The sequence below is a fragment of the Colwellia sp. BRX8-7 genome (assembly GCF_014077275.1).
In the GTDB taxonomy this organism is placed as follows: domain Bacteria; phylum Pseudomonadota; class Gammaproteobacteria; order Enterobacterales; family Alteromonadaceae; genus Colwellia_A.
The window spans coordinates 1-93107 of sequence record NZ_JACGVP010000017.1 but is presented as its reverse complement, the minus strand read 5'-3'; the positions used below and the strand labels follow the sequence as shown (position 1 = coordinate 93107).

The window sequence follows — 93107 nt, the reverse complement described above, 5'->3', positions numbered from 1 at the left end:
AAAGATAAGAAAGATAAGAAAGCAGCGAAAGAAAAAGCTAAAGCTGATAAGAAAGCAGCAAAATTATCAGCCGATAATGAAGGTACTATAGTTAAAGCTGAAGCTAGGATTTTTGTTGTTGATTTTAATGGTAGCATTGACGCAAGAGAAGTGAGTGCACTACGTGAAGAAATATCAGCAATACTAACGGTTGCAACCCCTGAAGATGAAGTGTTTTTACGTTTAGAAAGCGGTGGTGGCATGGTTCACGGTTATGGCTTAGCAGCTTCACAACTTGACAGACTTCGTCAGCATAATATCCCGTTAACTGCATCAGTTGATAAGGTTGCGGCAAGTGGTGGCTATATGATGGCATGTGTTGCCAATCATATTATCTCTGCACCGTTTGCAATTGTTGGCTCAATCGGTGTTATTGCGCAAGTTCCTAACTTTCATAAACTGCTCAAGAAAAACGATATTGACTACGAACAATTTACTGCCGGCGAGTTCAAACGTACAGTGACTATGTTTGGTGAAAATACCGATAAAGGTCGTGAAAAGTTTTCTGAAGAATTAGAAGAAACTCACTTACTCTTTAAAGACTTTGTTCGCGAACGTCGTCCAAGTTTAGATATTGATAAAGTAGCAACCGGCGAACATTGGTTTGGCAGTACCGCGAAAGAGCTTGGTTTAGTTGATGAAATTCAAACCAGTGATGATTTCCTTCAGTCTCGTAGTAAGTCACACAAAATTATTGCTTTAAGATACGTAATGAAAAAAACCTTAGCGGAAAAGTTTTCAAAAGCGGCATCAATGTCTGTTGATTCTATCTTTAGTAAACTTTGGCAAAATAATCGTATATTTCCAAGTTAACGCATGCGTTTTGAGTGAATAAGATCTAAAAAAGGATGCTAATGGCATCCTTTTTTGTTTCTTTACGCTGGGCTATTATAGGTTAATATTTAATTATCCACTTTAGAAAAGTTCTAGAGAAACTCCCGTAAAGCTTTTAAAGTATACCTATAATTAAGATAAGCGCTTACTCAGCAATCAATAGTGACTTTTCAAAGTCACGCGTAGACTTTACTTCTTTATCGCTTATTTGTGTCACTGGCACGTTAATATCAGCTGTTGCTAACATGGTACTAAAGGTACTTAATTTCATTGAATCAGCGAGACTCTTTTCAGCCGCTAATGTTATTGAAAATTCAGCGACTGTTTCTACTTCTACCAATTCTATGGCTTGAACTTGTGCTACCATCATGGTTGCTGCTACTGTTAATATTGCTACTTTATTAAAAAATTTCATAGGGTCACCCTTAAATTAAACGTTATATCCATATAGATGTTCTGGGACCTTTTCTTACTTAATTCTTGAATATGGGTTGGGAATCACATTCAATAGTTAGCCCAATATGTTTGGGATAAAGATGAAGTCCTTCATCTATGAAACGAATTCTACGTTAACTCTGGTAACTTTTGAAATGACAATTTATAATGTTTATCATTAGAAAAACTAATGAATAATAGTTATTTATCATTGTTGCTTATTTATGCATTTATTTTGAATGCTATTCCATGTAAAAGTTATAATTAAAGGTGAATTTTGTCTAACAGGCTTCCGCCACTAAACGCTTTGAGAGCATTTGAGGCATCAGCAAGACAGTTGAGTTTTACTCGCGCTGCTGAAGAATTATTCGTCACTCAAGCGGCTATCAGTCATCAAATAAAATCGCTTGAAGATTTTTTAGGCATAAAGTTATTTATGCGTAAAAATCGTGCTTTGTTGCTTTCTGAAGAAGGTCAAGCCTACTATCTTGATATTAAAGATGTCTTTAATGCCATTAACGAAGCAACTGAGCGATTGTTTGCCCGTGGTGAAAAAGGCGCGATAACCGTTAGCACACAACCAAGTTTTGCTATTCAGTGGCTGGTGCCGAGATTAAATGCTTTTTATGCTTTACATCCTGACATCGATGTTCGAATTAAAGCGGTAGATCAACCTGAGAATTCATTGACGGGTGATGTTGATGTAGCGATATATTTTGGTCGCGGCCATTGGGCCGATATTGATGCAGAACAATTACAAAAAGAATATCTTATTCCTGTTTGTTCACCTTTATTGTTGCAAGGTAAAAAGCCACTCGATAAAGTCGAAGATCTGATCAACCATACTTTATTGCATGATACTTCTCGCCGTGACTGGAAACGATGGTTCAAACAAGTAAACGTTAAAGCAACCAATGTCAATCATGGACCCATATTCAGTCATTCCGCTATGGTTGTTCAGGCGGCAATGCATGGGCAAGGTGTCGCATTAGCTCATAGTTTCCTGGCGAAACCTGATATTGATGCAGGTAGGCTTATATGTCCCTTTGAAGATGTTTTAGAAAGTAAAAATGCCTACTACGTCGTGTGTCGAGACCGACAAGTTGATTTAGGTAAAATTGCAGCATTTCGTGAATGGGTGCTTGATACTGTTGCCCAAGACCAAGAAGAATTAAATGACCAATAAGATGATTAATCTTACTCCTGATATTTCAACTATTATTAGTACCGTAGCAAAGCCTAAAGCTTCGGTTGTTTTTGCTCATGGTGCGGGTGCCGATAAAAGTCATGAATTTATGGAACAAGTCAGTCTTGCTTTAAACCAAAAAAATATCAATGTATTGAGATTTAACTTTTCGTATATGGATGTTCGCTTGGCGCAAGGTAATCGTAGACCACCCGATAGAATGCCAAAATTACTGGAATGTTTTTCCACCGTTATTGACGGGTTAGATAGTGATTTACCCCTTTTTATCGCGGGGAAATCAATGGGTGGACGTGTCGCTGCGACATTGGCTGGAGATAAAACAGCTAAGTTTTTAGGGGTAATGTGTTTAGGTTACCCGTTTCATCCACAGAAAAAACCTGAAAAATTAAGGTTGGCACCTTTGCAAGAAACACAAATGCCTATATTAATTTTACAGGGCACTCGAGATGCGTTAGGTAGCCAAGAAGAAATTGCACAATATGAATTTTCAGAGCGTTGTCACTGTATATTTTTTACCGATGGTGATCATAATTTGAAACCACGAGTAAAGTCAGGTTTTACCCATGCTCAACACATACAATCGGCGGTTAATGAAATGGTTAAATTTATTGATGAGCATAACCCAGATGAAATATAGTTGTGTTTATAGAAATTACTTGACCGCCATTATGATATTTATTGGTATCAGTGGCTGTTTTTCTGTATTATTCGGCGCTTGGTTTGCTCATGCTGGGGCAAATTTACCAAATGAAGTACAATCACGCCTTGCCAATGCATTGCAATATCAATTTTTTCATACTATAGCACTACTTACTGTGGCCATTTGGTTGCAAGTTCTAATGAGTAAGCGTCATGCGGCTAAAGTTATTAATCTTTTATATTTATCAGCAAGCTTTTTTATAGCCGGGATTTTATTTTTTAGTGGTGTTTTGTATATAAAAACATTTTTTGATTTTACTGTTATTGGAAAAATAGTTCCCTTTGGTGGTATATCATTTGCGCTGGGTTGGTTGTGTATCAGCTGGGCGGGAATTAATAGTACTCTGTGTACTTTAAACACAGACCAAGATCGTTTGTAGGTAAATTAGTTATGACCTCTATTATATTATATTGTCGCCCAGGCTTTGAAAAAGAGTGTGGTGCAGAAATTCAAGAAAAAGCCGCGTGGAATGAAGTGTTTGGCTATTTACAGCTAACTAAAAACGAAGGTTTAGTCTATTTTCATTTAAACAATCCTCAAGACGGTGAAGTTTTAATGGAAAAAATCCCATTGCGCCGCCTGATATTCGCTCGCGATTGGTTTGTTACCGTAACAGATAAAATTGACTTACCTGATTACAATCGTGTTGAAGCTATTACCGAAGTTTTAGGTACCGAATGGCAATATGCTGATTTACGGATGGAAATGCTTGACACAAACGAAGGTAAAGAACTTTCGAAATTCTGTCGTAAGCTGTCTGTACCGCTACGCCAGGCATTACGTAAGAATAAAATTCTTATGGAAAAAGGTGATAACGATGGCGCTATCTTACATGGTCTTTTTCTAAGTGGTAAAGAAGCTATTTTTGGTTTTTCGTTAGCCGATAATAGCTCTGTTTATACTATGGGTATTCCAAGGTTGAAGTTTCCAAGCGCTTCACCGAGCCGTTCAACATTAAAATTAGATGAAGCTTTTCTTCACTTTGTACCTCGCGATGAATGGGACGAACGTTTAACATCAGGTCTTAAAGCTGTTGATTTAGGCGCTGCTCCTGGTGGTTGGACATATCAATTAGTACGTCGTGGTATGATGGTGACAGCTATTGATAATGGCGCTATGGCTGAGTCATTAATGGATACAGGGCAAGTTAAACATCGCATGATGGACGGTTTCAAATATGTACCAATGAAACAAAATGTTCATTGGTTAGTATGTGACATGATCGAAAAACCTCAACGCGTTGCTAAGCTAATGGCTGAGTGGTTATTAAAAGGTTACTGTAAAGAAGCTATATTTAATTTAAAGTTGCCAATGAAAGGCCGTTATCAGGAAGTCACTAATGACTTACAAATACTTAAAGATGCTTTTAGTGAGCATAAAGTAAAGTATGAACTCTACGCTAAGCACCTTTATTATGATCGTGAAGAAATAACTGTTCATGCAAGATTATTATCTCCACCGCCAATGAAAGAAGAATAGCACGGCTCTTCTTGCATTAAAAAACCGACGTAATGTCGGTTTTTTAATGTCTGTTACAAGCGGGTATTACTAACAACTTCTAACCCGTTAGGTTTATAAACGCTCTAATACCGCTTGGGTAAAATCAGTGGTGCCGTGAGTGCCGCCTAAATCACGAGTCGTTCTATCACCCGTAGCAATAACATCTGTAATTGCATTACGGATCTTACTGGCTTTATCACCCATGTTTAAATATTCAAGCATTTGAATAGCGGCTAATATCACTGAAGTAGGGTTAGCTAAATTTTTGCCTGCAATATCTGGTGCACTACCATGCACAGCTTCAAAAATAGCGCAGTCGCCACCAATGTTAGCGCCAGGAGCCATACCTAAACCACCAACTAAACCTGCACACAAGTCAGATAAAATATCACCAAATAAGTTGGTTGTTACAATGACATCGAATTGTTCTGGGTTCATTACTAATTGCATACAACAATTATCAACGATCATTTCTGTCGATTCTATTTGTGGATAACGGGCAGCAACTTCACGCGCAACTTTTAAAAACAAGCCAGAAGTTGATTTCAAAATATTCGCTTTATGAACAGCTGTTACTTTTTTTCTACCTTCTTTGATAGCAGTTTCATAGGCAAAAGTAAGAATGCGTTCAGCACCTTCACGGGTAATTAAACTTTTTGCTTCAGCAACTTCGCCATCATCAGACAATATTTGTCCTAAGCCTGAATACATACCTTCGGTATTTTCACGTACCGTTATGATGTTTATGTCTTCGTAGCGGGCTTTAGTGCCTTTAAACGATATTACAGGGCGAACATTTGCGTAGAGTTGGAAATGCTTACGCAAAGTAACATTGATAGAAGTAAAGCCTTCGCCAACCGGTGTGGTAAGTGGACCTTTAAGGGCTATTTTATTCTTTTGAATAAGCGCTAAGGTACTTTCAGGGATCAAGTCGCCATGATTTTCAAGAGCAGTAAGACCGGCGTCTGCATATTCATATGCAAAATCACATCCGGCTTTGTCTAGTATTTTAATTGTAGCATCGATAATATCGGGACCAATGCCATCGCCGGGGATCACTGTTATGGTTTGTGTAGCCATTTTTCTGCCTTTCAAAAGAGTTTGTCAAATTAGGAAACGGGTGCTGTTATAGCACGCGATACTTGTGTAATCTAGGATAAAACCTTTCAGGCACCCTACATCGTTTGGTTTTACCTGATTGTGTTTTATAGTTGTTAGTATAAAGGATCGTTTAATGAAACGTTATTAGACTTTTGTTTATTAAAGCTGCTTTCAGCGTTAGTTATAGTTGCTGAAACTGTTCGTAAGCTGTGTTGCCAATAGCGATAAGTGAGCCATTTTTAAATAAAAGTGCGGTACATTCGTCTTGGGTAGTAAATCCATCAGATTTAACGTGTTGAGTACGATAAAAGGTCACTTGAAAACTGTCTTCATTAACTTTTTTCGCCTCTGTTATATCGGGACTGCCTAATTCTTTTATCGCTTGGTCGAAATTAAACTTTTCTAAAGTTAATTTACCTATGTACTGTTTGTTATATGATTCGCGATCACCCCATTCCATATCAGATGGACTGTCATCATAAAAGTTTACCACTAGGGCAACAAAAACACCGTAAATGGCTAATGCGATTAAGATACGAGAGATGACTTTCTTATTCATTTATTAAAATTTCCGTTAAATTGTTGATCAATATTGAAAGGTGAAGCTTAACAACCGCTAATTATTTTAGTTAATTTATACAAGGTTTAATACAAATATTTTGTTCACCCCCCTAAGAAGAAAGGCGAATATCTTTTAAATTAAAGCCCAGTGCTATGTCTTTTTTGAGCGTAATAAGTTCTTGGCTGAGTGCAATTTGTTCCTTATGTTCAGCAAGCTTATTGGCTAATGTTGCTTTAATGTCAGTTGCTTCAAGTATACTTTTTAATGAACCGTACTGATTTAATAACTGTGCAGCAGTGACTTGTCCAATCCCCGCAACACCTGGGATTTTATTGGTATTGTCACCGGTTAATGTCCATAAATCCATAAGCTGTTGTGGCTTAACATTGAATTTACTTAGTACAAAGTTAGTATCAAGATGGCGACGATTAAAGTGATCATAAACGCCGATATGTGGACCCAGTAATGAGAGGAAGCCTTTATCTGTCGAAACGATCGTAACATTTTGATCTTTTAATGCCATTTTTACCGCCAATGTCGCAATGATATCGTCAGCTTCATCTTCTTCCGGTACTAATGAATCGACTTGTTGCTTCATTAACTCATCTTGAATATCAGGAAGGCTGGCAGCCAAATGTGCTGCCATTTTTTTTCTACCTTTCTTATAATCAGGGAATAGCTCGTAACGCCAACAAGGCTTATCACTATCAAATACCGCTAAAACATGGCTAGGTTGTAGATGATCAAGTATTTTTGTTAACGCTTGTCCACAAGCGATCTGGGTATTAAACAGGACTTGTTGTTTGGTGTTTTCTGCAAGCTCGTTATTAAAAAGAAAAGGACGCTCTTGTACTGCGTATATTCTCCTAATTAAATTCAACGCATCAATTAATACAAGATGTGCGGACATTCATTTACCCTTAAATTACTTTATAGCATGGTATATATTTACTGCCAGGTAGTTTCATTCGTTGTTGCTCAACAAATGACGCCAGTAAATTATCTATTAGTTTCATTATTTTTTTATCGCCAGATATTTCAAAGGGACCATTCTCTCTGATTGCTCTAATACCTTGCGATTTTACGTTACCCGCTACTATAGCAGAAAAAATACGGCGTAAGTTTGCTGCTAATGTCGCTTTGTCTAAATCATAGTTAATTGGCAGGTTAGCAATGTTCTCGTGCGTAGGTTCAAAAGGCTGTTGAAAGTCGGGCTCAATCACTAAAGACCAGTTAAAATGGAAGGCATCACCCGTTTTTTTGCGATAAGTTATGACTTCATTTAATTTATGACGCATGGCTTTAGCTACCGCAATTGGGTCATCAACAATAATTTCATAAAGGTTTTGTGCTTTTTCACCTAAAGTTGCGCCAATAAAGCGATCAATTTGAATAAAGTATTCTGCGCTCTCTTTAGGTCCTGTCAAAATAATAGGTAATTTTTGAGCTTCATTTTTGCTATTGAGCATAATACCTAAAATATAAAGTAATTCTTCGGCGGTTCCTGCGCCCCCAGGGAAAATAACAATACCATGTGACATTCGAACAAAAGCCTCTAAGCGTTTTTCGATATCAGGCATGATAACTAATTCATTAACGATAGGATTAGGTGGCTCAGCCGCAATAATACTTGGCTCTGTTAAACCAATATAACGACCGTCTTTATTACGCTGTTTTGCATGAGCTATAGTTGCTCCTTTCATGGGACCTTTCATTGCACCTGGGCCACAGCCTGTACAGATATTAAAGCCTCGCAGGCCCAATTGATAACCCACTTCCTTAGTGTACTTGTACTCATTGTCGTTTATAGAATGACCACCCCAGCAAGTAACCAGATTAGGATCGCTTTCAGGGATAATAACATTCGCATTTCGTAAAATATCAAATGTAAGATCTGTTATTTGCTGAGTATGTTTAGCATCGGCTTGGTATCGATTATGGGTAAAAAGAATATCGCGTAACACCGCTGATAAAAGCTCTTGTATACCTCTTATTATTTTACCATCAACAAAGGCATCACCAGGTGGGTTTGTTAAAGCTAATTTTACACCACGTTCGCGGCGCAAAACTTGTATCTCAAAATCTTGAAATTTTTGATATATTTGTTCGGCATCATCGGTATGGCTGCCGGCATTTAATACCGCGAGTGAACAATTTCGATAGACTTGATAAGTTTTACTGTTCGCTGATTTTTGAAGTTGCTCTATTTCTGATTGTGAGAGCAGGTTCATATTGCCAACAGGATTTATTTGCGTATTCATCATTGAGCTCCTTCAGAAAAATGTAAAGCTAATAACTTGAAACGTACCAAGGTTATTAGCTTTTTATGGATAATTGCAGGAAAAAACGAAATTTTCAGACGATATTTATAGGTAAACAACGTTGTTTTTGCCTTTCTCTTTGGCTTGATAAAGTGCACCATCTGCTCGTTCAAAAGCCATATGGACATTATCATCTTGTTGGATATGTGTAACGCCAATAGAAATGGTGATGGTCACTTTATTACTTTTAAATTTAAAGGGTAATTTTGCGACTTGTAAGCGCAGTCGGTTAAGTTTATCGATTAAGTTTTCTTGATTGGTACCAGAGAATACGAGTACAAACTCTTCTCCGCCATAACGTGCAATAAATGCGTCACTACCTATGTGTTTTTTTAAGGTACTTGAAATAACTTGCAAGGTTTTATCGCCGGCAGTGTGGCCGTAGGTATCATTAATACGCTTAAAGTTATCAAGGTCCATTACCACAATAGCCAAGTCGAAATTTTTATTATGAAAACGCACCATTTCTCGAGCGAAGTATTCATCAAATGCGGCGCGATTGTTGAGCTTAGTTAAGGCGTCTTGTAAGCTTCTGGCTTGTTGTTCTTGAATGCGTTTTTCAAAGTTTCGGCTTTGTTTTTCTAATAATTCGACCTTTTCAGTCATTGACGATAATTGACCGTGTAAAGCATCTTGTTGTTCACGTTCAAAGGTTGTTTTCTTTAAAAGTGTACCAGCAATAAGTTTTAACTTAGCATTAATATCAACTTTAATATCGGCTAGAGACGTGGCTTTATCTAAACCATTAGCCATATCTACAATCTGTTTTTGCAACTGTTCATTTAATAAACCATGTTGTGATTGAGATTCTTTGCAACTGTTTAGTGTTGTTTTTACTGCGAACTGCACCGTTGTTAAGGTTTCGCTTAATGTTGAAAGAAATACTTTTGCAGTATTTCTTTCATCGTTTAAATCTTCAATGATCACATCAAATACGGCCAAAAAACTGTCTAGTAAGCTGTTGTTTGATATACCTTCATTGAGCTGAGACTTAATCACAGCGATATCTTTTGCATGTTTATCTGAGACAACTAAGTCGGCAATAATTGTTTCAAAACGAGCGATGTATTTCAGCTCGGCATCGTTATTAACTTCAACCGTTTTTGTTGTTGAGTTCTGTTGTCCTAATAATCCCCCCACAGGAGCAGCGTCAATAAACTTTGCTGCTAAGGCGTCATCGTAAAAGGTTAATAACTGACTTAACAAGGGAACATATTGTATAACAGCATCTTTGGGATCTTTTGACTCCGTGATTAAACTACGTAATTTACGTCGTAAGTCTGCAGGTAAGCCATTGATTTTTTGCAAAGCTAAACCAGCGATATGGAATCTTTCGTGTAATTGGTTAAGATTTGAAATGTTTATTTGAGATTGCTGTTGTAGTAAAAGTGAAGTTGCGGCTATGTGTGCTTGAATGTCAGCAAGTGGCGCCGACTGTTTGAGTAAAAGTCGTAACTTAGCCAACTTATTATCTAACGTAATATCCATGCCCTTGCATACAAGAGAAAGCTTTTCAATAAAGGTTATTAACAATGAAGACTGTGATTTTAGATCTTTTTCTACGTCGGCACGTGAAGTAATGGCGAGTTCGAGTTTTTTCTTCAGTAATGTTATTTCTTTGTTGGCGGCTGGGTTGTTGCTCATAAAAAACTGTCTTCCGTAAAGTACTTTATCGGCTAATGGACTTGATAAATTTGCATTGAGTATAGCTAAATATAATTAATATAAAAATGAACACACTTTTAAATTATATGACTTAATAGTAAACCTAAGATGCTAAAAAGTCAGCATTGATAATGATTTATAATTGATTTAACTCAAATAGTGTTTATTGTCTTAGCGTTCTTCCGGTTGGTGCGTGTAAGGTAGACGTCGATCGAAATGGATTTATGTCTAAACCGCCTCGTCTGGTGTAGCGCGCAAAAACAGTCAACTCAGTCACTTGACAATATTTCATTAAATCACAATATATTCTTTCAACACATTGTTCGTGAAACTCATTATGTTGTCTAAATGATATTAAGTAAGCTAGCAAAGCGCTCGGTGAAATCTTTTGACCACTGTATTGAATATAAATACTTGCCCAATCGGGTTGATTAGTAATTAAACAGTTAGATTTTAATAAATGGCTGACTAAAGATTCATCCTTGACAATTTCCCCTGCAATATTTGCATTGTTGAGCAGCGTTGGATCAAGTTGATAGTTATCAATATCAAGTTCAACATCATCTATACATAGGGTGTTTTCAGAAAAAATCTGATGATTTATTTCCAGTGCAGGGCAATTATCAACAGGAAATAGCTTTACGCCCGCTTTGCCTTCAGCGGTATTGGATAGATCTTTAATTAAGCAATCTTCAACCTCTTGCCAAGATGAAAACCGACTCTGATTAAAGCTATTTAAATACAATTTAAATGACTTTGACTCAACTATGTTAGTGCTGATGCAAGGAAAACGAAATTCTGCAACAGCAACAATGGGTTTACCTGTGCTATTGAGCCACGAAAGTTCATAGGCATACCAGACATCTTCGCCAATAAAGGGTAAGCTTTCGGCGTGAATAGCTAAACTGTCTCTATTTAAAGTTCGAGGTACCGCTTGCAAGAGTTCTGGGTTATATTCACTGCAATAATTAGTGGCTTTTCCAAGTGTTAATTGGCTTAATACTTTTGCGTTTTTATAATTTGTCATACAATGGCTAGTTTAGTCTATTGGCTATTTGTCGTTACATTTTAAAGGATCTTTTTAACAGATGAAATCATCACCATGCGAGTTAATGCAATCTTTATCATTATTTTCACAAAAATATTTATCACAATACCAAGAACGTTACCAGCATTTACCGCTTATAGAAAAAGACGAACAATGGCCTTCTCCATGTTTATCAGATGATTATGATGAAAATCATCAATATTGGCAGCCTTGTGAAATAAGCGACCCGATTAACTTTGATAATGTTGAAAAAGCGTTAGAAATAACAATACACGCGGATTTTAAAACCTATTTCACCAGTTTGTACAGCGACACCTTAGATGCAAGCTGTGAGGAAGGCGCTTTATCACTACTTTTTGCTTGGAGCAAAGATGACTTCCAACGTTTACAAGAAAATGTGATAGGGCATATATTAATGAAGCAGAAATTAAAGCAACCATTAACTTTATTTTTTGCCTTGACCGACGACGATAATATGATTTTAAGTGTCAACAATGACAACGGGGAGATCTGGGTCGAAAAAGTAGGTGCTAAAGCGCATAAGAAAGTGGCCGACTCACTGGTTAGCTTTATTAATATGCTCAGCCCTAGAATTCCTTAACTTATATTTTTTTTAGGCTAATGATCAGGGCTTTTAGCTCTGCTAATTCAGTTTCTATTGGCTCTAATGCCGTTGCTATTGCTTTAGTTATCATCATCTCTATTTCTGGAGAGTTCAAGGCTAGCGTTTGATTTTTTTCAACAAGCTTCTTAGTTTCACCGGTTAATGTGATCAGTTTAGGGTCATGGGTCCAATTTCTTAATATTGATATAAGGGTTGGCAGTGGCACTGGTGTTTTTAGTTTGGTTTTAAGCAAGGCTACCGTTGGCTTTTTACCTTGATTAGCTAATTGATTAGCGATGATTGTTATTTCGTCAGTTATGGTCATAAATTTATAATTACTTGTCAAAGAGGCTATGTTTTAGCGAATATCACAAAACATGTTCGCCGTGTTTACCTGGTTTTTATTTTATTTATATATATATCAATGTGTTGCCGAGTTGGTTTATCCCTTGCTATTAAGTAAGTTGTAGACCAATAACGTTGTTTAAATTATATAAAATATTTACACATAAAATATTAATCAGGGAAACTTATGAAAAAATCAATTATAGCATTACTTATTGCGGCACCTTTAACTTTATCATTAACGGGATGTGTTATTGCTGTTGGTGGCGGTGATGAAGGGCATTCAATGTCAACTTCGTTTGGCGATCGTGAATATGAAAACCGTAAGAAAATTGACAAAATTCAATTAAATGCCAGCTATAGTGATGTTAAGCAAAAGCTAGGGCTTGGCGACTTCAATGAAAAATACCAAATAGACGGTAAAGAAATACAGGTGCTCTTTTATCGTACTCATCGTGTCCATAAAGATGATTTAACCACTAAGGACGAGTGCACATATTTACATTTTGTAGATGGTGTTTTATTAGAAACGGGTAATGGTGCAGATTATAGACGCAACATTTCAGGTTAATCGTTATTGTTTATAGTGTAAAGGTAACCGCTAGTGCTACCTTTACAACTAAACCCTAATGTTTTTACTATAACGGCACCTGCTATCGACGGTTTATTATTACATATTTGTCTTAAGAAAATAGCTTGAAAGCGTTGGAGTTTTGTTTGACCTTATTCGTTTTTTACTGCTATGGTGATGAAATAAAAATAATAAACGCAAGGATGACAAGGTATGTCAGAAGTAATACGTGATAAAAAAAATCTTGATATAAAAGCTGCTTATTTGTCAGGTGAAGATTTAAAACTCGCTGCCTCTTTATTGTATCAAGCTTATCATGATGATCCTGTTTTTCTAGAAATATTTTCCAATGAAAACAACGAGTACGAACAAAAGTTGCGTGCAGCCATTCGAGAAGAGTTAAGTGCTTTTTGGCATGCTAAACAACCTATGGTTGGCTTATACTTGGGGGAGGCAATGGTAGGTGTTGCTTGTTTAAATAGCCCAGATGAAAGTGTTAGTTCAGAGCGATTTTGGCACTGGCGTTTAAAGATGATGCTAGGTGCTGGCTACTTTAGTACCAAACAGATGATTGAAAAAGAAAAAACAGTACTTGCTGCTGTACCAATGAAGAAATTTCATATGCTTGCCTTTATTGCGATTCATCCTTTACATCAACATCATGGCTTTGGTCATTACCTTATGGCAGCCGTCAATACAATATTAGAAGAGCACTCTGCAAGTGAAGGGGTTGCTGTTTATGCGACAACAAAGAAATATCAACAATTTTTTAAAGAAGTTGATTATGAACTGGTTAAAGAGCTCTCTATTGGTAATGTTTCGGGTTCACTGATGATTCATTACCGAAGTAAAAGTTAAACTGATTCTCTTGGTCAACTTTAGATAAATACCAAATTAATATTTGGTATTTTTTTACTTAATTTAAGGTGTTTTTTTACCTAAGTTAAAAATGTAGCGGTTGTATTTTCAAAGTGGCCAATGTTATATTTTGTTGATTAATCAAATTTTTGTGCTTTAACTATCCATTTTAGCTTACAAAAAATGTTCAAACACTAAGTATTAGCTATAGGGTTTTACTCAATATTTTTGTTAAGGATATTATTGTTAGTGAATTGCCGTTAATAGGACATGCATTGCAAAGTTAAGGAGTTTAGATGAAGTTTGAAGCAGCACAGGAAAATATGCGCTTTTCATATTTTGATGGTGGAATTGGTGTATTAGTTTCTGGTTTAATTTGGTGTGCTGCTGGTTCAGTTGCCTTAGTGCATTCGAATCAATTGAGTATGCTAGCATTATTCTTTGGCGGTATGTTTATCCATCCGTTGTCGATGCTATTGTCAAAATACTTTAAACGTCCTGGCAATCACTATCCTAAAAATCCACTTGGCAAACTGGCATTAGAAAGTACAATTATCTTATTTGTTGGTTTATTTTTGGCTTTCTATGTAGCAAAGCTGCAAGTTGAATGGTTTTATCCGATAATGCTGATGATCATTGGTGTACGTTATCTAGTGTTTAATACGCTGTATGGCTTAAAAATATATTGGCTTTTAGGAAGCGTGCTGATATTTTCTGGTATGTTATGTATATTGTTAGGTGCTAATTTTATCATTGGCGCATTTATTGGTGGAGCAACAGAAATTGTCTTCTCACTTGTGATCATTAATCAATCGAAAGGTTTGGTTTTAAACGCCACTTAGTTGCTCATTCCCGCCTCGCCATTATTTGATGATTTGTTGACCACCACTAAGCACGATCTTTTATGCTATAGGCGGCGAACTGTCGTCAAATTATGCTTCATTTACCTTATCATTTTGGAAAAACAATGGAAGAACTCAATAAACAATTAGATTTTATTATTGAATTAGATAGGCTCAAAGGAATTTATCGACAAGCGCTGGTCAAGTCTGATAAAAATAGATTTGAGAACAGTGCAGAGCACAGTTGGCATATTTCATTAACGGCTGAAATACTTCAAGAGTATGCAGTAGAGAAGGTCAATATAGCACGAGTGATGAGTATGTTACTTATTCACGATATTGTCGAGATAGATGCAGGGGATATGTTTGCTTTTTCCGATAAACAAGCACTAGCAGAGCAACAAGAAAAAGAAATTGCTGCAGCAACCCGTATCTTTGGTTTATTGCCGGATAAACAATTTCAAGCTTTTAATGCCTTATGGTTAGAGTTCGAAGAAGCTGAAACTGTTGATGCTCGATTTGCTAAAGCCATAGACAGCGTTTTACCCTTTTTACAAAATATAAAGAATGAGGGGGGCAGTTGGGTTAAGCATAAGGTTAACAAATCACAGGTACTAAAACGTAATAGTTTTCTTGAAGGACTCGCTCCTCAGTTATGGTTATATGTTTGTCAGCAAATTGATAATGCGGTAGAGCAAGGTTGGTTGTTGGACGAGTAATCGGCATAGCTAGTCAGTAAAGTATTACGCTGTTTGATTACACAAGCTATTATTTATATTGTCGATAATAATTGTTCGAGCAATTATTGCACCGTGGCATGCTTAAGGATAATTTAGTGAAAATATATGCGGATATTCAGTCAGGTAATTGTTATAAAATTAAGCTTGTCACCTCAATTTTAAAGATAGAGCATGAGTGGATTAATATTAATATACTTGCAGGTGAGAGTGGCACAGCGTCGTTTTTGAAAAAGAACCCAACAGGAAAAATTCCGTTACTTGAGCTCGATGACGGACGTTTTTTATCAGAATCTAACGCTATTTTGAATTACCTTGCCTCAGGTTCATCACTGTTACCTAAAGATAGATATGAAAATGCAAAGGTACAGCAGTGGCAATTTTTTGAACAATATAGCCATGAGCCATTTATTGCTGTTGCTAGGTTTATTGCTAAATATCTTGGTTTACCTGATAACCGTAAAGCGGAATATCTATCCAAACAAGAAGGGGGTCACAAAGCTCTAAGAATTATGGAGAAGCAATTGGAAATAACACCTTATCTTGTCGGGAGCACATTGACTACCGCTGATATTTCACTTTATGGATATACACACGTAGCAGAAGAGGGTGGTTTTAATCTGCTTGAATATCCTGCGATTCAAATGTGGATCAATAGGGTACAAACACACCCCAACTATACTGCTATGGCGTAACATTATCGTGGGAAACCATGAAGTTGGAGATAAATGTCACGTTTGTCAATACTGCAAAGCTATGCTTTTTATTACGGTATTCGAAAATTATTTACATAAGGATTAACTATGATAGATTTTAAAAACTCTTCGGTGTTCAAATTAAAACCAATAGAAATCGAAGATGCGAGAGAAGACTTTCACAAGTTTATGATTGAGGGGGAGTCAATTTTTGCGGCCTTTAAGAGTATTAGAGACCAAGTGGTATTCACGAATAAGCGCATTATTGCCGCCAACGTTCAGGGAATTACCGGTTCAAAGGTCGACTATACTTCTTTACCTTATAGCAAAATACAGGCTTTTTCAGTTGAGTCATCGGGCACATTAGATTTGGATTGTGAAATAGAAGTCTATGTTAGTGAACTCGGTATGGCTAAATTTGAGATTAAAGGTTCTTTCGATCTTATCCAATTTAATCAGCATATTAGCCAACACGTACTTGCGTAAATTCAGTGTTATTAACAAAATAATAATGAATTTATTGATTAATCTTTTAGCTAACTACACCCTACCTATTAATAGCTATCACTAGGGCGAAATGATGAAACTGCTTTATGCTCACGAAAACCATTTTATGGTTAACAATGTTAAAAACCTTATTGAAGCACAACAAATAAGTTGCTTTATTAAAAATGAATTTGCTCAAGGAGCCGTAGGTGAAATATCAGCTTTTGATGCTTGGCCAGAAGTCTGGCTTGTTAATGAGGCTGATTTTGAACGTGCGACGACGATATTAACGTCATATCAGCAGGGAAACAAAGGCGAAGACTGGCTATGTAAAAGCTGCGCTGAAACAAATGATGCTTCCTTTGAGATATGCTGGAACTGTCAGCATGAACATAAAGAGTCGCTTTAAAGAAGTCTTTAAGTTTGAACATTGTTTTTATAATAATATATTAGCCAACAATTATCAGCGATTTCTTTAGGCTACTCACTTAGGATATTGAAATGACACCAGGAATCAATGTAGCTAAAAAAAATAAAGTTTCACATAAAATACATGAGTATTCTCATGATGAAACCACGGAGTCCTATGGACTCGAAGCAGCCGAAAAATTAGGTGTCATCGAACAACGAATATTCAAAACTTTAGTGGTAATGCTAGATGATAAAAGCTTAGCCGTAGGTATTATTCCGGTTTCCGCTATGCTTAGTATGAAGCTTATTGCAAAAGCTGTTGGAGCTAAAAAAGCTAATATGGCTGATAAGTCTGATGTTGAACGTTCAACGGGGTATGTTCTTGGAGGAGTAAGCCCACTTGGGCAAAAAAAAGCACTGAGAACAATTGTTGACGCCTCAGCTAACCATTACGCCTCTATCTATGTGAGTGCCGGCCGGCGAGGATTAGAAATAGAATTGAGCCCCGCCGACTTAATAAAGCTCACGAATGGAATGCTGACGAAAATATGTCAGTGATATCATTAATAAGTTATTAAAAATAATAACTTAAGTTTCGATTACTCAGTCTTTTACTCAGTTTTACTGGAATACCACTGATTTTCATAGGCTAAACTTCCCCATAAAGCATGGGCTAAAGCGATCTCAGCAAGTTTCGCGTTAATTGCTTTAGGTTCTAGTTTCTTTTTCTTTAAAGAATAGTCAAAATTTACTGGTGGCTTTTGTGGTTGCAGTATTGTGACATTCTCATCGGTCATATAGGCAAAGTTATCGGCATATTGCATCATTGCCCTTCCTTTGACCTGGGTATTATTTAAATCACGGCCAATCATAGGGGAATCGTTAGTTACGCCCATTAAGGACAGCAAGGTCGGAGCAAGGTCGATTTGACTTACAATTCTTTCATCAGATAAATGTTTATTGCCTGAATTAAGAATAACGCCTGGAATATGGAAATTTTTAATAGGAACAAGGTCGTTTCCTAACGCTCTAGCATCATGGTCAGCAACAATAATAAATATAGTGTCTTGCCAATAGGGTTGTTTTTTTGCTTGGTCGATAAACTTACCCAGAGCATAGTCTGCATATTGGATCGCCTGATGGCGCAATAGTTCTTTTGAATCGTACAGAGCTAATTGCGCTGTTGAATATGCTAGTGGCGTTATTTTACCTGAGGGTATTTCAAAAGGATCATGATTGCTGGATGAAAAAATAAAACTTAGAAAAGGTTTATCACCTTTGTGTAATTTGCTTAATTCGATATCAGCTTGATTAAACAAGTCTTCATCACTGGCTCCCCACGAACCGACAAACTGAGGGGTTTGTATTTTGTTAAAATCAACAATATCGCTAAAGCCATTGCCTAAAAAGAAACCTTTCATATTATCAAAATGGCTTTCACCACCATAAATAAATTGCGTGGTGTAATTATTTCTCTCAAGTAAACTTGCGATGGTGAAGAAGCCATGCTGAGATTTATCAAGCTTTACTACTGCTCGAGCTGGCGTTGGTGTGAACCCAGTAATAACCGCTTCAATGCCCCTTACAGAGCGTGTACCGGTAGCATATAAATTTTTGAACGCCCAGCCTTCAGTATTTAATTTATCAATTTCAGGCGTAAGTGGTAGCCCTCCTAATGATGAAACAAATTGCGCACCTAAACTCTCTTCTAAAATTATCACTAAATTTTTAGGTTTTCCTTGGTAAACGGGTGCCCTAGCGCTAAAAGAAGGTTGCGCATTATTATTAAAAACTTGTGTATTTAAGCCAGTTTCCTGGCGAACAAGTTTAATAACTTGTTCTGTAGCCATAGTGCCATAAAGTTTTGATGCATACTTTTCATTACCGAACTGTTTATAAGCATGAGCAACACTATAGATTGAATTTAAGGTTAATGAATTAATCAGTGGGTCGGTAGAAAAATAAACGAATGACGGGTTAATAGGGCGATGACCTACAGTACCTCTGGCGCAGAGAAAAAGCACAATAAAGAGTATGATAAATGATAGGGATGATGATGAGGGCGTTACAGCAATTATTGGCTTTTTGGTACGAGTGAGTTTACCTACCGTACGCCAAATAAACGGACTAGACACCATCATTAAGGAACATAATACAACTATGGTCAATAAGTGTCCGTTGAATAACATTTTCATGACTTCATCAGGATAAGCTAAATATTCGATGAATAACCTGTTAGGTCTAAATCCATATTCATTAATAAATGCAGGTGTGGCAAGCTCAAAAAAGAGCACTGCCATAAAAATAAAGAAAAACATTGCTCTTAACGCGCTAAGCCATGTGCTTTGAAATTTAGACAGCATTAGCAATGGATGAACTATTCCAGGTAAAATTAATAGATAACCTAGCGTGCTTAAGTCGATTTTTAGCCCATTAAGTATCAGGGTAACCATACTGCTAAAATCGGTAAAACGTTCAATTTGCCAAATCGAAAAGCCAAGCCTAGCGACAAGAAGTGTAAAAATTAATAATAATGCAAACAGTAAAAATGGACGAACTAAAGCGGTTGTAGAGGTAAACATCGTTATTAATATCTCTAATAAAACACGATACTTACCTTAAAGTATAAAACTTAAGGAAAGCTTAACTTAAACTGAAGTTAAGCTTTTATGAGCATTACAGAAGTATTATTAGCCAAATGCTACTGGCGACAATAAGGCTGATCATCACTGCTGCAGATCCTAAGTCTTTTGCAAGCCCAGACAATGGATGAATCTCTAAACCAACCCTATCAACAACAGCTTCGATGGCGGTATTTATTATTTCTGTAAATATAACAAAGAGGATCGCCAGGACTAATATCACTTGTTCTTTGAAGCTTATATCAAATACAAAAGACAGTGGTATGGCAATAATAAGCAGTAAAAGCTCTTGTCTAAACGCTGACTCATTGGCGTAAAGCCATTTAAATGCGCGTAGTGAATTTAAAGCCGCTAAATAGACTCTATGCAACCCTTTGGGTTTGTTTATATTGTCAAACACTAGTCTTGAATCTCCATTGGTTTGTCTTGGGTTATAGTGGTGCGTGCTATAGCACCTTGTGATTTACACGCCAGAAAAGGGTCATTATCAATATAATATGCTTTTGTTCGAACTGACATAATACTAAGTAAAGTGTCAAAAACATTGTCATGAGTTATAGGTGATTTTACTGATGTTTTCAAGCAATTAAGGTCAAAGTCATTTTGCATTGGGTCGTTCCAATAGATCATGGGAACATGGGTTTGCTCCTCTGGAGCGAAGGCGTAGGGCAAACCATGTAAATAAAGTCCATTCTCACCAAGTGATTCGCCATGATCTGAAATATAAAGCAAAGAAGTTTCAATATCATTTTTCTCAGCCACTTGATTTAACTCATTAATAATTTTTGAGAGTACCAAGTCGGTATAAGCGATAGTGTTGTCATAGCTGTTAATAAGTTGCTCTTGTGTACAATTTTGAATATCGCTGCGTTGACAATCAGGAGTGAAAATACGTTTGTCTTTAGGGTAGCGTTTAAAATAAGTGGGTCCGTGAGAGCCAATCATATGCAGTATGATCATGGTGTTTTTATGGGTTAGTTCATTAAGCTTACTTTTCAAGGGCGCTAAAAGTGCTTCGTCATAGCAGTACTCACCATCACACAAAGGGTTTGATTTGTTAGTGTCTATTTGTTTCGTTTTTACCCGCGTACAAACGCCTTTACAACTGCCGTTATTATTACTTATCCATAAAACGTCAGCCCCCGCTAAGTGAATAAGATCTACAACATTTTGTTGTGCCATCGCAACACGTTTGTCATAACCCGTTTTATTTAATCTTGAAAACATGCAGGGGACAGAAACAGCCGTTGCCGTTCCACATGAACTCATATTTGAGAAAGAGACAACACCTTGTTTTTCGGTATATGGGTTAGTCCGTTTACTATAGCCATTTAGTGAAAAACTTTGAGCGCGAGCTGTTTCCCCTAATACCATTACGGTGACGTGCTTTTTCTGACTGTCACGCACTATTGATGGCGTTGTATCTAAGACCTTAAATTCTAATGGTGGGTAAAAATAATGATTTCGGACAAATTTGAATGACGAAACCACCATTTTATAAGGGATGATGTAGGTAATAAGGTCTTTATTATTTCTGCCAACAGCCGCGTAATTTGAATAGAAAAAGACGCCTATTAAAAAGACCGAGATAAGACTTAGGCCAATGATTTTTAGTCGACTTAACAGTTCTTTGAAAAAGGGCTTATAAATTAATTGTACCGAATAAATAATGAACGAGGGGAGCAATCCAAAAAATATAAAGAATATAATAGCGTGAAAATTTATGTAGGACCACGCTTCAGCCGTGTCAGTTTCTATAGTATTTTGCACCATACCGTAATCAAAAACGATCCCGTATGAAATGGTGCCATAAAATATTAAAGCAGAACAAATCACCGTAGCGATCAACAAAGGTTTAGTTAACCATCTAAATGAAAAAAGCCCTTGAATGATCATGGTTAACGCTAATAAAAATATTGGCAATGACACCAGAAAGAATAAATTATAGTTATCGAGCGCCGTAATAATCGTTGTGGATTTGATCAAAAAAGGTAAATTCAAGATCAGTGCTATGTAGCAACTGGTAAAGAACAATAATTGATTCGTTGTTAATTTTATATTGTTGAAATAAGAGATATATTTAATTATTAAATTCATAAAAACACCTATGGGTTAGTGTCTTCATAGTAATAATACAAACTTAAGGTTCGCTTAGGCTAAACTGAAAATAGCCTTTAAGATAAAAATCAATTTACCTTGGACGTGATTTACGCTAAAAAGAGAACGTTTTCCACGTGATTTTTCTGCATCACCACCACAAGGTACTATTTGGATGTTTCTCTACTCTCATTTTTTACGCTCAACTTATATTCGAACTTATATATTGTCCTGTTTAGTTATGGTCAGTTGTTATGCACAAAGTACAGAGAAATCCACTGTAGCGAATAATGCCACTTTGGCAGAATATACAGCGCATTATACCGTTTATCGAAAAGGTGATAAATATGGAACAGCAGAGCGGATGTTATCAAAAACTGCTGATAATCAGTATAAATTGACATTTAAAACGGAGGCTTCAAAATATTTTTATGTCATTAATACCGAAGAATCTAGTGAGTTTTCATATGATGCTCAACAGATAAAACCAATAAAATATACCAGCAAAGATGAGCGAACATTTAAGAAGACAAAGAATCAAACGATTGAATTTGATTATGCTAACCATCTTGTTTTGGGGAGCGATACCGCTGAACAATGGTCGCTTGCTTTAAAAGCTAATATACTAGACCCGTTATTAGTTATCGAGAAATTGAGCCATGATTTACAAAAAAAAGAACAGCATTTAGAATATTTTGTTTATGATGATAATTCAGTTAAAAGTTATATATTTGAATATTCAGGGATAGAAAAAATTAAGACACCAATGGGAGTGGTTGATACGATAAAGGTTTCTCGAATAAAAACCAATAGCTCAAGAAAAACTCATTTTTGGTTAAGTGTTGAACATAACTTTATTCCTTTTAGAGTAGAGCAAGAAAAAGAAGGTAAAGAAGTTGCAACACTTGAATTAAAAAAATTGATAATACCTGCCGGCAGCTAGAAGAATCTTTAATAGGTGATTTTAGCGATTACCTATTTGGTTAAAGCGTGACTAGATTAAAATTCAAGCCTCAGTTTAGTCAAAAGGCGAAGAGCGTTTTGTTTTAAGCTGTCTTTTATAAAGATTAATATTAATCTTTATAAATTGAGTCATATCATCTTGGCATTCGCCACTAAATCGATAGCTTAGATAAAAGGTGGTCAGTGTTAAAAGACATATTTGTAACTAAACTGAACGATATTGGCATTTATTTCAATAATAGGTACTTCTTTGGGCATTACTTTTTTTTTGAATAATAACATCAGTTATGCCACCCAATTACATTAGAACTTCGGTTTTTACCATTGACTACTGCGACTACATAACATTGACCAGCTAATGTTATTTAGGTTAACCACCAACTTTCACAAATAAATCATAATCATTTTTGAAAAAGAGTCGTTAATACTCATTTTTATAATAGCAACTGTTCCGATTAAGCGACGTTAGCATCAATATATTACTAGGCCACTGAGCATAATCATAAGTCATAGATGCGGATTTATCCTAACTGGCAACTAAGCCAACATTGAAGTCATTAGGGTTTTAAATTTGAAAGGCAACCTCTGACAAAGTAGATACTTCAGCAGTATACAAACCATGTAATGCCTTTCAATAACCAGTACGGTCTTAACCTGCAATGTCTTGTTGAGTAAGTGCGTTAAGATCAATTAATGCTTGTTCGGCATCCTTAACGGCAATAAAAACATGATCATGATAGTAAGCAGCAACCACATTTGCACTAATATTGGATTGCGTCAATTTAGTAGAAACCGCAGCGGTTAACCCAACTGCATCAAGGCTTGAATGTACATTCAATGTAATACATTTAAAAACACCAGAGTAAGAAATGTTAAATTCATCGGCTTTTTCTTTCGTCAATATAACGGTTAATCCTTCCTTTTCTTGAAAAGTGCTTATAGGGTTTAGCAATAATACTTGTTGATAATCATATGTCTCAATAGTACCAAACACATATTCATCTTCGATTAAAACAGGCGTCATTGACGCGATTAATTTTGCTAAGTTTTTTTCACCAGACATATATATTTCCTAAGTTTAATTTTTGTATTAATTAGATATTTTTAGACCAACCACACCAACAAAGATCAAACAAAAGAAAAACAATTGTTGAATTGAAAGTGGTTGTTCAAAAAAGTAATGGTTTATGATTGAAATTGATGACGCACCTATAGCTAACCAAACGAGGTATGCTTGGCTAACAGGAATGTCTTTTAATGCTATTGAGAACAACACTAAGCTAAGCGCCATTGAAAGAACAGCGAATATTACATATGGGATATTTGTAAAAGATTCTGATTTTTGAATACCAACTAACCAGCCAGCTTCTAAAATTCCTGCGAGAAATAAGATGAACCAATACATATAGACACTCTATTAAATTTAGGGGTCGTCCCCTGAAAAAATAGAGCGGTGAGGTCGTCCCCACATCGATACTGATTTAACGCACTGGCACATTAACAAATAAAATTGATAAAGGGAAATAGCTATTATATCTACTTATGATCGTTATGGGGGCATCGTTAAAGTTAAAAGTTTTATATCATCAATGTTTGACAAAATATTAATGGCAGCTTAGTTGCCTTGTAACTACCTTGACGTTTACGAATTATCGTAGCTTTATCGCAAATATTTAATTTTAAAGCGGTAAACATAAATGCAATTGAGTGGTACTGATGGTCGTTATTTTTCATAACGCCACAAGCTTAGTCATAGGCTAGATAAAATAATACCGTAGATCATATTATAATAGTAAAAGTAATACGTTGGTCAGGTGCTATTGCTACGTCTAAAATAGCCCCTATTCTCTCACAGTAAGATTTAACAATTGCTAAACCTAGCCCGTACCTTTCTTCGGATGTTCTTGATGAATCTTTTTGCCACAAAGGTTCAAAAAACATCGTTAAGTCTTGTTCTGAATATTCAAAACTGCTGACGTTTGAAATATCCAGCCGTATTTTATTGGTATTTTTTTCTGGTCTTACGGCAATAATCACCGGAGTTGTTTCTGGGCTATAGTAGAGCGCATTATTAATCAGATTAGTTAGCACAGTAGTGAAAGCAAATTCATTGGTCTGAATATAACCACATTGCTTACTAAAGCTAAGGGTAATATTTCTGCACTGCTTATTTTCAGAGACCATGATTGTCTTAAGTAACAGCTCAACATTTACTTGTTGTTTCTCTAATTCAGCTTGATAAGTACTTTTTTGCAATAAAAGTATCCCATTGACGATATTTCTTAATCGCTGTGTGATCGCAAGTACATCCGTCTTAAAGCTTGCGGCTAACTGCTCTTCATGAGGGAATTTTATTGCAACTTCACTTAAATTAAGTAACTCGGCGATTGGCGTTTTTAACTCATGTGCAATATCAGAGGTAATTCTTTTTTCTCTGGAATAAAGAATTTTATTCTCGCTGATAAAATGGTTAATTCCGTCTGCTATTGCGATAAGTTCTTCGGGGAGTTGGCTAGTTGATATGGTGCTAATTTCAGAATTTAAATTAATCTGTTTCAGTTTGATATTTAACTCATCGAGCGGTTTTAACCCTCGCTCAACAACATTAAAAACGATAATCCTTACCGCGATAACCGCGAAAATCGAGGTCAATATAAAAATAATATCAACAAACCAAAGAATTTGATTTAAGCCCTCGTTACTCGTTGCATAGGCCAACTCCATTGGCTTTTGAGTTTTTGCAAAGAACGCTTTTGTTATTCCGTATTCTTCTCTAACATCACTGTCGATTTGAGGGATGAATTTTGTGAAATACATCCGGCCAGAACGCCCATCGGGTAGGGTTATATTTGTTATTGATGATTTGTGTAGTGTAACGTCTAACTTGGGTAAGTCGTTATTTTCAAAAAGCTTAAGTGTTTCAGAGCGCTCAAATACCTTGTCATCTCGCCATAATTGAAAATATTCAGGATCGTTAGCCCCTGAAAACTCAGGCATAAACTCATCAGCAAAATCAAAATCTACTTTGTCAGGATGCTCGCTTACTAAGGTTTCTAATAAACCGGCTTTATTAATCATCGCGCGGTCAAACTGACTGCTGATCCAACTATCAACACTAATATCAGTAATTAAAAAGAGCGAGACTAACAATATCGATATTGATATTGATATATATCGACTTAACTTTTTCTTAATAGAAGTCATTAATTTTTCTCAACAAAATAGCCGAAACCACGCTTGGTTTTTATGGGTAAATCATGCCCTATATCTCTCACTTTTTTTCGGGTAGTTGATAAATGGGCTTCAATGGAATTTTTTGCTACTGCATTGTACTGGCCGGCTAGATAGTCACTTAGTTTTTCAGGAGAGACGACTTTACCTTGATTGGTAAATAAACATTCAACAAGCTTATATTCATTAGGTGTTAAATGGGCATTGATGCCATTGCATAGCAATTGTTTTAAATGAATGTCTAATGAAAAAACGCCAATATTAATTTTGCTGTCATTTATATTTAAGCTGCCTCTGCGCATTAAGCAAAGCAGACGAACATGAAGTTCATCGAATGAAAAGGGTTTTGTTAAATAGTCATCAGCGCCATTTAATAAGCCTGAAATTTTATCCTCAGTCAGATCTCTTGCTGATAGTATCAGTACTCTAAGGTCTTTATTGGCTTTTCTTATAGCTTTTAATATTGCAGTGCCATCAACTGATGGCAGCATCAAATCAAGTATTAGTAGCGAGTAATCACCAGCTAAAGCCATACTTAGGCCTTCAGAGCCATCGCCAGTATCATCTACCGTGAAACCTAAGTTTGACAGCCCTATTTTTAGACTTCTTCTTAACGAAGTTGAATCTTCAATAATTAATATTTTCAAGGTAAGCCTACAATAAACAGTTTCTCTTTGTAGAAGATAGCAGAGTTAACTTAAGATTTGCTGAGTTTTTGCTTAGATTATGCTGTTAGATATAACCGGCAGATAGCCTAAATAAGCGCTATTTAAAGCGTTACTTGAAGAGAAATTACTTGTGAAAAAGTAACTTGAAAATCATAGAAATAAAAAATTACATTTACTGACTTGAAAAAATAAACTTGTCACTCAATATCTATTAAATAATAATTTATTTTGAGAACCGCTTGAGTAAATTTATCTTCGCCATTTTTTTATTTTTTATAACCAGCTCCCATGGAGAGCTAGGATATAGTATTGGCGATGAAATAAACTCGAACATTGCTCAACAATTTACTCTTGAAATCTTCACTGATATCGCGTGTGATACAGAACCTGATGTATTGCTTATCAGCAATAAAACAAATAATCGCATCAACCAAGTTACCTATCTATTTAAAATCTCAACAAACAAAAATATCATATTATTGAATGACAAATTTCAATACCTGCACCCAAGAGCTCCTCCCTTAAAAATCGTATAAATTTCATTGCTTTTAATCAGGCCATTTAAATATTGATTTTTGACCTAATCTCGACAATTTTTTGTGGAGATTTATTTAAGATGCTATCAACGATATTTTGTTATTAAACGTAGGACGCAAAATTAAAATCCTACGTTAATAAAATCGTATAAACCTTAGTATACACACACATTTAATTCATTGTGTTCACGTTACTTTTGAGCTTGATAGTTGTCGAAAAGGTCATGCTAAGTTCGGCTGTCATATTTCATTTACTAGGCAGAAAAAACATCAATATAAAAGTGATTTTTAATTATACAAAAGATGCTTTTAATCAAGCGTTTAATTAACTGAGTAACACGATTAAAACCTTGATTAAGCAGCAGGAAAATATCATTTATTTAGTATGTGTTTTTCTGTTACAGACAAGATGATTCTTAATAAAGTGAGTAGTAATTATGACCAGTTTACAGTTATTTGATTTAGATTTAATAGACAAGATTATATCACCAGAAGATTTTAACAATATATCTTTAACATCGCCAGCTACAGATATCTTTACTGATTTTAAAGAACATAAGGCGTTAGTGATTGAAGGGGATACTGATGCTGCCGATACTTTAAAGTTGATGCTCAAAGCACATGTAAAAATGAAAATAGTTGTGTCAACAAACAATGATTTTTTAGGTATAGTGAGTACCAATGAGTTGTCAGAGCAAAGTATCGTAGCAGAAGTTGCGAAGGGCATTGCTAGAGATGAAATACTAGTAAAAGATATGATGATACCAAGGTCTATGCTACACGCACTTGATTACAAAGATATTGAAAATGCTAAGGTTAATGATGTTGTTTCAACATTAAAAAATTATGGATTACGCCATTGTTTAGTTGTTGATAGGAGTAATCACCATATAAGAGGTGTTATATCTTCGAGTGATATTGCGCGGAAATTACATTTACATATTGATATTATTACTAAAACCTCATTTAAAGATATTTTTGAGGTAATTCATGGGTAGATAGTAATGACCATAAAGATAAATAATATCTTTATGGTCTCGTTATTTAACAGGTTTATTAACAGTCGTAAGCTATAGGTTGTTTGAATAAGTAAAAAAATGGATACAAGTGAGTATCCATTTTTATTTGGTGGTAAGGTAAGTTTTGTTTTTGAAGGGTGTTTTTATTGTTTTAGTGTTTTTTATACCTTATAAAAAAGGGCATAAGCTTAGATCTTTGACTAGTTATTTTTACTTTTCTAGTAGATACATACGATTTTTTATATATTATAATTATGATGTTTTGTAGAGGAAATAGCTTTTTAGGGGATAGTCTCAAATGTATGTTTATCATAAAAATTCTCGCTGTTTAATCGCGTGCCTTCTCTGGGCTTTATCAATATTCTCATTACCCGCTCAGGCTGTCACTGAACAAATTAGAATAAGTTCGACTAATGATGACGTAGAAGAACGTATCACGGATGGCGACATGTACCGGGATAGTACAGATCTTGAATTTGGTTTTGATGATTTTGTTGACGGTTTACAAATTGTTGGTCTGCGCTTTCAAAATGTCAATATTCCTCAAGGTGCAACCATAAATTCAGCTTATATTGTTTTCGAAACTGATGAGAGTGATAGTGGTGCTACTACTCTAGTTATATTTGGCGAAGATACTGACAGCGCTAATCAATTCTCCAGTGTTGCTTATAATATTAGCAACAACCGAGCAAAAACTTCAGCAGCGGTAAATTGGACACCATCAGCTTGGAATACTATTAGTGCTCTTCATCAAACGCCTGACCTTAGTCGTATCATTCAAGAAATTGTTGATAGAGCCGGTTGGTTGGCTAACAATAATCTAGTATTGATTGTTGAGCCTGGCTCAGGGTGCTTAACAACGACTTGTCAACGTACAGCAGAATCATATGACGGGGAACGTAATAACGGCCCGTTATTAGTTGTTGATTACACCCCAAAACCGATTGAATTATCTGTATATACCGAGGACGTGATCGGTGAGTACGGTGTTTCTAGTTATGGCGGTTCAAGTCAAGACAGAACCGGAGCGGTAGAGATAAGAGATGCTGGTTTAGGGCTTTACATGGATGGTAATCGTTGGCAAAAGATTGATTTTCCCTATACGGTTACCGTAGATACGGTTATAGAATTTGATTTTCAAAGTACCGTTGAGGGTGAGATCCACGGTTTAGGTTTTGATAACGATTTAGACCTTAGCTCAGATAAAAGTTTTAGGGTACATGGTACTCAAAACTTTGGGATTTCTAATTTTGCTACTTATACCGGTAACGGTACAACTCATTTTACTATTCCTGTAGGCGAATTTTATACCGGTAATTTTCAATATTTATTTTTTATAAATGACGATGATAGAAGACAAAGAGCTGATAGCTTTTTTAGTAATATCGTTGTTTATGAAAAAACAAACCTGTTAGTTGAGTATCACTTTGATGAATTAAGCTGGGGCGGAAACAGTGGTGAAGTGCTTGATAATTTAAGTAACGGCCTTAATGGTACTGCCATTGGTAATAGCACGACCATTAATGATGGACAGGTATGTAGAGCAGGTACTTTTGACGGTAGTGGCGATTACGTCGAGGCACCGGGTATCGATGAATACCTTAGTACGACAGCAAGTCTTTCCTTTTGGATAAATACTCTTCAAATTGGTAATAATACCGCTTGGAATGCCCCAGGTATTGCCGGCGTTGAGGAAGTCGGTGGTGGCAATGATATTTTTTGGGGCTATATAGATGCCTCTGGGCATATACGAATACAAAAAGGTAATGGACGTTCCGCCGTTTCAAACCAACCTATTAATAACGGCAGTTGGCACCATGTCGTATTAACTTGGGACAGCTCAACGGGAGTAGTGCAAGTATTTGTAGATGGAAATTTAGACAATTCTGCAACCTCTGAAACTGGAGATGTGAGTACAGCCTTCTCTAGTATTGGTCTCATTAAAAACAATGGAGTAAATTTTAACGGTCAACTCGACGAATTGCTGGTTTTTGGTTCAGTGCTATCTTTAAATGATGTGCGTACTATTTATGACAACCAATTTACCGGCGAAAAAAATTATAACGGTAGTCCGCGTACTTGTCCTGAACCCGTTGTTCATCACTACGAAATTGTACATGATGGCCAAGGATTAACTTGTGCAGAAGAGTTTGTGACCGTTAAAGCCTGTATTGATGAAAGCTGCTCAAGTTTAAGTGCCGTATCAGTGTCATTAGATTTCCTTGCTGATGGCGATATCATCAGTTCACCTACTTTTAGCGGTAGCGCTCGCATTGATTTTAGTTATACCAGCGTTGAAACCTTAACCTTCTCAATAGCAAACGCTTCAGTTACCTCTTCTAATCCCTTTGTGTGTGATGATGGCGTTGGCTCTTCTTGTGATATGGCATTTAGTAATGTTGGTTTTAGGTTCCTCTACGGTGACGATAATCGATTGACATTAACGAATCAAATATCAGGTTCGGTATTTGACGACACATTAAAGTTGCAGGCTGTAAAAGATACTCTTGGAGTGTGTACGGGGTTATTTAATGATGATGTTAGCGTAGCTTTATCGCAAGAAAATATCGATCCTGTTGGGACGAGCGGTCTTAGCTTTACCACTAACAATAGGATTATTGCCAAACATCCAAACACTACACCTACCACGTTACAGTTTACGGGTGATAGTATTGCCGTCATACCCATGCCAATTTATCATGATGCAGGTCAAATTCGTTTGCATGCTAGTTATATCTTAGGTGAATCAACAGTATTGGGAACGAGTAATACCTTTTGGGTAAGTCCAGCTAAATTAATTGTTAGTGCTAAAGCGGGCACAACTGATATAAATGGCGCAACGTCAACGGCAACTAAAGTACACCCAGCAGGTGCAAATTTTGAGTTAAGTGTAAAACCATTCAATAGTCTTGATGTTATTACGCCAAACTACTCGCCAGGGCAAATACAAATTAAGTTAAGTAGGACAGGTCCAACAGTAGGTGTAAGTGCAGATGGTAATTTTAATTATGCAACAACAGGTCTATTAAAAGCTTATCTAAACCCTGAATTTGAAAATGTAACGCTTAGTGATTTTTCTTCAGGTGTATCTACTTATAGTGAAGCACAATACTCAGAAGTAGGCTTGCTTAACTTAGCGGTAAAAGACAGTAATTATGGCAATGCTAATATTACTGTTTTAGCTGATGCAATTGATATCGGTCGCTTTATCCCCGATCACTTTATTCAAACAATAGCAGAAGATGGTTATTTTTTGGCGACATGTAACTCAGGAACAACATTTGCCTACAGCGGCCAAAAAGACGAAGCGACTAACACTATTGGTGCAATAACATACTTAACTAATCCAACACTGGCTATTACGGCTTACAATCAACAGGGCCAAATTACCCAGAACTATACCGACAGTTATATGAAGCTCAGCAATACGGGGGTTAGTATCACTGAGCCGACTTTAGACCAAGTGGCGATAGGCGCTGATAGCACTAAACTATTGTTAACGGCTAATATGAATACGGGTATTTTGAGTCAAAATGATTTAACAACATTAATACCCGAAGATAATCCGCTCCCTAAAGGGGTATTGCACTATCAACTATCAAATAGTGATAACTTTTTTTATGACCGCTCTGCCAACGCTCTGGTGGCACCCTTTACCGCTGATATTGATTTTTCAATAGCTTCAATTACCGATTCTGACAATGTTAACGTAATAACGACGGCTGATGCGTCACCGGTGGGAGTCGAAATTCGCTTTGGAAGATTATCATTAGTCAATAGCTTTGGGCCTGAAACTGCCAATCTTAACCAACTGATCAATAGTGAACATTTTGATGGTACAACTTTTATTACTACCACTGATAATAATTGTGTTACTTATAACGCAGATAAAATTTCCCTGAGCAATATTAGTTTAGACCCCGCACTTACTCGTGCAGAAGGACAGGGTGTGTTTATGACGGGTAAAGCTCGGGATATTAAATTGACAGCGCCGGGATCAGGTAAACAAGGGGAAATAGGCGTCTTGTACGATAGCTATGACTGGTTGAAATATGATTGGGACAATGATGGTGAGTATGATGATAATCCTACTGCTGTTGCCACCTTTGGAGTCTTTAGAGGCAATGATCGAGTCATCTCGTGGCGAGAAGTTATTAACTAATCATAGGTGGGCATAGTTAACAAAATAGCTTTGTGCCTTTATTATTTAAAGGATGAAATATAAACCCCATGTTCTAACAACCGCTCTCTAAATCATTAAAGTTTGGGTAGCAAATGTTTATTGCTAGACATCACGATTAAAAATAACCTTTTTAATCGTCTCATTAATATTTTTGGCATACGCTAATTAGTCATATTAAAAATGCTTTTTAAACCACTTTAATACCGCATATACTCCGCGCTGATCCTGTTCGATGGTCGGCGAGTGACTCGTATCCTCAAACTCTATATATTGAGATTAAACTCCAGGGGATTGACCTTCTCTAAACGTAATTCCCCCTTAAACAATCGCTACATCCTTGTCTGCGTTACCCGGTATGATTAAGGAGGGAGGATCTGCACAATTGTGGATCTTCATGAATAATTAGAGCTCTCGTTCAGGATTTTCTTGGCTGTAGCTAGATTGAGTTAAATCGATTGAAAAATTTTCGTCAAAAGTCGTGAGAAAACTATAAAAAACGTCACAAAAAATAAGAAAATTTAAAAACCTCCTAAGCTATGTACTGAATGGTCACTTATTAGCCATAAGCGGTCATTAACTTTTAGGTCATTACTAACTCAATTTTAACCATAACACTCTAACCTCTAATCTGCACAGTAGATGGAGTTTTTAGGCGCTGCTTTACCTGTTTTTATATTGTTTCTAAATGACTTTATTAACTTCTAATTAATTCTATTGCTATCTCAATTGTTTCTGAGTATTATCTATTGTATTCTACATCGAATCTAAGTGTGTTCTATGTGGATTTAACAATATTAACCAAAATAAACGGAGTCAACATGTCAAATTTAAACTTAAATATTTCACTACCTCAAAACTTAGTTTTTGAATTATTAAAAGAAGTGAAAGATACAGAGGCTGATTTATCAGAACATATAGCTTCTAAATTGTGGCAATGTTTAGAAAAAGATCAGGATGAACTTTTGAAAGAGGCTATTTTCAGAGCTGCACACGAAAAAAAAGGTGATACTTTTATCCTTAAAGCAATACTCTCAAGTTCATGGGGCGATATTCAATCTCCTAGAGCATTTGGACGTAAATTTAAGAAAGCAATGATTGAATGGAACATAGCTGAGGTTACAGGGAAGCAAGCCGACAATAAGCTTATTTATACAAGAACAGCACAAAAAATTGAGGACAGAGAACTCTTAGACCGATTAGAAATCAGAACATAATGAAAAGGCTGAGAGGCGACTCTACCTTACATTAAAGGTAGAGTCGGTCTAAACCACACGATAAAAATATTATTTGTACAGGAGTTGTAAATGAAAATAGTTAAAGGTTTTAGTTCGCTGTTTAATACATTTCGAAATCTTATTTCCGCTTGTTCTACTCTTAGTGACATAGCTAAGGTTAACGCCGAAACAGAGATGTTAGAAGCTCTACATAAAAAAATGGAAATGGACAGGAAACTTTCTCAGCTTGACGATGTTGAAATCGAAAAAATAAAAGAGATTTTAGATTCATCAAAACAAAGGCAACACGATAGAAAAGTACAACTGCTACTAATTTCTTTCCCTATTTTATTTTTTCTAATTCTCTTTTTTGTTTTAGGTGAGATTTTGGTAAAAACGTTAACATAATAATAGACGTGCGAAAGCCAACATATATTTATTTAACACAAACAGTTCAACGAAACGTTTACTTCCTGCGTGGTTTCGTTGCACTACACTAAAATTTTACTCATGCAGCAAAAGCCCATTAATATGACCCTTAGGCTGTGAGGAATTATAAATTATGGTAAGTGTTCCATCAATACATAATCATGCAGTTGAACGCCTGAAAGAGAGGTTTGGCGTAGACGAATCTTGGCTGAGAGATAAACTCGAACAGGGGGGATTTGTTTGGCTAAAAGGGAGTGGGAATAGCTGTAACGCAAAATATGTTCGGTCTGGCCATCTCATATACCTTCCAAGTAAAAACGAATATTGCATTGTTGTAATGGATGATCGCTCAAGAATTGCTATTACTGTGTTAACCGAAGATATGGCTCTTAATTCTTCCTGGGGTAAAGGATTAGATAAAGCAGCAAAACTCAAGGCAAAAAGATTAGCATTAGGCGAGGAAGCAGTGCGCGATATCAACTTTCTTTTTTTATATGCAGAAGATAGAAGTGAGCTTTCAGTTACAATACAGGCAAAAACCATATCGTATGACTGGAACCCGCTAATACAGTCCATTTCCAAAATAAAAATTAAACCGGAGCAGATTGATATTGACAGAAACTGTTGCACATTATCAAACGAACAGATGGACGCAGTATCTAAATCAATTAGTGAAAAAATAGCGAACAAAGAAATTCGTCCATACTGTGAATTGTCGCTCAGAACTGGCCGTGGAAAAACTGCATTAATTTCAAATAAATTGAATGTGGCTTCTGACCTAGAAAACGCTGAACTTGCCATGCGCTGGGAAACATGAAAAAGGCCACACCTAAGAATTTTAAGCGGGACTGATCTTCCTCTAACAATCTAAACATCTTTCTTTTATGATTCATAACTACTCTGGTGGCATTGCAAGTAAAGATCATGAAATTAAAGTCGTTAAAGAGTTACGGATGAACATCTGAATGGTTCGTTTAAATATTTTTACTCTGGCTTCTTAATAGGCGAAAAGATGAATAGTGTTATTGAGGGGACGGACCTATGAATGAACACTGAAGAAGTGTCAAAACGCTTGAGGGGCCTTTGAACTACCTAAAAGGTAAAGTAGAAAGTTAGTACCAATAAATCAACACTCTTCTAGGGTATGGTCATTATAAATAGTATGTTACTTTTATACTGATTGATGATGAAAAAGAAAGTTAAACTTTTTATACAAACAATCGTTCAACTTACATATGCACTAACACCGAACAGTTGTATTCGGTTTTAGTTTGACTAAAATGAGTGCGACGGATTCACAGAGTTATAAAAATTAAGGAGTTATTATGGGGTGGGCAGATGATATGTACGATGCAGGCTACACGTCTATGCATGGTGGGTTAATGAACGACCATGAAGACTATTATAGTGATGGAAATTTGCGGCCACCTGAACGAAAAACAGAACTAGTTGCACAAAAAGCGTTTTGTGAAAACCCCAAAACATCAGAAGCTGAAGATGAACCTTGGATGGGAAGGCTTTGGCAATGGGCTGAATTGAACGGTATTGGTGCTCATATTATACCGAGGTCCGCTATTGAACTAACCCAGCTTCGTTATTTGTCTATAGGGGAGCTGAATCTACACGAATTACCAAAAGAAATAGGACTGCTAACCCAGGTTCGCTTTTTGTACCTACGCGGAAGCTATCTAAACGAGTTACCAAAAGTAATAGAACAATTTACCGAACTTGAAACATTGACTTTAGACAAAAATACTCTCCGTGGACTTTCAAAAAAACAAGAGAGATGGCTAAGTAGACTTAAGAGGAATGGTTGTAGGCTTTGGACTAATAATAACCAACGAGTATTTTAGGTTTGTAGACTAACAGAGATATAAATAATACGAAATAGCCGTCTCTTTATTACAGCTTGAAAGTGTAGTGGTTAAACAAAACTGGCCAACGATATATCCGTTTAAAACAGATATTGAAACGTCCGGTTTCGTATCATTGTTAACCTTGGCTATTGAGAATTAGATACTTCTCTAGCTACCAAGTATCGGGCATAGTGACAACATAAAAAACAATGAATTAGAGTGTAACGTGAACGTCTGGAAAAAATCAAAAGGGAATATAATTGTATAGCGAGACTAAAGTTCGGCCATGAATTTTACTTGGACGTACTGACTTTGGGGGGGATGAATGCAATGAATTTAATCATCGAAACAGTAACGGAAATCACAGCTTAATAAATTTCAAAAACCATTAAGAGAAAACTTTTCATAAGATGCCTCGTAACAAGGCACCTGTATAAAATCTACCATTTAAATGAACGTGGTAATAAATGTAGTTATCACTTTATATAGCGCGTTGCACATCTATGTAAAGTGATGAACAATTAATTCAAGCTGGAGATAAGGTTATCCATCCTTGTTGATTTTATTGTAGAGATCTCGTGAAAGGTTCTGGGCTTCATTTAACTCTGTTCGCGTTAGTCGCTTGGCTATCGTATCTCTATTTGCTGTATTATTTTGGTTTCCATCCATTGCAGATATTGCCAGCCAAGCATAAGCCATTTTGTTATCAGCTTTAACACCTTCACCGTTTACATACATCACTCCAAGGTTACCTTGCGCACCTGAGTTGCCTTGCTCTGATGCTAAGGTGTACCACTTAAATGCTTTTTTATAGTTTTGAGGCGTACCTTTCCCATCGGCATACAGAATCCCAAGGTTAAATTGAGCAGGTGAATGCCCTTGTTTTGCAGACAAGGTGTACCACTTAAATGATTTTTTATAGTTTTGAGGCGTACCATATCCGTTTTCATGTAAAACACCAAGGTTATACTTGGCCTTTGGTTCATTCTGATCTGCTGATAAGGTATACCACTTCATGGCTTGTTTGTAATCTTTCGGGACACCTTCTCCACGAAAATACATACCTCCAAGGTTATATTGAGCAGATGAATCCCCTTGTTTTGCAGCTAAGGTGTACCACTTGACCGCTTGCTTGGAATTTTGCAGGACACCTCTTCCATTACTGTACATACTCCCAAGGTTAATCTGCGCTGATGAGTAGCCTTGCTCTGCAGCCAAGGTGTACCAATTGACCGCTTGCTTGAAATTTTGCGGGACACCATTTCCATCTGCATACAGTCCCCCTAGATTGTATTGGGCTGTTGAGTATCCTTGTTCTGCGGCCAAGGTGTACCACTTGACTGCTTGCTTGTAATTTTGCGGGACACCCAAACCTTTTTCATGCAGAACCCCTAGGCTAAATTGCCCTTGTGAGCTCCCCTGCTCTGCAGCCATGGTGTACCACTTAACAGATTGTTTGTTATTGTTATTTTGAGCTGAGGAATATCCTTTATCTAACCACTTGACAACATCATTTGCATAGGCGCTAAAGGTAAAAATAAGGTAGAAAAATAGTATTATTCCTTTCAAGATAAGATCCTTTGGTTTCGCAGTTTGTATATTCATATTTTTACGTAGTTATTATTCATAAAGCACTCAATATAAAATATTCAATGTTTTATGAGTGTAGATAAGGAACAAAACTGCTTTTCATTAGTGTAAAGCTATTATATGTATCCCCTAGCATGTGGACTACCGACAATAGCAGGGGTAACACCATGTATTTTAATACGATAGTTGTTTTTCTTACTAAACGATCTTACAAGTACCTATTGAAATTTTCATAACATAACTTCTTAAGCTATTACTACTATCAGTACGCCAACTCGTGTATAGGTTAAAAGTAAGTCCCGCAGATGTTTTTTCTAAACTGAAATTATTATCTAGATCACCTGCGAAGATAGAGTATTTATGGAGATTCGTATTAGTTTTTAACCACGTAGTTTTGTCATTGTTAGAGTAAGTTGTGACAATAGTCTGGTCATGAACTTTCAGGGTTAGACTATCGGGCCTCAACCTCTGACTGTCATTCTTGTTTATTTGAGATTTTGCTGTGACTTTGCAGTAATATACTGCATCTTTTCTTAAATCTATTTGTTCAGCTGCAATTAGATTAAATGAAAGTATCATCATTATCGTTGCTATTATTTTAGTAATCATTCAATTATTTCCATTTGATTAAAATAAGCTAATGAAATAATTTAGGCTTATTAGTCGTTTACGGCGAACTATACATATAATTTAAATTATAAACAATATCCAATTGAATAACTCTATTTAAAAGTGTGACAGAGCCATGTTTGATTGGTTAGCTTGGTGACGCTCTTCTTTAAGTGATAAATTTTGCTGTTTTAGAGTATTTATTTCTATTTCTAATTTTTCTATCTCATTTTTATTCTTAAAATTAAATATCATATTATTACTCTGATTAAATTCACTTACGCATAGTAAGAAATGATAATACCTGTATAGGAGAATTTTAATCAATTAAATGTACCAGTAAACATGTGATGCATTAAAAAAGAAGGTATTGGCACTTTGATTCATGCCAATACAAATACGTGGGCATCCGCAATGGTGACTTTGTTGACCAATCAAGGTAAAGATAGCTCAACATCTCCTGAATACTAAAAATAGCTCGAAAATCCATTGATGCTAACGTCCGGTTTCGTATCAGAGAAGACCTTTTTGGTGCTGATTTAGGGTGTTAGGAAAGGTCTCTTTTGTGGCAGCTACTGACCTTAGAGTAGTCCGTTGTATAAATTTTTATTTTTGCTTTAAAAAATTGCTATTTCAAAAGATATCCTAACGACAAGTAAGTGCGCTTTGCTGACGTTAGCTAGTGGTTGTTCTTTAGGTCGATAATTAGCCAATAGCCGACATTATCTTTTGATTTAAAAACGGTAGTTCATAGATCCTAAAGCTTCCTTTTTCACTTAAATTCACATCCATTCACAACTAAAATTATGACTAAAACTTTTGCATGGCGTTAGTTCTCAAATCCCCAGAGCGGACATTGAATCATGTAAGCTTTAAATAAATTTAGAATATTAACTCTAGCTCACTTTCGGCCCCAAAGTGAGCTAAAGACTATAAAGTGATGGGTAATATTACTAACCACAACAACTGTAATGGTTTAATGAAACTGGAAGGATTTATAGCTTAAAGTAAGTAAAATCTTAAAGGTATTCAAATGACCAGAAAAAAAAAATTAGTTACAGTCCTAATCAAAAGCTAGAATATGCCAAATTAATGGTAGAAGAAATATTCTTTTAACCTTAAAACAGCTGAATTAAAGTCATTATCTAAAGAGCAGACGAAACAGCTAAAAAACACTTATCAACTTGGCGAGCTGGTTTGAAAAATATTATTGAGCTCTTATTCGTTTTGGTCACAGACCTCTATGAATGTTGACTTCAGGCGTTTAACATCCATCGGCTCTTGCCCCATTGCATCCAGTGTTACGTTGTGCAGCGCATTGGAAATCAAACGATTAACGATATTCCAATTTCCTTGTAATCCACACGTATCTGCCAATTCACAATCACCGCCATCCGACTTAACACACTCTGTTAATGCAATAGGCCCATCGATGGCTTCAATCACTTCTGCAATCGATATTTGATCAGATTGACTACTGAGTTTATAACCCCCATGAGATCCCCTAACTGATTCCACTAAATTGTTATGGATGAGTGACCGCATCAATTTACGCACGGTAGGTAGAGATAATGTCGTTAACTGACACAATCTTTCTAGCGTAATTAGCTCATCGCGACCACACATTTTTAATACCACCAACAGCGCATAATCGGCCATGCGGCTAATTCTTATCATAAGTATTCTCTCGAAAATTTACTCACCTCATCTGGTCAGTAATTATATTTTATAGTATACCCCAATAGTATTCCTTTTTATTCCTTATACCACTCAGTAAATTGAATAAACGCTAAGATACTTCTGAAATAAAAACTAAAAACTAAAAACTAAAAAATGAAAATTGCAACATTTTCCATAATATATAAAACAACGGTTAAGGGTTATCTCATCAAGTAAACATTCCACTCTCCCAAACAACAACAAATACTAATTTAGTATTGTATTAAATTTGCGTGTAATATAAACTTAATACATTACTAAATCAGTATTCTTTATGGTGTTAGCGTTTCACAAAATACAATCGAGATCATCTACGCGTCTAAATAACCGTTAAAGATAGATCCATGCCAAATTAATGTTTTTAGGATTTGGTCTGTGACACCGTACTTTGTACTTTGCAAACCTATAGAAAGAGAGTTAATCATTATGAGCGAAAGCAATGTTATTGATGAGCGTATTAATTCCAGCTATGACGCGGGTTTTATCACAGATGTTGAAATGCAAACATTTGATCCTGGGTTAAATGAAAATGTCATACGAAAAATATCAGCCAAAAAAAATGAACCAGAATATATGTTGGAATGGCGTTTAAAGGCCTACCAACAGTGGCTAGAGATGGAACGTCCAGAATGGGCGCAAGTCAATTACCCTGAAATTGACTTTGAAGCTATTGCCTACTATTCAAGTCCCAAAAGTCAGGACGATGCACCTAAAAGTTTGGCAGAAGTTGACCCTGAACTGCTTCGTACCTACGAAAAATTAGGCATTCCATTGCATGAACAAGAAATGCTGGCTGGTGTCGCCGTTGATATAGTATTTGATAGTGTTTCTATTATTACCACCTTTAAAGAAAAGCTTGCCGAGTCTGGCGTGATTTTCTGTTCACTGTCAGAAGCAATCATCGAACATCCTGAATTAATTAAAAAATACCTGGGCTCTGTGGTGCCCGTTAAAGATAATTATTATGCCGCTTTAAACTGTTCGGTATTTAGTGACGGTTCGTTTGTTTATATACCTAAAGGGGTTAGGTGTCCGATGGAGTTGTCGACCTACTTCCGGATCAATGAGATGAACACGGGTCAGTTTGAACGCACCTTGATTATTGCTGATGAAGGTAGCTATGTGAGCTATCTTGAGGGCTGTACCGCACCATCGCGAGACGAAAATCAGCTGCATGGAGCAGTGGTTGAGTTAGTCGCACTAAAAGGCGCGCAAATTAAATATTCCACCGTTCAAAATTGGTATCCCGGGGATGAAAACGGTAAAGGAGGTATCTATAATTTCGTCACCAAACGCGGTATCTGCCATACCGACGCAAAAATATCATGGACTCAAGTTGAAACAGGCTCCGCCATCACATGGAAGTACCCAAGCGTAATATTACTTGGCGATAACAGTGTTGGTGAGTTTTATTCAGTGGCCTTAACCCGAAACGCACAACAAGCGGATACTGGGACCAAGATGATCCATCTAGGTCGTAATACTCGCAGTACTATTATTTCAAAAGGCATTTCAGCTGGCAAAGGATCTAATACCTATCGAGGATTAGTCAATATATCACCAAAAGCAGAAGGTGCACGTAATTTCACCCAATGTGATTCACTCTTAATTGGTGATAAATGTGCTGCACATACCTTCCCATATATTGTTAGCAAAAATCCAAGTGCGATTGTCGAACATGAAGCGACAACATCAAAAGTCAGTGAAGATCAGTTATTCCTATGCCAACAACGCGGTATCGATCCTGAAAAAGCGGTATCCATGATTGTTAATGGCTTTTGTAAATCTGTTTTCAAAGAGTTGCCAATGGAGTTTGCTGTTGAAGCCGGAAAACTATTAGAGATCAGCTTAGAGGGGGCGGTTGGATAACGCGCTGCGAAGGGATCAAAAAAATTTCATGAAACAGACATCAGTCGTATTACCGCACTGATAAAACTTGATTAAAAGATAATAAGGTCAATAGATGCTAAACGTTACAAATTTAAAAGCCAAGATTGATGGAAAAGAGATCCTCAAAGGATTAAATATTGAGGTTAAACCTGGTGAAGTCCACGCCATTATGGGACCGAATGGGAGCGGAAAAAGCACGCTATCCAATGTACTAGCAGGTCGTGATAACTATGATGCGACCGATGGAACCGTCATGTTTGAAGGCAAAGACTTATTAACACTTGCGCCTGAACATCGTGCACGAGAAGGCATTTTTCTTGCCTTTCAGTACCCGGTTGAAATCCCGGGAGTCAGTAACCTTGAGTTTTTAAAAACATCCCTTGAGTGTCTCCATACATATCAAAACAAGCCTCTTTTGAGTGCGGTAGAGTTTATGAAGCTGGCGCGTGAGAAGTGTCGACTGGTTGATTTAGATACTGGCTTTTTAAAGCGTGGTGTGAATGAAGGTTTTTCAGGTGGTGAGAAAAAACGCAATGAAATTATGCAGATGCTGATGTTAGAGCCAAAGTTATGCCTACTTGATGAAACCGATTCAGGTTTAGATATCGATGCACTTAAAGTAGTGGCTGATGGGATCAATCAGTTACGCAGTCCCGATCGTTCCTTTATCTTGATCACTCATTACCAACGATTATTGGATTACGTGCAACCTGATTTTGTACATGTATTAGCCGATGGGAAAATCATTAAATCTGGTGGAAGTGAGCTGGCGTTAGAGTTAGAAGAAAAAGGCTACGGTTGGTTAGAAAGTGGAACTGAGCAATCAGCAAATCCACTTAAGGTTTAACCATGAATAATCTACAGCAAATAACGACTGACTTTAGCAACGAGCATACCTCTCAAAAAAATCTGTGGTTACAAGGTATTCGTGATGCGGCAAGTGAACGCTTAAAAGCGCTGCAATTACCAACCCAAAAAACCGAAGATTGGAAATATCTTAAACTTGAAGAATTGTTAGCTGATGATCAACTCGACGCACAAAGCATGCGAGTACTCGATTCAAAAAGTGACGACGACATTGATGAATTACTTGCGCAGTCTATAATCAAGGACCTTAATGCGTATCGTTTAGTTTTTGTCAACGGTGTGTTTACGAATGGATTATCACACCTTGATAGTAACCCTTACAGCACTTTATTCTCTGAGGCTAACACAGCTCAGCAGCAACTCATTGTTGATCATTTAGATACCAGTCATAACTACTACCACGACTATTTTTCTAGCCTTAACAGTGCGCAACTTGAAGATGGTTTACTTATCCATATCCCAGAGCATTGTGAGGTCGACAAGCCCTTTTACATCGTAAATCTGACACAAGGTGATCAGCCAAAAACAAACATGATGCGATTATTAATTATTGCTGAAACCGGCAGTAAAGCGACAATAATCGAGCATGAAGACGCACCACTCAAACACACGTCAATGGTTAATACTGTGATTGAATGTTTTGTAAATGACAAGGCGCATATCACCCATAGCCGACTGCAACTTGATGAGAATATCACGAGCATATGCAATCATCGTGTAAAACAAGGGCATCATAGCACTTATCAACAACATCAAATTAGCCTTGCTTCTAAATTGAAACGTAATGATCTTACGGTGTCTTTGCAGGGTGAGTATGCAAGTAATGATATTCGAGGCAGTTTTTACGGTCGCCATCAACAAACAATTGATAACCATATTTGTATGCAACATATCGCGCCAAATTGTAGCAGCAATGAAGTATTTCGAGGTTTAGTGGATGACCAAGCTAATGCTGTCTTCAATGGCCGCATTCATATTCATCCAAACGCTCAAAAAACATTGGCCGAGCTCAGTAACAAAAACTTATTACTTTCAAGCACTGCCACCATCAATACTAAACCTGAACTAGAGATTTATGCTGATGATGTGAGATGTTCACACGGTGCCACAGTGGGTCAAATCAATAGTGAAGCATTATTTTATTTACAATCTAGGGGTATTCCGAGGGTCGAAGCTAAACGTCTATTGAGCCTGGCTTTTATTGCCGAAATAGTTGAACAACTACCACACAATAGTGTGCGAGAGTTTGTTACACAGCGTTCATCTAGCTTACTTTCCTCATTACACCACGAAGGAGAAAGATAACGATGTCTTCTATAGATGCAGTTGAGCAAGACAACACGTTTAATATTGCAAAAATTCGGCAAGATTTCCCCATATTAGATCAAAAGGTTAAAGGTAAACCTTTAATCTATTTGGATAACGCGGCAACCACTCAAAAACCACAGATTGTCATCGATGCTATCAGCCAATTTTATAGTATGAATAACGCTAATGTGCATAGAGGTGCTCACACGCTGAGTGATAATGCTACTGAGCTGTTTGAAAATGCACGTAGTAAAGTGCAAGATTTTATTCATGCAAAACATGCTCATGAAATAGTGTGGACAAGAGGCACAACAGAAGCGATCAATACAATTGCCAGTGGATTAGCGCAAAGCTTTTTAAAACCAGGTGATGAAATTATTATTTCAGCAATGGAGCACCATGCCAACATTGTGCCTTGGCAAGTGGCAGCAAAGCGAAGCGGTGCCAAACTTGTGGTAGTGCCGATAAATGAAAAAGGAGAGCTGAATTTTTCAATTTATAAGACGTTACTCAATAAAAATACCGCGGTTGTTGCTATGACACATGTCTCCAACACGCTTGGTACGATAAATCAGGTTAAAGAAATCGTGCAATCTGCACAGCAAGTTAATGCTATAACGGTGATAGATGGCGCACAAGCCATTGGACATGGTTTTGTTGATGTCCAAGACCTGAATTGTGATTTTTACGTCTTCTCAGGGCATAAGTTATTTGGCCCTACGGGGATCGGTGTGTTGTATGGCAAAGAAGCTCATTTAGAGCAATTACCCCCGTTTCAAACCGGCGGAGAGATGATAAAAACGGTCACATTTCAACAGGCAACTTGGAATGAATTACCCTATAAATTTGAAGCTGGCACACCGAATATTGCGGGTGCAATAGGACTCGCAGCAGCCATCGATTATGTAAACAGCATTGACCGAGTTGGCGCTATAGCACACGAACAGCGATTAACTAATTATTGCTCAGAGTTAGCCAATAGTATGGATGATATTCGTATTTACGGCACGGCAGAAAATAAGACGGCTATTTTTTCTTTTCTCATGGGTGATGCGCATCCAAGTGATGTAGGTACTTTGCTCAATCAACAAGGTATTGCTGTTCGAACGGGTCATCATTGTACTATGCCGTTAATGAATGAACTGGGCATTTCGGGCACAGTACGCGCATCATTTTCTATGTATAACACCGAAGAAGAAGTGGCAAAGTTATTTGCAGCATTGACTAAAGTGAGAACATTCCTTTAACGAAAAATTGACATTAACAAGGGTAATATTATGACTGTAATGACGTTTGAACCAAATAAGCCACGTGTGTCTTTAAGTGATAGTGCTCGTATTTTTTTGTCTCAAAAAATAAAAAACAAGCAGGCAGTTGGATTGTGTTTTTCAGTAACGAAAAGTGGCTGCAATGGTTTTAAATATGTGTTGGATTTTATTGACAAACCCAGCACGGAAGAACATTTAGTCACCATTAATGACGATGAATTAAAACTCTACATCACTCAAGAAGCCTTACCCTTTGTTAATGGTACTGAAATTGATTGTGTCACTGAGGGATTGAACAAAGTGATTAAGTTTATTAATCCGAATAGCTCAGCAGAATGTGGTTGTGGTGAAAGCTTTTCAGTCTAATTATGCACTCAAAAAAATTAAAGAATACTGATGAGTCGTTAATAAATACTTAAGCATACAGAAGCATATTATGGAAAGAAAAATAATTTTAGTGAACAGAGAATGTCCCGCACGATTAGTGCCCGACGGAACTCCTATCACCATTAAAAAAGATACCTTCGTCACTCTAACCCAATCATTAGGCGGAGCATATACCGTACTGATTAACGGTAATATGGCACGCGTTGACGGTACTGATGGTGATGCGCTCGGCTTTGAACCTATTGTCTTGGTCTTTGAGTTGTCAGAAGAGAAATCAGGCGATGACTCGGATGATCAGTCAGGGACTAAGTCTGGTAATAAAACCGTGCTGGAAAGTAATGTCTGGAAGGCGATATCTGCTGTTTACGATCCAGAAATGCCGGTCAACATTGTTGATTTAGGTTTGATCTATGGCTGTAAAATAGCCGGTCATACCGTCGTCATTACTATGACATTAACCGCGCCAGCTTGTGGTATGGGACCCGTATTGGTCGAGGATGTAAAATATAAAGTTGGGCTAGTGCCTAATGTCGATACGGTAAACGTGATTTTAGTACTTGACCCGCCATGGAGTCGTGAAATGATGACGGAAGAGGCACAATTAGAGCTGGGATTATTCTGATGACTAAATTATCTATTGTCAGCTTATCAGAAAGTCCTTTTGGTAGTGAAATCAAGTCGGGAGACATCAAAGACACACTAATTTTCTTTGATGATTGGGAGGATCGTTACCGTTATATCATCGACCTTGGCAAAGAGCTTCCTACCGTACCCGTATCCTATCGAATAGACGAAAATCTTATCGTTGGCTGTCAAAGTCAGGTATGGCTAGCATGCGAATATGATGAAATAAATAATATGTTGTTGATGGCTGTCGATAGCGAAGCTCAAATTGTTAAAGGATTAGCGGCAATTGTCCTCAGTGCCTTTAATAAAAGAACCCCTCAAGCAGTAACCGATTTTAATATCGACGCCTTCTTTACTGACATTGATTTATTCAGTCATTTAAGTTCGATGCGTGGTAATGGTTTACGTGCCATGGTTAAAAAAATATTACACATCGCCAAGCAATATAGTTGAAACACATTTCAATTAAAACTAAATTAACCAATATATCAATAAGTTAATAAGTTAATAAGTTAATAAGTTAATAATAAAGGTTACGAGGAGTGATACATCGATATCATGAAAGAAATTGAAGAACACATCAATAATAATGCCGTTGTCATTTTTATGAAGGGTACGTCAGATCGACCTCTGTGCGGGTTTTCTGCTATCGCCGTAAAAGCCTTAATTGCTTGCAGTGAAAATTTTGTTTCTGTGGATATATTAGCTAATCCAGAAATTCGAGCAGCATTACCCGTCTACGGAGATTGGCCAATTTTCCCTCAAGTTTGGGCTAATGGTCAGTTGATTGGCGACGGCGATATTATCAGCGAACTCAATCAAAATGGCGAGTTAAAAGTCATTATTTCAGCAGCCGTGAAAAGTGCTGCTACAAAGCAGACTAAAGCGAGCACTAGACCCGTTCCACTTGAAGATGCAGTTTCAGCCTTTGTGTCGTCACAGCAAAATTTGAGGGCAAAAGCATGTTAGCTAAACATAAGTTGGTACTCTCAGCCATTGCGCCTTTAATGTCTGAAAATAATGCGCCTGTCCACGCAATTGATAACCTAGAAACACAGCTGCCAACAGCGTAATCAATACCGTATCTTATAAACGTAGGAGGTCACTTTTTGGCCTCAAGGTCAATTACTATCATGAGTAACATTAAACAATCACTATTGGTCGCTGGCGAAAAACTTCGTGATGCGGATAAGTTGGCTTTTATTCCAGTAAAAATTATTGCGAGTGAAAAAGCAACCACCTTAAAAAAACCTAGTTGGTTAAAAATAAAGATACCGAGTAACACCGCAAAGGTAACAGAAATTAAACAAGCGATGCGTAAGCATAATCTGAACTCAGTGTGTGAAGAAGCGTCATGTCCTAATTTACACGAATGTTTTAACCACGGCACAGCAACGTTTATGATCTTGGGTGCTATTTGTACTCGCCGCTGTCCATTTTGTGATGTCGCGCATGGTAGACCTTTACCAGTGAGTGCAGAAGAGCCAGAAAAGTTAGCCGCAACAATACGTGACATGAAATTAAAGTATGTGGTGATCACTTCGGTCGACAGGGATGATCTTCGCGATGGCGGTGCTCAGCATTTTGTCGACTGTATTAAAGCCATACGTAAAGAAGTACCTCATATAAAAATTGAAATTCTGGTGCCTGACTTTAAAGGTCGAGTAGACCGAGCACTCGATATTTTAAGTGAGGCACCGCCCGATGTGTTTAATCATAACCTAGAGACTGCACCACATATGTATCGTGAAGTTCGTCCAGGGGCAAGTTATAAAAATTCATTGGAGTTGTTAAGTCGTTTTAAAGCCATGCACCCACAGGTCGCAACAAAATCAGGATTAATGATGGGGCTTGGCGAGACGAATGATGAAATTGCCGCCGTTTTAAACGACTTGCGTGAACATAGTGTAGAGATGCTAACGTTAGGGCAATACATGCAACCGAGTAAGCATCATCTTGCGGTTAAACGCTATGTACCTCCAGAAGAGTTTGATGAGCTGGGTATTATCGCTAAAAGGCTTGGTTTTACTCATGCTGCCTGTGGCCCTTTGGTACGTTCAAGTTACCATGCAGATCTTCAAGCCTCGGGTAAAGAAATAAAATAATAAAACTGTATAGGATAAAACATGAATAAGAAATTTAATCCCGAAAAAGTCATCGATGTTGTTCACTGGAATGATAGCCTGTTTTCTTTTAAGACCACACGCAGCCAAGGACTCCGCTTTAGAAATGGGGAATATATCATTATTGGCTTAGCGCAAGATGATGCTAGGCCGATCTTACGCGCTTATAGCATCGCTAGTGCAAACCATGAAGATTATTTGGAATTTTTCAGCATTAAAGTTGAAGGCGGTGCTTTCACCTCTAAATTACAACATTTAACGATTGGTGATGAAGTTATTATCGGCAGTAAACCAACCGGAACCGTGGTTATTGATGATTTACGCGATGGTCGAAATTTATTGTTAATAGGCACTGGCACAGGGCTAGCTCCATTTTTAAGTATTATCAAAGATCCTGAAACTTATGAACGTTTTGAAAAGGTTATATTGTTCCATGGCGTAAGATATGCAAATGAATTGGCATATAAAAACATACTTACTGAAGATCTGCCTAATCACGAATATCTGGGTGAAATGATTACTGAACAGCTCATTTATTATCCATGTGTTACACGAGAACCTTATAAAAATCAAGGACGAATAACTGATTTATTACGAACGGGAAAGTTATCTCTTGACCTTGGTATAGCTAAACTTGACCCAGAGTTTGATCGTGTGATGTTGTGCGGTAGTCCTTCAATGTTAAAAGATACCTGTGCCATTCTAGATGAAAAAGGCTTCAAGGAAAGTCCTAAAAAAGGAATACAAGGCGACTACGTTGTTGAAAGAGCTTTTGTTGAAAAATAATAGTAGAGGTCCATTGCATCTTCATGTGGCTTGGGTATATAGGGCCTAAAAAACGAGAAAAACATGCAGGAAAAATTACAATGAAAACTACATACGATACCTTGTTAGAATGTTTGAGTTTGGCATTTCCCGAGGCTATCGTCGAGATTGAGGACGAGAGCGAGTGGCATACTGGTCATGTAGACGCTGACCATTATCGAGTTCGAGTGCTCGACGCCAGATTCAATAGATTACATCGTATCGCGCGGCATTGGCTGATTTATAACGCAGTGTCAAACTGGAAGTCAGATCAAGTGTATGCACTTAATATTATTCCTATGACTCTAGAGGAAGCCGCACAGGCGAAGGATGATCCGCTCACAGCCGCGCGGTTTTATATCGAGTATGTGACCAATGTGTTTTACGTCGATTGCTAACCACGGCGGCAAGATATCGATAGAAGAAATCATCCAAGGAACACTTTACATCAGTATCAGCGGTGGCTGCCAGGGATGTGCATCTTCTCAGGTAACACTGCGACAGGGACTCGAAGTCATACTGAAAAAGATCGCTCCAAAAATCGAGGAGGTTGTCGATACGACGAACTACTCAGCGGAAAAACAACCATTCTACCCAAGTCATTAGGAGGCTCTATGACAAATCGACTGCCCCAGCAAACGACTCCAACCATAGTTACGCTAAGCGATCTCGCCAAACTGGCAAACTACTCGCTCATGGATACGCTCAACTGCGATCCTGATGCGACAGAAAATGGCGTAGACCATAGTCCGCGACAAGTATTTACTGGGCACTATGTTCCCATCAAGCCGACCGCTATCCAAGACCCTGAGTACGTTACTCACAGTAAAACCTTTTTCCGTGAACTCGGTTTTTCCGACAGTATGGCGCAGTCGGCTGACTTCATTCAACTGTTCTCTGGCGACCTAACAGAGGTTCCAGCACCGCTGCGCAAGGTTGGTTGGGCTACGGGCTATGCATTGTCTATTTACGGTCGCGAATACTATCAACAGTGCCCCTTCCAGACCGGTAACGGCTACGGAGACGGTCGCGCAATGTCTGTGCTTGAGGCTGTCATTAACGGTCAACGCTGGGAAATGCAACTAAAAGGCGGAGGACGTACACCATACTGCCGTGGCGCTGATGGTCGCGCCGTTCTGCGCTCAAGTGTGCGCGAGTTTTTAGCACAAGAACACATGCACGCACTTGGAGTAGCCTCGTCGCGGTCGCTGAGCTTATACGTGTCGAAAACAGAACAGGTTAACCGGCCGTGGTACTCTGAAGGCTCACGATCACAGGATCCCGATAGGCTTATATCTGAGGCGGTCGCTATTTCTACTCGCGTCGCACCGTCGTTTATTCGGGTGGGGCAGCTAGAGCTGTTCAGTCGCCGTGTTCGCAAGCAGGAACACCCACAAGCAATGGCAGAGCTTGAGATGATTGCACTGCACTTGATCGATCGTGAGTACAGTAACGTCATCGATAATACACTTTCCACGGCTGAAAAAGTGGTACTGCTTGCGCGCGAGTTTCGCAACCGCTTGACGTCACTGGTAGCCAACTGGATCCGTGTCGGTTATTGTCAAGGCAACTTCAACAGTGACAACTGCGCGGCCGGAGGCTTTACCCTTGACTACGGCCCCTTCGGGTTTTGCGATGTGTTCAACCCGCAATATCAACCATGGACAGGAGGCGGTCATCACTTTTCGTTTCTGAATCAGCCTATGGCAGCGGAACGAAATTTCAACATGTTTTGCACAGCGTTGCAGCCACTCGTGGCATCGCATCAGGATGCTACCAAGCAGCTCGACGAAATTCGTACGGGTTTTGTAACGGTGATGCAGACAAAAATGGAAAAAATGTGGACTGAAAAACTTGGGCTGCATACATTTAACGCGGAATTATTGCGCGAACTCGAAACACTGATGGCGCAAACTGCGGTTGATTACACCATTTTCTTCCGAGAACTATCAACGGTGCCTGGCGATATTGGCCCACTCAAAAAAAGCTTCTACAAAAAGGCGACGTATAATGCAGACCCCGAAGGGATGGACAATCGCTGGTCAGCGTGGCTCACAACATGGAAATCTCTTAACGCCAGTACGACCGACCCCAGCACTACCGAAGTAAATAGTGCTCGTTCTCCAGGTGAGCTTTCTAGGCAGATGAAACTCGTCAATCCAAAATATAATTTGCGAGAGTGGTTTGTTGTGCCTGCGTATCAGCAAGCGAGCATAGGGAACTACTCTCTAGTGCGAGAGTTGCAGGAAGTCATGACGCAGCCATATGCCGAGCAATCAATTGATGTGGAAAAAAAATACTATCGACTGAAACCGCTTGAATTCTTTGAGACCGGTGGATTATCGCATTATAGCTGCTCGTCATGACTTATCGCTTAGTAATCAATTTATCCATATCGAGTGCCCAATGAGCATAAACATAATCCCTACTATTGACCTGCTTTCCGGTGGCCAAGTACCGCTGATCCCAGCGTACGCTGCTGCCCCTAATGGCCAGATATCAGATACACGCGGAAGGCTCTTGGGCGATCTACGCATTTCAGTAACCGACCGTTGTAACTTCCGTTGTACTTATTGTATGCCCAAGGAAGTCTTCGGAAAAGGCTACCAATACTTGCCACAATCCGAATTGTTGAGTTTCGATGAGATCACACGTATGGCGCGACTGTTCGTTGCACACGGTGTTACAAAAATTCGTCTTACGGGTGGCGAGCCCCTACTGCGTAAAAACCTCGAGGTGTTGGTTGAAATGCTGGCCACCTTAAAAACACCAGACGACAAGCCACTTGATATAGCGCTTACTACCAACGCCACGTTATTACCCAAGAAAGTAAAAGCGCTTAAGGCCGCTGGCTTGAAGCGGATTACCGTTTCTCTCGACTCTCTTGATGAGGTGACATTCCGGGCTATGAATGACGTCAACTTCCCTGTGGCTGATGTATTAAAGGGGATCGATGCGGCACACGGCGCTGGTTTTAGCGCCATTAAAATTAACATGGTGGTTAAGAAGGGGGTCAATGATCAAGATGTCGTTGCCATGGCGCGACATTTCAAAGGCAGTGGACATATTGTCCGCTTTATCGAATTCATGGATGTGGGTTCATCTAATGGTTGGCGCATGAAGGATGTTATTTCTTCAGCTGAGATTGTACGTATGATCAACACTGATATGCCGCTTGTCGAAGCACAGTCCAACTACAATGGTGAAGTTGCCCAACGTTGGCATTATGCGGATGGTAGCGGCGAAATTGGGGTTATATCCAGTGTAACGCAAGCCTTCTGTTCTACCTGCACACGCACCCGACTTTCAACTGATGGAAAATTGTATACTTGCCTATTCGCGCAGTCGGGCCATGATCTACGCGCACTTATGCGTTCAGGTAAGAGCGATACGCAAATTACCAATGCCATAGGGCTGATTTGGAACCAGCGTGAGGATCGCTATTCACAACTTCGCACAGAAGAAACGGCAAGCAACAAAAAAGTGGAAATGTCGTATATCGGCGGCTGATATTTTCAGCCTATAGTAATGACACAGCATATAGGAAAAAACCTTGCGAAGCAGTTTGCAGGAAAGCTTGATGGATTAGTTTCAGCTCAAGTCCAAGTTCCTAGGAATGCTTAACCTTTAGTACGAGGGATTCTATATGTTGCGCCAGATAACGGTCATATGGTCGTTGTACAAATCCCAGCAAATGGCTACATCTGTCATATTAGGAGGTCAGCCCCGTCAATGGTTTTAGACCGTCCGTTAAAGTGTTATTTGACTCTGTTAGGAAAGCTAGTGGGGATGGTCATTGGTATTTTGTTAACTGGTATGGGGATTGATGGCTCCCAAGCTATTTTAAGAATGAAAGGACAAGGAAACCATACAATTTGTCAGGATCGTAATACTTCAATCGTATGGAGAATGGCAGGAACAGCTGTTGAACTAGGGCTGCGGATAAAACGTGACCAATACACAGAATTTCTCCTCATCTTATAAAGCAGGTACAAAAATTTAAGCTACCAAATAGATAAAAACAAACCAGAGAGCTAATTCAATTGTTCAAAATCAATTTAGATTTCTTGGATTGAAATAGTAATTATAACGGGAAGTTTCCTTTACAAATTTAAATCTTGGCTATGAATATTTAAGTCAGCTTCAGGAATACATATAACAGCAATGTTAGCTGTAAATTTATAATTATTTATGTATCCATGTGGCATGGGTTTGCTTTGTAATCCAACCTATAATGTCTTCTTTGAAGCTACAACGGAGGTCGGTGTTTTTCAAGCTAGTTGTCGCCTAAGTTTAAATTTATGCCACCTTACTTTCTTTTATCTCTGATTGTCCCTTTTCAGGATTGAGATAAACTTCTTCAATATGATCCCAGTTCTTAATATCACGTAGGGGGTTGGTTTTTTTCAGCTCAGGCATAGCCAGGTGAACTTGAGAAAATGGTGATATCATCACAGTTGGAGCTATTGAGGTTGCAGATGATGCTGCTTTATTTTTGTAAAAGTTTAAAGTTGATATACCTTGTTCAAGGCAAAATTGTTTTACTGATAAATGGATTTCATTTTGGATTTTAAAAAGTGTAAGCCACTGCTGTGGTGTTCGTCGCATGATGATCTCCTTAAATAATTAAAGTGATCATAAGTGAATGTTATTGGTGGGGGGAATAATGCGGTTTATAAGGTGCTTACGTAATACCAGCACATTTATGAAATTGAATAGCATGTGTTCGGCATAGTTTTTCTTTCGGTATAAACAGCGAAAGCCAATGGCTTGTTGGTCGATAACTATTTACAAACATCTCTGGATGAATTCTCTAAAAAACCTGTGAGCCTAGAGCACTTACTCGCTTGGAACTTTAAACAGAGCTAGACGACATTGCCAAGACGCTTACAATGGAAAGGCTTGTTCCCACCGTTAAATCCGAGTTAAGTTCATACACTTTCCTTCGCCAATACCCTTAGCTAATGATGAAAAACACAATTTATTGATATTTTACTGAGATTATTTATCTTTTTATTGTCTGCTTTAATACCAGCTCGTCCACTGATTTTTTAACAAAGCCGTATTTGTAGTAACCGTCATCAACTATATTGCCGTCTATTTTGACTATATCTAAATCAATGGTGCGCGGGCCATTTTTGTTGTTGGTTCGTACTCGCCCCAATTGTGTTTCTATCTTTTTTAGATAGGCTTTCAAGTCTGTGGCATTAAGGGTACAAGTAAATGAAAAGGCAGTATTGATAAAGTCTGCCTGTTCGGTAAAACCTACTGGTTTGGTGCGTAGTAATGTTGCAATTTTTACCTGTCTGTCAATTTTTTCAAGTTGCTCAAAGGCTTGCTGAATATATGTTTCAGCATCAATGTTTGAGCCAACACCAACAATGTAAAACGGCATTAAGCAAAACGTTCCGCAGTGATTGAGACACTTTTTGCATAACGTAAGGCTTCTGGTTTTGCCACTTTTAACTTCGCATATAATACGCCGTCAAACGAGAGGATCAAGTCTAGTAGTATGCCCAACAATCGTTCTATGGTGTTATAACTGGAGTCTAGTACTACCGCTAAGATTTCTTTATTAATCGTTCGATAGTTAACGCAATCTTCTATTTTATCAGATAACATCGCCTTAGATATGTCCGTGTCAATCCAATAATCGATAACGAGTTTTTGTTTGTTCTTGCGCTCTTCTTCTGTGATGCCAAGAATGGTATAAACCTCTAGTTTTTCAACATATATGGTGGACATTTTAAGTGACTCCCTCCGTCTATTTGTAATGTTTGTCCCGTAATCGAATGATTTTTTGATAAAAATTCAATGGCTGAATATAAGTCAGCTAACGGTATTTTACGTTGTAAAATATTGATGTCTTTACTATCTATTTGGCTAGTTATTTTCGATGTAATCTCAGTATTATCGGCTCCTATAGCCTCTAAGACAAATCCCGGAGCTACCGCATTAACGCGCACATTGGGTGCACATTCTATAGCCGCCAATTCTGTTAATATTTCTTGGGCTTTCTTTGAGATGAAATAAGCCGATTTACTGGTGTAACGATGTGACAAATTTGCATCTGAAATATTAATAATTTGGCATGGTTTATTCTGTTTTACTAGTGCCTGAATGAGTAACCATGGACTGGTAAGGTGAATATTAAGGTTACTTTGAATTTGCCCCAACGTTGATTCAAGCAATGAGGCTTGTTCAAACACTGAGGCATTATTTATCAACAATTCAATATGAGGAACCTGCGTGAGTAGTACTTCAAAGCGTTGTTCAAGGGTTGCAGGCTCATCTAAATTTGCTTGCCATAAGACAACCCTGATATTAAATGTTTCTAACTGAACTTTTAAAGCTAATGCGGCTTTTTCAGATTGATTGTAATGCAGCACAATATTCTTGCCGCTTTTGGCAAATTCTTGATTGATGAACGCGCCGATGCGTTTTGCTCCACCCGTTACTAATACCCACGCGGTACTGTCCATTAATTTCTAATCAACTGTAAAAATTCAGCGCGAGTATCTTTGCATTTCAAAAATGAGCCGAGCATACATGAGGTTTTCATTTCAGAGTTTTGCTTCTCAACTCCGCGCATACGCATACATAAATGTGATGCTGACATAACAACGCCAACACCTTTTGCCCCCGTAACATCCATAATTGCATGAGCAATTTCTTGAGTTAAATTCTCTTGAATTTGCAAACGACGGGCGAACATATCAACAATACGGGCCAGTTTAGATAAGCCTAATACTTTGCCGTTGGGGATATAACCTATATGGCACAGGCCAGTAAAAGGTAACATGTGGTGTTCACATAACGAATATAATTCAATGTTGTTAACCACTACCATTGAATCAAAATCTGAACTGAATAAGGCACCATTGATAACGGTGTCTAAATCTTGTTCATAACCCTGCGTTAGAAATTTCAATGCTTTGGCTGCGCGTTTTGGCGTATCAACTAAACCCTCACGGCTTGAATCTTCACCTATTTTCTCAATAATTGATTTAAAATCTTGTTCCACTTTAACTACCTACTATTTCTTAACTTGAGATATTTTTTACCCATGCTGCTGTTCTATTAGGCTGATCTCTTAGGATGAATACCAAATTGGTATTTTATACTGAGTAATTTACGCTATAGCCCTAAAATTTCAAGTTCTTATTTTATAGTGATAACTATATAACAAACAAAGCAGTGAATGAATGCGCTATATTGCACAATATAACCGCACATTACTCTTTAAAAGTGCTAGTACGATGTTTTAATTTATTTTGATAATTTGATAATAGTAAGCCATTAAAAACCTACAACCGCTACTTGTACCAATAACCCTTGCCACGTTGAACCAATACAAACCCAACCCAACTGATCTCAATATAAATGGGTAACAGTGATATGGTAACTATCGTAGCCTCTTGTAGGACTGATATAGCTTTGCGCAATAGGTAATCTAATTGAATATTTCAATTACCCCCCCAAGCAACAATTGCTAATAAGCTACAACCGATAATGAAGCCGCCTAAAACAACTGAAAACTAAGCGAATTATAATCAAGGTATTTCTTTTCGTTGTGCAATAAATAGCGCTGTTACAATCAATAGTGATCCGATGGCAAGCCTGACAAGTTCTTCTGGTGAGCCGCCCTTGGCTTCACCAAAAATAAACAAGGAGGCAAACATAGCCAGTGGCACAACCGCATTGTTAAACGTGGCTAATACCCCGACACTGGTTTGAGTTGCGCCTTTATTCCAAAAGAAGAAACCAAGCCCGGAAGCAATAAAGCCCATATAAACTAAAACCAACCACTGCGTTGGTGTTGCGTCTAAAGGAATAGGAGGCTGCGAAGAAATTAACAGTGTCGCTATGCTAGTAAAAATCGCCGCACCTAGGTATAAAAAACCAAATACAGAGCTATCACTGATATGCGGTCTGTCTTGTTTCCAATCACGATAATAAACTTGGCCAAAAGCAAAAGCCATATTGGCTATTTGCATCAAGCAAAACCCTAACCAAATTTCGCTTGAGTCTATATTGTCTATTTTTATAACCGCGGCACCAAAAACGGACAGTAGTGTCGCCACTAAATACCAAGGTGTAAAACAGCGCTGTCGAAGATCGTTGATAATAACGATATAAAGTGGCGTAAACACGCTAAATAGCGCGACTAAATGTGATGGTATATAACGAAAAGCGGAAAGATAACAGGTATACATAACACCGTATTGCAGTGCGCCAAGCAGTATCAGTTGCCATTTTTCCTGCCGGTTGGTGTTAGCTATTTTTATAAAGGGCAGAAAAGCAATCAGCGCAAATAATAGTCGGGTATCTGCTATTTGAAGTGGGTCAAGACCTTTGAGCGCGTTGCCTATAAGACCAAAAGAAAAAGCCCAAATCAGCGTAGGTATCACGAGATAAATCATTAAAGGTCTCTAATAATTAAGGTTGTTTTATTCAACAACTCTTTGTAATGGTTAACTATTGTTAAAATGCTACTGAGTAATAATTTGACCCCAGCCAATAAGCTGGGGCTGATGCAAGTACATTTAACCATGTTACCAGTGGTAAGTAGCACTAAGCGTGTATTGCTCTCCGCGTCCAGGCGTACCTGGTACTTCTTCAAAAGATTCATCCCAAAGATTATCTGCTGCAAGCACAATATCTAAACCGTCAAACTGCGCAGGAGAAATCTTTACCGTAAGGTGGGTAAATAAAGCATCGTCGTCACCGTTTCTAAGGATATTTTCTTCTTGTTTGCGCCACTCATTATCAACACGGACTTCAACGATGTCGGTTGGGTGCCAAATAAGACCTAAGGTTACCCGGTGATCTGGGTAGTTCAAGGCATAAAAGCTAGCATCGATATCCGCAGTACCATAATTTTCAGATTTATCAAAGAAGGTATAGCTAGTGATAATTTCTGCATGCTCAAAACGCTTTACCGCCAGTAACTCTAAACCTAGCGTATCGATATCGACTGGATTTGCAGAACGAGCAGAGGTTGAACTCAAGCTATAGGTCCAATCAGTTAAATCATCATCTTGTCGATAAAAAACAGCCGCATCAAGACGCCAAGTTTCTCGATCTAATGCCAAACCTAATTCAATGTTTTTAGTAGTTTCTCGCTCAAGATCATAGTTACTTCTAAATAATCCACCAGTATTACTCCCCCCTATAGCGGTATAACCTGCCACTTGACTCGCTTCTGCATAAGAGAAATAAAGTGTTTTTGAGCTGTCATCAGCATTGATGATATTCCACGTTATATCACCAATTAGTGACACTTGTGAATCGTCGCGGTTAGTGTCGTCAAAAGCAGCACCAAGACGAAAAGTTAACTGTTGATCCTCTTGTAGATCCATTCGATATTCAGGCAAAACACTGAGTTTGTAATAATGGCGAGAGGTAAAGTTATTTTCAAGCGTAGTTGATTCAATGCTGTCTGCTATAAACTGGCTTGAGTAATTCAGGGCAAATGATGCTGTTTGTGCATGGCGACCAGAAACTGCTATCGACTTAACCTCAGTTTCATGAAAGGCTTGAAATACATCAGGGTTTTCACGCGAAAAAACATAATGGTCATTGTTACGACGAAAATAAGTGGAAATTTCAAAGCTGCTGTCTTGTGCATACTGTTGTTGATGATTAAGCATTAATAATCGTGTTTTAATGTCTTCAGTTTCATTAACATTAAATGGCGTGTACATATTTGGCCAGCCAAAGAACTTTTCTTGAGAGCCAAAAAATAGATCAGTCTGTGATGATGACCCAACTAACTGAATACGACCAGAAGCACGTTGAAAGTCGTGGTCGCCATTCTCTATTGTACCGTCACTTTCAGAGCGAGAATATTCAGCTTCAGCACCGATAGTCCAATCGGAATAATCAGCCAATGCCATACTAACGCCACTGTGTACGCGTTGTAGATTAAAGTTATTGTTACCTGCGCCAATTGAAGCACTACCTCCGGTTTTTATGGGTGTCCAGTCGCGAGAAACCGTGCCTACCGAGCTGTTAACACCGAGTAGAGCATTGTCTGCACCGGTAAGTATATTAGCATTAGATAACATTTCCTGAGCAATAGGAATTTCGGCAAAGTAATGTCCGGTTTGCGGATCAAGTAAGGTCGCGCTGCCCACTCTAAAGCCAGTATTTTCAAAAATACCACCACGAATGGATACATCGGCTTGAGCTTCTGCCATATTGCGCGACTGTAGGTCAACGCGCGGATCATATTCTAGATTTGAAACTGGCGAACCAAAGGTGCCTACAGGTTTAGTATTAGCCGTGGTTGAAGCCTCAATCGTAATTCGCTCAATATTATCACTTGATTTTTTATTTACATCGTTGCTTACATTATGAGTATCGTCGGCTGCCGATGAAAAAGTTGATAGGCTAAATAATAAAACGGGCAAAGCAATTGGTACAACTCTAATCATGCTAATCTTCTCTATTTACACTGTGTGATCTTTAAATAAAAACGATTTTATGTATTCCCCAAATCACCCAAATATACAACCCAGTAGCAGAAAGAGCCATTACTCATCTTTGTGCTAACAATGCGATTAAACATATTGGAACAACCAAACGAAAATATCGTAAGATAACGTTGAGGTTTATTTGAAAGGTAGTAATCGTTACGTGAATCAGTATTATATCTTAGCGGGTAAAATATTCCACATGGTAACTATGCCCAACTGATAACGGTTTACAACTGGATATATAACAAGCATGTATATAACAAATAGAGTAGTAAAAACATATTACTCAAAAACAAAGTAATAACAGTTTACTCGCTATTACAGTAATCAATAACATAACGCATAAAACTTAATTCATCTCTTACGAAAGGCTAACAATTGATAAAAACACAACAACATAATAAGCAGGCTAACAGGACGCAAGAAATTATTTATTTCGCCGGCGGTTGCCTTTGGGGTGTACAAGAATTTATGAAGCACTTACCTGGAATTTTTACCACAGAAGCAGGTCGAGCTAATGGCTTAACCGATTCCACCGACAGTAGTTATGATGGCTATGCAGAGTGTGTGAAAGTAACCTTTTACCCAAGTGCTGTTAATCTTGATGAACTAATAGGTTACTTTTTTGAAATTATTGACCCTTACAGCGTCAATAAGCAAGGCGAAGATATTGGCAAAAAATACCGCACCGGCATATACAGTCAACACAGTGGTCACCTAAACACGGCTATTGAGTATATTGCCCGCCACGACAATGCAGATAAGATGGTGGTTGAAGTCTTGCCGCTGCTCAATTATGTGAAAAGCGATGAAGAACACCAAGAAAGATTAACTCGCTTTCCCAATGATTATTGTCATATTCCTAAGCAGATATTACATAAATACAAATAGTGTTAAAAACGACCTTATGCCAATATTTAGCTTCTTATTTTCCTGTAAATCTAATTATTATCAGCCATTATGGATTGCTGAAAACGATAAACTGATCCTAGCGATAATATCTGAGAAAGCTCGTCTAATGCCGTTCGTGACTCAATAAGCAATTGTGGGTCTCTTAAATCATTTATTGCGATAATGGATTCTGTCGCAAACTTAAATTCCTTCGCCTTAATTGAATATAACGCTTTTCTCAGAGACAACTAGGCTGCAAGCGAATAGAATTGGTCCCATACCGTCTTATCTTCTGAGTCAATCATCTATCCTTGTTTGAGCATAGAGCAAAGCTCAACACCCGCTAATGTCGCTTCTGCTCCAACCCAAGACTTCCACCCTAAGTATTGATATTTTACCTATACACTTACTAACTTCCTTGGTAAATTATTATGATCTAGCGATAAAATACTGACACTAAACATGATACCCGTATAAGAAGTAAATATGAGCCGCAATAAACTCCTGCATTACCAACAAACCTCTGTCGCTAAGGTCTTTGAAAAAGAAACAGCGCTTATTGCTCAAATCCAAACTGGTGAGCTCAAGCAGTGTTTAATGCTTTGGCAAGCTAAAGAAGCTACCTTGGTATTACCTGCAGGTAAGAAATGGCCAGAATCAGATGCACTCAATGCGGGTTTGCTAGCCAATGAATGGCTGTTACATTCACGTAAAACCGGTGGTGCTCCAGTGCCACAATGTCCAGGTATTATAAATTTATCTCACCTTTATCTTTGGTCAAAAGATACACCGTATTCAATTCCCCAAGCCTACGAAAATCTATGTACAGTGTTACATGGCTTTTTTCATCAATTTAACTTGGTTAGCAAAGTACATGCGACAAAGTTCTCTTACTGTGATGGTGATTACAATATTAATATTAACGGTAAAAAAATAGTGGGTACAGCGCAGCGGGTGATATTAAAAAAAGGCGGTGGCAAGATAGTGTTAGCACAAGCCTTTATTCTTATTGACGTGTTATTAGATGAGATTATAAAACCGGTTAACCTCTGTTATCAACTATCTGATAAAACGGAGCGGGTACAAGCGCAGGTGCATACTGCACTTTTTGAACATATTATCGAGCGACCTACTATCATTGAACTGTATCAGCAGTTAACTCAAGCTTTTGTTGATAGTGCTTTATATTCATAAACAGCCATTCATAATAAAGTTCAACCCGAGATCAATGAAGATGCAACGATTTCAAACAATAGCTTGATTTTAATTATAATGAGATCATCATAGTTGCATGAAATAGATTAATCTTACCCCAGAGCAAAAAGACGAATTGGATATCCTACACGATAGTACACGTGGTGGACGAGTTCGCGACAGAATTAAAGCAGTATTGCTGTGCTCTGAAGGTTGGCCAACACAAATGATAGCGCAAGCATTGCGCTATCACGAAACAACGATTATTCGTCATATCAATGACTATATTGAAAAAGATAAATTGAAACCTGAAAATGGTGGGTCTCAAGGATATTTGTCAGTCGTTCAATCTAAAGCCTTGTATGAACATTTACATGAGCATACCTATCGTTATGCCTACCAAATAGCTCACTATATTGAAGAGACCTTTAATGTATGTTTTAGCATTTCCGGTTTGAATAAATAGCTGCATCAATACGACTTTAGCTATAAACAACCCAAAGGTGTTCCACCTAAATTTGACGAAGATAAACAAGCTAAATTTATTAAAGCGTATGAAGCACTTAAAGAAAATGTAGGCGACGAGCCTATTTACTTTATGGATGTAACTCATCCAAGTCAGGCGACTAAAGTTACTTAAGAAAGGGCATGACATGAGTTGTAATGGTTTAAGTAAACTGGAAGGGTTTATAGCTTAAAATAAGTTAAATCTTAAAGGTATTCAAATGACCAGAAAAAAATTAGTTACAGTCCTAATCAAAAGCTAGAATATGCCAAATTAATGGTAGAAGAAAACTATACCAACAAAAAAACACAAGATATCTCAGGTGCTTGTGCCTCAGCTATTTCTCGCTGGAAAAGGCAATACTTGGCTGAATTATCCGGTCATACTCCTCAAGATGTTAATGCGATCATAAACTCTATGGCACTATGTGCCCCAAAACGCCTCAGAATTTAATACCTAAAATCATATTAATCGAATGTCCGCTTTGGTATTTTCTAATCAAATTAGAATTTTTGACTTTATAAATTCCTGATGAAATTTAGAACAATTCTATTATCTAACGCAGGGCTGATTTGTATCGGTTCAAATATCGCTAGATAAGCGAAGGCTAACGTCTTCTTTCGTATCTTTGTTGACCTTATTGGATCGTTGACGAGTTACAAAATTTTCTCCGGTGTAACTTAAATGTTAAATTTCCTCATCGTGTGAGTCATTTCTCATTATTTGTGACGAACCACGCAATTTATTGCAGACTATTGCATTTTTGATTAAATATTTGTAAGACATATCTTACGTAAATGTAAGATATTGAGTAAGTAGATGTAAAAAAAAAGACGTGTTATATACTTTAGTTGTTGATTATGTTGGTTTTTGTATATTTACATGCTTGTTACATTTTTATATCGTTAAATATAAAATATTATTATGGGTACGAATAAATCTTAATTAACGTAATATTAACCACATCAGGAAGATGCAGGTCAGGAAGACCGATAGAGTAGAGTACTCTTAAAAGGACGCTTGAAGGAATAGGCCCGATGACAGGAGTCATCGAAGGAATTAAACGGATTTAGGTTAAAGGAATAACGGCTAGAGGAACAAGCCAGATGACAGGAGTCATCGAATGAACTAAATGGATTTAGGTTAAAGGAATAACGGCTGACGGAATAAGCCCAAGGATGAAATATCACTATTGATGTGACTCAGGACGAGTTGCAATCACGGAAGATGAATGGAAAGCAAAGGATTATTAGGAAACACTACGGACAGTTCTTTATGGATGAAGCGGGACACATATAATATGCAGGATGCATATAAGCTAGTTCAGGAAATACGGCTCTTAGAGCCGTATTTTTTTGCTTAAAATATAGTAATTTAATTCTCAAGGAATGTTGAATAATATGGGTGCTTACCTAAAATGGCTTGGCTACCCTTAAGAGAAAAGGTATAACCACATAAAGTAAAGCTGCTTCTAATGGCAATATTCTTGATTATCACTTTAGTATCTAGTGGTGAAAACCGCGCTAAATAGTCACCATTATTTTCTTGATTAACGTCCAATGTTCTAATCACTTCACCACTATCATAAGAGATAACCTGACAGCTTTTATCACCTTGTGCGGTCATTTGTTGCCATAAAAAACCACTAATAGATTTGTCACCCTGCCATTTTATAGTAATACCATCAAAAGATGATGCCAATAAAGAAAAGTTATCAGGCAGTGTAACTTCGTGCCTCAGGGATAATTTTGATTGCTCTATGGCTGTTGTTTCATTAGTGTTTGCTGCTATAACGTCATCATCAACTGAGGTAATACTCGATGGCAGAATTATTGCCATTATGATGATTAATATTAGTACTGTTAACACTAATACCTTCTGTTTATTGTTAAGTAGCTTCAGCCTGATCGCTTCACCAATATCATTAGCAGGGGAAACAGGCGAGTCTTTAGCTTTGTTATCATGTTGAGCCAACGTATCAGGGGTATCTTGATAGGAGCTTGCCAATGAATCTTTTACTTCGTGCTGATTAAATGTCGGTTCTATACGTTTTTGAGGTTGAGAACTTCCTTTTTTTATATAGCCCGTTAAATCGACATCACCAGCGTAACCAAGAATATGATTAATTTTTTGGCTTTTGTAGGTCATTAAGAATGTAGAAATAGCTAAAGGGAGTAAAAGTAACCAGTAGCTTATGGTGTTATCACTGATGACGATAATTAACCCAGCAAGTAAAAAGCTGGCTGTAGGTGGCAGCAACCAGCTTATCTTGAGGTTGGCATCATTTAGACGACGTTTTGTTGAAAGAGTAAAAATACCTGCAAAAATAGACAATGCCATAAAAGATAATAAGTTGTTAAAAGAAAAAATGGCGCTAGTAAGGGTAAACAACAAGTAACAACTTATATGAATAGCGATGAATCGACGACGATTATCTGAACCGGTTAAACAAAATAGTGACTTCAACAAAAGCACATAAACTCCTAAAAATATTGTTTGATCTGAAAACTTTGGCAAGAGTAACCAATTTTCTTTTAACTTTCAGTGATATTTTCATATTCCATCACTTATCATCTTGATACCTTCCGACAAAGTCACACCTCTGGTGTAAGCCATTTCGCACAATGACGTCAGTGATCATACAATAATTTGTAAGTGTAAAAAGAAACACTTTGTAACTATATGTTTAATAGTAATAAATTTTAATTGTTCGATAAAAAGACAAAATAACGTTAATTTTATTTCGTTTACCTTGCTAGCGACAAAACACATGAATGCTAATATTTATCTTGTCAGGACGACACAAGTTATGGATAACACTACAAATAAGTTTAAGGGATAAATACTATTTGTTGAACACGTATAGGAAGTACGAAATGGAAAGTGGTATAAGTTAATATTCAGTTGATAAAGGATTTACCCGCAAGGACACTAACATTTCCAACGGAATGGAAGGTAAATGGATTTACATGAATGGATGCAACAACAAGTGCTGAAGTTAACTTAATTTACTACGCTTATAATGAATGAAAATTTATGGATGAAACTAGCTGAGAAGGGATACTTAACACAGAGATAATACCTCTGCTTATACGGAGTCATTTAAAGGAATTAAATGAACAGTTAGTACTGAAATGGATGTTAATTAAGGATAGTAATAAAGTTTGAGTAAAGTGATATTACCCAAAAATAATTTCCGTATGATTTAGGAAATTTAAAAATTAGCAAATGGATTTGCAGCATTATAATTAGCAACGAAAAAAGCGACTTTTATGTCGCTTTTTCTTTGTCTAGAAAAAGATTATTTACACACCTAATTTATCTTAATACTTGTCGAAATTATATTGTTGTTCAGTAAAGAAAAAACCTGCTAAAAGCAGGTTTTATTAAGCGAAATTCATACTACAACTTAGCTATTAGATGTTCGGTATGAATCACAAGCTTCTTCATCTTCACACTCACCATATAAATATAAACTATGGTTTGTTAGCTTTATTTTATGTGATTTAGCAATATCTTCTTGGCGTTGTTCAATGACGTTATCTTCAAACTCAACTACTTTGCCACATTTTAAGCAAACAAGATGGTCGTGATGCTTTTTATGACTTAATTCGAAAACTGATTTACCGCCTTCAAAATGATGACGACTAACAATGCCCGCATCGTCAAATTGATTAAGTACACGGTAAACGGTAGCCAAGCCAATCTCTTCATTCTGCACTAATAATATTTTGTAAACATCTTCCGCACTAATATGCTGATTATTCGGATTTTGCAAAATAGTGAGAATTTTGATTCGCGGCAGGGTGATTTTTAATCCAGCTCTTTTTAGCTCTTCATTTTGGTCTGCCATTAACTTTAATTCTCTAATTCGGTAATTTAAACAAAATTATAGGGGGTTCTTCTGCTTGAGGGAAGCCTTAGTTGAAATGAATAGTAAATTCATTGGCTTTGATTTTCGAAATTTGTATAAACACCAATAGCTTTACTGGTACGATGAGTTGTATGAGCGAGTGATTATAGGATCAAAGGAGATTTAGATGTTAAGAAAAGCGTGGTTATTAAAATTACTGCTAAATATTTGGCCGCCATTTTTATTTACGGGTATCAAAGTTACAGAGCTATCTAGTGATTTTAGACAAGCCAAGGTGCGTTTAAAAATGCGAGCATGGAATAAAAATGCTTTAGGCACACATTTTGGAGGTTCACTATTCTCGATGACCGACCCTTTTTATGTGTTAATGATTTTAGCGCGTTTAGATAATCAATATTATGTCTGGGATAAATCAGCTGACATTGACTTTATCAGACCAGGGAAAGGCGAAGTAACAGCTGATTTTTACGTCAGTGATGATTTTATTAATGAGATTATTGAAAAAACCCGTCATGGTGAAAAATATCAACCCACGGTCAATGTTTATGTCAAAAATATTGATGGTGAGCTAGTGGCTAAACTAAATAGGCGTTTATATATACGTCAGAAGAATAAACCGACTTTATTGACCTAATTAGGTAAAAGTAAGACAAAAAAAAGCCTGTCGATACAGGCTTATTATTAGTGGCTTATAAGAAATAAATTAGTCTGCAAGTTCTGCTAAACACATTTCTTCAAATATTTGAGTAACCCACTTGTCAATTCTCGCTTCAGTTAATTCTGGCTGACGGTCTTCATCAATACATAAACCAATAAACGTTTTTTCATCAACTAAGGCTTTAGATGCTTCAAATTCATAACCTTCAGTTGACCAGTTACCAACAATAATTGCGCCTCTCGACTCGGCAATATCTTTTAAAGGTTCCATTGCGTCACAGAAGTATTCAGAATAATCCTCTTGATCACCTAAACCAAAAATAGCGACTAACTTATCGGTAAAGTCTACTTCTTCAAGCTCAGGTAAGAAGTCGTCCCAATCACATTGATTTTCGCCATAATACCAAGTTGGAATACCTAAAATGATTAAATCAAATTCAGCTATTTCTTCTTTTGTACTTTTTGCGATGTCTTTTACTTCAACTAATTTTTTGCCTAACTTTTTTTGAATAGTTTTGCTGACAGCTTCAGTATTGCCTGTATCACTACCGAAAAATAAACCTACAATTGCCATGGTATAAAACCCTTATTTACTAATATTTAATGCTGGTGTCGTCATTGAATTTTTCAATATCGACTCAATAAGTTCTCCGCGACTAACACCTTTAACTTTAGCTAAGTCGTCGAGTTGCTCAAACAAGTCTTGATGTATTTTAAACTCAACTCGTTTTAAGCCATTGTTTTTATCGCGTTTAACTTGATTGCGCTTGTTTATTTTTACTTGCACGCTACGCGAATGAGGATTTGTTTTTGGGCGCCCGGGACGCTTTTCATCACTAAACAAATCAATAGTGGTTAAATCACTTGCTTCTTTTGCCATTGTTAACTCTTACCCAACCCCTTGGCTTTCCCAAACCAGTTGAATAATGCCTTTGGCAATAAAGCCAGCACAACCTAAAAATAGAACCAAATAAACGACCATACGGCCCATTTTGGGAACATCATTTTTTGTCATTACATCATGGACTGATAAGCCAATGAAAATAAAGATAAAAGCAAAAAATAAATTCAAACCAATAGTTTCAATAAGTTCTAAGTTTTCAGCTAACATAATTCACCCTAAAAATTTCAGGCGCACTATAGCATAATCTAACGCTTAAACACATAATTTTTACCACAAATGACAAGGCAATTTGACGCTATTTTTTCAATCAATTAATTGTAGCAAACCTAAAAAGGTTATTTGATTCATTCGTTTTAAAGCGTTTATAAGTCGATATTAAAGGCTTAAATAGTCATTAACAATTTTGTTAAATACTGTCGTTTTCTCTGCATGTAACCAATGCCCTGTGCCTTGTATGATTTTGGCTCGACTATTTGGAAATAATGCTTGGATAATATCACGATGCGCTGCGGTTATATAATCAGAGTTACCACCTTTGATAAAAAGGGTTTCACCTTTAAAATCTTGTTTACCTTCATTTGCCGCCATTATTTGTCGATAACATTGCTGAATATTATCTAAATTGCATTTGAAATTGAATTTTCCATCTTTGGCCACTAAATTACGCAATAAAAACTGCCTAACGCCTATGTCATCAACGAATGCAGACAATTGCTTGTCTGCATCTTTTCTATTATTAATGTCTTCAAGCTTAATACTTTGTAAACCTTCAATAATTAGATTGTGGTGAGGTGGATAGGCAACAGGCGCGATATCAGCAACAATAAGCTTATCCACTTTTTCACTATGGTCTAGTGCAAGCTGCATGGCTATTTTACCGCCCATCGAATGTCCAAGGATATGGGCACGTTCAATATTAATTATTGCCATTAGATCGACAACGTCTTGGGCTAATTCTTGATAGCTCATTGAGTTTTTGTGAAAAGATAAACCGTGATTTCTCACATCGATATTAGTTACTCGGTAATTATCTTTTAAACCTTTTGCCACCATATTGAGATTTTCTAAACTACCGAATAAGCCATGTATTAAAATAATATCGGCGCCGGAGCCTTGTTGTTGGTAATGTAAATTCTTAGTCATTGATAGCTCATCGAATGTATATACTTGCTTTAACCTTTATTGTCTTAGCTTTTATTGCACCATGCAATTATTTTGAGGCTTTATCGAGATATTGGCGCTGGAAAGTTTTCCTTAAGCTAAGTATAATCCTGCGCGAATAATAAAATTCTAGGGTAATTAATGAAAAACATTGAAATAGATGAAGAACTTTATCAACACATAGTGTCGAATACCCAATTTATTGGCGAAAGTGCTTCGTCAATCTTGCGTCGCTTACTGAGTTTAACGTTAGCTGAAGATGCGCTTGATGATCTTGTCGAAAGTGTTCAAGATGTTGAAGTCACCACTGACAACTTAGTGCCTGGCGTTGAAGAAAATATCGAAATGGAAGCCGTGATAGTTGAAGAAGTAATGGCAGAACCACCTAGTATTGATAATGTACTCAATTATATCAATAAAGAAGAGTTAGCCATGCAACGTGGTGCAGTTGGTCGATTTTTACTTATTCTTGCCGCTTTATATCGCGTGCACAGTGAAAGTTTTGCTGTTGTCTCTGAGATCCGCGGGCGAGACCGTCTATATTTTGCCAAAAGCAAAGATGAGCTTTCCGCCAGTGGTAGCAGTACTAAACCATTACAAATACCTGATAGTCCATTTTGGGTAATGACAAACTCGAACACTACCCGTAAAAAAATGATGTTAACGAAAGCATCGCTAATGTTAGGTTACACTAACGAAGATGCCGAAAATATTAGAGATCTTTTATAAGCCGTATAAAGTTGTCGACGATAATATTTAAATAAAAAATAAAGGGAATATCATGACTATTCATGCACACGCAGGAAAACCAGTTAGACCACAAGACCGTATCAATATTGGTAAATTAGTCAGTGATTATTTTTTATTAAGGCCAGACGTTGCTATTACCGCGCAAAGGGTAACTTTTGGTACCTCAGGTCATCGCGGTAATGCCAGTAAAACCAGCTTTAATGAGCAACATATTCTGGCTATTTGCCAGGCAGTTGCCGAACATCGCATTGAACAAGGATTGAAAGGGCCATTGTTTTTAGGTAAAGATACCCATGCCCTTTCAGAGCCCGCTTTTGCTAATGCGCTGTCGGTGTTAATTGCTAATAACATCCCGGTCGTTATTCAAGACGATGATGGTTTTACACCAACCCCGGTTATTTCTAGGCTCATTATTGCTCACAATAAATTATCGATAAATAAAGATAAGCAAGCCGATGGTTTAATTATTACCCCTTCTCACAATCCACCAACAGATGGCGGCATTAAATATAATCCAGCTCATGGCGGGCCAGCTGAAGGTGGTGTGACTAAAAAAATTGAACAACGAGCCAATGACTTAATTGCCGAAAAGCTCATCAATGTCAAACAAGTTAGCTACCAGCAAGCTTGTTCGTCCGCTTTATTATCAAAACAAGACTTTATTACTTTTTATGTTAACGAACTTGAACAAGTGGTTGACATGAAAGCTATTGCGAAAGCCGGTGTTAAAATTGGTGTTGACCCACTTGGTGGTTCAGGGATTCATTACTGGCCCGTTATCGCAAAGAAATATCAGTTAAATCTTGAAGTTGTCAATCCTGTTGTTGATGCCAGTTTTGCTTTTATGCCACTTGATAAAGATGGCAAAATTCGCATGGATTGCTCATCTCCTTATGCCATGGCCGGACTCATTGCTTTAAAAGACAAGTTTGATATTGCTGTTGGCAATGATCCCGATTTTGATCGCCACGGTATCGTCACTCGCACGGGCGGGTTAATGAACCCTAATCATTACTTAGCCGTTGCTATATATTATTTGATGACTCATCGTGACTGGCCTAAAACCAGTAAAATTGGGAAAACGCTAGTGTCTAGTTCACTTATAGACCGTGTTGCTAACTATATTGACCGTCCTTTATCAGAAGTGCCGGTGGGCTTTAAATGGTTTGTCGATGGTCTCAGTGATGCTTCATATGCATTTGGTGGTGAAGAGAGTGCGGGTGCTGCTTTTTTATCTCGTGATGGTAGTTGCTGGACAACAGATAAAGACGGTTTTATTATGGCGTTATTGGCAGCAGAAATTCTTGCTGTTACCGGTAAAGACCCCTATCAACTATACCAAGAGCTTGCTGAAAAATTAGGTGAGCCTTGTTATGGACGTGTTGAAGCCGTTGCAAGTTTTGAACAAAAACAAGTGCTAACTTCATTAAGCGCTAACGACATTACGACTACGATGCTCGCTGGTGAAAAAATTAACCAAGTTTTATCACACGCACCTGGCAACAATGCCGCTATTGGTGGTGTGAAAGTTACAACTGACAATGGTTGGTTTGCTGCTCGTCCTTCAGGGACCGAAGATATTTATAAAATTTATGCCGAGAGTTTTATCGATCAAAAACACTTAGCCCTTATTATTACCGAAGCCCAAGTACTGGTAAGTGCTGCTTTTACTAAAGCCGGTTTATAGGTCGATAGTTAAGATAAAGGTATCAGAATTTTTACCCTGCTATAAATTGAAATAACATAATAATATGGGTTAGTGACCTAAATCATTAACCCATATTATATGCTAGCACTGCCAAACGTCGCTACTTCTCATCACTTTTCTTTATCGTCGCTTTAACTTTTATTGTGATCAAACCAAGCAATAATCTCTATTTTTTTGTACAATATAAGTAATTTTTATTGCCTTAGTGAATGTGGTTTGAATAAATTACAAGTAGTCTTACAAGAACAACAGCAAGCGTTACAATCTACGGGTGACTTTCTCGCCTTAACTCGTGCAAATGAGTGGTCAATAGCAGGACGTTTTTCCTTTCAAATTAAACATCAAGAAAGTAATAGCGAAACAAACGTTACCGTACTTGATACCGGTCTTATTACTTTTGAACCCGTTGAACTGCAAACATCTAGTAAAGACATTGTGCTCTCTAGTGCCGTGCACGGTAATGAAACCGCTCCAATTGAAATTTGTGCTGAGCTCATTAAAAAGCTTATTTTAGGAGAGCTTGCTTGTACCGAGCGTGTACTGTTTATTTTTGGCAACCCAGCTTCTATTAACATTTCTGAACGTTTTATTGAAGAAAATATGAATCGTTTATTCTCTGGTGGCCATTCTGCTGATCAGGGACAGGGGGCGGGTTTAATTAATAAAGAACGCCACCGTGCTTTATTACTTGAAAATACCGTGCGAGATTTTTTCCAGCAAGGTCAAAGCTTATCCAGTAATAAAGAGAGAGAGCGTTGTCATTACGATTTACATACCGCCATTAGAGGCTCAAAAAACGATAAATTTGCGGTTTATCCTTTTCGACATGGTAAAGCTTGGAAAAAATCTCAACTTCAATTTATGCATGCGTGTGGGGTAAGTACTATTTTACTTTCGCATTCACCAACCACGACCTTTAGTTACTTTTCATCAAATGAATTTAATGCTGACGCTTTTACTGTGGAATTAGGCAAAGTGATGCCCTTTGGTGAAAATGACATGGCTAAATTCGTTCAAGTTAAAGAAACACTAACGCGTTTGATTTCAGGACAAGACTTGTTGCTAAAAGACTATGATGAAAATGACTTTAGTATTTATGAGATCTACCAAACCATTAATCGTCAGGGTGAAAACTTTGCTTTAAATTTTTCTGATAACGTTGAAAACTTTACTGACTTTCCAAAAGGTACCGTACTCGCAATAGATGATGGTAACGAGATCAAAACAGATAAAGTCGGGGAAGCAATTATCTTCCCTAATGCTAATGTTGCTATTGGGCAGCGAGCATTATTAACCGTTATTCCCACATCTATCGAATAATGGTCATGCTTATGTAAACTTTTATGGGCATATTGATGATATTGCCGTATGCCCAAAATTTTACTTAGCTCACACAACTTGTGTTTCAGTTTACGTAAAGGTAAAGTACGTTCGATTATTTACAGCAGCTCATTGCGCAAAACCCAAAAAGTACTAAAACTAAGTACACTTACATTAAGAATAATGGGTATAGCAAATCCTGCAATGAACATATTCCATAAGACAAGAAGAGAAGAGAAGGCTATGAACACTGACGTATATAAAGAAAGTCCGGTGGTACATCAACCCGCTTTTATTGATGGTCATTCAGTTGAAATTCCCATCCTCAAAGTATTACAACAAGACGGCACCGTATATGAAGGTGCTGAGCTTCCTGAAATTGATCAAGAATCAGCAACAAAAATTTATAAAACGTTAGCGTTTCACCGTGTACTCGATGAGAGAATGGTCGCATCGCAACGTCAAGGTCGTTTAAGCTTTTACATGACAGCACTGGGTGAAGAAGCCGCAAGTGTCGGTGGTGCTGCCGGTTTAAAACCTCAAGATATGATCATGGCGCAATACCGAGAGCAAGGTGCATTAATGTATCGTGGTTTCTCACTCGAAAACTTCATGAATCAAATGTTCAGTAATGAAAAGGATTTAGGCAAAGGTCGTCAAATGCCCATTCATTACGGCAGCCGTGAATTAAACTACATGACGATTTCATCGCCATTAGCTACTCAAATACCACAAGCGACCGGTTATGCATATGGCCAGAAGATACAAGGGCTTGACGCGGTAACAATTTGTTATTTCGGTGAAGGCGCTGCGTCAGAAGGTGACTTCCATGCGGGATTAAATATGGCAGCAGTACATCGTGCTCCTGTTATCTTTTTCTGTCGTAATAACGGCTACGCAATTTCAACACCTGCAGATGAGCAATACGCAGGTAATGGTATTGCTTCTCGTGGTGTGGGTTACGGAATTAAAACGATTCGAATCGACGGCAACGATATACTTGCGGTTTTAAAAGCGACACAAGATGCTCGTACTTATGCTTTAGCAGAAAACAAGCCAGTACTTATTGAAGCCATGTCTTATCGTTTAGGTGCACATTCTACCTCAGATGATCCTTCTGGATATCGTACGCGTGAAGAAGAGGCTAAATGGCAAGCACATGATCCTATTCTTCGTATGAAAAATTGGATGTTAGCGAATAAGTGGTGGGATGAAGCACAAGAAACAACCTTGTTTGATAAATTACGTGAAGAAGTCTTAGCGGCAGTAAAAGTTGCTGAAAAAATTGATAAGCCACCCGTTGAAGATTTAATCACTGATGTTTATGATGAACCACCAACGTTATTAAAAGCACAACTTGCCGAGCTGAAAGTACATATTAAAAAGTATCCAGAAGCCTACCCATTCACCGCGGGGAGAATTAAATAATGGCACAAATGAATTTATTACATGCAATTAATAACGCACTTGAAATTGCAATGACAGAAAATGAACGCGCCGTGTGTTTTGGTGAAGATGTTGGCCATTTTGGTGGTGTTTTTCGCGCAACCAGTGGCTTACAAGAAAAATTTGGTAAATTACGTTGTTTTAACACACCTCTAGTTGAACAAGGTGTTATTGGTTTTGCTAATGGTTTAGCAGCTCAAGGCAGTGTGCCTATCGCTGAAATTCAATTTGCTGATTATATTTTCCCTGCTTTCGATCAAATTGTTAATGAATCCGCAAAGTTTCGCTACCGCAGTGGTAATGAATTTGATGTGGGTAATTTAACGATACGTACACCATACGGTGGCGGTATCGCGGGAGGCTTATATCATAGCCAATCACCAGAAGCTTATTTTGCTCATACACCGGGCTTAAAAGTTGTTGTACCTCGTAACCCTTACCAAGCAAAAGGTTTATTGTTAGCGTCTATTCGCGATAAAAACCCGGTTATCTTTTTTGAACCTAAGCGTTTGTATCGTGCCTCTGTGGGCGAAGTGCCTTTAGAAGACTATCAATTACCCCTTGGCAAAGCTGAAATTGTTACGCCAGGTAGTGATATCACGTTATTAGCGTGGGGCGCACAAATGGAAATAATAGAGAAAGCAGCTGAAATGGCTGCAGCTGATGGTATTTCATGTGAAATCATAGATTTACGTACTATTTTACCATGGGATATTGAAACGGTTGTTAATTCTGTTACCAAAACAGGACGCTTAGTTGTTAGCCAAGAAGCGCCATTAACGGCGGGTTTTGCTAGTGAAATTGCTGCAACGATTCAAAAAGAGTGTTTCTTACACCTTGAGTCACCGATTGCACGCATCTGTGGTATGGATACACCTTACCCATTATCACTAGAAAAAGAATATGTTGCCGACCACTTAAAAGTGTACGAAGCCATTAAACACAGCATAAATTACTAAGGTTTTTGTCATGAGTATTGATTTTATTCTACCCGATATTGGTGAAGGTATCGTTGAATGTGAGCTAGTTGAATGGCTAGTTAAAGAAGGCGACGTTATTGTTGAAGATCAGCCCATTGCTGATGTGATGACAGATAAAGCGCTGGTACAAATTCCGGCGATGCATAATGGTACGGTTACTAAGCTTTATTACGCTCAGGGCGATATTGCCAAAGTACATCAGCCACTTTTTTCAATGACAACTGATCAAGAGCAGGCACCTTCGCCTGTGCAAGCAAGCCCCGTGGTTGCTGCGCAAAGTTCGCCAGTTGCTGAGCATTCAGTTGCGGCTTCGACTCATGGTGAGCCAACACTTGAACGTGAAGACTTTATCTTACCTGATATTGGTGAAGGTATTGTTGAGTGTGAACTCGTTGAATGGTTAGTTAAAGAAGGTGATGTGATTGTTGAAGATCAACCCATTGCTGATGTAATGACAGACAAAGCGCTAGTACAAATTCCAGCGATGCATAACGGTACTGTGACTAAGCTTTACTATGCTAAAGGTGAAATTGCGAAAGTACATGCGCCTTTATTTGAAATAGAAAAACTGGTGGCTAATGGGCATCAGACTGCAGTTGTCGCTGCAGAAACTCTTGAAACGCCAACGGTTTCTGCCGTTGAAAAAGTGGCTTTAACAACTACTGCAGCAGCTGTTGAGAAAAAGATTATTAACAGTAAAGCTGTTGCTAGCCCTGCGGTACGCCGTGTAGCTCGCGAATTAAATGTTAATATTCATGAAATACCAGGCAGTGGCAAGAAAGGTCGTGTTTATAAAGAAGACGTCGTTTCTTTCACTAAAGCGCCAGTTATAAGCACTGAAAATGTAGCGCCAGTTGTTGCTGTTGCACAAAGTGGCGGTAAACGTGTTGAGCCTATTCGCGGTATTAAAGCGGCGATGGCAAAGGCTATGGTACGTTCAGTGTCAACGATTCCTCACTTTACTTATTGTGAAGAAATTGACATGACGAATCTAATGGCGTTACGCAGCGGTATGAAAGACGCTTATGCGAAACAAGATATCAAATTAACTATGATGCCGTTTTTCATGAAATCGATTTCTTTAGCATTAAAAGAATTCCCGATTGTAAATACGCAAGTTAATGATGATTGTACTGAAATTACTTATTTTGACGATCATAATATTGGTATGGCAGTTGACTCTAAAGTCGGCTTACTCGTCCCTAATGTTAAGCAAGTACAGAACAAATCTATTGTTGACGTTGCTAAAGATATCATGCGTTTAACTGACTCTGCCCGTGCAGGTCGTGTTGGTGCAGAAGATTTGAAGGGTGGAACTATTACCATTTCAAACATTGGAGCGATTGGGGGCACTGTTGCTACACCGATAATCAATAAACCTGAATCAGCGATTGTTGCATTAGGTAAATTACAAAAATTACCACGCTTTAATGATAAAGGTGAAGTTGAAGCACGTTACATTATGCAAGTAAGTTGGTCTGGTGATCATCGTGTTATCGATGGCGGTTCAATTGCCCGTTTTTGTAACTTGTGGAAATCATTCTTAGAAGAGCCAAGCAATATGTTGATGCATATGTCTTAGTTTGACGCTTTTTGATATTAAAAAAAACCTGCTCATGCAGGTTTTTTTGTTTATGGTGGTATCGGTTCTCAAGGAGACGTTTTATTGAGTGAAGAAAGCATAGATAGAGAGTTCATTATCTTCATTAGACTTTGTTGACGTTGAAAATGATGAGAATTTCCACCATGTTTGTACCGATAAGCCTTTGAGAATATTGTCCCAAGCATCTTCTTGTTTTTCAGTCACTAGAATTTCGCAATAGGGCTGTTTACAAATAACTGATATTAAATCAACGTTCATGCCATCATAATGGGTTTGTACAAAATCTGAAATATTGTTTTGCATGTTATAACCCCAATCTAAATCGTCTTCTTTTTGATGAAAATCATAGATGTCATTTCTCGTTTTACCTCTAAAGGCACTCAGGAATAAATTGAACGGTTCAGGAGCGAGTTTTTCCATTTCTTCGTCGGTTGCTACACTGCCATCAAATTCACTTAATTGATATTTTAACGATGATACTTTACGTTTAGATTTTTGATACTTGTCTTTTAATTGTTGATGCTCAACTCTTAAGTCAAGGTATTGCTGAGTCAACACTTCATCATTGTCAGCAATAGCAAGGGGTGCTGGTTTGTGATTGATGACTTGTGGTTGAGTTTGTACAAGGGGTGTCGCTTGCTCTTGTAGGTCTACTGTCTTTTTTAAGGTTGATGGTGTTTCAACAGATATTACCGCAGGCAAAGTCGAATTATTTTGATGACTTTTTGTGGTCGACGAAATGCCATAACCGAGTACTGCACCGATGACCAAAAGTATCAGTGCTTTTAGTAAATTCATATAAATCCTTTTATCTATGTTTTATTATTTTTTAAAGATATTACCTCAATAGAATTATCTTTCAAGCGCTTAAATTTAAGCGGGAGCTTTGAGTTAACATCAAGTCAGTTTAAAGATATACTTTTTAGCAGAGCAAGCATTGTTAGGAAATTACGTGCACGAAAATAAACTGCAACATTTTTATATTGCCGAAGAGCAATCGGTTTACTTATTAAACACTAAAGACGCTACTAAATTAAAAGTTTGGGTTGAATTATGTCAGCAACAATTAAGTTTACTAGGCTATAAAAATATCGCCTTATTGGGAAAGGGCGCCTATGGGTTTGTGTTTAATGGTGATGATGACTTAGGGAATGCCTTCGTTTTCAAATTTTCACGGATGAACTTACCGCAACACGTACAAGACAGACTAGCAGAAGAAGCTGAAATTCAAGGAGAGTTATCGCATCGACGCATCCCTAAAGTTGTTAAATATTACAAAATTAAGCGCCAATCTATCGTGCATATGGAACGAGCGCCGGGCATCGATTTAGAGAAATATTCTCAACAGCTTGGGCCGTTAGCGCCTGAACTTGTCGTTAATATCGCGATTCAACTCGCTGAAATTTTGCTTTATTTACGCAATCCTAAAAAACACAGCAAAGGGAAACCCTATGTTCATGGGGATATTAAACCCTCGAATGTTGTTTTTAATGAAAAAACAGGCAAGGTTTACTTAGTCGACTGGGGCTCTGCTGTCGTTGCGCAGCTAGATGCCGCTGGGCAAAATACCGCGAATAGTGTCATGGATTTAATGAGTAGTGATTTGCAAAATACTAATGCGCGTTTAGGTGATGTTTACTTTATTGGTCAAGACCAAATAAGTGGCGCAATGTCTTCGCCTCGCTTCGATGAGCAAGGGTTAGCGGCAACTATTTATGCGATTGCGTCAGGTCAATCGTGTCGATATGGCCATCAGGTTATTTCTCCGCTTTCATTGGGTTTACCAAAGTTACTGGCGAAAATTATTGATGCTATGCTCAGCGACGATCTAAAAACACGTAATAGCGCCGGTGATTACTTTTTTAAACAGTTACCTTATTTAAAACGCATGGTCATGGCCAAAAAGCATACGGCTTTCGATGCTAAATTACTTATTCCTGTTTGGTTAAAATCTAAAACAGACAAAATTTTTGATACTGTGGTTTACGGTTCGAGAAAATCTTTTTTAAGAGAGTCTACCGAGAGTGATGAGTTAAACGAGATTGATGATGCGCAACTAGAAAAATATTACAAAAACTTTTTGATGGGCATGGGCGATACCGAAAAAGCATTTATTGCCGCAGTTGGCCGGCTAGGTAATTTTCCTGTGGTTGGTGGTTTAGCGATACGTTGGCAGGCCGATGGTGTTTATATTGATTCTAATTTAACCTTGTTTGACCCTAATCTTAATGCTTCTTTTCAAAGTGCTGTCAATAATATGGTGCATCTCGCTCAAGGTATTCACCGCGTTGGTATGTTTAAGAGTTGTTTATTTAATGCCAGAAATACTTTGCATGTCGAACGACAAAGTAGTGAGCACGACTTTATTGCTGAGTTGGGACAGGAGTTTTCATTTGAGATCAGTGATGTTGCTGAGGTAGATGATATTACACGTTTGCATTCATACTTTGAAGACGGTAAAGACCCCGATGAATACCTCTATCTACCCGATGAAATAATGGCTGTATTAGGACGTTTAAATCTAATTCATCATACTGGCTGCATTATTTTTGAAGTCTTGCCCACTCACTTAAAAATTCATAGTTATTTAATGTTACTTAACCATGAAAAAAAGCAAGAATTTGCCGAGTGTTTAGCTGAAATTATTACGCTATTACCAACAATTCAAGGTCAGGGAATATCAGGCTTTATGAAGTTACCCTATAAAGATACCCGATATTTTGAACATATCAGCACCTTGCCTGAAAAGTATTATCCAAGAAACCCAAAAATAATTGAATCAGTGGAGAAATAAAATGAGTGACAAAATAGGTGAAATGGCTTGGTTAGATTTAACGGTAGACAATGCCACTGAGGTGAAAGATTTTTACCAGCGCGTTATTGGTTGGCAAGTTGAAAACGTGGCGATGGGGGATCATAACGATTATGTCATGAAGAGTCCTGATAGCGGTGAAGCGATCAATGGTATTTGTCATGCTAAAGGAGTGAATGCTAGTATACCTGCGACATGGTTACCTTATTTTTTAGTTAAAGATATTCACGCTGCCGTTGCAAATGTTATCAAGCTTGGCGGCGAATTACTCACTGAAATAAAGCAGGTAGGTAAAGATAAGCATGTGGTGATTAAAGATCCCGCAGGTGCTGTTTGTTCACTCTATCAGCAAGGTTGAATTAAGCTTTATCTATTACGCTAATTTTTATCAGTATCGACCGTTTTATTTTTAGCGCGCACAGTAAACAATAAAGCCGAGTCAATATCTAGCTTCATTTTTTGCTTAGAGTTAGCGCTCACTTAGTGGGAATGAACCACTGGGCAGGAACAGTCGCTGATAAAGATGAGTAGCATAGTCATCCGTCATCCCTGAGACATAATCAGCAATTACTCGATGTTCGTTCAAGTTATGCGTTTTTGCATAAAGCCAACGCTGCTTGGTATGTTTAGGCAATAATCGAGCGGGATCACTGGCCAGTGCTTCAAATAACTCCATCACTATTTGTTGCCCACGATATTCGAGTTGTTGAATACTGGTTTGTTTAATAACAAATGAGAAGACAAAGTCTTTGAATATCTGTAGTGCCTTCGCGGCATTAACTGGTAGCTTAGCGTTGTAACGTAATAAGGGTTCAGTAAAGCTTATTGTCGAGTTTTCATTTAAATCAGCTAAATATATTTCGGTAATTAAATAATTGACTAAGCCGCCAATCGCTTCTTTTTGAATGTAGTGTTGTTCATTAAAAAGCTTTGTTGTTAAACGTTGACAATAATCTTGCAACCAAGGTTCATCGATTGCTTTAAGTTTAGTGATAACTTCTTGTTCAAAATCTTGCTGGCTGACTACACCTGTAACTATTGCGTCTTCTAGGTCATGAATACCGTAAGCTATATCGTCAGCGAGCTCCATAATTGAACAATCGAGTGATTTAAATATTGTTTTGTTATGTTTGTTTTTGGTTTTTTTTATTGATTGAAAAAGAGCGCGATCATCAGCAGATAATGGCGATAAAACCCAATCAAACATTTCAGTGTCATCACTATATAAGCCTTTGGCAGGATGCCAGTCAGCCGCTTTTAATTGTCTAAAACTGTGCGGAGCAACAGGTAAAGGTAATTGTGTTAACTCGGTTAATAGTTGTGGGTATTTTATTAAGCCTAATAATGTTCGGCGAGATAAATTCATCCCATAAAACTCACTAAAGGGCTCTAAGTGTGAAACAATGCGAAAAGTTTGCCCATTGCCTTCAAAGCCGCCATGGTTACGCATCATATAATTAAGAGCAACCTCACCACCGTGCCCAAATGGAGGGTGACCAATGTCGTGGGCTAAACAAATAGATTCAATTAAGTTCTCATCATCAGGAAAAAGCTCAGCAGATAATTGTGCATGCTTGTTTCTTAATTGGGCACTAATTCCTGAGCCAATTTGCGCTGCCTCTAATGAATGGGTAAGACGTGTTCGATAGAAATCACTTTGTCCACTGCCCATCACTTGGGTTTTAGACTGTAAGCGACGAAAAGCAGCAGAATGGAGTATACGCGCACGATCACGCTGAAAAGGGCTACGGTGATCATTTAGACGTTTTGCAACACTAGCTAGTTTTCGCTGCGACCAAAGTTCGTTCATAGACACCCTTTTATCTTAATTGTGTTAAATTTTTTACCTATTATAATCACATACTTAAATAATAAAAGTCACTACCTAAATATACTCTGCAGATAATTAACAGACTACTTATGTCGACAACTTAAGTATTAGCAATAAAAATAGCGCGTTTGGGCGCGGGGTAACCTTCTATTGTTTTACTGTTATCGTCAGGGTCAAGGAAATCAGCCAGTGACTCAGTATCTATCCAGTCAGTTTTTCGTTGTTCATCAAGTGCGGTGATATCGGTATTGACCACCCGTATATTTTTAAATCCACATCGCGAAAGCCATGCACACATCGCATCACAACTAGGTAAAAACCAGACATTACGCATTTTAGCATAACGTTCGCCAGGCACTAAAACAGTATGTTCATCACCATCAACCACTAAAGTTTCTAGCACTAACTCGCCACCCTTTACTAACTGTGCTTTTAATTGGTAAAGAAAATCAATAGGAGAACGGCGATGGTATAAAACACCCATGGCAAATACGGTATCAAAGGCATTAAGCTCAGGTAATTGTTCTACACCTAACGGCAATAAGTTGACTTTAGGGTCATTAACAAAGTGCTGAATAGCATTAAATTGTGTAAAAAATAACTGTGTTGGGTCTATGCCAACAACAAATTTAGCTCCATCACCGCGCATACGCCATAAGTGATAGCCACTGCCACAACCAATATCTAAAACGTATTTATTGTTGAGTGGGCTAATATGCTCTTTTAAACGATCCCATTTAAAATCGGAGCGCCATTCAGTGTCTATATGCAAACCATGGATATGGTAAGGGCCTTTACGCCAGGGTTTAAATTTTTTCAGTAAATTTTCTAAACGCTTATATTCACCTTCAGTAATATCTTCTTTTTTACCGACAGTTACTCCGTCACTGATATTAACGACTGATGGTGTCGTCTTTGGTAAAGCGGTTAAGGTTTTTTGCCATTGGGCAAACTCGCCATGCAATTGTTCTTTTTTCCATTGGCTAAGTTGCGCAGGAAGAGTGTTTAACCAATGGCTTAGGCGGTTTTGAGCTATTTCTTGATAAAATTTATTGAATGACATGAATAAAGTTACTTAATGGCGATGAGTGAAAAAAAGTTAAAACATTGGAACCAAGGCGTTTGATGGTTGAAACCAGCATTTTCTAAGCGTGCAATATGTTCGGGTAAGCTATCAATGCGCATAACTTTTTCAATAGCGGTACGTTTTTGGGCTATTTCTAGTTCGCTATAACCGTTGGCGCGTTTAAAGTCGAGATGCAAATCGACAAGTAGTTCATTACATATCTTATCATCAGCTGATATTTTTTCTGATAATAATAATAAACCACCAGGCTTTAAGCCCTTGGCTATTTTATCTATTAATGTCGAGCGTATTTCTGGCTCAATAAACTGTAAGGTGAAATTAAGTACTACCATTGAAGCGTTTTCAATCTCAATATCTAAAATATTCCCTTCAATAATTTCTACCGGTGTAGCACCTTTGAATGCACTAACATGCATTTTACAGCGCTCAACCATGGCAGAAGAATTATCAACACCTATAATTTTACAGTTTTTCGCGGTGATCGCTTTACGCATGGCTATCGTTGCGGCGCCGAGTGAGCATCCTAGGTCATACACATGACTATTGTCAGTGACAAAACGCTGACTTAAGCGGCCAATGGTATCAATAATGGTATTATAACCAGGTACAGAGCGGGAAATCATATCAGGAAAAACTTCGACAACATGTGCGTCAAAAGTAAAATCTTTAATTTGGCTTTGTTTTTTTGAAAAAATTAAATCGGGTTCTGATGGTTTCATTAGGCTGAACTTGTCTTGGTATTTAAATATCAATTTTGCGTTATTTTAACCCAAATTTATTGTCATAGGGTAGTATTGCGTACTTTTTAGTAGTTAAAGCTAAAATTTACCCTGCAACTTATGACGAATAAGGTCTATAATCGTTGTTATTTCATCCACTTTAACCATTAAGGAATTGCTGTTGCAACTCAATTATTTTGTTCGTTGTCTAATCTTACTGGTGATGTGTTTTGCTATAACAGTGCAAGCAAACAATGAACGTTTTGAAATCTCAGCAAAGCCACTCACAATAGCGATAAACAAAACCAGCTATCCTTATATGTTCCTCAATGACAAAGGACAGGCGGATGGATTAATGCCCGATCTTTGGAAGCTATGGGCAGAGCGACAAGGTGTTGAAATTGAATTTATTACCACGGACTGGTTATCAACATTATCACAGGTTCAATCAGGAGAAGTTGACATTCATGGCGGAATGACTAAAACAGTAAAGCGCAGTAAGGAATTCTCGCTTACACCGTCATTTTTCTATCACGATTTCTATTTTTATACCCATAGAGACTTCACCAATTTAACTGAAATTAGCCAATTGTCACCTTACATTATTGGTTTGGTTCGCGGGTCAAGTCATGCCGCAATCATTTTAGAAAAATATCCACACCTTAAATTACGTTTATACGAAAATCGGCATGTCTTATATCAAGCGGCATTAGCTAACGAAATAATGGTTTATACGGACGTTGAAAAACCTTCTAAACTTTTTAGTGAGTATTTTGAATTAAATAAACAATACCCACCTTACAAAAGAATTAGTTTTTATCAAGGTGAATATGTAGCCGCCACATCAATAGAAAATACGTTGTTAAAAGACTTTATCGTTGAAGGTTTTGATAAAATTACGCTTGCCGAAAAATCGCTAATAGAAAAAAAATGGTTAGGACGAGAGAAAAGTAGCAAAACATTGTTATTAAGCTTCCTAACACAAGCACCGCCTTATATGGGGGTATCTCCTACGGGGCAACCGCAAGGTTTATTTATTGATTTATGGCGTTTATGGGCGAAAGAAAGTGGCATTGAAATTGAATTTATTGCTCAATCTCCATCACAAGAATTAGCGATGTTACAAGGCGGTGATGTCGATATACATATTGGTTATTCAGCCGAAAATTTTAATAATAAATTACAGATCGCTTCGCAAATTTATGGTGTTGATGCTGGCGTGTTTGTTTCTACCCGAATTGATAATGTTTATTCATTGAAAGACTTACAAGGTAAAAGAATAGGTATTTTAGCGGGGACTACTTATGAAAATACCTTAACTAAGAGGTACCCTAATCTAAAAATTCAGGTTTACCAGACAGCTAATGAACTACTTCATCAGGCTGAATTAGGCAATGTTGATGCTATGGTCAGTGCTCAAGAATACCTAAATGCCCGTTTAATAGAAAGCAATTTACAATCTTCATTTTATCAATTAAAAAATGTTACTTTCCCAACACCGGTTTATTCCTTAGTAAAAAAGGGTAATGATAAATTGGTTGAATTGATTAACGAAGGCTTTAACAATATCCCTATTGAGCAACTTATTAGACTTGAGAGAAATTGGCTTATCGACAAAAATAACGGTTATTTTGTTCGCTCTGCTGAAAAAGTAAGTTTGTCTCAATCTGAACAATTATGGCTAGAAAAAAATCAAAAAGTAAATGTTGGACTGGTTAATAACTTGATGCCAATGGAATTTGTTAATGCAAAAGGCCAAGTAACAGGTATCAACCCCGATGTACTTAAGTTGATATCTGATCGCTCTGGTTTAGCGTTTGAATTTACATTTTTTGATAGCTGGAGTGACTTATATCAAGGATTAGTCGAGGAAAAAATTGATATGCTTGCCAGTGTTTCTGTGACACAAGAGCGTAAGAAGCAGGTGCTATTTACTCAACCTTATTGGAGTATGCCTTGGGTGATTTTACACCAACGTCAATTGGGCTCTAAACTGACACTTAACAGTTTTCATGGTAAAAGATTAGCCATCATTAAAGGCTACTATCTATCGTCTGCTATTAGAAAAGAACACCCATTAATATCGTTAAAACTCGTTGATACTCACAATGCTGGCCTACTTGCCGTTCAGCAAGGCAAAGTTGACGGTTTTATTTCTAATATCGCGTCTGCTTCTGAATTAATGAAACGAGAAAGTCTCAGTGTTTTAGATATGTCAGTGTTGGAAGAATTACAAAGGGACAGCAGTCACTTTGCTATTAGACCCGATTGGCTTGAATTACAACAAATCATAAACAAAACCTTATTGACTATTTCTGAGAATGAAAAACAGAAAATTTATGACCACTGGTTTGGGGTGAATATAGAAACAGGATTTAACAAAGACGTTGTCATGCGAGTTTCTGCACAAATTGGCGTATTTATCCTCATTATTATTATTGCGATAATAATGTGGAATAGGCGCTTATATGGTGAAATAAAAACGCGTAAATTGCTTGAAAAAAAAATGAAACATATGGCGACCCATGATGAATTAACCGGATTAGCCAACCGAGTATTGCTAAAAGACCGGATCAATACTGCCATTAGCTTTCATCAGCGCCAACAATTGCAAATGGCCGTTTTATTTCTCGATCTTGATGGTTTCAAAACTATAAATGACACCCATGGCCATGATGTTGGCGATGAACTGTTAGTCAAAGTGGCTAATAAACTAAAAAGTTGTGTTCGACAGTCAGATACGGTTGTTCGTTTTGGTGGTGATGAATTTGTTCTACTGCTAACAGGCTTGCATCAAAAAAGTGAAGCGGCTTATATTGCCGATAAAGTATTAAAGCTGATGCAACAGCCTTTTGAATTGTCGGTGGAACGGGTTAATATTGGTTGTAGTATTGGTATTGCTATGTATCCCGATGATGGCGTGACAGATAATGACCTGCTAAAAATTGCTGATACGTTAATGTATAGGGTTAAGGCAAATGGAAAAAATCATTATGTCTTCAACTCAGATACATACGTAGCTAAATAAATAAAACCAAACTATTTTATCATCCGTAAAATGTTTTTTAATCATTTTACGGTCACTATTCCCCTTAATGCTTTTTTTGTCGTCATATTCCTTTATAATGTTGGCAATTTTCCATCCTAACGATTGCCATGCTAATACTTTGCATGAGCTAGTTAGTATTATCAGGACAACAGACATGCGCGATCTTTATTGTGGTGATGTGAACGAATCTCACATTGGCAAAGAAATTACTTTATGCGGCTGGGTTAACCGTCGTCGAGACTTAGGTGCGGTGATCTTTTTAGATCTACGTGATCGTGAAGGTATGGTACAAGTCGTTTATGATCCAGATCTACCTGAAGTTATTGCTAAAGCGAATACTTTACGTAATGAATTTTGTGTTCAAATTAAAGGCAAGGTGCGTGCCCGACCTGAAGGTCAAATTAATAAAGACATGAAAACCGGTGCTATTGAAATTTTAGGATTAGAGCTGACTATTTTAAATAAGTCTGCACCATTACCACTTGATTCCAACCAAAATAATTCAGAAGAACAACGTTTAAAATATCGCTATTTAGATTTACGTCGTAGCGAGATGACAGAACGTATGCGCTTTCGTGCAAAAGTAACATCGGCAGTGCGAACTTCCTTAGAAGGGCAGGGCTTTTTAGATATTGAAACACCTATTTTAACTGCGGCAACACCTGAAGGTGCACGTGACTATTTAGTACCAAGTCGCACACATAAAGGTCAGTTCTTTGCTTTACCGCAGTCACCTCAGTTGTTTAAACAATTGTTAATGATGTCGGGTATGGAACGTTACTATCAAATTGTTAAATGTTTTCGTGACGAAGATTTACGCGCTGACCGTCAGCCTGAATTTACTCAAATAGATATTGAAACGTCATTCATGAGCAGCGAGCAAGTTATGAATGTTGCTGAAACGATGATCGTTAAATTATTTAAAGATTTGATGAATGTTGATTTAGGCACATTCCCTCGTATGACTTATTTAGAGGCAATGACACGTTTTGGTTCAGATAAACCTGATTTACGTAATCCACTAGAATTAGTGGATGTTGCTGATATTGTTAAAGATGTAGAGTTTAAAGTTTTCTCTGGACCTGCAAACGACGAAAAAGGCCGTGTATCGGTAATTTGTGTTCCGGGTGGTGCTGCAAAATTTTCACGCAAAGGTCTTGACGAACTGACTAAGTATGTTGGCATTTATGGTGCTAAAGGTATGCCTTGGTTAAAAGTTAATGATGTTGATGCAGCCTTAAGTACTGGTATTGATGGCATACAATCGCCGGTCTTGAAGTTCTTAAATGAAGAAGCGGTAAAAGCGTTATTAACACGTACTAACGCTAAAACAGGCGATATTATTTTCTTTGGCGCTGACAAGTACAATGTTGTTACTGAATCACTTGGTGCATTGCGTCTTAAACTAGGCGAAGATTTAGAATTATTACAAGGTGATTGGAAACCATTGTGGGTTGTTGACTTCCCAATGTTTGAAGAAGCTGATGGCGGCATGCATGCAATTCATCACCCGTTTACCGCACCTATTAATTTAACGGCTGAAGCATTAGAAGCTAACCCTGTTGGCGCGCTTTCTGATGCTTACGATATGGTGTTAAATGGCTGTGAATTAGGCGGCGGTTCGGTACGTATTCATAACCAAGATATGCAAGCTGCAGTTTTTAGAATTTTGGGTATTAGTGACGAAGAAGCGCAAGAAAAATTTGGCTTTTTACTTGAAGCACTTCAGTATGGTGCTCCACCACACGCTGGCTTAGCGTTTGGTTTAGACCGCCTAGTAATGTTAATGACTGGCGCATCATCAATTCGTGATGTTATGGCTTTTCCAAAAACAACCACAGCGGCTTGTCCATTAACCAATGCACCGGGTAAAGCAAATCCATCACAGCTTGTTGAACTGGGCATCGCTTGTTTACCTAAAGCTGAAAAGAAAGAAGAACCTTTAGCTGAATAGTTTATAAATAATCAGCGTTTGATAAAAAGCAGCTAATTAGCTGCTTTTTTTATGTACAGAATGTACAGTCATGACAGCTGTCAGACAGCCATGCATTGACTGCATTAGTGCTTTCTACACGTCATTTTTGTTCTAGGTAAATCATAGGCCCTGATCCCTCTAGGCAATGTTGTGGCGCCATGGATTGCAAGGAACGACGAATGGTCACGACCGTATGTATGCAGAAGGTAGAGCGAAGCACGGATGCACGAGCAGAGGGTTTACTAGGGCTCCTGTCGTCATGCTGAATTCATTTGAGTATCTAGCTTATCTGCATAACGTTCATTGTCAAAAGGAACGACGACATTGCCATTTAACTGACTTCAACGCATAATCTCGATACTCTTTTAAGCCATTCCTGCTTTCGTTAAAAATATTATTAAATAAGAGAACTCAATTTGACCATAATCCTAGGTATCGATCCTGGCTCACGTATTACCGGTTACGGTGTTATAAAAAAAGAAGGTCGCAAAATCTCATATTTGGGCAGTGGCTGTATAAAAGCATATGCGGGCAATAAAGAGGAAGATGACTTTAGCCTGCGTCTACAAACTATTTTTGCTGGTGTTTCTGAGTTGATCCTGCAATTTTCTCCCGAACTTTTTGCTATAGAACAAGTTTTCATGGGCGTTAATCCTGGTGGCGCGTTGAAGTTGGGGCAAGCGCGAGGAGCCGCTATTGTTGCGGCAACCAATAAAGGCTTACCGGTTGCAGAATACTCAGCCAGACAGATAAAACAATCGGTTGTTGGAACGGGCGCCGCCGATAAAAGCCAAGTACAACACATGGTAAAATCTATTTTAAAACTACCTGCTATGCCGCAAGCGGATGCTGCCGATGCACTCGCAATTGCGCTTTGTCATGCTCATAGCCATGATACTCTTGCAAAAATGTCTGGGCAGGTTAGTAAAATCGTCCGCGGACGATTACGATAAACCACGCAAGCGACTTTACTGTATAAATATATAGTGGTATGGTTGCCAAAAGTTAATGTAGAGAAGGTTTTAGCTGTGATTGGTCGTTTACGTGGAACATTATTAGAAAAATTAGCACCAGAAGTCTTAATTGAGTGTGGGGGGATTGGCTACGAAGTTACTATGCCAATGACCAGTATTTATGCCTTACCTGAATTAAACGAACAAGCGATTATTTATACGCACTTTGTGGTTCGTGAAGATGCGCAATTATTATATGGCTTTGCTAATAAAATCGAACGTAGATTATTTAGACTGGTTATTAAAGTTAATGGTGTTGGCCCTAAATTAGGCCTTGCCATACTTTCAAGCATGTCTGCAGACCAATTTGTTAGCTGTGTGGCTCATGACGACTTGACCAGCATTGTAAAAATACCAGGCGTTGGGAAAAAAACAGCTGAACGTTTACTCATTGAAATGCGCGACCGTTTAAAAGATTGGCAAGTCACTCATACGGCATCACCATTAGCATCGGGAACACTTCCGATTGAGCTTCATCATGAAAATACTTTTGTGACTAATGCAAAAGGTGATGCGATTAACGCATTAGTTTCTTTAGGCTACAGTCAGCAACAAGCTGAAAAGTCGATACGAAACGTATTTAAAGCAGAATCAACGAGTGAAGATCTTATTCGTGACGCATTAAAGTCAATGCTTTAATATCTACTGCATTGATAAAATGTAGATATAGCTAACACGTAAATAACAGGCTGCTAATAGTAACATCGGCCTGACAATACTCACTTAGCCGTATTTAAATAAGCAAAGACACAAGAGAAAATAATGATAGAAGCTGATCGTCTTATTGAACCTACTGCCCAGCCAGAAGAAGAAACCATTGATCGTGCTATTCGTCCTAAACTACTAGCCGATTATACTGGACAAGATCATGTCAAAATTCAAATGGAAATTTTTATCGCGGCGGCAAAGAAGCGCGATGAACCACTCGATCATTTATTGATATTTGGTCCTCCTGGTTTAGGTAAAACCACACTTGCCAATATTGTTGCTAATGAGATGGGCGTGAATATCCGCACAACTTCTGGTCCTGTCTTAGAAAAAGCCGGAGATTTAGCGGCTTTACTGACTAACCTCGAAGAAAATGATGTGCTCTTTATTGACGAAATTCATCGTCTAAGTCCTGTGGTTGAAGAAATCCTTTATCCCGCAATGGAAGATTATCAGCTAGATATCATGATTGGAGAAGGGCCCGCTGCTCGTTCAATAAAATTAGACTTACCGGCATTTACCTTGATTGGTGCAACAACCCGTGCCGGCGCGTTAACCTCGCCACTGAGAGACCGTTTTGGCATTGTGCAACGACTTGAGTTCTATAACACTAAAGATTTAACTGAAATAGTTAAACGTTCAGCCTACTTTCTCAAGCTACCTATTGATGAAGAAGGCGCATTTGAAGTGGCCAAGCGCTCTCGTGGCACACCAAGAATAGCTAATCGGTTATTACGTCGAGTCCGTGACTATGCCGATGTGAAAACGCAAGGCATTGTTAGCCAAGCAACGGCCGCTAAAGCACTAAATATGTTAGAGGTTGATGATCAAGGTTTTGATTTAATGGACCGGAAATTATTGCAAGCGATTATTGATAAATTTATGGGCGGTCCTGTTGGCCTTGATAATGTCGCAGCAGCCATTGGCGAAGAGCGCGAAACAATTGAAGATGTTATTGAACCTTATCTTATTCAGCAAGGTTTCCTGCAAAGAACACCGCGTGGGCGTATAGCAACTGAACGCGCTTACCAGCATTTTGGTTTAGATAAGCCGGTTTAATAACCAATCCAGATCGTTATATCAAATTTTAGGTAAAAAAAAGCCCACATAAATTATGTGGGCCAACTTATAAATTAAGTTGATAAGAGGAAATAGGGTTCCAATAAACATGTCAGAGAGAAGAGATAAAATCTATTCAAATTGTCTGGCTATCAACTACCCCGTTATATCAGTGAAGATAAACTTGAATAATTATTACGCTAGCTCGAACAACAAGCGGATTTTAGAGTAAGTGTTCTATTTATACAAGATAAAAAAATTAGATATTTCGCATTAGAAAAACTAATGCTACTTTTTTGGTATGTCTTTAATCAGCGTGGTACAAACCGGTAATTCTCCGCTAGAAACTATTTTTCAAAATGTTACATTCGATTACCACTAAACGCTTGTCGTCAGAAGTTATTATCATTAATATAGAAGAAATTATAATTGAGTGTCTCGAATTTTATTTTTAACAATAAAAATACAAATAACGATGCACTGAGCGTTTTACATCATACAACTCATGCCAGATATTAAACACGTTTATCCAGTTAGGATATATTATGAAGATACGGATGCCGGCGGTATTGTTTATCATGCAAACTATTTAAAGTTTTGTGAACGTGCACGTACTGAGTGGTTGAGAGAATTAAACGCTAATCAATCATCTTTTTTACAACAAAACATTGGTTTAGTGGTCAGAAGAGTGGAAATGGATAATGTAGCTTCAGCCAGCTTAGATGATTTACTTATTGTTACCTCATGGATTAGCGAATTGAAACGCGCCAGTCTAGTTTTTACTCAAAAAATTAGTGATCAGCAAAATAAGCTTATTTGTGCTGTTGTTGTCCAAATTGCTTGTGTTAACTTAGCACTTGCCAAACCCTGTGCTATTCCCGAAAAAATATTAGGAGCGTTAAAACGTGTCAGCTGAAATTTCTATATTTGATTTATTCCTTCAAGCCAGTTTGTTAGTTAAAAGTGTAATGTTAATTCTACTAGGTTTTTCTATTGCATGTTGGGCGATGATATTTCAACGTCGAAAAGCACTTAACGACGCACAGGCACAAATGAAAATTTTTGAAGATAAGTTTTGGAGCGGAGCAGACCTAAGCAAACTCTATAATGACGTTTCGTCTAAAGGTCCTGCCACCGGTATTGAAAGTTTATTTGTATCAGGCTTTAAAGAATTTGCCCGTTTACGAAAAAGCAATATGGATTCACCACAAGCGATTGTTGACGGAACTCATCGAGCAATGCGCGTTGCACTTTCACGTGAAGTTGACCATCTTGAAACACACTTGCCATTTATGGCGACCGTGGGCTCTATTAGTCCGTACATAGGTTTGTTTGGTACTGTTTGGGGGATTATGAATTCGTTTATTGCACTTGGCGCTGTTGAGCAAGCAACACTTGCTATGGTTGCTCCGGGTATTGCTGAAGCATTAATTGCCACGGCTATGGGCTTATTTGCTGCAATTCCAGCAGTGATCGCTTTTAATCGTTTTAGCCACCATGTTGAAAAATTAGAAAATGGCTACGGTAATTTTATGGAAGAATTTTCCAGTATTTTACAACGTCAAAGTACCAGTGAACCATCAGCATAAACGGAGTAATATCTTATGTATAAAAGAGTAAGACGCCGTAAAGTTGCTGAAATCAATGTTGTTCCTTACATTGATGTTATGTTGGTGTTATTGATTATTTTTATGGTTACCGCACCATTGATCACTCAAGGAGTGAAAGTTAACCTTCCTAAGGCCGATGCTGAAGCGCTTGATAAAGAGTCAAAACCCCCTTTAGTCGCTTCCGTTGATGCCGACGGTAATTATTATTTAGCGGTTGGTACCAGTAAGAATGAACCCATGTCAGCTGAACAAGTTGCAACACTGGTTGCTGCCCATTTAAAAGTTGAACCTGACACGCCAGTCGTTGTTAACGGTGATGGTGCTGTTTCTTATGATGCTGTGATACAACTAATGGTGTTATTACAACAAAAAGCAGGTGTGCCATCGGTTGGTTTAATGACAGACCCTGGAGCTAAATAATTAATGAGCCGAAAATTTGCTATCGCATTAACGTTGAGTTTCTTATTACATATCGTATTAGCTGCGGTATTATTGATGGGCGATTTTGACAGCGAATCCAAAGTGGCGCCCAAAGTTTTGCAAGTACAGACTATTCAGGCAACTATTGTTGATAAAAGTAAAATTGAAGCACAAGTTAATAAAATTAAGCAAAAAAAACTTGATGATGCCCAGCAGTTAAAAGACTTGGAACAACAAGTGGCTTCCGCTAGGGTAAAACGTGCTAAAGAAGAAAAACGTATTAAAGAACTTGAGCGACAAAGAAAGAAAAAATTACTAGAGAAAAAGGCAGCTGACTCAGCAGCAAAAAAAACGCAAAG

The 93107-nt window shown here is 37.7% G+C and carries 93 protein-coding genes and 2 pseudogenes; 59 read left to right on the top strand and 36 right to left on the bottom strand.

Going from position 1 to position 93107, the window contains the following annotated elements; translation table 11 throughout:
- On the top strand, positions 1-852 hold an 852-nt coding region (sohB, locus tag H4J57_RS16155), incomplete at its 5' end, for a protease SohB (RefSeq protein WP_182243600.1).
- Between the two features lie 166 nt (positions 853-1018).
- Here the strand turns inward: sohB and H4J57_RS16150 are convergent.
- Positions 1019-1288: a hypothetical protein gene (locus H4J57_RS16150; protein WP_070376242.1), complete on the bottom strand. Its 270-nt coding sequence runs from the start codon at positions 1286-1288 to the stop codon at positions 1019-1021.
- Between the two features lie 297 nt (positions 1289-1585).
- Here H4J57_RS16150 and H4J57_RS16145 point away from each other — a divergent pair, with 297 nt between their 5' ends.
- The 4 genes from H4J57_RS16145 to rlmM are packed head-to-tail and all read left to right on the top strand — an operon-like array spanning position 1586 to position 4694.
- Positions 1586-2494, top strand: coding sequence for a transcriptional regulator GcvA (locus tag H4J57_RS16145; protein ID WP_182217538.1), 909 nt, complete (start codon positions 1586-1588; stop codon positions 2492-2494).
- Positions 2484-3152 carry an alpha/beta family hydrolase gene (locus H4J57_RS16140; protein WP_182243599.1) on the top strand — a complete coding sequence of 223 codons (669 nt, stop codon included), beginning with the start codon at positions 2484-2486 and terminating at the stop codon, positions 3150-3152. The genes H4J57_RS16145 and H4J57_RS16140 overlap by 11 nt, the downstream gene beginning before the upstream one ends.
- A complete protein-coding gene (locus tag H4J57_RS16135) occupies positions 3106-3594 on the top strand; it encodes a DUF423 domain-containing protein (protein WP_259364611.1) in 489 nt (162 codons plus the stop codon). The genes H4J57_RS16140 and H4J57_RS16135 overlap by 47 nt, the downstream gene beginning before the upstream one ends.
- Positions 3595-3605: 11 nt before the next feature.
- Complete coding sequence (rlmM, locus tag H4J57_RS16130; protein ID WP_070376245.1) at positions 3606-4694, top strand: 23S rRNA (cytidine(2498)-2'-O)-methyltransferase RlmM; 1089 nt, start codon at positions 3606-3608, stop codon at positions 4692-4694.
- 93 nt (positions 4695-4787) lie between these two features.
- On the opposite strand, the gene H4J57_RS16125 is transcribed toward rlmM, so the two are convergent.
- The 6 genes from H4J57_RS16125 to queF form a co-directional block, all read right to left on the bottom strand.
- On the bottom strand, positions 4788-5795 hold the full coding sequence (locus H4J57_RS16125; RefSeq protein ID WP_070376246.1) for an isocitrate dehydrogenase: 1008 nt from the start codon (positions 5793-5795) through the stop codon (positions 4788-4790).
- Positions 5796-5997: 202 nt separating this feature from the next.
- Complete coding sequence (locus tag H4J57_RS16120; protein ID WP_182243598.1) at positions 5998-6375, bottom strand: DUF3192 domain-containing protein; 378 nt, start codon at positions 6373-6375, stop codon at positions 5998-6000.
- 112 nt (positions 6376-6487) lie between these two features.
- Entirely contained in the window at positions 6488-7288 is an 801-nt protein-coding gene (gene xni, locus H4J57_RS16115) for a flap endonuclease Xni (protein ID WP_182222481.1), read from the bottom strand.
- Between the two features lie 10 nt (positions 7289-7298).
- Complete coding sequence (ppnN, locus tag H4J57_RS16110) at positions 7299-8639, bottom strand: nucleotide 5'-monophosphate nucleosidase PpnN (RefSeq protein WP_182243597.1); 1341 nt, start codon at positions 8637-8639, stop codon at positions 7299-7301.
- Between the two features lie 105 nt (positions 8640-8744).
- A complete protein-coding gene (locus H4J57_RS16105; protein WP_182243596.1) occupies positions 8745-10343 on the bottom strand; it encodes a GGDEF domain-containing protein in 1599 nt (532 codons plus the stop codon).
- Positions 10344-10527: 184 nt separating this feature from the next.
- Positions 10528-11391, bottom strand: a complete 864-nt coding sequence (queF, locus tag H4J57_RS16100; protein ID WP_182243595.1) for an NADPH-dependent 7-cyano-7-deazaguanine reductase QueF — start codon at positions 11389-11391, stop codon at positions 10528-10530.
- A 61-nt stretch (positions 11392-11452) separates the two neighbouring features.
- Here queF and syd point away from each other — a divergent pair, with 61 nt between their 5' ends.
- Positions 11453-12013, top strand: a complete 561-nt coding sequence (syd, locus tag H4J57_RS16095; RefSeq protein ID WP_070376252.1) for a SecY-interacting protein — start codon at positions 11453-11455, stop codon at positions 12011-12013.
- Position 12014: 1 nt separating this feature from the next.
- On the opposite strand, the gene H4J57_RS16090 is transcribed toward syd, so the two are convergent.
- Positions 12015-12341 carry a hypothetical protein gene (locus H4J57_RS16090; RefSeq protein ID WP_182217553.1) on the bottom strand — a complete coding sequence of 109 codons (327 nt, stop codon included), beginning with the start codon at positions 12339-12341 and terminating at the stop codon, positions 12015-12017.
- 207 nt (positions 12342-12548) lie between these two features.
- Between H4J57_RS16090 and H4J57_RS16085 the strand changes: the two genes are divergently transcribed.
- The 8 genes from H4J57_RS16085 to ybaK all read left to right on the top strand — a co-directional run bounded on the left by H4J57_RS16085 (position 12549) and on the right by ybaK (position 17519).
- Complete coding sequence (locus tag H4J57_RS16085; RefSeq protein ID WP_070376254.1) at positions 12549-12932, top strand: DUF3192 domain-containing protein; 384 nt, start codon at positions 12549-12551, stop codon at positions 12930-12932.
- 213 nt (positions 12933-13145) lie between these two features.
- Positions 13146-13790, top strand: coding sequence for a GNAT family N-acetyltransferase (locus H4J57_RS16080; RefSeq protein ID WP_182230859.1), 645 nt, complete (start codon positions 13146-13148; stop codon positions 13788-13790).
- Positions 13791-14086: 296 nt separating this feature from the next.
- Complete coding sequence (locus tag H4J57_RS16075) at positions 14087-14632, top strand: DUF7010 family protein (RefSeq protein WP_182217556.1); 546 nt, start codon at positions 14087-14089, stop codon at positions 14630-14632.
- A gap of 125 nt (positions 14633-14757) precedes the next feature.
- Positions 14758-15351 (top strand): HD family hydrolase, encoded by a 594-nt coding sequence (locus H4J57_RS16070; RefSeq protein ID WP_182217558.1) that lies wholly within the window; start codon positions 14758-14760, stop codon positions 15349-15351.
- 116 nt (positions 15352-15467) lie between these two features.
- On the top strand, positions 15468-16064 hold the full coding sequence (locus H4J57_RS16065) for a glutathione S-transferase family protein (RefSeq protein ID WP_182230860.1): 597 nt from the start codon (positions 15468-15470) through the stop codon (positions 16062-16064).
- Between the two features lie 108 nt (positions 16065-16172).
- Positions 16173-16550: a PH domain-containing protein gene (locus H4J57_RS16060; protein ID WP_182173093.1), complete on the top strand. Its 378-nt coding sequence runs from the start codon at positions 16173-16175 to the stop codon at positions 16548-16550.
- A 94-nt stretch (positions 16551-16644) separates the two neighbouring features.
- On the top strand, positions 16645-16959 hold the full coding sequence (locus tag H4J57_RS16055) for a DUF2007 domain-containing protein (RefSeq protein WP_182230861.1): 315 nt from the start codon (positions 16645-16647) through the stop codon (positions 16957-16959).
- Positions 16960-17051: 92 nt separating this feature from the next.
- On the top strand, positions 17052-17519 hold the full coding sequence (gene ybaK, locus H4J57_RS16050) for a Cys-tRNA(Pro) deacylase (protein WP_182222487.1): 468 nt from the start codon (positions 17052-17054) through the stop codon (positions 17517-17519).
- A 53-nt stretch (positions 17520-17572) separates the two neighbouring features.
- On the opposite strand, the gene H4J57_RS16045 is transcribed toward ybaK, so the two are convergent.
- The 3 genes from H4J57_RS16045 to H4J57_RS16035 form a co-directional block, all read right to left on the bottom strand.
- A complete protein-coding gene (locus H4J57_RS16045; protein ID WP_182230862.1) occupies positions 17573-19543 on the bottom strand; it encodes an LTA synthase family protein in 1971 nt (656 codons plus the stop codon).
- A 94-nt stretch (positions 19544-19637) separates the two neighbouring features.
- A complete protein-coding gene (locus H4J57_RS16040; protein ID WP_182243594.1) occupies positions 19638-20003 on the bottom strand; it encodes a diacylglycerol kinase in 366 nt (121 codons plus the stop codon).
- The gene (locus H4J57_RS16035) at positions 20003-21700 is read right to left on the bottom strand and encodes a phosphoethanolamine transferase (RefSeq protein WP_220470322.1); all 1698 of its coding nucleotides are present in this window, start codon (positions 21698-21700) and stop codon (positions 20003-20005) included. Before H4J57_RS16035 ends, H4J57_RS16040 begins: the two co-directional genes overlap by 1 nt.
- 175 nt (positions 21701-21875) lie before the next feature.
- Between H4J57_RS16035 and H4J57_RS16030 the strand changes: the two genes are divergently transcribed.
- Positions 21876-22643 (top strand): DUF3108 domain-containing protein, encoded by a 768-nt coding sequence (locus H4J57_RS16030; RefSeq protein WP_182243593.1) that lies wholly within the window; start codon positions 21876-21878, stop codon positions 22641-22643.
- A gap of 669 nt (positions 22644-23312) precedes the next feature.
- On the opposite strand, the gene H4J57_RS16025 is transcribed toward H4J57_RS16030, so the two are convergent.
- The 4 genes from H4J57_RS16025 to H4J57_RS16010 form a co-directional block, all read right to left on the bottom strand.
- Complete coding sequence (locus tag H4J57_RS16025) at positions 23313-23726, bottom strand: ACT domain-containing protein (protein ID WP_182243592.1); 414 nt, start codon at positions 23724-23726, stop codon at positions 23313-23315.
- A gap of 27 nt (positions 23727-23753) precedes the next feature.
- Positions 23754-24068, bottom strand: a complete 315-nt coding sequence (locus H4J57_RS16020) for a multidrug efflux SMR transporter (protein WP_182222492.1) — start codon at positions 24066-24068, stop codon at positions 23754-23756.
- A gap of 374 nt (positions 24069-24442) precedes the next feature.
- Entirely contained in the window at positions 24443-25867 is a 1425-nt protein-coding gene (locus tag H4J57_RS16015; RefSeq protein WP_182222493.1) for a HAMP domain-containing sensor histidine kinase, read from the bottom strand.
- Positions 25867-26541: a response regulator transcription factor gene (locus tag H4J57_RS16010; RefSeq protein ID WP_182222494.1), complete on the bottom strand. Its 675-nt coding sequence runs from the start codon at positions 26539-26541 to the stop codon at positions 25867-25869. Before H4J57_RS16010 ends, H4J57_RS16015 begins: the two co-directional genes overlap by 1 nt.
- Positions 26542-27535: 994 nt before the next feature.
- Here H4J57_RS16010 and H4J57_RS16005 point away from each other — a divergent pair.
- The 6 genes from H4J57_RS16005 to H4J57_RS15980 all read left to right on the top strand — a co-directional run bounded on the left by H4J57_RS16005 (position 27536) and on the right by H4J57_RS15980 (position 35796).
- On the top strand, positions 27536-28096 hold the full coding sequence (locus H4J57_RS16005) for a CBS domain-containing protein (protein WP_182222495.1): 561 nt from the start codon (positions 27536-27538) through the stop codon (positions 28094-28096).
- A gap of 319 nt (positions 28097-28415) precedes the next feature.
- Positions 28416-32279, top strand: coding sequence for a LamG domain-containing protein (locus H4J57_RS16000; protein WP_182243591.1), 3864 nt, complete (start codon positions 28416-28418; stop codon positions 32277-32279).
- A gap of 839 nt (positions 32280-33118) precedes the next feature.
- Positions 33119-33514: a hypothetical protein gene (locus H4J57_RS15995; protein WP_182243590.1), complete on the top strand. Its 396-nt coding sequence runs from the start codon at positions 33119-33121 to the stop codon at positions 33512-33514.
- Positions 33515-33604: 90 nt separating this feature from the next.
- Positions 33605-33922 (top strand): hypothetical protein, encoded by a 318-nt coding sequence (locus tag H4J57_RS15990; protein WP_182243589.1) that lies wholly within the window; start codon positions 33605-33607, stop codon positions 33920-33922.
- A gap of 154 nt (positions 33923-34076) precedes the next feature.
- Positions 34077-34760, top strand: a complete 684-nt coding sequence (locus H4J57_RS15985) for a hypothetical protein (protein WP_182243588.1) — start codon at positions 34077-34079, stop codon at positions 34758-34760.
- 508 nt (positions 34761-35268) lie between these two features.
- A complete protein-coding gene (locus tag H4J57_RS15980) occupies positions 35269-35796 on the top strand; it encodes a leucine-rich repeat domain-containing protein (protein ID WP_182243587.1) in 528 nt (175 codons plus the stop codon).
- Positions 35797-36342: 546 nt separating this feature from the next.
- Here the strand turns inward: H4J57_RS15980 and H4J57_RS15975 are convergent.
- On the bottom strand, positions 36343-37368 hold the full coding sequence (locus H4J57_RS15975) for an SEL1-like repeat protein (RefSeq protein WP_182243586.1): 1026 nt from the start codon (positions 37366-37368) through the stop codon (positions 36343-36345).
- A gap of 1848 nt (positions 37369-39216) precedes the next feature.
- Positions 39217-39675, bottom strand: a complete 459-nt coding sequence (locus H4J57_RS15970; RefSeq protein ID WP_182243585.1) for an SUF system Fe-S cluster assembly regulator — start codon at positions 39673-39675, stop codon at positions 39217-39219.
- A 468-nt stretch (positions 39676-40143) separates the two neighbouring features.
- Here H4J57_RS15970 and sufB point away from each other — a divergent pair, with 468 nt between their 5' ends.
- The 16 genes from sufB (at position 40144) to H4J57_RS15890 (ending at position 52975) form a co-directional block, all read left to right on the top strand.
- The gene (gene sufB / locus H4J57_RS15965) at positions 40144-41586 is read left to right on the top strand and encodes a Fe-S cluster assembly protein SufB (protein WP_182243584.1); all 1443 of its coding nucleotides are present in this window, start codon (positions 40144-40146) and stop codon (positions 41584-41586) included.
- A gap of 94 nt (positions 41587-41680) precedes the next feature.
- The gene (gene sufC, locus H4J57_RS15960; RefSeq protein ID WP_182243583.1) at positions 41681-42454 is read left to right on the top strand and encodes a Fe-S cluster assembly ATPase SufC; all 774 of its coding nucleotides are present in this window, start codon (positions 41681-41683) and stop codon (positions 42452-42454) included.
- A gap of 2 nt (positions 42455-42456) precedes the next feature.
- Complete coding sequence (gene sufD / locus H4J57_RS15955) at positions 42457-43779, top strand: Fe-S cluster assembly protein SufD (RefSeq protein ID WP_182243582.1); 1323 nt, start codon at positions 42457-42459, stop codon at positions 43777-43779.
- Between the two features lie 2 nt (positions 43780-43781).
- A complete protein-coding gene (locus H4J57_RS15950) occupies positions 43782-45029 on the top strand; it encodes an aminotransferase class V-fold PLP-dependent enzyme (protein WP_182243581.1) in 1248 nt (415 codons plus the stop codon).
- Positions 45030-45059: 30 nt separating this feature from the next.
- Entirely contained in the window at positions 45060-45416 is a 357-nt protein-coding gene (locus tag H4J57_RS15945) for an iron-sulfur cluster assembly accessory protein (protein ID WP_182243580.1), read from the top strand.
- Positions 45417-45486: 70 nt separating this feature from the next.
- Complete coding sequence (sufT, locus tag H4J57_RS15940; protein ID WP_182243579.1) at positions 45487-46059, top strand: putative Fe-S cluster assembly protein SufT; 573 nt, start codon at positions 45487-45489, stop codon at positions 46057-46059.
- Positions 46059-46517: a SufE family protein gene (locus H4J57_RS15935; RefSeq protein ID WP_182243578.1), complete on the top strand. Its 459-nt coding sequence runs from the start codon at positions 46059-46061 to the stop codon at positions 46515-46517. Before sufT ends, H4J57_RS15935 begins: the two co-directional genes overlap by 1 nt.
- Before the next feature lie 105 nt (positions 46518-46622).
- The gene (locus H4J57_RS15930) at positions 46623-47033 is read left to right on the top strand and encodes a glutaredoxin domain-containing protein (protein WP_182243577.1); all 411 of its coding nucleotides are present in this window, start codon (positions 46623-46625) and stop codon (positions 47031-47033) included.
- Positions 47027-47137 carry a hypothetical protein gene (locus tag H4J57_RS15925; RefSeq protein ID WP_182243576.1) on the top strand — a complete coding sequence of 37 codons (111 nt, stop codon included), beginning with the start codon at positions 47027-47029 and terminating at the stop codon, positions 47135-47137. Before H4J57_RS15930 ends, H4J57_RS15925 begins: the two co-directional genes overlap by 7 nt.
- A gap of 60 nt (positions 47138-47197) precedes the next feature.
- Complete coding sequence (lipA, locus tag H4J57_RS15920; protein ID WP_182243575.1) at positions 47198-48169, top strand: lipoyl synthase; 972 nt, start codon at positions 47198-47200, stop codon at positions 48167-48169.
- Positions 48170-48190: 21 nt separating this feature from the next.
- Complete coding sequence (locus H4J57_RS15915) at positions 48191-48973, top strand: ferredoxin--NADP reductase (protein ID WP_182243574.1); 783 nt, start codon at positions 48191-48193, stop codon at positions 48971-48973.
- Positions 48974-49053: 80 nt separating this feature from the next.
- Positions 49054-49389 carry a BolA/IbaG family iron-sulfur metabolism protein gene (locus tag H4J57_RS15910; protein ID WP_182243573.1) on the top strand — a complete coding sequence of 112 codons (336 nt, stop codon included), beginning with the start codon at positions 49054-49056 and terminating at the stop codon, positions 49387-49389.
- Positions 49367-49597: a NifU family protein gene (locus tag H4J57_RS15905; protein WP_259366876.1), complete on the top strand. Its 231-nt coding sequence runs from the start codon at positions 49367-49369 to the stop codon at positions 49595-49597. Before H4J57_RS15910 ends, H4J57_RS15905 begins: the two co-directional genes overlap by 23 nt.
- An 8-nt stretch (positions 49598-49605) precedes the next feature.
- Entirely contained in the window at positions 49606-51357 is a 1752-nt protein-coding gene (locus tag H4J57_RS15900; protein ID WP_182243572.1) for a YdiU family protein, read from the top strand.
- A 40-nt stretch (positions 51358-51397) separates the two neighbouring features.
- Positions 51398-52501: a GTP 3',8-cyclase MoaA gene (moaA, locus tag H4J57_RS15895; RefSeq protein ID WP_182243571.1), complete on the top strand. Its 1104-nt coding sequence runs from the start codon at positions 51398-51400 to the stop codon at positions 52499-52501.
- 129 nt (positions 52502-52630) lie between these two features.
- The gene (locus tag H4J57_RS15890) at positions 52631-52975 is read left to right on the top strand and encodes a chemotaxis protein CheB (RefSeq protein WP_310733728.1); all 345 of its coding nucleotides are present in this window, start codon (positions 52631-52633) and stop codon (positions 52973-52975) included.
- Positions 52976-53290: 315 nt separating this feature from the next.
- On the opposite strand, the gene H4J57_RS15885 is transcribed toward H4J57_RS15890, so the two are convergent.
- The 7 genes from H4J57_RS15885 to H4J57_RS15855 form a co-directional block, all read right to left on the bottom strand.
- Positions 53291-53599, bottom strand: coding sequence for a hypothetical protein (locus tag H4J57_RS15885; RefSeq protein WP_182243569.1), 309 nt, complete (start codon positions 53597-53599; stop codon positions 53291-53293).
- Positions 53600-53996: 397 nt separating this feature from the next.
- Positions 53997-54386 carry a 2-amino-4-hydroxy-6-hydroxymethyldihydropteridine diphosphokinase gene (gene folK, locus H4J57_RS15880; protein WP_182243568.1) on the bottom strand — a complete coding sequence of 130 codons (390 nt, stop codon included), beginning with the start codon at positions 54384-54386 and terminating at the stop codon, positions 53997-53999.
- Positions 54386-54736 (bottom strand): dihydroneopterin aldolase, encoded by a 351-nt coding sequence (locus H4J57_RS15875; RefSeq protein WP_182243567.1) that lies wholly within the window; start codon positions 54734-54736, stop codon positions 54386-54388. The genes folK and H4J57_RS15875 overlap by 1 nt, the downstream gene beginning before the upstream one ends.
- Positions 54709-55473 (bottom strand): SDR family NAD(P)-dependent oxidoreductase, encoded by a 765-nt coding sequence (locus tag H4J57_RS15870; RefSeq protein WP_182243566.1) that lies wholly within the window; start codon positions 55471-55473, stop codon positions 54709-54711. The genes H4J57_RS15875 and H4J57_RS15870 overlap by 28 nt, the downstream gene beginning before the upstream one ends.
- A complete protein-coding gene (gene folE / locus H4J57_RS15865; protein ID WP_182243565.1) occupies positions 55473-56015 on the bottom strand; it encodes a GTP cyclohydrolase I FolE in 543 nt (180 codons plus the stop codon). Before folE ends, H4J57_RS15870 begins: the two co-directional genes overlap by 1 nt.
- A gap of 529 nt (positions 56016-56544) precedes the next feature.
- Positions 56545-57414, bottom strand: coding sequence for an EamA family transporter (locus H4J57_RS15860; protein ID WP_182243564.1), 870 nt, complete (start codon positions 57412-57414; stop codon positions 56545-56547).
- A gap of 132 nt (positions 57415-57546) precedes the next feature.
- Positions 57547-59430: a TonB-dependent siderophore receptor gene (locus H4J57_RS15855; RefSeq protein ID WP_182243563.1), complete on the bottom strand. Its 1884-nt coding sequence runs from the start codon at positions 59428-59430 to the stop codon at positions 57547-57549.
- 423 nt (positions 59431-59853) lie between these two features.
- Here H4J57_RS15855 and H4J57_RS15850 point away from each other — a divergent pair, with 423 nt between their 5' ends.
- Positions 59854-60363, top strand: a complete 510-nt coding sequence (locus H4J57_RS15850) for a peptide-methionine (S)-S-oxide reductase (protein ID WP_182243602.1) — start codon at positions 59854-59856, stop codon at positions 60361-60363.
- A gap of 50 nt (positions 60364-60413) precedes the next feature.
- Here the strand turns inward: H4J57_RS15850 and H4J57_RS15845 are convergent.
- Positions 60414-60545 (bottom strand): annotated as a pseudogene (locus H4J57_RS15845) (N-succinylarginine dihydrolase); the annotation flags it as partial.
- A 123-nt stretch (positions 60546-60668) separates the two neighbouring features.
- Positions 60669-60755 (bottom strand): annotated as a pseudogene (locus H4J57_RS15840) (IS6 family transposase); the annotation flags it as partial.
- Between the two features lie 94 nt (positions 60756-60849).
- On the opposite strand from H4J57_RS15840, the gene H4J57_RS15835 reads away from it, so the two are divergent.
- The 3 genes from H4J57_RS15835 to H4J57_RS20390 all read left to right on the top strand — a co-directional run bounded on the left by H4J57_RS15835 (position 60850) and on the right by H4J57_RS20390 (position 62197).
- A complete protein-coding gene (locus H4J57_RS15835; protein WP_182243562.1) occupies positions 60850-61557 on the top strand; it encodes a lipoyl protein ligase domain-containing protein in 708 nt (235 codons plus the stop codon).
- A gap of 136 nt (positions 61558-61693) precedes the next feature.
- Complete coding sequence (locus H4J57_RS15830) at positions 61694-62023, top strand: helix-turn-helix domain-containing protein (protein ID WP_182243561.1); 330 nt, start codon at positions 61694-61696, stop codon at positions 62021-62023.
- Positions 62024-62197 (top strand): winged helix-turn-helix domain-containing protein, encoded by a 174-nt coding sequence (locus tag H4J57_RS20390; RefSeq protein WP_182243601.1) that lies wholly within the window; start codon positions 62024-62026, stop codon positions 62195-62197.
- A 1239-nt stretch (positions 62198-63436) separates the two neighbouring features.
- Here H4J57_RS20390 and H4J57_RS15820 read toward each other — a convergent pair.
- Complete coding sequence (locus H4J57_RS15820) at positions 63437-64531, bottom strand: hypothetical protein (protein ID WP_182217722.1); 1095 nt, start codon at positions 64529-64531, stop codon at positions 63437-63439.
- Between the two features lie 940 nt (positions 64532-65471).
- Positions 65472-65915 (bottom strand): ferric iron uptake transcriptional regulator, encoded by a 444-nt coding sequence (gene fur, locus H4J57_RS15815; protein ID WP_070376273.1) that lies wholly within the window; start codon positions 65913-65915, stop codon positions 65472-65474.
- A gap of 187 nt (positions 65916-66102) precedes the next feature.
- On the opposite strand from fur, the gene H4J57_RS15810 reads away from it, so the two are divergent.
- Complete coding sequence (locus tag H4J57_RS15810; protein WP_182171757.1) at positions 66103-66570, top strand: DUF4442 domain-containing protein; 468 nt, start codon at positions 66103-66105, stop codon at positions 66568-66570.
- A gap of 69 nt (positions 66571-66639) precedes the next feature.
- Here the strand turns inward: H4J57_RS15810 and fldA are convergent, their stop codons facing one another.
- The 4 genes from fldA to H4J57_RS15790 form a co-directional block, all read right to left on the bottom strand.
- A complete protein-coding gene (fldA, locus tag H4J57_RS15805; protein WP_070376275.1) occupies positions 66640-67167 on the bottom strand; it encodes a flavodoxin FldA in 528 nt (175 codons plus the stop codon).
- Positions 67168-67179: 12 nt separating this feature from the next.
- Complete coding sequence (gene ybfE / locus H4J57_RS15800; protein ID WP_182217720.1) at positions 67180-67473, bottom strand: LexA regulated protein; 294 nt, start codon at positions 67471-67473, stop codon at positions 67180-67182.
- A 9-nt stretch (positions 67474-67482) separates the two neighbouring features.
- Positions 67483-67704, bottom strand: a complete 222-nt coding sequence (locus tag H4J57_RS15795) for a DUF2788 domain-containing protein (RefSeq protein ID WP_070376277.1) — start codon at positions 67702-67704, stop codon at positions 67483-67485.
- A 168-nt stretch (positions 67705-67872) separates the two neighbouring features.
- A complete protein-coding gene (locus H4J57_RS15790; RefSeq protein ID WP_182217718.1) occupies positions 67873-68640 on the bottom strand; it encodes an alpha/beta fold hydrolase in 768 nt (255 codons plus the stop codon).
- Between the two features lie 159 nt (positions 68641-68799).
- Between H4J57_RS15790 and seqA the strand changes: the two genes are divergently transcribed.
- The 6 genes from seqA (at position 68800) to H4J57_RS15760 (ending at position 76444) form a co-directional block, all read left to right on the top strand.
- Entirely contained in the window at positions 68800-69387 is a 588-nt protein-coding gene (seqA, locus tag H4J57_RS15785) for a replication initiation negative regulator SeqA (RefSeq protein WP_182217716.1), read from the top strand.
- Positions 69388-69439: 52 nt separating this feature from the next.
- Positions 69440-71095: a phosphoglucomutase (alpha-D-glucose-1,6-bisphosphate-dependent) gene (gene pgm, locus H4J57_RS15780; RefSeq protein WP_182243560.1), complete on the top strand. Its 1656-nt coding sequence runs from the start codon at positions 69440-69442 to the stop codon at positions 71093-71095.
- Between the two features lie 237 nt (positions 71096-71332).
- A complete protein-coding gene (gene astE / locus H4J57_RS15775; protein ID WP_182243559.1) occupies positions 71333-72436 on the top strand; it encodes a succinylglutamate desuccinylase in 1104 nt (367 codons plus the stop codon).
- 243 nt (positions 72437-72679) lie between these two features.
- Positions 72680-73864 (top strand): thiamine pyrophosphate-dependent dehydrogenase E1 component subunit alpha, encoded by a 1185-nt coding sequence (locus tag H4J57_RS15770; protein WP_182217711.1) that lies wholly within the window; start codon positions 72680-72682, stop codon positions 73862-73864.
- A complete protein-coding gene (locus H4J57_RS15765) occupies positions 73864-74841 on the top strand; it encodes an alpha-ketoacid dehydrogenase subunit beta (RefSeq protein WP_070376283.1) in 978 nt (325 codons plus the stop codon). The genes H4J57_RS15770 and H4J57_RS15765 overlap by 1 nt, the downstream gene beginning before the upstream one ends.
- A 10-nt stretch (positions 74842-74851) precedes the next feature.
- On the top strand, positions 74852-76444 hold the full coding sequence (locus tag H4J57_RS15760) for a dihydrolipoyllysine-residue acetyltransferase (RefSeq protein ID WP_182243558.1): 1593 nt from the start codon (positions 74852-74854) through the stop codon (positions 76442-76444).
- An 81-nt stretch (positions 76445-76525) separates the two neighbouring features.
- On the opposite strand, the gene H4J57_RS15755 is transcribed toward H4J57_RS15760, so the two are convergent.
- Positions 76526-77263, bottom strand: coding sequence for a hypothetical protein (locus H4J57_RS15755; protein WP_182243557.1), 738 nt, complete (start codon positions 77261-77263; stop codon positions 76526-76528).
- Positions 77264-77417: 154 nt separating this feature from the next.
- On the opposite strand from H4J57_RS15755, the gene H4J57_RS15750 reads away from it, so the two are divergent.
- Positions 77418-79259: a protein kinase domain-containing protein gene (locus tag H4J57_RS15750; protein ID WP_182243556.1), complete on the top strand. Its 1842-nt coding sequence runs from the start codon at positions 77418-77420 to the stop codon at positions 79257-79259.
- 1 nt (position 79260) lies between these two features.
- Positions 79261-79635, top strand: a complete 375-nt coding sequence (locus tag H4J57_RS15745) for a VOC family protein (RefSeq protein WP_182243555.1) — start codon at positions 79261-79263, stop codon at positions 79633-79635.
- Between the two features lie 111 nt (positions 79636-79746).
- On the opposite strand, the gene H4J57_RS15740 is transcribed toward H4J57_RS15745, so the two are convergent.
- The 3 genes from H4J57_RS15740 to cmoA all read right to left on the bottom strand — a co-directional run bounded on the left by H4J57_RS15740 (position 79747) and on the right by cmoA (position 82914).
- Positions 79747-81087, bottom strand: coding sequence for an anti-phage deoxyguanosine triphosphatase (locus H4J57_RS15740; protein WP_182243554.1), 1341 nt, complete (start codon positions 81085-81087; stop codon positions 79747-79749).
- Positions 81088-81208: 121 nt separating this feature from the next.
- Complete coding sequence (gene cmoB, locus H4J57_RS15735) at positions 81209-82171, bottom strand: tRNA 5-methoxyuridine(34)/uridine 5-oxyacetic acid(34) synthase CmoB (RefSeq protein ID WP_070376289.1); 963 nt, start codon at positions 82169-82171, stop codon at positions 81209-81211.
- Positions 82172-82179: 8 nt separating this feature from the next.
- Positions 82180-82914, bottom strand: coding sequence for a carboxy-S-adenosyl-L-methionine synthase CmoA (gene cmoA, locus H4J57_RS15730; RefSeq protein ID WP_182171727.1), 735 nt, complete (start codon positions 82912-82914; stop codon positions 82180-82182).
- Positions 82915-83095: 181 nt separating this feature from the next.
- Here cmoA and H4J57_RS15725 point away from each other — a divergent pair, with 181 nt between their 5' ends.
- From H4J57_RS15725 to tolA, 9 genes are all read left to right on the top strand, one after another.
- Positions 83096-85942: a transporter substrate-binding domain-containing protein gene (locus H4J57_RS15725; RefSeq protein WP_182243553.1), complete on the top strand. Its 2847-nt coding sequence runs from the start codon at positions 83096-83098 to the stop codon at positions 85940-85942.
- 175 nt (positions 85943-86117) lie between these two features.
- The gene (gene aspS, locus H4J57_RS15720) at positions 86118-87917 is read left to right on the top strand and encodes an aspartate--tRNA ligase (protein WP_182243552.1); all 1800 of its coding nucleotides are present in this window, start codon (positions 86118-86120) and stop codon (positions 87915-87917) included.
- Positions 87918-88354: 437 nt separating this feature from the next.
- Entirely contained in the window at positions 88355-88891 is a 537-nt protein-coding gene (gene ruvC / locus H4J57_RS15715; RefSeq protein ID WP_182243551.1) for a crossover junction endodeoxyribonuclease RuvC, read from the top strand.
- 75 nt (positions 88892-88966) lie between these two features.
- Positions 88967-89590: a Holliday junction branch migration protein RuvA gene (ruvA, locus tag H4J57_RS15710; protein WP_070377216.1), complete on the top strand. Its 624-nt coding sequence runs from the start codon at positions 88967-88969 to the stop codon at positions 89588-89590.
- Positions 89591-89713: 123 nt separating this feature from the next.
- A complete protein-coding gene (gene ruvB, locus H4J57_RS15705) occupies positions 89714-90718 on the top strand; it encodes a Holliday junction branch migration DNA helicase RuvB (protein WP_146798954.1) in 1005 nt (334 codons plus the stop codon).
- Between the two features lie 505 nt (positions 90719-91223).
- On the top strand, positions 91224-91634 hold the full coding sequence (gene ybgC, locus H4J57_RS15700) for a tol-pal system-associated acyl-CoA thioesterase (RefSeq protein ID WP_182243550.1): 411 nt from the start codon (positions 91224-91226) through the stop codon (positions 91632-91634).
- Entirely contained in the window at positions 91624-92307 is a 684-nt protein-coding gene (gene tolQ, locus H4J57_RS15695) for a protein TolQ (protein WP_182243549.1), read from the top strand. Before ybgC ends, tolQ begins: the two co-directional genes overlap by 11 nt.
- 15 nt (positions 92308-92322) lie before the next feature.
- Positions 92323-92748, top strand: coding sequence for a protein TolR (tolR, locus tag H4J57_RS15690; protein ID WP_146798955.1), 426 nt, complete (start codon positions 92323-92325; stop codon positions 92746-92748).
- A gap of 3 nt (positions 92749-92751) precedes the next feature.
- On the top strand, positions 92752-93107 hold a 356-nt coding region (tolA, locus tag H4J57_RS15685; protein ID WP_182243548.1), incomplete at its 3' end, for a cell envelope integrity protein TolA.

What these genes read in the sequence shown, in the direction of transcription:
- H4J57_RS16150 (WP_070376242.1), bottom strand. Translation starts at nt 1,288, where the DNA reads ATGAAATTTTTTAATAAAGTAGCAATATTAACAGTAGCAGCAACCATG.
- H4J57_RS16140 (WP_182243599.1), top strand. Translation starts at nt 2,484, where the DNA reads ATGACCAATAAGATGATTAATCTTACTCCTGATATTTCAACTATTATT.
- H4J57_RS16135 (WP_259364611.1), top strand. Translation starts at nt 3,106, where the DNA reads ATGAAATGGTTAAATTTATTGATGAGCATAACCCAGATGAAATATAGT.
- rlmM (WP_070376245.1), top strand. Translation starts at nt 3,606, where the DNA reads ATGACCTCTATTATATTATATTGTCGCCCAGGCTTTGAAAAAGAGTGT.
- H4J57_RS16125 (WP_070376246.1), bottom strand. Translation starts at nt 5,795, where the DNA reads ATGGCTACACAAACCATAACAGTGATCCCCGGCGATGGCATTGGTCCC.
- H4J57_RS16120 (WP_182243598.1), bottom strand. Translation starts at nt 6,375, where the DNA reads ATGAATAAGAAAGTCATCTCTCGTATCTTAATCGCATTAGCCATTTAC.
- xni (WP_182222481.1), bottom strand. Translation starts at nt 7,288, where the DNA reads ATGTCCGCACATCTTGTATTAATTGATGCGTTGAATTTAATTAGGAGA.
- ppnN (WP_182243597.1), bottom strand. Translation starts at nt 8,639, where the DNA reads ATGAATACGCAAATAAATCCTGTTGGCAATATGAACCTGCTCTCACAA.
- H4J57_RS16105 (WP_182243596.1), bottom strand. Translation starts at nt 10,343, where the DNA reads ATGAGCAACAACCCAGCCGCCAACAAAGAAATAACATTACTGAAGAAA.
- queF (WP_182243595.1), bottom strand. Translation starts at nt 11,391, where the DNA reads ATGACAAATTATAAAAACGCAAAAGTATTAAGCCAATTAACACTTGGA.
- syd (WP_070376252.1), top strand. Translation starts at nt 11,453, where the DNA reads ATGAAATCATCACCATGCGAGTTAATGCAATCTTTATCATTATTTTCA.
- H4J57_RS16090 (WP_182217553.1), bottom strand. Translation starts at nt 12,341, where the DNA reads ATGACCATAACTGACGAAATAACAATCATCGCTAATCAATTAGCTAAT.
- H4J57_RS16085 (WP_070376254.1), top strand. Translation starts at nt 12,549, where the DNA reads ATGAAAAAATCAATTATAGCATTACTTATTGCGGCACCTTTAACTTTA.
- H4J57_RS16080 (WP_182230859.1), top strand. Translation starts at nt 13,146, where the DNA reads ATGTCAGAAGTAATACGTGATAAAAAAAATCTTGATATAAAAGCTGCT.
- H4J57_RS16075 (WP_182217556.1), top strand. Translation starts at nt 14,087, where the DNA reads ATGAAGTTTGAAGCAGCACAGGAAAATATGCGCTTTTCATATTTTGAT.
- H4J57_RS16070 (WP_182217558.1), top strand. Translation starts at nt 14,758, where the DNA reads ATGGAAGAACTCAATAAACAATTAGATTTTATTATTGAATTAGATAGG.
- H4J57_RS16060 (WP_182173093.1), top strand. Translation starts at nt 16,173, where the DNA reads ATGATAGATTTTAAAAACTCTTCGGTGTTCAAATTAAAACCAATAGAA.
- H4J57_RS16055 (WP_182230861.1), top strand. Translation starts at nt 16,645, where the DNA reads ATGAAACTGCTTTATGCTCACGAAAACCATTTTATGGTTAACAATGTT.
- ybaK (WP_182222487.1), top strand. Translation starts at nt 17,052, where the DNA reads ATGACACCAGGAATCAATGTAGCTAAAAAAAATAAAGTTTCACATAAA.
- H4J57_RS16045 (WP_182230862.1), bottom strand. Translation starts at nt 19,543, where the DNA reads ATGTTTACCTCTACAACCGCTTTAGTTCGTCCATTTTTACTGTTTGCA.
- H4J57_RS16035 (WP_220470322.1), bottom strand. Translation starts at nt 21,700, where the DNA reads ATGAATTTAATAATTAAATATATCTCTTATTTCAACAATATAAAATTA.
- H4J57_RS16030 (WP_182243593.1), top strand. Translation starts at nt 21,876, where the DNA reads ATGTTTCTCTACTCTCATTTTTTACGCTCAACTTATATTCGAACTTAT.
- H4J57_RS16025 (WP_182243592.1), bottom strand. Translation starts at nt 23,726, where the DNA reads ATGTCTGGTGAAAAAAACTTAGCAAAATTAATCGCGTCAATGACGCCT.
- H4J57_RS16020 (WP_182222492.1), bottom strand. Translation starts at nt 24,068, where the DNA reads ATGTATTGGTTCATCTTATTTCTCGCAGGAATTTTAGAAGCTGGCTGG.
- H4J57_RS16015 (WP_182222493.1), bottom strand. Translation starts at nt 25,867, where the DNA reads ATGACTTCTATTAAGAAAAAGTTAAGTCGATATATATCAATATCAATA.
- H4J57_RS16005 (WP_182222495.1), top strand. Translation starts at nt 27,536, where the DNA reads ATGACCAGTTTACAGTTATTTGATTTAGATTTAATAGACAAGATTATA.
- H4J57_RS16000 (WP_182243591.1), top strand. Translation starts at nt 28,416, where the DNA reads ATGTATGTTTATCATAAAAATTCTCGCTGTTTAATCGCGTGCCTTCTC.
- H4J57_RS15995 (WP_182243590.1), top strand. Translation starts at nt 33,119, where the DNA reads ATGTCAAATTTAAACTTAAATATTTCACTACCTCAAAACTTAGTTTTT.
- H4J57_RS15990 (WP_182243589.1), top strand. Translation starts at nt 33,605, where the DNA reads ATGAAAATAGTTAAAGGTTTTAGTTCGCTGTTTAATACATTTCGAAAT.
- H4J57_RS15985 (WP_182243588.1), top strand. Translation starts at nt 34,077, where the DNA reads ATGGTAAGTGTTCCATCAATACATAATCATGCAGTTGAACGCCTGAAA.
- H4J57_RS15980 (WP_182243587.1), top strand. Translation starts at nt 35,269, where the DNA reads ATGGGGTGGGCAGATGATATGTACGATGCAGGCTACACGTCTATGCAT.
- H4J57_RS15970 (WP_182243585.1), bottom strand. Translation starts at nt 39,675, where the DNA reads ATGATAAGAATTAGCCGCATGGCCGATTATGCGCTGTTGGTGGTATTA.
- sufB (WP_182243584.1), top strand. Translation starts at nt 40,144, where the DNA reads ATGAGCGAAAGCAATGTTATTGATGAGCGTATTAATTCCAGCTATGAC.
- sufC (WP_182243583.1), top strand. Translation starts at nt 41,681, where the DNA reads ATGCTAAACGTTACAAATTTAAAAGCCAAGATTGATGGAAAAGAGATC.
- sufD (WP_182243582.1), top strand. Translation starts at nt 42,457, where the DNA reads ATGAATAATCTACAGCAAATAACGACTGACTTTAGCAACGAGCATACC.
- H4J57_RS15950 (WP_182243581.1), top strand. Translation starts at nt 43,782, where the DNA reads ATGTCTTCTATAGATGCAGTTGAGCAAGACAACACGTTTAATATTGCA.
- H4J57_RS15945 (WP_182243580.1), top strand. Translation starts at nt 45,060, where the DNA reads ATGACTGTAATGACGTTTGAACCAAATAAGCCACGTGTGTCTTTAAGT.
- sufT (WP_182243579.1), top strand. Translation starts at nt 45,487, where the DNA reads ATGGAAAGAAAAATAATTTTAGTGAACAGAGAATGTCCCGCACGATTA.
- H4J57_RS15935 (WP_182243578.1), top strand. Translation starts at nt 46,059, where the DNA reads ATGACTAAATTATCTATTGTCAGCTTATCAGAAAGTCCTTTTGGTAGT.
- H4J57_RS15930 (WP_182243577.1), top strand. Translation starts at nt 46,623, where the DNA reads ATGAAAGAAATTGAAGAACACATCAATAATAATGCCGTTGTCATTTTT.
- H4J57_RS15925 (WP_182243576.1), top strand. Translation starts at nt 47,027, where the DNA reads ATGTTAGCTAAACATAAGTTGGTACTCTCAGCCATTGCGCCTTTAATG.
- lipA (WP_182243575.1), top strand. Translation starts at nt 47,198, where the DNA reads ATGAGTAACATTAAACAATCACTATTGGTCGCTGGCGAAAAACTTCGT.
- H4J57_RS15915 (WP_182243574.1), top strand. Translation starts at nt 48,191, where the DNA reads ATGAATAAGAAATTTAATCCCGAAAAAGTCATCGATGTTGTTCACTGG.
- H4J57_RS15910 (WP_182243573.1), top strand. Translation starts at nt 49,054, where the DNA reads ATGAAAACTACATACGATACCTTGTTAGAATGTTTGAGTTTGGCATTT.
- H4J57_RS15905 (WP_259366876.1), top strand. Translation starts at nt 49,367, where the DNA reads ATGTGTTTTACGTCGATTGCTAACCACGGCGGCAAGATATCGATAGAA.
- H4J57_RS15900 (WP_182243572.1), top strand. Translation starts at nt 49,606, where the DNA reads ATGACAAATCGACTGCCCCAGCAAACGACTCCAACCATAGTTACGCTA.
- moaA (WP_182243571.1), top strand. Translation starts at nt 51,398, where the DNA reads ATGAGCATAAACATAATCCCTACTATTGACCTGCTTTCCGGTGGCCAA.
- H4J57_RS15885 (WP_182243569.1), bottom strand. Translation starts at nt 53,599, where the DNA reads ATGCGACGAACACCACAGCAGTGGCTTACACTTTTTAAAATCCAAAAT.
- folK (WP_182243568.1), bottom strand. Translation starts at nt 54,386, where the DNA reads ATGCCGTTTTACATTGTTGGTGTTGGCTCAAACATTGATGCTGAAACA.
- H4J57_RS15875 (WP_182243567.1), bottom strand. Translation starts at nt 54,736, where the DNA reads ATGTCCACCATATATGTTGAAAAACTAGAGGTTTATACCATTCTTGGC.
- H4J57_RS15870 (WP_182243566.1), bottom strand. Translation starts at nt 55,473, where the DNA reads ATGGACAGTACCGCGTGGGTATTAGTAACGGGTGGAGCAAAACGCATC.
- H4J57_RS15860 (WP_182243564.1), bottom strand. Translation starts at nt 57,414, where the DNA reads ATGATTTATCTCGTGATACCTACGCTGATTTGGGCTTTTTCTTTTGGT.
- H4J57_RS15855 (WP_182243563.1), bottom strand. Translation starts at nt 59,430, where the DNA reads ATGATTAGAGTTGTACCAATTGCTTTGCCCGTTTTATTATTTAGCCTA.
- H4J57_RS15835 (WP_182243562.1), top strand. Translation starts at nt 60,850, where the DNA reads ATGAGCCGCAATAAACTCCTGCATTACCAACAAACCTCTGTCGCTAAG.
- fur (WP_070376273.1), bottom strand. Translation starts at nt 65,915, where the DNA reads ATGGCAGACCAAAATGAAGAGCTAAAAAGAGCTGGATTAAAAATCACC.
- H4J57_RS15810 (WP_182171757.1), top strand. Translation starts at nt 66,103, where the DNA reads ATGTTAAGAAAAGCGTGGTTATTAAAATTACTGCTAAATATTTGGCCG.
- fldA (WP_070376275.1), bottom strand. Translation starts at nt 67,167, where the DNA reads ATGGCAATTGTAGGTTTATTTTTCGGTAGTGATACAGGCAATACTGAA.
- ybfE (WP_182217720.1), bottom strand. Translation starts at nt 67,473, where the DNA reads ATGGCAAAAGAAGCAAGTGATTTAACCACTATTGATTTGTTTAGTGAT.
- H4J57_RS15795 (WP_070376277.1), bottom strand. Translation starts at nt 67,704, where the DNA reads ATGTTAGCTGAAAACTTAGAACTTATTGAAACTATTGGTTTGAATTTA.
- H4J57_RS15790 (WP_182217718.1), bottom strand. Translation starts at nt 68,640, where the DNA reads ATGACTAAGAATTTACATTACCAACAACAAGGCTCCGGCGCCGATATT.
- seqA (WP_182217716.1), top strand. Translation starts at nt 68,800, where the DNA reads ATGAAAAACATTGAAATAGATGAAGAACTTTATCAACACATAGTGTCG.
- pgm (WP_182243560.1), top strand. Translation starts at nt 69,440, where the DNA reads ATGACTATTCATGCACACGCAGGAAAACCAGTTAGACCACAAGACCGT.
- H4J57_RS15770 (WP_182217711.1), top strand. Translation starts at nt 72,680, where the DNA reads ATGAACACTGACGTATATAAAGAAAGTCCGGTGGTACATCAACCCGCT.
- H4J57_RS15765 (WP_070376283.1), top strand. Translation starts at nt 73,864, where the DNA reads ATGGCACAAATGAATTTATTACATGCAATTAATAACGCACTTGAAATT.
- H4J57_RS15760 (WP_182243558.1), top strand. Translation starts at nt 74,852, where the DNA reads ATGAGTATTGATTTTATTCTACCCGATATTGGTGAAGGTATCGTTGAA.
- H4J57_RS15755 (WP_182243557.1), bottom strand. Translation starts at nt 77,263, where the DNA reads ATGAATTTACTAAAAGCACTGATACTTTTGGTCATCGGTGCAGTACTC.
- H4J57_RS15745 (WP_182243555.1), top strand. Translation starts at nt 79,261, where the DNA reads ATGAGTGACAAAATAGGTGAAATGGCTTGGTTAGATTTAACGGTAGAC.
- H4J57_RS15740 (WP_182243554.1), bottom strand. Translation starts at nt 81,087, where the DNA reads ATGAACGAACTTTGGTCGCAGCGAAAACTAGCTAGTGTTGCAAAACGT.
- cmoB (WP_070376289.1), bottom strand. Translation starts at nt 82,171, where the DNA reads ATGTCATTCAATAAATTTTATCAAGAAATAGCTCAAAACCGCCTAAGC.
- cmoA (WP_182171727.1), bottom strand. Translation starts at nt 82,914, where the DNA reads ATGAAACCATCAGAACCCGATTTAATTTTTTCAAAAAAACAAAGCCAA.
- aspS (WP_182243552.1), top strand. Translation starts at nt 86,118, where the DNA reads ATGCGCGATCTTTATTGTGGTGATGTGAACGAATCTCACATTGGCAAA.
- ruvB (WP_146798954.1), top strand. Translation starts at nt 89,714, where the DNA reads ATGATAGAAGCTGATCGTCTTATTGAACCTACTGCCCAGCCAGAAGAA.
- ybgC (WP_182243550.1), top strand. Translation starts at nt 91,224, where the DNA reads ATGCCAGATATTAAACACGTTTATCCAGTTAGGATATATTATGAAGAT.
- tolR (WP_146798955.1), top strand. Translation starts at nt 92,323, where the DNA reads ATGTATAAAAGAGTAAGACGCCGTAAAGTTGCTGAAATCAATGTTGTT.